Source organism: Arthrobacter hankyongi (assembly GCF_022012395.1).
Classification (GTDB): Bacteria; Actinomycetota; Actinomycetes; order Actinomycetales; family Micrococcaceae; genus Crystallibacter; species Crystallibacter hankyongi.
Genome location: NZ_JAKLTQ010000019.1, coordinates 1 through 91843 on the forward strand (window position 1 = coordinate 1; position 91843 = coordinate 91843).

Here is a 91843-nt window from a genome sequence, read left to right on the forward strand (position 1 = left end):
TTGCCTTAGGATGGATTAGGCTTATTGTTATTCATTCTCATTGAGAGCAGATAGAGGTTCCATGCGGAGTTCCCGCTTCCCGTCCCTGGTTCCGGGGTTCCCCGGCGTTGCCGGCGCTGCCCTGCTGTCCCTGCTGCTGGCCGGCTGCGCATCGTCCGGTACCGGGCCGGGTTCGGACACCGCCTCCGGCGGCGCCGACGGCAGGATCAGCATCGTCGCGTCCACCAATGTGTACGGTGACATCGCCGCGGCCATCGGCGGAGACTCCGTCGAGGTCACCTCGCTGATCCAGTCGCCGGCCCAGGATCCGCATTCCTACGAGGCCTCGGCACGGGACAAACTCGCCGTGTCGCAGGCGGACCTGGTCATCGAAAACGGCGGCGGCTATGACGCCTTTATGCCCGCCCTGGTGGACGGCACCGGAAAGGATCCTGCCGCGGTCATCAGCGCCGTCGAAATTTCCGGCCTCGACCCGGACGGCGGTCAAGCCTCCGGGCACACGGACGGCGCCGCAGACCACACGCACACCGGCTTCAACGAGCATGTCTGGTATGACCTGGCCACCGCGGGCAAGGTCGCGGACACGGTGGCGAACAAGCTGGCGGCGCTGGATCCCGGACAGGCGGCCGGTTTCGAGCGCAATGCCGCGGCGTTCCACAAGCAGCTGGCCGGCCTCGAGGCTGACAGCGCGGCGCTGGCCAAGCAGGTGTCCGGCGAGGCGGTGGCCGCCACGGACCCGGTGCCGCTCCATTTGTTCGAGAAGCTGGGGCTTCGGAACCTCACCCCGGAGGACTTCCTGGAGGCTGCCGAGGAAGGCAGCGATGCGGCACCGGCCGCGCTGAAGCAGACCGAGGAACTGGCCACCTCGAAGTCGGTGCGGTTCCTCGCCTACAACGAGCAGACCGAAGGCGCGCAGACCCGCCAGGTCCGGGAGGCCGCGCAAAAGGCAGGAACCCCCGTGGTCAATTTCGCCGAGACGCTGCCCGAAGGAACCCACTACGCGGACTGGATGAAGTCGAACCTGCAGAACATCGCCGCAGCCACCGGAAGCACCAAGTGAGCACGCCGGCGGCCAGCCTGGAAGGCGCCTCGCTGTCCTTCGGCCGGCGTGTGCTCTGGCAGGACCTGGACTTGCAGATCAACCCGGGGGAGTTCTTCGCTGTGCTCGGTCCCAACGGCTCCGGCAAAACCAGCCTGATGCGGGTGCTGCTGGGGCTGCAGCCGCTGACCAGCGGAATAGCAAGGGTCAACGGCAGGCCGGTCGCCCGCGGCAGCCGCGATATCGGCTATATTCCCCAGCAGAAGTCCTTCGCGAACCACACCCCGCTGCGGGCGCGCGACCTGGTCGGGCTCGGCCTGGACGGCCACCGCTGGGGCGTGCGGCTGGGACGGCGCGGCTTCCGCCGCCGGGTGGACGAACTGCTGGAGCAGGTCGGGGCCTCCTCCTATGCGGACGCTCCGGTCGGCAGGCTCTCCGGCGGTGAGCAGCAGCGGCTGCGCGCCGCCCAGGCACTGGCCTCGGACCCGAAGGTGCTGCTCTGCGACGAGCCGCTGCTGTCCCTGGACCTGCATCATCAGCAGGCCATCAGCTCGCTGATCAACCGCCAGTGCCACGTCAACGGCAGCGCCGTGGTCTTCGTGACGCACGAGATCAATCCGATCATCGAATATGTGGACCGTGTGCTCTACCTGGCCGGCGGGCAGTTCCGGGTCGGGACCCCGGAAGAGGTGATGACCACCGAGGTGCTCTCCTCGATGTACGACAGCCACGTGGAGGTCATCCACAACGAGGGACGCATTGTGGTGGTCGGGCTGCCCGATGCCACCCACCATTACGGTGACGAGCAGGACGAGGAAGCGTAGCCATGGACTTCAACGAATTGTGGAGCGCAGTCTTCAACTTCCAGGACTACGCCCAGCTGCTGCCGCTGGTGCGCAATTCCCTGATTGCCGGGGCCGTCCTGGGCCTGGTCGGCGGGATGGTCGGGGTCTTCGTGATGATGCGGGACCTGGCCTTTGCCGTCCACGGCGTCGCCGAGCTCTCCTTCGCGGGAGCTGCCTTCGCCCTGCTGATCGGTGCCAACGTAGTCTTCGGGTCGCTTGCCGGCTCGATCATCGCCGCCGTGATCATCGGGCTGCTCGGTACGCGCGCCCGGGACCGGAACTCGATCATCGGGGTGGTGATGCCGTTCGGACTCGGCCTGGGCATCCTGTTCCTGTCCCTCTACCAAGGCCGCAGCGCCAACAAGTTCGGCCTGCTGACCGGCCAGATCGTCTCCGTGGATACGGTCCAGCTGAACCTGCTGACCGGCTGCTCGGTTTTCGTCATCGTGGCACTGCTGGCCATCTGGCGGCCGCTGACTTTCGCCAGCGCGGACCCGGAGGTGGCCGAGGCACGCGGCGTCCCGGTGGCCAAGCTCGGCATTGCCTTCATGTTCCTGCTGGGCCTGGCCGTGGCCCTGTCCATCCAGGTGGTCGGCGCGCTGCTGGTCCTGGCCCTGGTGATCACTCCCGCGGCCGCCGCCCTGCGGGTGGCCGCCTCGCCGCGGCTGGTGGTGCTGCTCAGCGTGGTGTTCGCCATGGCCTCGGTGGTGGGCGGCATCCTGCTGGCCCTGGGCGGACGGATCCCGATCAGCCCCTACGTGACCACCATTTCGTTCCTGATCTACGTCGTCTGCCGCGTCATCGGGGGGCGCCGCGACCGGCGCGGCGCGGACCGGAGGACCGGACACCGGCTGCCGGCCACCGTGGCAGCTACCGGCCCGGCGGCAGTGTCTGCCGCCCCGGTGCAGGCCCGGACCCTGCCGCGGGTGCCGAAGGGCTAACTCTGCGGATGGCCGTTCCCGGCTGCCTGCGCCGCGGCGCTGCACTCCGGGCACAGCCCGAACATTTCCACCGTGTGGGCTACTTCGGTGAAGCCGTGTTCCTGCGCCACGCGGGCGGCCCAGCGTTCCACCGCCGGTGCCTCGATCTCCACGGTCTTGCCGCAGTTGCGGCAGAGCAGATGATGGTGATGGTGTTCGACGGCGCAGCGCCGGTACACGGCCTCGCCGTCGCCGCTGCGCAGCACGTCCACCTGCCCCTCGTCGGCCATCGACTGCAGGATGCGGTAGGTGGTGGCCAGCGAGACCGAATCTCCGCGCTCATGCAGCAGCCGGTAGAGCTCCTGGGTGCTGACAAAATCGTCGAGGCTGTCCAGGGCATTGCCCACGGCCAGCCGCTGGCGGGTCATCCGCTGTTCGGGACCGCGGCGGGGAGTCCGGGAATGTGCGGACGGAGCAGGCATGTCTCCCAGATTACCAGCCGGGTTTTCCCCGGCCCTGCCCCCGGCCCTGCCTGCGGCCCGCCGGGTGGACCGGCCGCGTACGCTGGAACCATGCTGCTGACAAAGTACACGCACGCCTGCGTGCGGCTGGAAAACGACGGCGAAGTGCTGGTCATCGACCCCGGATCATTCTCCGAGGTCGATCAGGCCCTGCAGGGAGCCGGTACCGTGCTGGTCACCCACGAGCATGCGGACCACGTGGACCTGGAGCGGCTGCCAGCCATCCTCGCGGCATCGGCCTCGATCCAGGTCTATGCACCTGCGGTGGTGGCCGAACAGCTGCGCGGATGGGACCACGCCGCAGCGGAGCGGATCCATACCGTCGAACCGGGGGAGGCCTTCGAAGTGCCCGGCTTCAGGATCCGGACCTTCGGCGGCCAGCATGCGCTGATCCACCCGCTGATCCCGATGGTGGCCAACGTCGGCTATCTGGTCAACGAGACCGTCTACCACCCCGGGGATTCCTTTATTGTTCCGGACGGGCTGACCGCCCCCGTGGTGCTGGTGCCGATCCACGCGCCGTGGAACAAGGTGTCCGAGGTCATCGACTTCATCACCGCGATGCGCGCCGGACGAGCCTTTCCCATCCACGACGGGCTGCTCAACGAGACCGGCCGAGGCCTGGTGGAGAAGCATCTGGCCAGCTTCGGGGCCCGGTACGGCACCCGCTACGAGCGGCTGGACCCGCTCCAAAGCGTGGAGTTGTAAATGGGCGCAGAGACGGGTCCGGCGGCCGGCCCGGTCCTGATCGACGTGCCGACGTTGCAGGAGCGGCTGGCATCGGGGGCGCGGACGCTCCTGCTGGACGTGCGCTGGGCCCTGGGGGACCCGCACGGCCGGGAGCACTACCTGGCCGGCCACCTGCCCGGTGCCGTCTATGTGGACCTCGAAAGCCAGTTGGCGGCTCCGGCCTCCGCCGCGTCCGGGCGCCACCCGCTGCCCGATCCGGCAGCATTCGCGCAGGCGGCGCGCGGCTGGGGCATTAACGACGGCGATCTGGTGGTCGCCTACGACGCGACCGGCGGCCTGGCCGCGGCACGGCTGTGGTGGCTGCTGCGCGACGGCGGCATCGCCGGCTGCCGTCTGCTCGACGGCGGACTGGGAGCCTGGCAGGCCGCCGGCCTGGCCCTCGAAGCCGGGGATGTGCGGCCGGCCCCCGGCACGGTCCGGCTGGCACCCGGACAGTGGCCGGTACTGGAACTGGCCGAGGTCGCGGACTTTGCCCGGAACGGGCTGCTGCTCGACGCCCGCGCCGCGGAGCGCTACCGCGGCGAGTCCGAGCCGGTGGACCCCAGGACGGGACACATCCCCGGCGCCGTCAGCGCGCCCACCACGGCGAATCTGCAGGCCGACGGCAGGTTCCTGCCCGCCGACAGGCTCGCGGAGCGGTTCGGGCGCCTTGGCGCCGGGCCGGGCAAGTCCCGGAAGGTGGCGGTGTACTGCGGTTCCGGGATCACGGCGGCGCATGAAATTGCGGCCTTGGCGCACGCCGGCATCGAGGCGGCCCTGTACCCGGGCTCGTGGTCCCAATGGTCCCAGCATCCGGACCTGCCGGCAGCCACCGGCGACGAGCCGGGCAATGCACAATCCGGAACTATCCAGTGGCACGCCCGCGGTGGAGCGGGTAGCGTCGGATCATGACTCTCGGCCGCCCCGTCCCGCCGCCCTTGGGCGCGAAAGCAACTCTGCCGGACGCCCGGACCGGACGGCCGGCCCGGACCGGGGCCACGGTCCGGGCCTATGGTGCCGCCTCTGCCTCCTCTGGTCTGGCACCGCTGGATATCAAGCGGCGCGAGCCGGAGCCGCACGACGTCGAAATCAGCATTGCCTTCTGCGGGCTGTGCCATTCGGACGTGCACGCCGTTCGGGGCGAATGGCGTGACCAGCACTATCCGCTGGTGCCCGGACACGAGATCGTCGGCCGCGTCACCCGCACCGGCGAGGACGTGAGCATGTTCTCGGTGGGGGACCTGGTGGGCGTCGGCTGCCTGGTCGATTCCTGCCGGACCTGCGACAGCTGCAGCGAAGGGTTGGAGCAGTACTGCGAAAACGGTGCGGTCGGCACCTACGGTGCGCTGGACCAGCGCCACGGCGGGGAGGTCACGCAGGGCGGGTACGCCACCGCCATCGTGGTGGATGAGAAGTATGTGCTGCGGATGCCCGAAAGCCTGGACCCGGCCGAGGCGGCGCCGCTGCTCTGCGCCGGGATCACTGTTTTCTCCCCCATGCAGTACTTCGGCGTGGAGGAATCGGACGCGGTCGGCGTCGTGGGGCTGGGCGGACTGGGCCATTTGGCCGTCAAGATCGCCAAAGCCCTCGGCGCCGAGGTGACCGTCTTCACGTCCTCCCCGGGCAAGGTCGAGGCCGCCCGGGGGCTGGGCGCCGACCGCGTGGTGCTCTCCACGGACGACGAGGCCATGGCGGCGGCCCGGCGCAGTATCGACCTCATCATTGACACCGTCTCCGCCCGACACGAACTGGGGCCCTATCTGCGGACCATCCGGCGGGACGGGGCCCTGATCCAGGTGAGCCTGCCGCCGGGCCAGATGCCGCCGGTCCCGGTCGGCGTGCTGGCCGGCCGCCGGATCGCCTACGGCGGCTCGATGATCGGCGGCATTGCCGAGACACAGGAGCTGCTGGACTTCTGTGCCGCCCATGACATTGCCGCCGACGTGGAACTGGTGGCGGCGGATAGGCTGAACGAAGCCTGGGACCGGATGGTGGCCGGGGACGTGAAGTACCGCTTCGTGCTGGACGTCGAGTCGCTGAATCCGGCCCAAGACCCGGACGGCGGCCGGGCCGGCACATTGAACTTGCAGGAAAGGAACGCATGAGCACGCTGTTCACCAAGATCATCGAGGGCGAAATCCCCGGCCGCTTCGTCTGGAAGGACCCGGAGGTCGTCGCCTTCCTGAGCATTGGCCCGCTTGCGGACGGCCACACGCTGGTGGTGCCCCGGCAGGAGGTGGACCGCTGGACGGATGCGCCCGCGGACCTGCTGGCGAAGCTGACGGCGGTGGCCCAGACCATCGGCAAGGCGCAGGTGGAGGCCTTCGGTGCGGCACGCGCCGGGATGATCATCGCCGGGTTCGAGATCAACCATCTGCACCTGCACGTCTGGCCCTCCAACTCCGAGGCCGAGTATGACTTCAAGCGGGCCCAGCACAACCCGGATCCGGCCGTGATGGATGCCAGCGCAGAAAAGATCCGGGCCGCCCTGCGCGATGCCGGCCAGGGGGAATTCGTCCCCGAGGCCTGAGCCGGCAGCGGACAGGTGCCGGTCCGCGGGCCGGCACCTGTCCGCGCTCAGGCCGCCAAGGCTTCGTGCAGCGCGGTACGGACGCGTTTTTCGGAGACCGAATAGGCGGTGCCCAGTTCCTGCGCGAAGAAGCTCACGCGCAGTTCCTCGAGCATCCACCGCACCCGCTGCAGGCCCGCCCCCGGACGGGAGCCGGGCAGCAGGGCCGCCACGGCGTCGTCGTACTCATCCTCGAGCCGCTGCACCACGGCCATCTGCGCACCGTCCCGGGCCACATTGGTTGGCAGCTTCTCCAGCCGGCGCTCGACCGCGGCCAGGTAGCGGGGCAGCTGGCTCAGCTGCGCATATCCGGTGCGCGCGACGAAGCCCGGGTAGACCAGCTGCTCGAGCTGGGCCTTGATGTCGTTGAGCGCGCTGATCAGGGCCAGGCTGGTACTGGACTTGAGCGCCTTCTGGATCCGGCGTGTGCTGGAGAGGATCTTTTCCACCGTTGCGGTGACGGCGAAGACCGTGTCGATCAGTTCGGCCCGCACCGTCTCGTACAGTTCCTCGAACTCGGCGGCGGTGAAGGGCAGCTGCGCCGGGACCAGCTTGTCGATGGCGGCCAGCGTGCAATCGTCGATCAGCGACCCGACCGAACCATGCGGATTCTGGCTGAAGGTGAGTTTCTCGGTGTTGTTCAGGTGTTCGAGCACATAGCGCTGCGGCGAAGGGATCCGCAGCGCGAGCAGCCGGATGACGCCCGAGCGCATGGCCGGCTCCTGTTCGGCCCGGGTCTGGTAGATCCGCAGCCCGACGGCCCCACCCTCATCGACGAACGCGGGGTAGCCGGTGACGGTGTGTCCGGCTACCAGGCGCGAGACCTGCCGCGGCAGCACCGACGGCGCGAAGCCCTTCAGCCCCGACCGTTCGGCGAGCACGTCGCCGTTGGCCAGCACCATGGACTCGGCACGGTCCCCGGTGGCGGCGGACAACCGTGTCTTGGTTCCCACGCCCGCGGCCCGTTCGGTGGCGCGTACGCCGCGGGGCCCGGAGCCCGGCACGGGTTTGACCGTCTGCGGGGTGGCACCCAAAGACTCGGCGATCGCCCGGCGGGTGGCCGGGGCCAGCTCCTCCTGCAGCTGGGCCAGGTCCTTGCCGTCGCCCAGGATCCTGCCCTTGCCGTCCACCACCTGGAAGGTCATCCTCAGGTGCGGTGGGACCGCCGCCCAGCTCCAGGAGCCGGGCGGGATGATGTGGCCTTTCAGCCGGCGCAGCGCCAGCTCCAAGGAAGGTTCCAGCTCGTCCGTGGCCGGGTCGAACTCCGCGGCGAGCGCCTGGGCCGCGGCCCGGGCCACGTCCGGGGCCGGCACGAAGTTCTTGCGGACCTGCTTGGGCAGGGACTTGATCAGGGCGGTGATCAGTTCCGCCCGCAGGCCGGGAATCTGCCAGCGGAACGGGGCCGGTTCCAGCTGGTTCAGGAACAGCACCGGGATCCGCACGGTGACCCCGTCCGAGGCGTTCGGCATCGCTCCGGGGGCGGTGGGCGAGAATTCGTAGCTCAGCGGCAACTCGAAGGTTCCCTGGTGCCACGTCTTCGGGAACGCGGACTCGTCCAGGTCCTCGGCTTCCTCGGTAAGCAGGGCATCCGGATCGAAGTCCAGCAGCGAGGGATTCTCCTGCCGGGCGGCCTTCCACCACTTGTCGAAGTGCCGCTCGGAGACCACGTCGGCGCCGATCCGCTGGTCGTAGAACTCAAACAGCGACTCGTCGTCCACGCGCAGGCCGCGGCGGCGGGTCCTCGCCTCCAGTTCCTCGACCTCGGCCAGCAGTTGCCGGTTCCGCTGGAAGAACTTGTGGTGCGTTTTCCAGTCGCCTTCCACCAGCGCGTGGCGGATGAACAACTCGCGGCTCAGCTCGCGGTCGATCCGTCCGTACTGGATCCGGCGCTGCGGCACGATCGGTACCCCGTACAGCGTGACCTTTTCGTAGGCCATGACCGAACCCATCCGGCGGGACCAATGCGGTTCGGAGTAGCTGCGCTTGAGAAGCTGCGGGGCGATTTCTTCGGCCCAAAGCGGATCGAACCGGGCCGCCACGCGGGCCCAAAGCCGGGACGTTTCCACCAGTTCGGCGGCCATCACCCAGTCCGGCGACTTCTTGAACAGGGCAGAGCCGGGGAAGATGGCGAAGCGGGTGCCGCGGGCACCGGCATACTCGCGCTTGCGTTCGTCGTACACGCCGATGTGGCTCAGCAGCCCGGCCAGCAGGGACTTGTGGATGTCGTCATGCTTGCCGGCCGGATCCACCTCGCTGCCGGTGCTCAGCGTGATGCCCAGCGGCTTGGCCAGCTGGCGCAGCTGGGCGAACAGGTCCTGCCATTCACGGACGCGCAGGTAATTGATGAACTCGTCGCGGCAGAGCCGGCGGAAGGCACTGGAAGAGAGCTCCTTCTGCTTCTCCTGCAGGTAGCTCCAGAGGTTCAGCATGCCGGCGAAGTCCGAGTTCTCGTCCACGAAGCGCTTGTGCTTCTCGGTGGCCTGCTGATGCCGGGCGGCGTCGTCCCGCTGCGGACGTTCGCGCGGATCCTGGATGGTCAGCGCCGCGGCCAGGACCATCACTTCGCGGACGCAGCCGCGCCGGCCGGCCTCGACGATCATCCGGCCCAGCCGCGGATCCACCGGCAGCTGGGCCAGCTGCCGGCCGACGGCGGTCAGGCCGGAGCGCTCGTGGGCCTCCCCGGGTCCCGCCAGGGCGCCGAGTTCGCGCAGCAGGTTGACGCCGTCGGTGATCGCCCTGGTCTCCGGCGGCTCGACGAACGGGAAGGATTCGATGTCCTTGGGGCTGCGGGCCACCCCCATCGCGGTCATCTGCAGGATGACGGCGGCCAGGTTCGTGCGCAGGATCTCCGGGTCGGTGAATTCCCGGCGGGCGGCGAAATCTTCCTCGGAGTACAGCCGGATGGCGATGCCGTCGCTGACCCGGCCGCAGCGGCCGGAGCGCTGGTTCGCCGAGGCCTGGGAGATCCGTTCGATCGGCAGCCGCTGGACCTTGGTGCGGTGCGAGTAGCGCGAAATCCTGGCGGTGCCCGTGTCGATCACGTACTTGATGCCCGGCACCGTCAGGGAGGTTTCGGCCACGTTGGTGGCCAGCACGATCCGGCGCCTGCCGCCGGGGGTGAAGACCCGGTGCTGTTCGGCCAGCGAGAGCCGGGCGAACAACGGCAGGATTTCGGCTCCGGCGAGCCGTCGGTTGGTCTGCACCCGGGGCCGCAGCGCCTCGGCGGCGTCGCGGATTTCCCGTTCACCGGAGAAGAAAACCAGGATGTCGCCGGGAGCCTCGCGGGAGAGTTCGTCTACGGCGTCGCACACGGCATCCAGCGGATCCCGGTCCTCTTCGAGTTCGGCCAAATCGTCGTCCGGGTCGATCGGCCCGGCGGGCAGGTTCAGCGGCCGGTAGCGCAGTTCCACCGGGTAGGTACGCCCGGAGACCTCGATCACCGGCGCCGGCTCTTCATCCGTGCCGAAGTGGCGCGCGAAGCGTTCCGGATCGATGGTGGCGGAGGTGATAATCACCTTCAGGTCCGGACGTTTGGGCAGGATGCGCTTGAGGTAGCCCAGGATGAAGTCGATGTTCAGGCTGCGTTCGTGCGCCTCGTCGATGATGATGGTGCTGTACTTCTTCAGCAGCTTGTCGCGCTGGATCTCGGCCAGCAGGATGCCGTCAGTCATCAGCTTGATCCGCGTGGACTTGCCCACCTCGCCGGTGAAACGGACCTGGAAGCCCACCTCCTCGCCGAGTTTGACGTCCAGTTCCTCGGCGATGCGCTCGGCCACGGTGCGCGCCGCGAGCCGGCGCGGCTGGGTGTGGCCGATCAGGCCATGCTCGCCCAGTCCGAGTTCCAGGCACATCTTGGGGATCTGGGTGGTCTTGCCGGAGCCGGTTTCGCCGGCAATGACGGTGACTTGGTTGGCCGCGATCGTGGCCATGATGTCTTCTCGCCGTTCGGAAACCGGCAGGGCCGCGGGGTAGGAGATTGTCAAAGGCATGATTGGCACCAGTTTATCCGGCGGGCCAAAATCCGCCGCCGCAGTCCTGCCGGCTTCCGATCCGCGGCGGCCGTGGACAAATCGACTACGCCGGAGGGCCTATCAGCTGTTATGTCCAGTCAACGTTCCGCTTTCGTCTATGGTTGTCCTGACAATGGGCTGCCGATTGGACATTGTGACGTGGTTCACAGGTAGTATCGGTGGGGATGTTCCGCAGGGACGAGGTCCCTCTTGCCCGCACGCAACGATGCTGCGGCGCGCTGCCACAGGGCCGCGGCGGACCACTGCCGGACGGCCCCGGCGCCCGAGTACCGCGGCCGTATTGAAAGGAATTTGCATGAAGCGTTCGAGAATGGCTGTCCTGGGTGCCGGCCTGCTGGCCACCACCTTGCTGGCCACGGCCTGCGGCAGCAGCGGCGGCTCGGCCAGCCCGTCCGGCGCCGCAGCCGGCGGGGACACCGTCGACATCGGCATCACCCAGATCGTTTCCCACCCGTCGCTGGATGCGGCCCGCGAAGGGTTCAAGAAGGCGCTCGCGGACAACGGCTACACCGCGGGCAAGAACGTCAATTACGACGAGCAGAACGCGCAGGGGGACCAGGGCACCGCCGCGAACATCGCCGGCAAGTTCAACACGGACCAGAAGGATCTGGTCCTGGCTATCGCCACGCCGACCGCGCAATCCGCGGTCCAGGCCATCGCCAACGCGCCCATCCTGTTCACCGCCGTGACGGATCCGGTCAAGGCCGAACTGGTGGACAGCCTGGAGAAGCCCGGCGGGAATGCCACGGGCACGTCCGACGGTCTCCCGGATGACGTTGTCACCAAGCAGTTGGAGCTCATCAAGCAGCTCAAGCCCGGCGCCAAGACCGTGGGCATCGTCTACAGCTCCGGCGAGGTCAATTCCCAGGTCCAGGTGGATGCCGTGAAGAAGGCCGCCAAGGGACTTGATCTCGAAATCAAGGAAGCCACGGTGAGCAACTCCGGCGAGGTGCAGCAGGCCGCCCAGTCGCTCGACGTCGATTCCTTCTATGTGCCGACGGACAACAACGTCGTCTCCGCACTGGGTTCCCTGATCCAGGTCGCTGAGGCCAAGAAGGTCCCGGTGATTGCGGCCGAGGGCGATTCCGTCCGCAATGGCGCCGTCGCCACGTACGGCATCGATTACGACAAGCTCGGCTACCAGACGGGTGAAATGGCCGTGAAGATCCTCAAGGGCGAGGCCAAGCCGGAATCCATGCCGGTCGAAACCCAGACCGACCTCGGCCTGTATATCAACGAGGCCGCGGCCAAGCGCATGGGCGTTGAGATCCCGGCTGAATTGCTCAAGTCCGCCCAGACCGTCGGCAACTAGCCGGCTACACGCAACCACCTGACGAGAACCACAGCTAGGAACCCGGCGCATGATTGTTGCGGTTGAACTCGGCCTGATCTACGCGGTCATGGCCCTGGGGGTGTACCTCACCTTCCGAATCCTGAATTTCCCCGACCTGACGGTGGATGGCAGCTTCACCACCGGTGCCGCCGTCGCGGCCGTGGGAATCATCAACGGAGTGCCGCCGCTTGTCGCCACCCTCGCGGCCTTTGCCGCGGGGATGGCGGCAGGGTGGGTGACCGGCATCCTGCATACCAAGGGCAAGATCAACGGGCTGCTCGCAGGCATCCTGACCATGATTGCGCTCTATTCGATCAACCTGCGGATCATGGGCAAGGCGAACCTGCCGCTGCTGCGGCAGGACACGCTGCTGACGCCGCTGCGTGATGCCGGGCTGCTCGGGTCCGCCGTCGGCATCCTGGTCTTCGCCATCATCGCCCTGGCCATCAAGCTAGTCATCGACTGGTTCCTGCACACGGACCTCGGTCTGTCCCTGCAGGCAACCGGCGACAACGAGCAGATGATCCGCAGCTTCGGCGTCAGCACGGACCGGACCAAGATCCTCGGCCTGGCGCTGTCCAACGGCCTCGTCGCACTGTGTGGTGCCATGATCGCCCAGTACCAGGGCTTCGCCGACATCGGCATGGGCATCGGCCTGATCCTGGCCGGGCTGGCCTCGGTCATTATCGGCCAGGCGATCTTCGGGTCGCGGATCATCTTCGTGGCCACGCTGGCCGTGGTGCTCGGCTCCGTGCTCTACCGTGTGGTCATCCAGCTGGCGCTGCAGGCGGGCCTGAACCCGAACGACATGAAGCTGATCTCGGCCGTGCTGGTGATCATTGCACTGGTGCTGCCGCAACTGAAGGTCTTCCGGAAGGTCCAGGGCCTGTCCAAGATGAAGAAATCCCTGATGGCACCAAGCGAACCGGCGGGGGCGAAGGTCTGATCATGCTGGAAATCAAGAACGTACACAAAACCTTCTTTGCGGGCACCGTCAACGAGCGGGTGGCGCTGCAGGAGATCAACCTAACGCTCGGCGAGGGCGAGTTCGTCACCGTCATCGGCAGCAACGGTGCCGGCAAGTCGACCATCCTGAACATCACTTCCGGCAAGCTGCGCCCGGATACCGGCAGCGTCGTGATCGACGGGCAGGACGTCACCCGGCTGGCCGACTTCCAGCGGGCCAAGTACATTGGCCGGGTCTTCCAGGACCCGATGGCCGGCACCTCGCCGGAAATGACCATCGAGCAGAACATGGCTATTGCCTTTGAGCGAGGCAAGCGGCGCGGCCTGGCTCCGGGGGTGACCCGGAAGAAGCGGGACTTCTTCCGGGAGGAGCTCAAGTCCCTGGAACTGGGACTGGAAAACCGGCTCAAGGCCAAGGTGGGCCTGCTCTCCGGCGGGCAGCGTCAGGCGCTGTCCCTGCTGATGGCCACCTTCAGCAGCCCGAACATCCTGCTGCTGGACGAACACACGGCCGCGCTGGATCCGCAGCGCGCCGCACTGGTCAGCCGGCTGACGGCCGAGGTGGTCCAGCGCCACCACCTGACCACGCTGATGGTCACGCACAACATGGAACAGGCGCTGCAGCTGGGCACGCGGCTGATCATGATGCACGAGGGCCGGATCATCCTGGACCTGGACCAGGCGCAGAAGAGCCGGATGACGGTGCCGGACCTGCTGCATGAATTCGAGAAGATCAAGGGCGCCGCGGTGGACGACCGCACCATGCTCCAGTAGTTCCCTTGAGGTCCCGGGCGCCGCTGGGCAAACCGTGCCGCTGCCGCCATGATGGAGGCAGGCGCGGCCGGTGCGGCGCCCGGGAAGGGAAGACGATGGCGTTGGACGTCGGAATGGAACTGCTGGACCAGCTGGCCTGGCACTGGGACCATCAGGCGCGGCCGCGGCTGGACGGGCTGACGGATGCGGAATACTTCTGGGAACCGGCCGAAGGCTGCTGGAATGTCCGGCACCGCGGCACCAGCCATGCGCCCATGGCCGTAGGGTCCGGGGCCTTCACCATCGACTTCGCCCGGCCGGAGCCCTCACCGGCCCCGGTGACAACCATTGCCTGGCGGCTCGGGCATCTCCTGGTCGGCGTTCTCGGGGCCCGCAATGCCGCGCACTTCGGCGCTCCGCCGGTCACCTACCAGGAATTCGACTACCCGGGCACCGCCGACGGCGCCCTGGACCTGCTGGACGAATACTACGCCCGGTGGATCCGGGGCGTCCGCTCACTGGGAGGTGCGGGACTGGACCGGGCCTGCGGGCCGGCCGAAGGTCCCTACTCCGAGCGGACGATGGCGGCGCTGGTCCTGCACATCAACCGGGAAATGATCCACCATTTGGCCGAAGTGGCGCTGTTGCGCGACCTGTTTGCGCACCGGCAGTAGGCCCTTGTCCAGTAACGGACCAGTAACGACGTGCTCATTATTATTCGGATCACCGGGGGACACGTCGGAGTTTGGAGCCCGAAATGGATTTGATGAGCAACTTCTGGAATTTCTTCTGGACCATGTTCTGGATCTTCGCTTTTGTTGCGTACCTGTTCGTTCTGTTCGGCATCATCGGCGATCTGTTCCGTGACCGCGGCACCAACGGCTGGCTCAAAGCCGTCTGGATGGTCTTCCTGATCTTCCTGCCGTTCCTGACCGCCCTCGTGTACCTGATCGCCCGCGGCCGCGGGATGGCGGAACGGCAGGCGGAGGCCGCGAGGCAGGCCCAGGAGGCTGCCGACAGCTACATCAGGGGAGTTGCCGGGTCCAGCGGTGCGGAGGAAATTGCCAAGGCCAATGCCCTGCGCGAGTCCGGAGCCATCACCCAGCAGGAATTCGAACTGCTCAAGGCGAGGGCTCTCGCGGGCCAGTCGGCAGCAGCGGACGCCGGCACGGTGCAGGATACGGGCCGGGCAGCGGGCATGGGTCCGGTCGGCAATGTCGGGATGGCTCCGGGATAACCTGGCCGAACCAGTACAGGAGCCCGGTCCCGCATTGCGGGGCCGGGCTCCTGCTTGTTCCGCAGCAGCCGGGGCGCCGGGAGCGGCCCGCGGTCTATTGACTGTGCGCAGGACCCGTGATTCGGCGCTCAAGCGTGGGCGTGGTGCGCACTCGGCGTGGGCTGGGGCAGCTGTGCTGGCTCAGCGGAACCGGGCCAGGTCCACGTACGCGGTGCTGGGCAGGGAGCCCGCGGCCCAGTCCGCGTGCGAGCGTTCGGTCGGAGCATGGCCGAAACCGTCGCTGCGGACGGCCCGGACGGTGCGGACGACGACGATGGTGATGATTGCCAGTGCCAGGAGGAGTTCCATACCGCCATAGTGCGCCCGCAGGAAGCGAAAAAAGAGTGGCAGAAAAGACTCTTTTAGGCAAAAAACTGCCATACTGGAACCATGTTGAAAAAGGTGGCGGTGGTAGTGCTCCCGGGGACCTCTCCGTTCGAATTCGGCGTGGTCTGCGAGGTCTTCGGCATCGACCGCTCGGACCGCGGGACCGGGGTTCCAGCCTTCGACTTCACCGTATGTACGCCGCAGCCGGGAGTCATCGGGACCAAGACGGGATTTACCATCAACGTTGCCCGCGGCCTCGACGCGGCGGACGAAGCCGACCTGGTGGTGGTCGCCCCCTACACGGATTCGGACCCGCTGCCGCCCAGCGTCGTGCACGCCCTGCGGCGGGCCCATGCCCGCGGCGCCTGGGTGATGTCCGTCTGTTCCGGCGCGTTCGTGCTGGCCGAGGCCGGACTGCTGGACGGCCGGCGCGCCACCACGCACTGGCAGTACTCCCGCCGGCTGGCCGAGGAATACCCGCTCGTGGAGGTGGACGAGAACGTCCTTTACGTCCAGGACGGCAAAATCATCACCAGCGCCGGCACCGCCGCGGGCATTGATGCCTGCCTGCATCTGGTGCGGACCGAGCTCGGCGCATCGGTGGCGACGGCGATTGCCCGGGACATGGTGGTGCCACCGCACCGCGACGGCGGGCAGGCGCAGTACATCGACCGGCCGATGTCCCTGGCCGGCTGCGACACGCTCAAGGACCTGTTGGTCTGGCTGAGCGAAAACCTCGGCCAGGAGGTCAGCGTCGCGGAACTGGCCAACCGGGTGCACATGTCCGGACGCACCTTTGCCCGGCGCTTCCGGGCCGAGACCGGGGCGACGCCGGCCGCGTGGCTGAACTCGCAGCGGGTGCTCCGGGCCCAGGAGTTGCTGGAGGAATCAGATCTGGGGATCGAGGAGATTGCGCGGGCCTGCGGCTTCGGCCAGGCCGTGCTGCTGCGGCACCATTTCACCAAGGCGCTGGGGGTCAGCCCGGCAGCGTACCGGCGCACCTTCCGGGGGGCAGCGCACGCGGACTCGCTGCAGCCGGCCTGACCCCGGGACGGACCGGCAGGCGCCGGCAGAAGCAGCACAGACAAAGCAGAAGGTCCGGAGCCTTGCGGCCCCGGACCTTCTGCGTTCCTGTGTGCCCTCGATAGGATTCGAACCTACGGCCTTCTGCTCCGGAGGCAGACGCTCTATCCCCTGAGCTACGAGGGCGTGGCTCCGACCGGTGCAGGTTTCCGCGAGGGAAGCCGTGCACTGATCTTCAGGACTCATAGAGCTTATCAGGTCAGCGGCCGTGACACGAAAACGGGAGACACGAAGCAGGAAACCCAGTGCCCGATTGTTTCAATAACCCAGGAAGGCGTCGGTCCGGATGCTCCTGGCTCCGGCCCGGCGCAGTTCCCGCCGGGTGGCGGCGACGAACCCGGGCGACCCGGAGACATAGACGGCACGCCGGGCCAGGTCCGGTACTGCTGCACGCAGTTGTTCGGCAGTGAGCGGTCCCCGGTGGTGCCGCCAGCCGTGCGGCAGCCCGGGTGCGTCGGGCGAGAACACCGTGACCGGCACCTCCAGCCCGGCCAATTCGTCCCGGTAGGCCACGTCGTCCGCTCCGCGGACTGCGTAGACCAGCCGGATGTCCCGGTCCGGACCGCCGCCCTGGCTGCGCAGCTGGCTGATGAAGGGCGTCAGGCCGATGCCTCCGGCCACCAGCAGGACCGGCCGGGACGGGTCCGCCGGCAGGACGAAATCCCCGGCGACATGCGTGGCGTCCAGACGTTGTCCCGGCTGCAGCTGCAGCAGTCCGCGTTTGAAGCTACTGGACGGTTCGGCCAGGCGCAGACCGAAAGTCAGCTCGGGGTCCCCGGGGGCCGACGTCATGCTGAAGACCCGCCGCGGACCGCGCGAGTCAGGGTTCGGGTGCGGCAGGTTCAGTTCCATGTACTGGCCCGGGCGGAAGGATACCTGCCGGACCGGTACGAAGCTGAACTCCTCGCTGGTATCCGTCAGCCTCCGCCTGCCGGTGAAGGTCAGCAGAATCCGTCCGCGCTGGCCGGCGAGGAAGGCCAGCGTATTGCCGGCGAGCAAAGCCAGCTCGGGCGCGTTGAAGAGCGGCCCGGCCTGGAACGGCACGAACGCCAGCAGTGCGACGACGGCGGCGCACGCCAGCTGCTGCCAGCGCCGCGGCGGCAGCGTCAGCGGTTCGCTGAGCATAAAGCCGGCCAGGAAAACCACCGGATAGGACGCCACGGAAGTCCACACTGCGTCGGCCGGGCCCGTGCCGGCCGCGGTCAGCCGGATGCTGATGACCGCGACGCTGACCAGGACGGCCACCGCGCCGAGGGCCAGCTTGCGGCTGCGGTAGAGCACCAGGAAGGCGCCGAGCGCCACCACCGGCAGCAGCGCAGGGGTCGCTGCCCACCAGGTGGCCGCGTTGGCCGCCATTAAGGGCATGAACCCGCTGAGCTGGGCCACCAGGACGGCAGAGACCGCTGCCGGGTTGAATACGTGCCGGCCGCGTACCGCCAACAGGAACTTGCTGGCACTGGCTGCCACCCCGGCGAAGGCCAGGGACACGAGCATGCCGGGCTGGGCGTCAGGGAAGAACAGGAAGAACAGCAGCAGCGCGGTGATCACCGACGAATCCAGATGGGCGCGGACCTTGGCCAGCCGGGCGAACAGCCAGCCGCTGCCCAGCGTGGCCGCGAGCAGCACGGTAAGGCTGGCAGCCATGTCCCAGAGGGTGAAGAAGAAGGCGCCGAAGGCCGCCAGCACCAGCGACTCGGCCAGCAACGCCAGCAGTGCCAGGATCACCAACCGGTACATGGTGGTGCGGCCCAGGAAGGAATCAAGCCTGGCCTTCATACGAACAGTTCCCCTTTCAATGTTCCCCAGTACTCGGCACGCCCGTCGGAAAACATCCGCACGCAGGAAAAACCCGCCAGGCAGGATTCTGCCGCCAGCCGGGCGGGGGAGGCGAAGAACAGCCCGGTGGCCACGCCGTCGGCGACCAGGGTCGACTCGGCCACCGCCCAGGTGGCCGCCACGCTGTCCACCGGCACCCCGGTCCGGGCGTCGAGTACATGGTGCAGTCCCTCACCCCAGGCCCGGCGGTTGGCGGCGGAGGCACAGATGGCCTGGCCCTCCACCACCAGGCTGCCGATGGCGCGGGTCGCGTCGTAGGGATGTTCCAGTGCCACCTCCACCGGACCGCCTGCATCCACGAGCATGTCTCCGCCGGCATCCACGAGGCAGCGCGCGAATCCCCGGGCCCGCAGTACCCCGGCGACCAGGTCCACCAGCTGGCCCTTGCCGGCCGCGCCGACGTCGAGCAGCAGCGGCGCCGCGGTGGCCAGCTCCGGCCCGTTCCAGGCCAAGACGCCGTCCACATTGTCCCAGGCGGGCGCCGGCAGGGGATCGCCGGCGGGCGTCAGCGAATAACCGGCGTCGTAGCCCAGGCGTTCCAGCGAGCTGCCCACCAGTGGGGAGACCTGGCCGCCGGTGGCCCGGTGCAGGGCGGCATAGACCTCGGCCAGCCCGGCCGCGTGCGCCGGCAGCCGGTGGGATCCGGGCTGCCCGGCCAGCCGGGCCACCAGCGAATCCTCCCGGAACCGGGACCAGAGCAGGCTGTAGTCCTCGATGCAGGCTGCGACGGCGGCGCGGGCCGGCGCATCCAGCGGCTGGCCGGTGGCGATCGACCACCGGGTCCCGATGGCGTCGAAGGCGAATTCGTGGGCTAGAGCGGCCATGGCCGCTACCGGGAAGCCTCGGCCTTGATCTTCTCGACGGCATCCTTGAAGCCGCCGCTGGTCAGCGAGGAACCGGCGACCTTGGACACATTGAGCTCGTCCAGCTTCTTCCCGACCACCTGGCCCGCGATGCCGCTGGCGAACTCGCCCTGGAAGCGGCGCGTGTTGGGGTTCGAAGGGCGGGTCTGCGCCTGCACATCGGTCACGGTGCCGGACTGAAGTGTCATGGTGATGCCGATGGTTTCGGTCCCGCCGGGGGACTGGTACTGCCCGTCCGCCGAGTAGGTTCCGTCGGCGTAGCCCGAGGCGCCGCCGGAGGCCTGGGGCTGCTGTCCCTGCGCGGCCGGGGCGGTAGTGGCCGGTTCGGCGGCGGAACCGGCGCCGGTTCCGCCGGACGAACAGCCGGCGGCGCCGAGCAGGGCCACCCCTGCTGCGGCGGCGATGACGTAGTTTCCTGTCCTGGTCCTGGCGGCTTCCGTCACGGGCCTGGGCATAATCGGTACTCCTGCTGGTCGGGGGCGGTGGGTACTGCTCCACCATACGGTCCGGCAGTTGCGGAAAACCTGTGCTTTGCTGTGAACCGCCTGTTGGATCCGGCACATGCGGCCGGAGCCGGCACCCCTGGCCGGCGCCCCCTCCGGGGCGGAATCCGGACTTGGTGCTGGCATTTATGCTTAATGGGTGACTCCAGAAGAACTTTCCGCTGCCATTACCGTCTGCCTCCAGGAAGCCGTCGACGCCGGCGAATTCGCCATCGAGATGCCTGGCGAGGTCCGGGTGGAGCGGCCGAAGAGCCGAGAGCACGGGGACTGGGCCACGAATGTGGCGATGCAGCTGGGCAAGAAGGCCGGCATGAACCCCCGCCGGTTTGCCGAAATCCTCGGCGCCCGGCTGGAACAGATCGACGGCGTGGCCAAGGTGGAGATCGCCGGTCCCGGCTTCCTGAACATCACCGTCGACGCCGCCGCCGCCGGCTCGCTGGCCCGCACCATCGTCGAGGCCGGACCGGCCTACGGCACTAACGACGCCCTGGCCGGACACGTGGTCAACATGGAGTTCGTCTCGGCCAACCCCACCGGGCCGCTGCACATCGGCCACACCCGCTGGGCCGCGCTCGGGGACGCGATTGCCCGGGTGCTGCGCGCCAGCGGAGCGGAGGTCACCGCCGAGTACTACATCAACGACGCCGGCAACCAGATGAACAAGTTCGCCGAATCCGTGCTGGCCGCCATCCACGGCCGGCCGACGCCGGAAGGCGGCTACCCGGGCGCCTACATCGCGGACCTGGGCCGCGAGGTGCTCGCCGCGCACCCGGACATCAAGTCGCTCACCGACGCGGCGGCGCTGCCGGTGGTCCGCCACACCGCCTACGAGGCGCAGATGGAGGATATCCGCAAGACGCTGCACGAATTCGGCGTGCACTTCGATGTCTACTTCTCCGAACAGCAGCTGCACGGCAGCGGCGCCATCGGTGCCGCCGTCGAACGCCTGCGCGCGCAGGGCCACATCTTCGACGAGGACGGTGCGGTCTGGCTGCGCACCACCGACTTCGGCGACGATAAGGACCGGGTGCTCATCCGGGCCAACGGCGAACCCACCTACTTCGCCGCCGATGCCGCCTACTACCTGTCCAAGAAGGACCGCGGGTTCGTGGAGAAGATCTACCTGCTGGGTGCGGACCACCACGGCTACGTCAACCGGCTGAAGGCCATCGCCGCCTGCGCCGGGGACGATCCGGAAAGGAACATCCAGGTCCTGATCGGCCAGCTCATCTCGGTCAACGGTGCCCGGCTGTCCAAGCGCGCCGGCAACATTATCGAGCTGCGGGACCTGGTCGAATGGCTGGGCAAGGATGCCCTCCGCTACTCGCTGGCGCGTATTCCGGCGGATTCGCCGATGGCCATCGACCCGGAGGTGCTGAAGAAGAACAGCAACGACAATCCGGTCTTCTACGTCCAGTACGCCCACGCCCGCACCTGCGCGGTGGCACGCAACGCCGTCGCTGCCGGCGTGGACCGCAGTGCCTTCGACGCCTCCCTGCTGCAGCACCCGACCGAGAACGAACTGCTGGCCAAACTGGGCGGGTACCCCTCGGTGGTGGCCACCGCGGCGAAGTTCCGCGAACCGCACCGGATTGCCCGCCATTTGGAAGAGATCGCCGGGGCCTACCACCGCTGGTACGACTCCTGCCGGGTCACACCCATGGGCGAGGAACCGGTGGAAGACGTGAACCGCACCCGCCTGTGGCTCAACGACGCCACCACCCAGGTCCTGGCCAACGGCCTGGAACTGCTCGGCGTCAGCGCCCCGGAACGGATGTAGCATCATGGTTTCCACCTCTGCCCAGGCCTCCCCGCTGGCTCCGGCCTGGCTCAGCCGTCCCGACGACGTCAACGAACTGCGGCCACAGCTGTGGGCGCGCGATGTCCGTCGCTCGGCGGACGGCGAGCTGACCATCGGGGGCATCGGCGTCGCCGAGCTCAAGGCACAGTTCGGCACCCCGCTGTTCGTGCTCTCGGAGGCGGACTTCCGCGCCCGTGCCCGCGAATTCAAGGACTCCTTCGACGCGGCATTTGCCGATCTGTGCGGGGGAGTGGACGTCTACTATGCCGGCAAGTCCTTCCTCTGCACCGAGGTCGCCCGCTGGGTGGACCAGGAGGGCCTGCGCCTGGACACCTGCTCCGGCGGCGAACTCGCCGTGGCCGCCCGTGCCGGCCTGTCCGGGCAGAAGCTCGGGCTGCACGGCAACAACAAGTCCGACGCTGAGCTGAACCGCGCCCTGGACATGGGTCTGGGCCGGATCGTGGTGGACAGCCTGGACGAACTGTCCCGGCTGGCGGACCTGGCTGCCGCACGCGGAGACCGGGCCAACGTGATGCTGCGGCTGACCCCGGGTGTGCACGCGCACACACACGAATTCATCGCCACCGCCCATGAGGACCAGAAATTCGGCCTCTCCATGGCGGCCCCGGACCAGGGCACGGCCGGGGCCCAGGCCGAACGCTCGCCGGCCGCCGAGGCGGTGGCCCACGCGCTTGCCGCCCCGTCCATCAAGCTGCTGGGTCTGCACTGCCACATTGGTTCGCAGATCTTCGAGCCGGAAGGCTTCGCGCTCGCGGCGGAACGTCTGCTGGGCTTCCTGGCCGAAATCCGGCAGGAGCACGGCGTGGACCTGCCGGAACTGGACCTGGGCGGCGGCTACGGCATCGCCTACACCGAAGAGGACACCCCGCGTCCGCCGGCGGAGCTGGCCCGCGCGATGGCCGGCGTGGTCGGCGCGACCTGCGCACGCCTGGGCATCCCGGTCCCGCGGATCTCGATCGAGCCCGGCCGGGCCATCGTTGGCCCGACGACGTTCACGCTCTACGAGGCCGGGACCCGCAAGACGGTGAACGTGGACCGCGCCGACGGCGGCACCAGCCCGCGCCGCTACGTCTCCGTGGACGGCGGCATGAGCGACAACGCCCGTCCGGTGCTCTATGACGCGGACTATTCGGCCGTGCTGGCATCGCGTGTGACGGCGGCGGAACCGATTATTTCCCGCGTGGTTGGCAAACACTGCGAGAGCGGTGACATTGTGGTGCGGGATGTTTATCTGCCCGAGGACGTTTCCGCGGGGGACCTGCTCGCCGTACCGGCCACCGGCGCCTATTGCTGGGCCCTGTCCAGCAACTACAACTACGTGCCCCGGCCGCCCGTGGTTGCCGTCCGGGACGGCCAGGCGCGCCTGGTGGTCCGCGGCGAGACCGAGTCGGACCTGCTGGCCCGGGACTTGGGCTGATTTGGACCTGCGTCTAAGCGAGCGCCGAGGGTCCCACCGTGAGCTTGCGAACGGTGGGCAGGCGCGAAGTGGCGACGTGATATTTACTGATTGGAAGTTGGAGCGGCATGGACACGCTGAAAGTGGCACTCTTGGGTTGCGGCAACGTCGGTTCCCAGGTAGCCCGCATTCTGCTTGAGGACGCGGACGACCTCGCGGCCCGGGTGGGCGCGAAGCTGGAGCTGGCAGGAATCGCGGTGCGCAACGTCGACGCGCCCCGCGACGTTGAATTGCCGCGCGAGCTGTTCACCACCGATGCGGAGACGCTGGTGAAGGACAAGGACATCGTCATCGAACTGCTCGGCGGCATTGAGCCGGCCCGCAGCCTGATCCTGCGCGCGATCGACAGCGGTGCCACCGTCGTGACTGGCAACAAGGCGCTGATTGCCACCAACGGGCAGCAGCTCTACGCGAAGGCCCACGAGGCCGGGGTGCGCCTGGCCTACGAGGCTGCCGTGGCCGGCGCCATTCCGATCCTGCGCCCGATCCGCGAAAGCCTGTCCGGGGACCGGATCACCCGGGTGCTCGGCATCGTCAACGGCACCACCAACTACATCCTGGACCAGATGGATTCCACCGGCGCGCAGTTCGCCGACGCGCTGAAGGCCGCGCAGGACCTCGGGTACGCCGAGGCCGATCCGACGGCCGACATCGAGGGCCTGGACGCGGCGGCCAAGGGAGCGATCCTGGCCTCGCTGTCCTTCCACACCGATTTCAACCTGGACGACGTCTACTGCGAAGGCATCACCAAGGTCACCGCTGACGACATTGCCGCGGCGAAGGATGCGCAGCTGGTGATCAAGCTGCTGGCCATCGCCGAAAAGCTCATCGCCGAAGACGGGACCGAGGGCATCTCGGTCCGCGTGCATCCGACCCTCCTGCCGCGCACGCACCCGCTGGCCGCGGTGCACGGGGCGTTCAACGCCGTCTTCGTCGAGGCCGACAATGCCGGACAGCTGATGTTCTATGGCCAGGGTGCCGGCGGTGCCCCGACGGCGTCCGCGGTGCTGGGCGATGTGGTCAGCGCCGCGCGCGCGCTGGTGGCCGGCGGCCCGTGGCGGGTCGAGGCGACCAAGCGCCAGATTGCCGCGCTGCCGCTGAGCGCGGTGACCACCAGCTACTGCATCGGTCTCGACGTCGCGGACCAGCCCGGCGTGCTGGCCAAGATCGCGCAGATTTTCGCCACCCACGGTGTGTCCATCGAAACGATGCGCCAGACCATCCACACCGAGACCGCGGCAGCCGGGGAGAAGCCGGCCGCCGAACTGCGCATCGTCACCCACCGCGGCCCCGAGTCCGCGCTGGCGGCCACGGTGGCGGATATCCGGGCGCTCGACGTCGTCAATTCTGTTATTTCCGTCCTGCGAGTAGAAGGAGTCTAAGTGGCTCACCAATGGCGCGGTGTCATCCGCGAGTATGCCGACCGTCTGCCGGTTACCGAGCAGACCGAGATCATCACGCTGGGTGAAGGCGGCACACCGCTGGTCCACGCCAAGGCGCTCTCCGAGCTCACCGGCTCCACCGTCTACCTCAAGGTCGAGGGCATGAACCCCACCGGATCCTTCAAGGACCGCGGGATGACGATGGCGATGACCGCCGCCGTCGAAGCCGGCGCCAAGGCAGTGGTCTGCGCCTCGACCGGTAACACGTCCGCCTCGGCGGCCGCCTACGCCACCCAGGCCGGCCTCAAGTGCGCCGTGCTGGTGCCCACCGGCAAGATCGCCATGGGCAAGATGAGCCAGGCGATCGCGCACGGGGCCGAAATCATCCAGATCAACGGCAACTTCGACAACTGCCTCGAGGTGGCGCGCAAGCTGTCCGAAGCCTACCCGGTGTTCCTGGTCAATTCGGTGAATCCGGCGCGCATCCAGGGCCAGAAGACGGCGGCCTTCGAAACCGTGGACTTCCTGGGCGATGCTCCGGACATCCACGTACTGCCGGTGGGTAATGCCGGGAACATCACCGCGTATTGGAAGGGCTACCAGGAATACGCTGCCGAATACGTCTCCGCGACCGCGGGCACGCTGCCGGCCGTCTCCACCAAGACCCCGCAGATGTGGGGCTTCCAGGCCGCCGGCGCCGCCCCGCTGGTGCTCGGACATCCGGTTACCGAACCCGAGACCATTGCCACGGCGATCCGGATCGGCAATCCCGCTTCCTGGGACGGCGCCATCGCTGCCCGGGACGAGTCCGGCGGCCTGATCGATTTGGTGACCGACGGCGAAATCCTCGCCGCGCACCGCTGGCTCTCCGCCAAGGAGGGCGTCTTCGTCGAGCCCGGTTCGGCCGCAGGCGTGGCCGGATTGATCAAGAAGCACGCGGCCGGCGAAGTACCCGCGGGCAAGACGATCGTCATTACCGTCACCGGCCACGGGCTGAAGGATCCGCAGTGGGCTCTGCGCACCGAGGACGGGACCGAGGTTTCGCCGGTTAAGGTCGATTTCGACGTCGTCAGCGTGGCAGCAGCCCTCGGCCTGGAGTAGGGAAGTCTTGAGGATTTTGGAACGCACCGTGGTCAAATCCGGGCAGCGCGTCAGCGTCCGGGTGCCGGCGACCAGCGCCAATCTCGGTCCGGGATTCGACAGCCTGGGCCTGGCCCTGGGCCTGCATGATTCGGTGACCCTGGAAACCACCGACGACGGCATTTTCCGCGCGAACGTCACCGGTGAGGGAGCCTCCACGCTGCCCACCGATGAAACCCACCTGATCATCAGGACGGTGCGCGAAACCCTCGAAGCGGCCGGGTTCAGTGCCGCCGGGCTGCGGCTGCGGGCCGAGAACGTGATCCCGCACGGCCGGGGGCTGGGTTCCTCGGCAGCGGCCATCGTCTCGGCCGTCCTGGCCGCGAACGCGCTGCTGCCCGCCGAGGCGCAGCTCGGCGCGGCGCAGATCCTGCAGCGTTGTTCCGAGCTGGAGGGCCATCCGGACAACGTCGCGCCCGCGCTGGCCGGCCGGCTGGCCATTTCCTGGGAGGACGACGGCGCCTACCGCAGTACCGCGGTGGATATCGATCCGCACATCGTCCCGGTGGTGGCCATCCCGGCCTACGAGCTCTCCACCGAGCTGGCCCGGGACCTGCTGCCCGGTGCGGTGCCGCACGCGGCGGCGGCTGCCAACTCCGGCCGCGCCGCGCTGCTGGTGCAGGCGCTGACCCGGGATCCCGCGCTGCTGCTGCCCGGCACCGTCGATGCCCTGCACCAGGCCCACCGTGCGCCGGCGATGCGGCCCAGTGCGGACTTGATCCACGCCCTGCGTGCGGCCGGCCATGCGGCAGTCGTCTCCGGGGCCGGACCGACGGTGATGACGCTGGCAGCTAACCAGGACCAGGCCGCGGCGGTGGAAGCACTGATCGCCGAACACCTGAAGTACTCCGAATTGCCCGACGGCTGGCGCGTCCTCAGGCTCGCAGTTGACATGGAAGGTGCTAAAGTAAGTATGCACCCCCGGAATTAACCGGCCGAAACAAGCCGGCACGGTTAACCGGCACGGGAAGCTTCCGATCGGCCACAGCCTGATCAATCGCGTATTGGTCCGGTACGGTATTGATTCCCATCAGTATTGAATGCACCAGCACGGACGCATTTGTGGATCGAGACGTGGTTAACCGATGTATCGGTGCAGCCTTCCAGGACCCGCCACGCGTTCCGCAGGTGTCCGTACCGCCACTGGCACAACGGCACACCCGGGCCCGGGCGAATGGTCCCGCCAGGCTCTATCTATCACTCGGCTTTGCTCGGTCCAAGCCGAAAGCAAACCCGAACCCGGCCGGGCTTCTGATGCACCGGACGGGAGCAAAAACGAACGCGGTCCTGTTCCCATCGGGACCGCCCGACGAGGGGGAAGGAACCTTCGTGACAGAAACCACTGACCTGATTACGGGTGTGGAAGAAAAAGCAGACTCTGCTGCGCCCAAGAGCGCAGGTCTTGCCGGTCTTAAGCTTGCGCAGCTTCAGGTCCTGGCCGGCCAGCTGGGAATCACCGGCGGTTCGCGGATGCGCAAGGGCGACCTGGTCGCTGCCATCGCGGACCACCAGCGCGGTTCGGCCGTTGCCGACCGTCCGGTCCGGCGCGCCACCAAGGCCGCTGAGCAGGAAACGGCGCAGCCGGCAGCCGCCGCCGGCACCACGGTGAACGAGGCCCCGGCCGAACCGGCCGCCGAGCCCAGGAAGGACGGCGGCGATCCGGTCAAGGCTGCCGAGCGCGTCAGCCGCACCCGCAACCGCAACCGCCGCGCAACCTCGGATGGCACTGTCGCCCCGGCCGAGGCGAAGACCGGGACCGCCGCTGAGCACGGCGCGCCGGTTGAAACCGCCCCGGTTGAAGCCGGGACTGAAGCCCAGGCCGCCGCACCGGGCACCGAGGCCAGGACCGAAGCGGAAGCCGGCAGCGGCCGCCGCAGCCGCAGCCGTTCGCGCCGGGCAGAGGCACCGGCCGAAGCCCCGCAGTCCGAGGCGCCGGCCGAAGCTGCCCAGCCGGAGGCCCAGGCCCAGCCCGAGGCTCAGACCGAGTCCGGCCAGGACCGCCGCACCGAGCGTCGCGAGCGTAGCCGCAACCGCAACGAGCAGCGCGACGGCGGCCGCGAGGGCGGTCGCGACAATGCCGAGCGCAGCCACGAGGACGGCGAGGACGGCGGCCGCAACCGCCGCAACCGCCGTGACCGCAGCCGCGGCCGGGACGGTCGGGACAACGAGCCCGGCAGCCGCTTCCGGGACCGTAATGACCGCCGCCGCGGCCGCAACCAGGGCCCGGAGGTCGACGACACGGAGATCAGCGAGGACGATGTCCTGCTGCCGGTGGCCGGCATTCTCGATGTGCTGGACAACTACGCCTTCGTGCGCACTTCGGGCTACCTGCCCGGCCCCAACGACGTCTACGTCTCGCTGGCCCAGGTGAAGAAGTACCACCTGCGCAAGGGCGACGCCGTCGTCGGTGCCATCCGCGCTCCGCGCGACGGCGAGAATCCGGGCCATAACAGCCGCCAGAAGTTCAACGCCCTGGTCCGCCTGACCTCCGTCAACGGCAAGCCCGCCGAGGACAACAAGGACCGCGTCGAGTTCAACAAGCTCGTGCCGCTCTACCCGTCCCAGCGCCTGCGCCTGGAGACCGAGCCGAAGAAGATCGGCCCGCGTGTCATCGACCTGGTGGCCCCGATCGGCAAGGGCCAGCGCGGCCTGATCGTCTCCCCGCCGAAGGCCGGCAAGACGCTGATCCTGCAGTCCATCGCCAACGCGATCACCATCAACAACCCCGAGGTCCACCTCATGATGGTGCTGGTCGACGAGCGTCCGGAAGAAGTCACGGACATGCAGCGCACGGTCAAGGGCGAGGTTATCGCCTCGACCTTCGACCGCCCGGCGGACGACCACACCACCGTGGCCGAGCTGGCGATCGAGCGTGCGAAGCGCCTGGTCGAAATGGGCATGGACGTGGTGGTGCTGCTCGACTCGATGACCCGTCTGGGCCGTGCCTACAACCTGAGCGCACCGGCCTCGGGCCGTATCCTCTCCGGCGGTGTGGATTCCTCTGCGCTGTACCCGCCGAAGCGCTTCTTTGGTGCCGCCCGCAACATCGAGAACGGCGGCTCGCTGACCATCCTGGCTACCGCGCTGGTCGAGACCGGCTCCAAGATGGACGAAGTGATCTTCGAGGAGTTCAAGGGCACCGGCAACATGGAGCTGCGGCTGTCGCGCCAGCTGGCCGACAAGCGCATCTTCCCGGCGGTGGACGTCAACGCGTCCGGCACCCGCCGTGAGGAGAACCTGCTTTCGCCGGAGGAAGTCAAGATCATGTGGAAGCTGCGCCGGGTGCTTTCGGGCCTGGATACGCAGCAGGCGCTGGAACTGCTGACCGGCAAGATCCGGGAGACTCAGTCCAACGTCGAGTTCCTGATGCAGGTGCAGAAGACGACGCTGGGCTCGAAGTCCGACGACGACAAGTAGCTGCGTTTACGCCGTCCAGAATTTTTCCGGCCCCGCCTCCCGCCGGGCCGGAAAAATTCTGGACGGCTTTGCGTTTAAGTCACCGTGAGTCGCCGACTGCGGTTGGCGCCGTCGTTATCTAGACTTAATAAAGAGTCGAAAGAGGTTTGAAGATGTTTGAGTCCGTGCAGGGCTTGTTGGACGAGCATGCTCAGCTGCAGCAGCAGTTGAGCGATCCGGCGGTGTATGCCGATCAGTCGCTGGCCCGGAAGCTGGGACGGCGCTCGGCCCAGCTGAACGGCATCGTCGAGGCCCACAAGCGCTGGTCGCAGCTGAGCGGCGACCTCGAAGCCGCGCGCGAAATGGCGGACGAAGACCCGGAGTTCGCTGCCGAGGTGCCGAAGCTGGAGGAGGACCTGGCCGTGGCGCAGGAGAGGCTGCGCCGGCTGCTGATCCCGCGCGACCCGGACGATGCGCGCAATGTGATCATCGAGGTCAAGGGCGGTGAAGGCGGCGACGAGGCCGCGCTGTTCGCCGGAGACCTGCTGCGGATGTACACCCGGTACGCCGAATCCAAGGGCTGGAAGACCGAGATCCTCTCCTCCACCGAGTCCGATCTGGGCGGCTACAAGGACGTGCAGGTGGCGATCAAGGGCAGCTCGAACGATCCGGCCGAGGGCGTCTACGCGCACCTGAAGTTCGAAGGCGGCGTGCACCGGGTCCAGCGCGTGCCCGTCACCGAGTCCCAGGGCCGGATCCATACCTCGGCCGCCGGTGTGCTGGTTTTCCCGGAAGTGGATGAGCCCGAAGAGATCGAGATCAACCAGAACGACCTGAAGATCGATGTCTACCGTTCGTCGGGTCCGGGCGGACAGTCCGTGAACACCACCGACTCGGCCGTGCGCATCACCCACCTGCCCACCGGCATCGTGGTGGCCATGCAGAATGAAAAGTCACAGCTGCAGAACCGCGAGGCGGCAATGCGTGTGCTGCGTTCGCGCCTGCTGGCCCACCAGCAGGAGCAGATCGACGCCGAGAACGCGGACCTGCGCAAGTCCCAGGTCCGCACCATGGACCGGTCGGAGCGGATCCGCACCTACAACTATCCGGAAAACCGGATTGCGGACCACCGCACCGGCTACAAGGCCTACAACCTGGACGCCGTGATGAACGGGGAACTGGAGCCGGTGATCCAGTCCGCAATCGAGATGGACGAACAGCACCGGCTGGACGCCATCGGCGGGGACCACTAGCCGGCGGTGGAGAGCCAGGATCTTGCCGCCGCGCTGAGGGCCGCGGCGGCAGTGCTTGCCGAGGCCGGAGTACCGAGCCCGAGGGTGGACGCCGAACTGCTGGCTGCCCACCTGCTGGGCGAGAGCGTGGGCCGGGTCCGTGCCTTGGCCCTGGCCGGTGCTCCGGCACCGGAGGGACTGGACGGCCTGGTGGCCGAGCGCGCCCAGCGGGTGCCGCTGCAGCACATCACCGGCCGGGCCCAGTTCCGCTACCTCGAGCTGCAGGTGGGGCCGGGAGTCTTCGTGCCCCGGCCGGAAACCGAAATCGTGGTCCAGCATGCCATCGACCATGCCCACGGCCTGGCCAGGCCGAAGATGGCGGACCTGGGCACCGGCTCCGGCGCCATTGCCGGCGCGCTGGCCACCGAAGTGCCCGGCTCCCGCGTGTACGCGGTGGAACTGAGCGAACTGGCGCATGCCTGGGCCGAACGCAACCTGGCACCGCTCGGCGTCGAGCTGGTGCTGGGGGACCTGCGGACGGCCCTGGCCGAACATGACGGAACGTTCGACGTCGTGGTTTCCAACCCGCCGTACATTCCCGCCGAGGCCGTGCCGCGCGAGCCCGAGGTAGCCGAACATGATCCTCAGCTGGCGCTCTACGGCGGGGGAGCCGATGGCCTGGAACTGCCGGCGGCAGCGGCCGCTGCGGCTGCCCGGCTGCTCAAGCCCGGCGGTTATTTCATCATGGAACACGCCGAGGTCCAGGCCGCTGCCGTGGCCCGGCTGCTCGAAGCTTCGGGCCGGTGGCGGGATGTCGCCACGGTCCTGGACCTGACCGGACGCGAGCGCGCTACGTCGGCGCTGCTGCGCTGAACGACCGGTCCTGATCGCAAGAATGAAAGAATGAACCTGTGACCACCACCTTCAATTGCACGGATGACGTCCAGCGAAGCGAGGGAATCGCCGCTGCCCAATCGGCCATCGCCGCCAGGCAGTGCGTGGTGATGCCGACGGACACCGTCTATGGCATTGCCGCGGATGCTTTTTCGCCGCAGGCGGTTGCCACCCTGCTGGCCGCCAAGGGACGCGGCCGCAACATGCCGCCGCCGGTGCTGATCCCGCGGCCGCAGACCATGGACGGACTGGCTACCGGCGTGAGTGCCGAGGCCCGCGCCCTGGCCGATACCTTCTGGCCCGGTGGACTGACCCTGATCCTGCATGCCCAGCCCTCGCTGACCTGGGACCTTGGGGAAACCAGGGGTACGGTGGCCGTGCGGATGCCCGACGACCGGCTGGCCCTGGACCTGCTGGCCCTGACCGGTCCGCTGGCCGTGTCCTCGGCGAACCGCAGCGGCCAGCCGGCCGCGCGGACTGCCGCCGAGGCGCTGGAACAGTTGGCCGAGGCGGTCGAGGTCTACCTTGAGGACGGCCCGCGTCCGGGCGCAAATGCGGCCGTAAACGCCGCCGAAAATACCGACGATGCCCCCGGGGCGGACGGTGCGCAGTCCCTGCCGTCCACCATTGTGGACTGCACCAGCGCACCTTTCCGCGTGGTGCGCCAGGGCACCATCAGCCTGGCGGCGCTGCGCGAGGTGGTCCCCGGGATCATGGGTGCCGGGCCGGAAGGCAGCGAGGAAAGCGGGCCGGCGGCCGCGCCGGCCACCGACGCGGCGGAAGGTAACAAATGATTTCCGGCGCCAGGCCCGAGTTGACCAGGACGGCCAGCAGCGACCGGACCATGTGGCTGTGGTCCCAGGTGCTGCTGGACGCCTTCGCCTGGATCGTGGCCATTGTGCTGGCCATGGTGCTGCGTTACGAGGTTACCTTCGACATCGCCAAGCTGCCCGGGGTCATCGCCATCTGCGCCCTGGCCATCGCGGCGCAGATCGCCGTCGGGTCGGCCCTGGCCCTATACCGGGGCCGATACAGTTTCGGCAGCTTCCATGAGGCGAAGCTGCTGGTGATCGTCACCGTCTCGGTATCGGTCATCCTGACCGTGGCCCTGCTGTTCTTCGGCATCCCGATGGGCATCGCCCGCGGTGTCGGGCTGATCGCCTTCCCGTTTGCCTGCCTGTTCATGGCGGCGATCCGCTACCTGAAGCGGATGTATGTGGAGAGCAAAGCCAAGCCCGGCGACACCGCCGAACGGACGCTGATCTACGGCGCAGGCTTTGTCGGCAAGTCCATCGTGACCCGGATGAGCAATGACCGGCTCTCGCCGTGGCTGCCGGTGGGCCTGATCGATGACGATCCGGCCAAGAAGCATCTGCGCATTTCCAGCGTTCCGGTGCTGGGCACCGTTGAGGACCTGCCGGAGGTGGTCCGCCGCACCGGTGCCACGGTGCTGGTGATCGCCATCGCCAACGTGGACGCCAAGCATGTGCGGCGCATCTCGGACACGGTGTCGGGGCTGAACATGAAGGTGCTGGTGGTCCCGCCGCTGAAGAAGATGCTCACGGCGGGCTCGAACTTCTCCTTCCGCGAAGTGGCCATCGAGGACCTGATCGGCCGCCAGCCGGTGGACATCCATGTGGACGCGATCGCCCACTACGTGACCGGCAAGCGGGTGCTGGTCACCGGGGCCGGCGGCTCCATCGGTTCCGAGCTGTGCCGGCAGATCCACGAGTTCGCCCCGAGCGAGCTGATCATGCTGGACCGGGACGAAAGCGGCCTGCAGGCCACCCAGATCTCGATCACCGGGCAGGGGCTGCTCTCCGGCAAGGACACGGTGCTGGCGGATATCCGCGACCCGCACGTGGTCTCCGAAATCTTCCGCGACCGGCGGCCCGAAGTGGTCTTCCACGCGGCGGCGCTGAAGCACGTGTCGCTACTGGAGCAGTACCCGGAAGAGGCCTGGAAAACCAATGTCCTGGGCAGCCTGAACGTCCTCAACGCGGCCCGTGAGGCCGGTGTCCAGACCTTCGTGAACATCTCCACCGACAAGGCGGCCAACCCCACCACGGTGCTGGGGCACTCCAAGCGGGTGGCGGAAAAACTTACCGCCTGGATTGCCCGCCGGACCGGACGCAAGTACGTGTCGGTGCGGTTCGGCAATGTCCTGGGCAGCAGGGGCTCGGTGCTGCCGCTGTTCACCGAACAGATCCGCAAGGGCGGGCCGGTCACGGTGACGGATCCGGAGGCCACGCGGTTCTTCATGACCATTCCCGAAGCCTGCCAGCTGGTGATCCAGGCCGGGGCCATCGGCCGCGGCGGCGAGGTGCTGATCCTGGACATGGGCGAGCCGGTGCGCATCCTGGACGTGGCCCAGCGCATGATCGAGCTGTCCGGCAAGGACATCGACATCGTCTTTACGGGTCTGCGCCAGGGCGAGAAGCTGCATGAGGACCTGATCGGCGAGGGTGAGGACGATTCGCGGCCGCTGCACCCGAAGATTTCGCATGCCAGCATTGATCCGCTCAATCCTGCGGACATGAGCCTGGCCGAATGGAAGGACCGCCAGCACCTGCCCGCCGCGCCCGCGCAGCCCGCCGCGACCGCGCAGCCCGCTGCCCCGGCGCAGGCCGCCGCGCCTGCCCAGCCCGCCGCGCCGGAGCCGAGCGCTCCGGCGTCGGAAGTGCTGCCGTGATCTTCGCGTTCGCGGCCGTGGCCGCAGCCTTCCTGTTGAGCCTGCTGCTGCCGTTCGGACTCAAGCCGCTGCTGGTCCGGCTCGGCGTCCTGGATGTACCGAACGAGCGGTCCTCACACAGCACCGTCACGGTCCGCGGGGTGGGCCTGACGGTGGCCACCGGCCTGCTGGCCGGATTGCTGCTGGCCCTGCCGGCGGTGGAGCCCGAGGAGCGGCCGCTGCTCGGCACCGTGGCGGCCGTCGCCGCGGCGTCCGCCCTGCTGGGCTGGCTCGAGGATTACCGCGGCGTCTCGGTCCGGGTACGTGCCCTGCTCCAGTGCCTGATCGGCGCGGGCGGCACCGCCCTGGTGGTCTACCTGACCGATACCTCCTGGTGGTGGGTTCCGGTGGGAACCCTGGCCGTTGCCGGCTATATCAACGCCACCAATTTCATGGACGGGATCAACGGCATCTCCGGCCTGCACGGGCTGAGCGTCGGGCTGCTCTTTGCCGCGGCGGGTGCGGTCTACGACGAACGCTGGCTGTTGCTGGCCGGCCTGGTCGTGGCAGCCGCCTTCGCGGCCTTCCTGCCGTGGAACCTTGGCCGGGACAATGTCTTCCTGGGCGATGTCGGCAGCTACCTGCTCGGCGGCAGCCTGGCGGTGCTCGGCGTGGCCGGTTTCCTGGCCGGAGTGCCAGCCGAAGCCCTCCTCGGTCCGGTCACCATCTACCTGGCGGACACCGCGGCCACCTTGCTGCGCCGGATCGGCGCGGGGGAGCAGTGGTATGCCCCGCACCGCCAGCATGTCTACCAGCGCCTGACCGACGTCGGCTTCAGCCACCTGAAGTCGGCGCTGTTTGTGACCGGCTGCTCCGTGCTGACCGGGTTGTGCGGCTTCCTCGCGGCCCAGAGCGGACTCGCCGGGAAGCTGTCAGCACTCTTCGCCGCCGCCGCCGTCGTCGCGTTCTACCTGCGTTCACCGGCAATCTTCGGCCGCCGCCGGGCAGACGTCCGCTGACCGGCGCCTGGTCGCGCAGCGTCTTCTATCTCATGTAGAATTTATCTGGCCGTGCCGAGCGGCCAACCATCGTACTGCCCAGGCCGCCGTGCCTCGCGCGCCCGACCCGAACGGACAGCCATGAATGCTTCACGCCCACGCCGCAGCAGTGCTGCACCGGCGGTGGCGGCGGCAGGTCCGACAAGCTCTCCCTGGCTGAAGATCCTGGCCAGGAGTGCGGCCGCTGCCGGAGTCTGTTCGCTGCTGGTCATCCTCGCAGCGTTCCTTCTGGCCGGGGCCGCTGGCGCTGCCAGCGCCGTACTCGGTGCCGGGCTGGTCATCGTCTTCTTCGGTATCAGCCTGCTGATCGGGCACTTCGTGGGCCGCAGCAATCCGTCCGGCGCCATCGGCGCTTTCCTGGCCGCGTACGTCATCAAGGTCGTGGGCTTCGGCGCCATGGTGTTCATTCTTGGCGCCCCCGCCTGGCTGGACCGCGTGTGGTTCTTTGTGGCCGCGGTTGCCGGCGTCGTGGTCTGGCAGGGGGCGGAACTTTTCGCTTTCTCCCGGATCCGTCACCAAATCTATGCGGACCCGGCCGACGACGGCGGGAAAGGGCGCTAACGGGACATGGGTACCGACAGTCCCGGCCAAGGGCCGGAGCAGGATTCAGGCGGAGCCGGCTATACCGGCGGAAACACCGTCATGACCTATGTCATTGGCGGGATCCTCGCCTGGGGTTTGATAGGGTGGGGGTTGGACAGTCTGTTGTCTACCCGCTGGCTCTGGATCGCCGGTGCCATTCTCGGTGCCGGAGGCGGATACTATCTGGCCCGCCAACACAAGCTCACCCGCCCAAGGCGCAACCGTGGGCGCGGCCCGGGGGACAACACATAATGCCTGACAACTTCATAGGACGGCCTGCCGCACCGGCGGGCCATCCTGAAACGCCCACTGATGGACACTGCAGAGAGGAAACGCGTTGATCGCGCTTGCGCTTCCGGCGGCCGCTAATGAAGGTGGCTTCGTTCCACCAACCCTCGAAGACATGCACCTGCCGGCGATTATCCCGTGGGGCGCACCGGAGGGCTTTGGCAAGCAGATGCTGCTCATCCTCCTCTCCGTGCTGCTGATCTCGTGGTTCTTCGTCGCAGCTGCCCGCCGCGGCCAGATGGTCCCGGGCAAGCTGCAGTTCCTGGGCGAGATGAGCTACAACTTCGTGCGCAACTCGGTGGGCAAGGACATCATCGGTGAACGAGATTTCCGGCCCTACGTGCCGCTGCTGTTCGCCTTGTTCTTCTTCATCCTGGTGAACAACTTCTACGGTTCCATTCCGCTGATCCAGTTGCCGACCACCTCGCACGTGGGCACCGCCTACGCGCTGGCCGGCATCGTCTATGTCACCTGGATCGTGCTGGGCCTCAAGAAGCACGGCATCGGCTACTTCAAGCTCGCCGTGGTCCCCTCGGGCGTGCCGAAGGCCATCCTGCCCCTGGTTGTGGTCATCGAGATCATCTCGACCTTCCTGGTCCGCCCGGTCACCCACAGCCTCCGACTCTTCGCGACCATGCTCGCCGGCCACCTGATCATCATGCTCGCCGCGGCGGGTTCCGAGTTCCTGCTGACCCAGGACCAGTGGCTGCTCAAGCCGCTGGGTCTGCTCACCCTCGCCGGCGGCGTCGGCATGTACCTGTTCGAAGTCCTGATCCAGGTCCTGCAGGCCTACGTGTTCACCCTGCTGACCGCGATCTACATCCAAGGCTCCCTGGCCGAGGAACACTAGATTTCCCCGCTGGGGAGAATCCTGAACCAAACAACCTGCCCGCCACAGGGCATCTTGAAAGGAAAACAATGGAAGGCAATATCAACCTCGTAGGTTACGGTCTCTCCGCTATCGGCGGTGCCATCGGTGTGGGCCTGGTCTTCGCCGCCTACATCAACGGTGTTGCGCGTCAGCCCGAGGCACAGCGCGTGCTGCAGCCCATCGCCTTCTTGGGCCTGGCCCTGACCGAAGCGCTCGCCATCCTCGGTCTGGTGTTCGCGTTCGTCCTCTAAGCAGCTGCTTGGAGATCACGAGCTCAATCCAAACCGAGTAGATAGGACGGGTGAGATATGAATCAGACAGTTATCCTCGCCGCCACAGCGGGTGCCAACCCGCTGATCCCTAACGTCTGGGAAATCCTAGTCACGCTGCTTGGCTTTGCCGTACTGATGTTCATCGTCGTCAAGTTCGTCTCCCCGGCGTTCGAGAAGACGTTTGCGGAGCGTACCGAGGCCATCGAGGGTGGTATCGCCAAGGCCGAGGCCGCCCAGGCCGAGGCCAGCGCCGCCCTGGACGAATACAAGCAGCAGCTGCTGGACGCGCGCACCGAGGCCAACCGCATCCGCGAGGATGCCCGCGCCGAAGGCGCCCAGATCCTGGCGGAGCTCAAGGAAAAGGCCCAGGCCGAAGCCGCCCGCATCAGCGAGCAGGCCCAGGCCCAGATCGCAGCCGAGCGCCAGGCTGCCGTGACCTCGCTGCGCAGCGAGGTCGGCACGCTGGCCACCGAACTGGCCGGCAAGATCGTCGGCGAGTCGCTCAATGACGATGCCCGTGCGGCCCGCGTCGTTGACCGGTTCCTGGCGGATCTGGAAACCCAGAGTGCAGGTGCTGCTAAGTAATGGCAGGTGTATCGAGCGAGTCACTGAAAGCGGCACAGCAGGCACTGGAAGCCAAGCTTCCGACGGCCCCGCTGTCCCTGGCAGAGGAACTCTTTGGAATTCTGGGCCTGCTGGACAGCAACGCCGGCCTGCGCCGCGCCCTGACCGACCCGGCCCGCGAAGGCGGCGATAAGGCGACGCTGATCGCCAAGCTGCTCGGGCCCACGGTCTCGCCTGATGCCAAGGCCGTGGCCGAGGCCCTGGCCGCGTCCCGCTGGGCCCAGCCGCGCGACATCGGCGATGCGCTGGAGACCCTCGCGGCCACCGTGGCCATTGGCGTTGCCGAGAGCAAGGGCATTGACGGACTCGAAGGTCTGGAACGGGACCTGTTCAGGTTCATCCGGGTAGTGGAGGCAGACCATGCTCTGCAGCGCGCCCTGGTGGAGCCGCAGGCACCGGCCGAGGCCAAAACGGCACTGGCTCTCCGGCTTGTACCGAATGCCGGCCCCGAGGCGCAGGTCCTGATCCGCCAGGCGGTGTCCGCCCCGCGCGGACACAAGCCGGTGGCGCTGGTCCGGCGCTTCGTGGAACTGGTGGCCAAGCGCCAGCAGCGTTGGATTGCCAGCGTCAGCGTTACCCGTCCGCTGACGCAGGAGCAGATCCAGCGCCTGCAGGCCGGGCTCAACGCCCTGTACGGCCGCGGGCTCAGGATCAACGTCAATGTTGACCCTTCACTGGTTGGCGGTGTGCGGGTCCAGGTGGGCGACGAGGTCGTCGATTCGACAGTGGCCGCCCGTGTGGCCGAACTCCGCCGGAAGCTGGCGGTCTAGCGCTGCCCCCACGGGGAAGCAGCCGGTGCCGTAAGCCTTAGAACAGACTGAAACATACACAGGTCACCGCATGCGGTGATCGCAATAAAGGAGAGCAGGGACTGCAGATGGCCGAATTGACCATCAACGCCGACGACGTCCGTAATGCGTTGAACGAGTTCGCGGCGTCCTACGAACCCGGCAGCGCCGAGCGCGTTGAAGTTGGCCGCGTATCCACCGCCAGCGATGGCATTGCCCGTGTCGAGGGTCTTCCCTCGGCCATGGCGAACGAACTGCTGCGGTTCGAGAACGGCATCCTGGGCCTGGCCCAGAACCTGGACACCCGCGAGATCGGCGTCGTCGTCCTGGGCGACTTCACCGGCATCGAAGAAGGCATGGAAGTCCACCGCACCGGCGAGATCCTCTCGGTGCCGGTCGGCGACGCCTTCCTGGGCCGTGTGGTGGACCCGCTGGGCGAGCCGATCGACGATCTGGGCCCGATCGAATCCGAGGGCCGCCGCGCCCTGGAATTGCAGGCTCCGGGCGTCACCCAGCGCAAGTCGGTGCACGAGCCGCTGCAGACCGGCCTCAAGGCCATTGACGCGATGATTCCGATCGGCCGCGGCCAGCGCCAGCTGATCATCGGCGACCGCCAGACCGGCAAGACCGCCATCGCCGTGGACACCATCATCAACCAGAAGGCCAACTGGGACTCCGGCGACGTCAACAGGCAGGTGCGCTGCGTCTACGTGGCCATCGGCCAGAAGGCCTCCACCATCGCCGCCGTGCGGCAGACGCTGGAGGAGAAGGGCGCGATGGAGTACACCACCATCGTGGCCTCCCCGGCGTCCGATCCGGCCGGCTTCAAGTACCTGGCACCATACGCCGGTTCGGCCATCGGCCAGCACTGGATGTACGGCGGCAAGCACGTCCTGATCGTGTTCGACGACCTCTCCAAGCAGGCCGAGGCCTACCGTGCCGTGTCGCTGCTGCTGCGCCGTCCGCCGGGACGCGAGGCCTACCCGGGCGACGTGTTCTACCTGCACTCCCGCCTGCTGGAGCGTTGTGCCAAGCTTTCCGACGATCTCGGCGCCGGTTCGATGACCGGCCTGCCGATCATCGAAACCAAGGCGAACGACGTCTCGGCCTACATCCCGACCAACGTCATCTCCATCACCGACGGCCAGATCTTCCTGCAGTCGGACCTGTTCAACGCCAACCAGCGTCCGGCCGTGGACGTGGGCATTTCCGTGTCCCGCGTCGGTGGTTCCGCCCAGATCAAGGCCATGAAGAAGGTCTCCGGTACGTTGAAGCTGGAGCTGGCCCAGTACCGCGACATGCAGGCGTTCGCGATGTTCGCCTCGGACCTTGATGCCGCCTCCCGGCAGCAGCTGGCCCGCGGTGCCCGCCTGACCGAGCTGCTCAAGCAGGGCCAGTACTCGCCGTACGCGGTCGAGGACCAGGTTGTCTCCATCTGGGCCGGCACCAACGGCTTCCTGGACGATGTCCCGGTCGAGGATGTGCAGCGCTTCGAGCAGGGCTTCATCGAGCACCTGCGCCACCGCACCGCGGTGCTGACCACGATCGGTCAGACCAAGCAGCTCGAGGACTCCACCGTCGACGAGCTCAAGGCCCAGATTGCTGACTTCAAGCAGGGATTCTTCGGCGAAGGGGACAGCCACCTGGTTGCCCCGGGCCGCGAAGAGCATGACCCGCTGGCCGAGGAAGCGGTCGATCAGGAACAGATCGTCAAGCAGAAGCGCTAATTCGTTTTCGATGACGGGGCGGTGCCGCCGGCATGGCCAGGCCGGTGCCGCCCCGTCAGCGAGGATTAGGAAAGGAAAAGTATGGGAGCCCAGATTCGGGTCTATCGCCAGAAGATCGCATCGACGACGGCGATGCGCAAGATCTTCAAGGCGATGGAACTGATCGCCGCCTCGCGGATTGGAAAGGCCCGCAGCCGGGTGGCTGCGTCGCTGCCTTACGCGAACGCGCTCACCCGTGCCGTTTCTGCTGTGGCCTCACAGTCTGAGATCGACCATCCGCTGACCACCGAACCGGAGCAGATCCGGCGCGCGGCAGTCCTGGTTATGACCTCCGACCGCGGCCTTGCAGGATCGTACTCCGCCTCCGTGCTCAAGCAGGCCCAGTCGTTGACTGAACTGCTGCGCGGAGAAGGCAAGGAAGTCCGCCACTACCTGGTCGGACGCAAGGCCCAGGCCTATTTCGACTTCCGCAGCATTCCGTACCAGCGGGTGTGGACCGGCGGAACGGACGCGCCGGCATTCGAAACGGCCCGCGAGATCGGCGACGCTGTCCTCGCTGACTTCAGCACTCCCTTCGAGGACGGCGGCGTGGACGAGATCCATGTCGTCTACACCCGGTTCAAGTCCATGGTCACCCAGGAGCCCGCGGTTATCCGCCTGCTTCCGCTGGAGGTCGTGGAGGAGGAAGCGGCCAACGAGTCGGAGCTGCTGCCGCTGTACGAATACGAGCCCGAACCGGCCCAGGTGCTCGATGCGCTGCTGCCGCGGTACATCGAGTCCCGGATCTTCGCAGCCCTGCTGCAGGCTGCGGCCAGCGAGCTGGCGGCCCGCCAGCGCGCCATGAAGTCCGCCGGGGACAATGCGAATGAGCTCATCAAGAAGTACACCCGGCTGCGCAACAATGCCCGCCAGGCCGAGATCACGCAGGAGCTCACCGAGATTGTGGGCGGTGCGGACGCCCTTAGCGCGTCCTGACCCCCGCAGCCGAAGCGCCAGCAACGCTGCACACCGTAAACCTATCCCCACGCCATCTAACTGAGTGAAGTGAGAGAGATGACTGCCCAAACTATCGAGCACGGAACCGGTTCCGCTGCCTCGGGCGCCACAGGCCGTATTGCCCGAGTTATCGGCCCGGTTGTCGACGTCGAATTCCCTGCGGATGCCATCCCCGCAATGTACAACGCGTTGACCGCCGAGATTACCCTCAACGGCGAAACCCACACCATTACCTTCGAAACGTCGCAGCACCTGGGCGATGACCTGGTCCGCGCCATTTCGCTGCAGGCCACCGACGGCCTCGTCCGCGGTGCCGTCGTGCAGGACACCGGCGCGCCGATCTCCGTCCCCGTGGGCGACGGCGTCAAGGGACACATCTTCAACGTGCTGGGCAAGCCGCTCGACGTCGAGGAGTCCAGCCTCGAGATCACCGAGCGCTGGCCGATCCACCGCAAGGCCCCGAAATTCGCCGACCTCGAGAGCTCCACCGAGATCCTCGAGACCGGCATCAAGGTCATCGACCTGCTGACCCCGTACATCAAGGGTGGCAAGATCGGCCTGTTCGGTGGCGCCGGCGTGGGCAAGACCGTGCTGATCCAGGAAATGATCACCCGCGTGGCCCGTAACTTCGGCGGCACCTCGGTGTTCGCCGGCGTGGGTGAGCGTACCCGCGAGGGCAACGACCTCTGGGTCGAAATGGAAGAAGCAGGCGTCCTGAAGGACACCGCCCTTGTGTTCGGCCAGATGGATGAGCCGCCGGGAACGCGTCTGCGCGTGGCGCTGTCCGCGCTGACCATGGCGGAGTACTTCCGCGATGTGCAGAACCAGGACGTGCTGCTGTTCATCGACAACATCTTCCGCTTCACCCAGGCCGGTTCCGAGGTCTCCACGCTGCTGGGCCGCATGCCCTCGGCCGTGGGCTACCAGCCGAACCTGGCCGACGAGATGGGCCTGCTGCAGGAGCGCATTACCTCCACCAAGGGCCACTCCATCACCTCGATGCAGGCCATCTACGTGCCGGCCGACGACTACACCGACCCGGCCCCGGCAACCACCTTCGCGCACCTGGACGCGACCACGGAACTGTCCCGTGAAATCGCTTCCCGTGGCCTGTACCCGGCCGTGGATCCGCTGACCTCCACCTCGCGCATCCTCGATCCGCAGTACATCGGCCATGACCACTACAACACCGCTGTGCGCGTGAAGCAGATCCTGCAGAAGAACAAGGAACTGCAGGACATCATCGCCATCCTCGGTGTGGACGAGCTCTCGGAAGAGGACAAGATCGTCGTGGCCCGCGCCCGCCGTATCCAGCAGTTCCTCTCCCAGAACACCTACACCGCCAAGCAGTTCACCGGTGTCGAGGGTTCGACCGTGTCCATCAAGGACACCGTTGAGGGCTTCCGGGCGATTTGCGACGGCGAGATGGACCACGTGGCCGAGCAGGCGTTCTTCAACGTCGGCGGCCTCGACGACGTCGAGCGCAATTGGGCCAGGATCCAGGAACAGACCGGGAAGTAAGGCCAGTGGCTGACAATTCTGCTGAACTGCAAGTTGAGATTGTTGCGGCGGACCACTTCGTGTGGTCCGGCGGAGCAAGTATGGTGAAGGCGCGCACCGCCGACGGCGAGATCGGGATCCTTCCGGGTCACACGCCGGTGATTGCCATCCTGGCTCCCGGTGAGCTGGCCATCGAGCCGGTCTCCGGCCAGCGGATGGCCTTCACCGTCGACGGCGGTTTCTTCTCCGTTGACCGCAACCGGGTAGTGATCGTGGCCGACAACGCCACTGCTCAAGGCCCGGCGACGGCAGGCACCCGCTAGCCTCGCGAGTGGACGCGTTCGGTTTCCCGGTGGCAGCATTGACGGCAGTCCTGCTGCTGCTCTTGCTGTCCCTGGTTGCCCTGGGGGTGCGCCGCTATCAACTGCGGCGCACCCTGGGCACCTTCGATGCTTCGCTCTGCCATGCCCCCGGCAAATGGGAGCTGGGCATTGGACGGTATGCCGACAAGCACCTGGAGTGGATGCGGCTCCTCTCGCTCAGCCCCCGCCCGCGCCGCAGGTACCTGCGCAGTTCCCTGGAACTGAAGGGTTGGCGGCAGCCCACCGAGCAGGAAAGCACGAAGGTCCAGCCCGGAACCGTGGTGGCGATGCTCTCCTACGAGGGCCAGGACCTGCAGCTGGCCTTGAGCTTCGAGGTCTACGCGGGGCTGTCCGCATGGCTCGAGGCCGGTCCCGTGATCGGCATCGGTACCTGGCGCTGAACTGCCCGCACCGGACGGCTCCGGCACTGCCGCGCGGCTCCCGTCAAGGGATGCCGCGCTTTGTGCTTAACCGGCCGTCCTCCGCCCCTAAGACAGGGGCACGCCAATCTCAAGGATGGACACTATGGAAGACGTCATTCTGGTCACCGGGCCCTGCACGCTGTCCGGACACGTGGAGGTCACCGGCGCCAAGAACAGCGTGCTGAAGCTGATGGCCGCTGTCCTGCTGGCCGAAGGCAGGTCATCGATTTCCAATGTGCCGAACATCCAGGACGTCTGGATCATGGCGGAACTGCTCCGCCGGCTCGGCTGCACCGTCGACTACGATGTCGACGCGGCCACGGTGCACATCGAAGTGCCGGCCGTCCCCGGCCACCAGGCCGACTATGACCTGGTGCGGGCCATGCGGGCTTCGATCTCCGTGCTTGGGCCGTTGGTGGCCCGCTGCCGCGGCGCCGAGGTGGCCCTGCCCGGCGGAGACGCAATCGGTTCGCGCGGACTGGATATGCACCGCGGGGGACTGGAACTCATGGGCGCCGACATCACTATCGACCACGGCTACCTGGTAGCCCGCGCTCCCGACGGTCTGCGGGGAGCGCACCACAACCTGCCGTTCCCCTCGGTAGGAGCGACCGAGAACCTCATGATGGCGGCGACCCTTGCCCGTGGTACCACCATCATCGAGAACGCTGCCCGTGAACCGGAAATCGTGGACATTGCCAACCTGCTCTCCGCGATGGGGGCGAGTATCGAAGGGGCGGGCACACCTACCGTGGTGGTGCATGGCGTGGAGTCGCTGCGGCCGGTGACGCACCGGACCGTGCCGGACCGTATTGCCGCGGGCACCTGGGCCTTCGCCGCCGCCATCAGCGGCGGCACCGTCGATGTCCGCCACGCCGATCCCCGGCACCTGGCGGTGGTGCTGGACAAGCTGACCCAGGCAGGCTGCCGGATTGAGGCCCGCGACGACGGGTTTACGGTGGCCGGGCCGCAGCGGCCGCAGCCGATCAACGTCTCCACCTTGCCGTATCCCGGATTTCCCACCGACCTGCAGCCGTTCGTGGTGGCCCTGAACGCGGTGGCTGAGGGGAACGGCATGGTCACGGAGAACGTTTTCGAGGCCCGCTGGGGCTTCACCTCGGAACTGGCACGGCTCGGTGCGGTGGTGCGGCTGGACGGCCACCACGCGCTGATCAAGGGCGTCTCCCGGCTCTCCGGTGCACCGGTGGAAGCCCACGATATCCGGGCCGGCGCAGCCTTGGTCATCGCCGGGCTGGTGGCGGACGGCGTTACGGAGGTCCGCGGCGTCGGCCATATCGACCGCGGCTACGAACGGTTCGACGACCAGCTGCGTGGACTCGGTGCCCAGGTGCAGCGGCACCGGACCGACGGTGCTTGACAATCGTGAGGTGACAATGCAGTGGCCCCGCAAGCTGTGCCTGCGGGGCCACTGCATTGTCATATCCTGCGGCGTCGCAGGACTGGTGCGGCTGGGCGCTAGATAAGGGTGACGCCGGTGGCCTGCGGGCCCTTGGCGCCCTGGCCGATCTCGAAGCTCACACGCTGGTTCTCATCCAGGGTCCGGAATCCGTTGGTCTGGATCTCGGAGTAGTGGACGAAAACGTCGCCTTCGGCGTCATCCGGAGTGATGAAGCCGAAGCCCTTTTCAGCGTTAAACCACTTGACGGTCCCCTGTGCCATTTATTTCTCCTCATAATGGTACTTTTTCTCAGAGCAGCACACCTCGTACCGCTCCGGTTACTCCGCGGAAGCCACCTGCATTTTCCGGCCTGACGGCGGAGCTGAGGAGCTTCACACTCGCAACAACGTCCTGCGAGTATGAATAACACATCTACACAAAGACTGGCTTAAGCATCACACAGGGTCCGGGACAGGTCAACGACTCCAAGCGGCCGAAATGCATTGTTAAGAAATTATTATCCAACGGATTGAAATACTGCTTTGGGAACCATATCGGCGCAGGTCATTGCCTAAGTTCCGGAAGCCACTGGCCCTGCCGCAGGACTGCCACCAGCTCCAGTCCGGAGGTCGCCACCAGCACATCGGCGCTGTACCCCGGATGCAGGCTTCCGACCTCGTCCATCAGCGCCAGCAGGGATGCCGGGACGGTGGTTGCCGCCGTCACTGCATCGGCCAGGGGTACCCCTGCGGCCACCGTGCGGCGCAGCACATCCAGCAGCGTCGAGGTCCCGCCGGCCAGCACGCCGTCCACGGTGGCGACGCCGTCCGCCACGGTGACCTCGCTTCCACCCAGCGTGTAGCGTCCGTCCGGGCTGCCGGTGGCCGCGCAGGAATCGGAGACAAGCGCCACGTTCTCCGCGCCAATCAGGTCGAAGACGGTCAGCACCGTCTGCGGGTCAAGGTGGACGCCGTCGGAAATCAATTCCACCACGGCCTGGCCGGCCTTGGCGGCCCGCAGGCTGGCAGCGGCGGGGCCGGGGGAGCGGTGGTGGGACGGCGGCATGGCATTAAACAGATGCGTGACCGTTGGCCGGCTGCTGTAGCCGTCGAAGCCGGCCGGGGCCAGGCCTTCGGCGGCCCGGGCCAGCGCCGCGGCGGCGGTGGCGGCATCGCAGTCGGTGTGGCCCAGTGATGGGTTGATGCCGCGGGCGGTCAGCAGGTCCACCAGCTCCTCGGCCCCGGCCAGTTCCGGCGCATAGGTCATGGAGCGCAGCTGGCCCTGACTGGCGTTGAGCAATTCGTCCACCAGTCCCGGGTCCGGCGCGGCCAGGTGTCCGCGCTGATGCGCGCCGCTGCGGACGGGGGACAGGAAGGGGCCCTCGGCATGGATTCCGGCTATCAGGCCCTCCTGCGCCAGGGGCGCGAGCCGTTCCATGGCATCGATCAGTTCGTCGCGCGGAGCGGTGACGGTGCTGGCCAGCAGGGTGGTGGTGCCGCTGCGGTGGAGGAAGTCGACGGCGGTGCGGATGGCTTCGTTGCTGCCGGAGGTGAAATCCCCGCCGCGGGCGCCGTGGCAGTGCAGATCGATCAGTCCCGGCAGCAGGATGGCGCCGGCGGGCAGCTCGCGCTCCGCCCATCCGGTGGTGTCGAAACCGGTGGCCGGGCCTGCATAGACGATCCGCTCGCCGGCATAGGCCAGCAGCCCGTCCTCAATGACCTGTCCGTCGGTCACGATGCGCCCGCGGAAATATCCGCCGGACTGCGCCGTGGGCTGCGCGCTGGCTCTCATAGTCAGATTCTAGGGGCAGGTCCGCCCGGGCGCAGCGGACGGCAGGTCAGAACAGCCGCGACTCGATGTCGTCCACGCCGCGCATGGCGTCGTAGTCCAGGGACAGGCACTCGATGCCGCGGTCGGTGGCCAGCACGCGTGCCTGCGGCTTGATCTGCTGGGCTGCGAACACGCCCCGGACCGGAGCCAGCAGCGGGTCGCGGTTGAGCAGTTCCAGGTAGCGGGTGAGCTGTTCGACGCCGTCGATGTCGCCGCGGCGCTTGAGTTCGACGGCGACGGTGCGGCCCGCGGCGTCCCGGGCCAGGATGTCGACCGGGCCGATGGCGGTCATGTACTCGCGCCGGATCAGCGTGCAGCCCTGGCCCAGCAGGTGGATCTGTTCGGCCAGCAGGCGCTGCAGGTCCGCCTCGACCCCGTCCTTGACCAGCCCCGGGTCGGCGCCCAGGTCGTGGCTCAGCTCGTGGAGATGTTCGTGGATGCTGATGACCAGGCGGTCGTCGCTCTTGGCATGCTGCACGTTCCAGATCTCGGCCACGCCGGCTTCGTTGTCGTCCTCGTCCGGCTCCGTCACATGCAAAGTGGCCGGTGGGCTCATCCAGTTCAGCGGCTTGTAGGAGCCCCCGTCGGAATGGATGAGGACGGAACCGTCGGCCTTGACCATCAGCAGCCGGGTGGCCAGGGGCAGATGGGCGCGGAGGCGGCCGATGTAGTCGACGGAGCAGCGGGCAATAACTAGACGCACAGTAGGCCAGTCTAGACGCCGGAATGCTCCGCCTTCGAAACGGGATCCTGCTGTAGTCCGGAACGTGGGCAGAATCCCGTTTCGCAGTGGAACCACCGTGGAGTGGCAGCGCGGACCGGACCCGGTTTGGCAGCGCGGCCGGCAGCTGGGCAGAATTGGCGTATGCCCCGCTCCAACCGTCCCCGCCGCCCCACCGGCCATGGTGCAAGGAAGGGCGCCGGGAACAAGTGGACGCGGGCTGCGGAGCCGGACGCGGATTTGGACCGTACGCGGTTCGGGCTGGCGGAGCGGCAGAGTGCTCCGGACGGGGAATGGAACATCCGGCGGATTTCGCCGTCCCGGGCGGCCAAGGACTACACCTGTCCCGGCTGTTCGCTGGTGATCAAGCCTGGCATGGAGCATCTGGTCGCCTGGCGCGAGGACTCGCTGTTCGGCGCGGAGGCTGCCCTGTCCGAGCGGCGGCACTGGCACCAGCACTGCTGGAACACCCGGAACTACCGCTACCGCGCCTAACTGCAGGCGCGCTGCGCTAGTTCTTGTCCTGCCGGGTGATGAACACTTCCTTCAGCAGCAGCATGACCGCGGCTGCCGCCGGAATGGCCATCAGTGCCCCGAGCACCCCCATCAGCGAGCCGCCGGCAATCACCGCGATGACGGCCACCGCGCCCGGGACCGCCACCGCCCGCTGCATGATGCGCGGCGAGACGAAGTAAGCCTCGATCTGCAGGTAGGCGAAATACAGCACCGCGAACAGCACCGCCGTCTGCCAGCCCACGGTCAGCGCGACCAGCGACACCATGATCCCGGCGATCATGCCGCCCACCAGCGGGATAAAGGCCAGCAGCCCCACCAGGAACGTCAGCAGTGCGGTGAAGGGAACCTGCGCGATGGTCATCGCGATGAAGGCGACGGTCGCATTGATCACCGCTACGCAGGCCTGGCCGATCACGTAGCTGCCCACGCTGTCGGTGATCTCTTCGGCCAGTACCTGTACCCGCTGCCGCCGCGAACGCGGGGCCAGACGGTAGGCCCAGATTTTCAGGGCCGGCAGGGAGGACAGGAAATACAGGGTCAGCACCAGCACGATCAGCGCGCCGAAAGCCCCGTTGGCAACAGCCGAGCCGACGCCGAGCACACCACCGAAGATCCCGGTCACCGCTTCGGAATTGGCCAGGAACTTCGCCACCTCTTCCTCGATCCGGGCCCGGACCTGGAACTGCCGGTCGATCGATTGGAAGAACGCCGAATTCAGGAAATCGGTGGTGTAGCGCGGCACATTGGCCACAATCTGGGTGGTCTGGGTAACGATGGTCGGGATCAGCACGGCGATGAAGCCCATCAGCAGGACCCCGAACACCACCACGACGGCGACGACTCCCGCCGGCCGCGGCAGCCCCTTGCGTCCCAGCCAGCGCACCACCGGGTCCAGGCCGAGGGCGATGAACATCGCGGCGGCAATCCAGCCGAGCAACTGGCCCACGTTGGACAGAATGAAGTAGACCAGCAGGGCCAGCCCCACGCCCACCGTTGCCATGAACCCGAAGTAGATGGGGTGCCTGGCGGATCCGGTACCCGGCTCGGTGCGGATGCCTGTTGGGTCCGGAACCGGCCCGACGGTCTGTTCCTCCCGCGGCTCTGCCTCCGGCGGCAGGGTGAAGCGCGGCCGGGGCTGGGCACGCGGAATTGAGGCGGCGATCCGTCCCAGCTTGGAAACCACGGATTGCTTCCGCTCGGCGCTGGCCGGCCGTGTCCGGTCCGCAGCGTCCACTGCGCTTTGCGGCAGGCCGCCGTCGCGGCCTTCCTCGTTCACGGTCACTCAGGATCCTGCCTTAGGTGCATCTGGGAGACTGCCATTTTTCCGGGCCTCGTCTGGCTCTGAGCGACACAGTACCAGCCGGCGGACCGGGTGCACCGGAGGCAGCGGCACGGACCCGCGAGCGGGTCCGTGAGCGGCCGGCGGGCCGGTTTCGTTATCATAGGGTTACCAAGTCCGGCCGACGACGGCGGCAACTCGAGCATCTACTGATGTGGCTCGAGCACCCACTCAAGCAACAACTGATAGGTATTTGCGTGCGACTGAAGATAGCTGTTGGCCTCATCGTGGCGGGCCTGCTGGCCGTGGTCTGGGGCATCGGCCTGAAGACCATCTGGGCTCCGCCGGAGACGGTGACGGCGAGCTATTCCAGCGATGCCGCGGCGCCGCTGACCGTCATCGAGCCGGCCGTCCTGAAGCAGAGCCCCGACAACGTCGACATCAAGGTTGAGGGCGACGGGGAGTTCCTGTTGGCCGTCGGCCGGTCCGACGATGTGAAGGCCTGGGTGGGTTCGGCCGCCCACACCACGATCAGCGGCGCCGACGACGGCGCCCTGCAGGGCAGCCGTACCGACGGCGACGCGAAGGTGCCCAACCCGGCCGGTTCCGATCTTTGGGTCAGCGAGGAAACCGCCGACTCGGCGATCGATTACAGCTGGACCGACCCGGCACCGGGGCAGTGGTCCATTCTGCTGGCCGCCGACGGTACCAAGCCGGCCCCCACCAAGGTCACCGTGAGCTGGCCGAACGATACCGCCACCCCATGGGCGCTGGCACTGATCATCGTCGGTGCGCTGGCCGCGGTACTGGGCGGTGCGCTGGCCGTCGTCGCCGGCAAGCGCAGCGTTCCGCCGGCCCCGCCCGCTGCGGGCCGGCCCGGCGGCGGACGCCGCGTGGCCACCGAACCGTCGAGCCCGGTGGGCGGCTGGACCCCGGACCGGGAATCCGGCCGGGCCCGGTTCGCGGCCGGGGCACTGGCAGCGCTGGCGCTGGCCGCCGGCCCGGCCCTGCCCGCCCAGGCCGCGGTCCCGGCTGCCGAGGCAGCCGGCGCGGGAACCGAGCAGGCTGCCGCGCACCCGGTCCTGCTGCCCGGCCAGCTGACCCGCATCATGGACGCGGTCGGCGCCGCAGTTTCCGCCGGCGACTCGGCCAAGGACGCCAAGAAACTCCAGGACCGCGTGACCGGCCCCGCGCTGACCATGCGTTCGGCGAACTACCGGGTCCGTGCGGGCAAGGGCAAGGTCGAGGCGCCGGTGCCTGTTTCCGCAGGACCGGTCCTGACCTCGATGATCAGTTCGACGCCGGAATGGCCGCGCACTGCCGTGGCCGTGACCAAGGGCAAGAACAATCCTGTCCCGCAGGTGATCGTGCTTTCGCAGGCCGAGGCCCGCGAAAACTACAAGATGATCGGCGCCGTACAGATGCTGCCCGGCACCAAGTTCCCGCAGGTCTCCACCGAGGAGGGCGGCACCGCAGCGGTGGCGCCCGCGGATAAGGACGGGCTGGCCTATTCGCCGCAGCAGGCTCTGGAGCTGCTTTCCGGCTACCTGACCTCGGGCAGGAACAGCAATGCCGTGGCCAAGAACACCTTTGCGGACCAAATCCGGTCCTTCCAGAAGGACCAGCAGACCTCGAACAAGAACGCCAAAATCACCTTCAGCCGCTCCATCGACAAGGGCTCCGTCCGCACATTGCGCACGGCCGACGGCGGTGCGGTGGTTTACGGGACCTTGCGCAGCCTGATGCGCAGCCTGCCCTCCGAGTCCGGCGCCGTCGTGGAGCTGTCGCCTGAGTTCGCGGCGCTGGCCGGGGCCGACTCGACCACCAAGGGTGCCGATGTGACCTACGCCGAGGCGGTGTTCCTGCAGGTGCCGCCGGCCGGGTCCAACGACAAGGTCTCCGTGGTCGGCGTGGCCCAGGACCTGGTCGCCGCGAAGCTGAAGTAGGCCGGCAGTCGAAGAATCCTCCACCAACCGCACTGCAGGGTCCGCCTGCTCGTATTAGGGTGTTGCCATGACCACTCCTACCCCAGGACAAGGCCCTGCGCCGCTTTCCGCCAACCTGCGCGGCGCCGTTGATCTGTCCGCGCTGGCGCGCCCCCGGGCGCAGGCTCCGGCGGCCGGCGGGTCCGAACCGGCCGCCGCCACCGACGGTTACATCGTCGAAGCCAACCAGGAAAGTTTCTCCGCGCTGATCCAGCTCTCGGGCCAGGTGCCCGTGATCGTGGAGCTGACCGCCGGCTGGAGCGACATCGCCACCCAGCTGTCGCCGGTGATGGAAAAGGTGGCCCGGGAATTTGCCGGCCGCTTTGTCCTGGCCCGGGTCGACGTGGATGCCAGCCCCGGCATCGCCCAGGCCTTCCAGCTGCAGAGCGTGCCGGCGGCGGTGGCGCTGCTCAAGGGCCAGCCCATCCCGCTCTTCCAAGGTCTGGCCAGCGAGGACGAGCTGCGGTCCTTTGTGAATGAGCTGCTCAAGGTGGCCCAGGCCAACGGAGTCACCGGCCAGACCGGAGCCGAGGGCGAGCCGGCCGAGCTGCCGCTGCCGCCGCTGCACCAGGAGGCCTTCGACGCAATCGAGGCCGGGGACTATGCGGCCGCTGCTGCGGCTTACCGCAAGGCCCTGGCCGAGCAGCCCGGCGACAACGAAGCCCGGGCCGGACTGGCCCAGGTTGAGCTGATGCAGCGGCTGGAGTCCGCGGATGCCAACGCCATCCGCGCCGCTGCGGCCGAAAGCCAGGACGACCTGGAGGCCCAGCTGGCGGTGGCGGACCTGGACGTCGCAGGCGGCCATGTGGAGGACGCCTTCGCCCGGCTGGTGCGGTTCGTCGGCCGCAGCACGGGGGACGAGCGTGAGACCGCGCGCGCCCGGCTGGTCGAGCTGTTCGACATCGTCGGCGCTTCCGATCCCCGGGTGGCCAAGGCGCGCCAGGCCCTGGCCCGGGCCCTCTTCTAGGACGGCAGCAGGGCCCGCTGCCGATGGCTGCCCCCGGACTGTTCGACCCGCTGGAGCTGCGCGGACTGCCCCTGGCGCACCGCGGCTGGGTGGCCCCGATGTGCCAGTATTCGGTGGACCCTGCCGCCGGCGCCGGCGTGCCCAATGACTGGCACCTGATGCATCTGGGACAGTTCGCCGCCGGCGGCGCGGCACTGATCCTGACCGAGGCGACGGCGGTCAGCGCCGAGGGGCGTATCAGCCCGCGGGACACCGGGCTGTGGACGGACGGGCAGGCCCAGGCCTGGAGCCGGATCGTCGGTTTTGTGCACCGGCATGGGCCCGTTGGGACCAGAATCGGCGTCCAGCTGGCCCATGCCGGCCGCAAGGCCTCCACCTACTGGCCGTTCGCGGCCGAGCGCGGCAGCGTCGCCCCGGCCGACGGCGGCTGGCAGACGGTCGGGCCGACCACGGAGCCCTTCGGCGATTACGCTGCTCCGGCGGCGCTGGACGAGGCAGGCCTCCTGGCCGTGGTCGCGGACTTCCGCGCGGCGGCGGAACGTGCGGTGCAGGCCGGTTTCGATGCCGTGGAAATCCACGCGGCCCACGGCTATCTCCTGCATCAGTTCCTCAGCCCGCTGGTCAACACCCGGCGGGATGGCTGGGGCGGCACCGCGGCCAACCGCTCGCGCCTCGTGCTGGCCGTGGTGGCCGCGGTGCGGTCGGCCATCCCGGACGCCATGCCGCTGCTATTGCGCGTGTCCGCCTCCGACTGGGTGCCGGGCGGGCTGGAACCGGCGGATCTGGCCGGACTGGCCGTGCGCGCGCGGGACGCCGGGGTGGACCTGATCGATGTGTCCAGCGGCGGGGCGGTGGCCGGTGCGCAGATTCCGCTCGGCCCGGGCTACCAGGTGCCCTTCGCGGCCGAAATCCGCCGCGAATCCGGGCTGCCGGTGGGCGCCGTCGGGCTGATCTCCCGGCCCGCGCACGCCCAGCGGATCATTGCCGAAGGATCCGCGGACGCAGTGCTGATTGCCCGGGCGGCCCTGCGGGACCCGCATTGGTGGCTGCGCGCCGGCGTCGACCTCGGCGCCAAGGTGCCGTGGCCGCCGCAGTACGAACGCGCGGCAGTGACCGAGGATTATTAGGATTTTTAATCCCTTCGGATGACCCTCGCGCCGCGCGGGCGTTGCTAGCGTGGCGGTATGACTTCGCCCGCACCTGAGAGTTCCCCGGATCCGGCGGCCACGCGGTTCCCGGACCGGCCCGTGGCGGCCCACGAGCCCGCCCTGTCCATCCGCGGCCTGGCCAAGGCCTTCGGCGGCAAGATTGCCGTCAACGGCGTCAGCCTCGATGTTCCGGCCGGCTCGTTCTACGGCCTCGTGGGCCCGAACGGAGCCGGCAAGACCACCACCTTGTCGATGGCCACCGGACTGCTGCGTCCGGACTATGGCCAGGTCGTGGTGCACGGAGTGGACGTCTGGTCCCAGCCGCTGCAGGCCAAGCGCCTGATGGGCATCCTGCCGGACGGGGTGCGCCTCTTCGACCGGCTCACCGGCGAGCAGCTGGTCACCTACGCCGGCCTGCTGCGCGGCATGGACCGCCAGACGGTGGCCGGGCGCGTGGCGGACCTGCTCCGGGCCCTGGATTTGGCCAAGGACGCCGGCACGCTGGTGGTGGACTACTCCGCCGGCATGACCAAGAAGATCGCCCTGGCCTCGGCGCTGATCCATGCGCCCCGGCTGCTGGTCCTGGACGAACCGTTCGAGTCGGTGGATCCGGTTTCGGCGGCCAACATCCGCGACATCCTGCACAATTACGTGGATTCCGGCGGCACCGTGATCGTCTCCAGCCATGTCATGGACCTGGTGCAGCGGATGTGCGACCACGTGGCAGTCATCGCCGGGGGCCATGTGCTGGCTGCGGGCACCGTGGATGAAGTCCGCGCCGGCGAAAGCCTCGAGGACCGGTTCGTGGAACTGGTCGGCGGACGCAACCAGGCGGAGGGGCTCGAGTGGTTGCGCACCTCGTAAGGCTCAAGCTGACCCTGCTGCGCAACGGCTTCCGGCGCAGTCCCTGGCAGCTGGTGGGGGTGATCCTCGGCGGGCTGTATGCGCTCGGCCTGCTGGCCATGCTGATTACCGGCCTGTTCTTCCTCAGCTACACCGACCCGGCCACCGCCCGCACCGCGGTGATCCTCGGCGGGGCCGCGGCCTTCGTGGGCTGGGCCCTGATCCCGCTGGTGGCCTTTGGCGTGGACATGACGCTGGATCCGGCGCGGTTCGTCACCTTCGCCGTGCCCATGCCGCAGCTGCTGGCCGGGCTGGCGGTCGGCGGCGTCCTGGGCATTCCCGGTATCATCACCCTGCTGGCGGCGCTGGGTCAGGCCGCCGCCTGGTGGCAGCACCCGGCAGCGATGATCGCCGCGGTGCCGTGCGCCGTGCTGGCCGTGCTCACCGCGGTCGTCCTCTCGCGGCTGACCACCTCGGCGACCACGGCACTGGCCAGCTCGCGCCGGTTCAAGGATGCTTCCGGTGTCATCGCCATCGTGCCGCTGGTGCTGCTGGGGCCGATCAGCTTCGGGATCATGGAGGGGCTGCGCAGCTCGCAGGATTTCCTGCCGGTGCTGGCCGATACGCTGTCCTGGACCCCGCTGGGCAGCATCTGGGCCGTGCCCGGGGACCTGGCCACGGGCAGCTGGGGTGCCGCCGCGGCCAAGCTGGCCATCAGCCTGCTGGCGCTGGCCGTGCTGGCCTGGCTGTGGAAACTGAGCCTGGCCCGGGCATTGGTCACGCCGGCACACAACGCCGTGGCCAGCCGCAAGGCCGGGAACCTGGGCCTGTTTGCGCGGGTCCCCGCCACCCCGGCCGGGGCCGTGGCGGCCCGGGCACTGACCTACTGGCTGAAGGATCCCCGCTACGGCGCGTCCCTGATCGTGGTTCCGCTGATCCCGGTGGTGATGTTCTTCGGCGTGAGCCAGGCCGGCGACCTTACCCCGATGCTGTGGCTGGGCCCGATCCTGGCCTTCCTGCTGGCGTTCTCCATTTCGGCCGACATTTCCTACGACAACACCGCCTTCGCCCTGCACCTGGCGGCCGGCGTCAGCGGCCTGGCCGACCGCACCGGGCGCGCGGCTGCCTGCGCTCTGTTCGCCCTTCCGGCCACCGTGCTGGCCGCGGTCATTCCGGTTGCGCTGATGGGCCGGTGGGAGCTGCTGCCCGCCGTGCTGGGGCTCTCCCTGGGCACGCTGCTGAGCGGGCTGGGCCTCTCCAGCGTGGTGTCGGCCCGCTACACCTACAACGTGCCGCTGCCGGGCGAGAGCCCGTTCAAGACCCCGCCCGGCTCGGGCGTGCGGATGATGGTGGTGCAGTGCCTGGGCATGGTTGCCCTGGTCCTGCTGGTGCTGCCCGAAGGATTGCTGGCGCTGGCGTTTGTGTTGACCGGCCAGCCGCTGTGGGGATGGCTGGCGCTGGCGGTGGGCGTGGTGCTGGGCTCGGTCCTGCTGGCCGCAGGCCTGCGGATCGGCGGCCGCTGGTACGACCGCCGCGGGCCGGAACTGCTGCAGGCCGTGTCGGTCAACAAATAGCCGGCAGCGGCCCCCCGGGGACCGGCGGCCCGGCCTCCGGTGTCCGGTTCTGGGCCGGTGCGGCGTGCCGGTGCCGTTGCGGGACGGCAGCCGGGCCAATGCCGGACACGGCGGCACACCGGCCGCGGCAGCCGTGACCGGCCCGCCGCGCCCGGAAGGACCCGGGCCCGGGGCTAAGATGGATGACATGAGTTTGCCTCCAGACCCCTTCGAAAACGACCCGTTCCGGCCGTCGGGCCCGGGTGGATCGACCTCCACCATCGAGCGCGAGGAACTGCGCGAGGAACTCGAACCGGGTGACCGCGACCGATTTGCGCACTACGTGCGCAAGGAAAAGATCATGGAGTCCGCCCTGTCCGGGGAACCGGTCATCGCGCTCTGCGGCAAGGTCTGGGTACCGGGCCGCGATCCGAACAAGTTCCCGGTGTGCCCCGACTGCAAGAAGATCTACGACGGGCTCCGCCCCGGCGGCAAGGAATAAACCCCGCGCCGTGTCCTGATCCCTCCGGGCCGGCCGCAGCCCGGTTGCCGGGCCGGCCCGCCGGACGCTGCCCGGCCGCGAGAAAGTTAGTGCCGATTCCCTTATGACCGAGCCGCCTGCCTCCAAAGCATCCGGGGCAATGGCGGCTACCTACCGGCCGCCGACCATCGGGCTGCTGGCCATCATCACCATCTTCGCCTTCGAGGCGATGGCCGTCGCCACGGCCATGCCGGTGGTGTCCCGGGAGCTGGACGGCCGGTCCGCCTACGGGCTGGCCTTCTCCATGTTCCTGACGGCCTCGCTGCTGGGCTCGGTGCTGGGCGGGCTCTGGTGCGATGCGCGCGGGCCCCGGCCCGCCGTCGGCACCGGCATGGGCCTGGCCGTGGCGGGGCTGGTGCTTTCCGGTCTGGCCGGGGAATTCTGGCTCTTCACCGCAGGCCGTGCCGTTGCCGGACTCGGCGGCGGATTCATGATCGTGGCCGTCTACGTGGTCATCGGCCAGGCCTACCCGCAGAAGCTGCAGCCGGTCATCTTCGGCTGGATGGCGGCCGCGTGGGTGGTGCCCTCGCTGCTGGGCCCGCTCGCGGCCGGGCTGCTGACCCAATATGTGTCCTGGCGGCTGGTCTTCTACGGCGTCGCCCCGCTGGTGCTCACCGCCGTGCTGGCGATCTGGCCCAGGCTCCGGCAGCTGGGCGTGCCGCAGGAAGCAGCGGTGCCGGCACCGGACCGGCGCAGCGGCCGGAGCCGGGCGCTGCGCGGGCTGCTGCTGGCCGGGGGAGTCCTGCTGGCGCAGTGGGCGGCGTACGAAGCGGCTGCCGGCGGAACAGCCGTGCTGTACCCGGTGGCAGCGGCCGGCGCGGTGCTGGCCCTGCTCGTCCTGCCAGGACTCATGCCGCCGGGGATCCTGCGGCTGCGGCGTGGCCTGCCCAGCGTCATCCTGACCCGCGGTACCCTGAACATCGCGTTCTTCGGAGCCGAGGCGTTCATCCCGCTGATGCTGGTCGCCTCCCACGGAATCGAGCCGGCCACCGCGGGGCTGACGCTGACTTCGGGGGCGCTGGGCTGGACCATCGGCTCCTTCATCCAGGCCAAGGTGGGCAGCCGGCGGCACCGGCTGCTGGTGGCAGGTTCGGGGCTGCTGGCCGTCTGCCTGGCCCTGCTGCCGCTGGTGTCCGGTCCGCAGGTGCCGCTGTGGCTCCTGATGGCCGCGTGGACGGCGGCCGGTCTCGCGATGGGACTGGCCTTGTCCACCACCTCGGTGCTGATCCTGGAACTGTCTCCGCCAGCGGAACAGGGCCGGAACTCGTCGTCGCTGCAGCTGGCCGACCAGCTCGGCGGCGTCGTCGGCACCGCCGGCGCGGGTGCACTGTTCACGGTGCTGCACCAGCCCGGCGCAGCGGGGGACAGCGGCTCCTACACCGTGATCTGGCTCGCCCTGGCAGTCTTTGCCGCCGCGGGCCTGTACACTGGCTGGCGCAGTTCACCGCGCAAGCCCACAACTGCAACCAAGGAGGAGATCAGGAGCGTATGAGCAATGACACGCTCTTCGGCGCCGGACCGGCGCTGCCGCCGGCCTACCCGGAACGCGCAGCCTGGGGTACTGCCCCGAAGCTGCGCCAATGGCAGGCCGAGGCGCTCCAGCAGTACTTCGAGATGGCGCCCCAGGACTTCCTGGCCGTGGCCACCCCTGGGGCCGGCAAGACAACCTTCGCGCTGCGGGTGGCCACCGAACTGGTGGGCCGCGGCACGGTCAACCGGATCGTCGTCGTCGCCCCCACCGACCACCTCAAGCGCCAGTGGGCGGATGCGGCAGCCCGGGTGGGGCTGTCCATCGACCCGAACTTCAAGAATTCCGACGGCGCGCACGGCCGGGATTTCATCGGCGTCGCCGTGACCTACGCCCAGGTGGCGATGAAGCCGATGCTGCACCGGGCCAAGACGGAGGCGGCCCGGACCCTGGTGATCCTGGACGAGATCCACCACGGCGGCGACGCCCTGTCCTGGGGCGACGGCATCCGCGAAGCCTTCGACCCGGCGGCGCGGCGGCTGGCCCTGACCGGAACCCCGTTCCGCTCCGACACCGCCGCGATCCCGTTCGTGGAGTACGTCGAGGACAAGGACGGGATCCGCCGCTCCCGCGCCGACTACACCTACGGCTACGGCAATGCCCTGCGCGACCATGTGGTGCGTCCGGTGATTTTCATGGCCTACTCCGGCCAGATGCGCTGGCGCACCAGCGCCGGGGATGAAATGGCCGCGTCCCTGGGCGAGGCAGCGGTCACCAAGGATGTCACCGCCCAAGCCTGGCGCACCGCCCTGAACCCGCAGGGCCAGTGGATCCCATCGGTCCTGGCGGCGGCGGACAAGCGCCTGACCGAGGTCCGCCGTGCCGTGCCGGATGCCGGCGGCCTGGTCATCGCCACGGACCACGACGACGCCCGGGCGTATGCCGGCCAGCTGAAGAAGATCACCGGCGAATCGCCCACCGTGATCCTCTCCGACGACGCCGGCGCCTCGGAAAAGATCGAGTCGTTCTCGGCCGGGGATTCGCGCTGGATGGTTGCGGTGCGCATGGTCTCCGAAGGCGTGGACGTGCCGCGGCTGGCCGTCGGCGTCTATGCCACCTCGACCGCGACCCCGCTGTTCTTCGCCCAGGCCATCGGCCGCTTCGTGCGCGCCCGCAAGCGCGGGGAGACCGCCTCGGTCTTCCTGCCCTCGGTGCCGAACCTGATGGCGCTGGCCAGCCAGATGGAGGTGGAGCGGGACCACGCCCTGGACCGGCCGGACAAGGACAACGACGAGGGCCACATTCCCGAAGAGGACCTGATGGAGGCGGCCAACCGCGAGGAGAAGGCCTCCGATTCGCTGACCAAGGGCAAGTACGAGGCTCTCGAATCCCAGGCGGCCTTCGACCGGGTGTTGTTCGACGGCGGCGAATTTGGTACCGGCGGCGAACTGGGCTCCGAAGAAGAGCTGGACTTCCTGGGCATCCCCGGTCTGCTGGATGCGGACCAGGTGGGCGTGCTGCTGCGCCAGCGCCAGCAGGAACAGCAGTCGCGCAAGCGTGGCCGGGCCTCCGCCGTGCCGGAGGCCGAGGTGCAGGTGGTGGACCACCGGCAACTGACGGAGCTGCGCAGCCAACTGGCCAAGAACGTCTCGGCCTGGTCGGCGCGCTCGGGCATGCCGCACGGCGTGGTCCACTCCGAACTGAGGCGCATCTGCGGCGGACCCGCCGTGGCCCAGGCCAACGAGGAACAGTTGAGCAAACGGCTGAAGAAACTCCAGGACTGGTTCATCGGCCGCAAGTGACCCCGCCGGCCAGTTCACCTGACCACGCTGGCGGAGGTCCGCCGGCGGGTCAGGCGGTGCGCAGGACCTCGATGCCGTTGTCCTCGAACTCGGCGAGGGTTTCCTCCACCCGGACCTGGTTGATGCCGGCGGTCAGCGGCAGCAGCACCGACGTGGTGTAGCCGGCCTGCGCCGCATCCAGCGCGGTGGCACGCACGCAGTAGTCGGTGGCAAGCCCGGCGACCACCACCTCGTCCACCTCGTTCTGGCGAAGCCAGTCGTCCAGGGTGACCAGGTCCGCGTCCTCGGCCTCTTCGTCTTCGTCGCGCTCGCCGCTGGCCACCTCGTCCTCCGGCGCGAGCACGCCCTCGAACCCCGAGTAGGCGGCCTCGTAGGCGCCCTTGCGGAAATATGCGTCGATCGGGTCCGTGTCCAGATCCGGGTGCAGCCGGGCACCCTTGGTACCGGCCACGCAGTGCGCCGGCCAGCTGTCTTTGTAGTCCGGCTCGTCGGAGAAATGGCTGCCGGGCTCAATGTGCCAGTCCTGGGTGGCCACCACGAAATCGTAGCGTTCGGGCTGGTTCTCCAGATGTTCGCTGATATCCGAAGCCACCTGCGCCCCGCCGGCCACCCCCAGCGATCCGCCCTCGCAGAAGTCGTTCTGCACGTCAACGATAATCAGGGCCCGGGTCATCACTACTCCTCGAATACTGTGGGGATTGCGGCTTCGCCGCGCTGCAGCCGGTACACCGTCCGGGGCATCTCCGCCATCGAAGCCGCGTGGCGTTCGATGCCGCGCATGACGCCCGCAGCCCCGGTCCAGCCGTCGAACAGTTCGCCGTTCTTGACGAACTGCTGCAGCAGCGGCCTGTCATTGCCGTCGTCGGCCGGGCGGTGGCCGACGCCGAGGATCTCGGCGGTGGCGGTGCCGTCCTCGTCCAGCCGCCGCAGGGCGTACTTGCGTCCGCCCAGCGATACCTTGTCCTTGGCCTTCTTCGCCACCGGGACCTGCACCCCCCGGCCGTCCTCGCGGCTGACCAGTTTGTAGACCATGCTGGCGGTCGGTGCCCCGGAACCGGTCACCAGTTCGGTGCCTACGCCGTAGGCGTCCACCGGTGCCGAGGCCAGGGCGGCGATGGCGTATTCGTCCAGGTCCGAGGTCACCGTGATCCGGGTGTGGTGGTTGCCCAGGTCGTCCAGCAATTTGCGCACCCACTGGGCCTGGGCGATCAAGTCTCCGGAGTCCAGCCGGACCCCGCCCAGCGCAGGTCCGGCCAGTTCGACGGCGGTGCGGACGGCGGTTTCGACGTCGTAGGTATCGGCCAGCAGCGTGGTGCCCGGACCCATCGAGGCAAGCTGCGCCTCGAAGGCCTCGCGCTCGCTATCGTGCAGCAGCGTGAACGAGTGGGCGGCGGTGCCCACCGTCTTCAGTCCATAGCGGAAACCCGCCTCCAGGTTCGAGGTGCTGCCGAAGCCGGCGATGACGGCCGCGCGCGCGGCGGCGACGGCGGATTCCTCGTGCGTGCGGCGCGAGCCCATCTCGATGCACGGCCGGCCGCCCGCGGCACCGGTCATCCGGGACGCCGCCGAGGCGATGGCGCTGTCATGGTTCAGGACCGACAGGACGAAGGTCTCCAGCACGCACGCCTCGGCGAAGCTGGATTCGACGATCAGGACCGGGGAATAGGGCAGGTACACCTCGCCCTCGGCATAGCCGTAGATGTCCCCGGTGAAGCGGAACCCCGCCAGGTAGTCGATGGTTTTCTGGTTGATCACCTTGGTCCGGGACAGGAACTGCAGCTGTTCGTCGGAGAAGGTAAAGTTCCGGATGCCCTCGAGGATCCTGCCGGTCCCGGCCACAATGCCGTAGCGGCGGCCGTCGGGCAGCCGGCGTGCGAAGGCCTCGAAGACCGAACGCCGGTGGGCGGTTCCGGAATGCAGCGCGGCCTGCAGCATGGTCAGCTCGTAGTGGTCGGTGAACAGTGAAGTGCTGGGGTGGTCCCAGCCGGCAGCGGTGGTCACGTTTCAAACTTTAGTCTGCCGTTCGCCGTCCGAGTACCGGTCCCGGCCCTGCAGGCGGTCACGCCTAGAATGGAAACCATGACTTCTGCCATCCTGCCGGCCGCCGGCGCCGGGACCGCCTGTGCGCCCACAGCCGTACTGTCCACCGTCCTGGACGCGGATACCGAGGCAGGCACCAGGACCGAAGCGTGGCAGGCCACCGCCACGGACGTGCCATGGGTGGTCATCGTCTGGAACGATCCGGTGAACCTGATGAGCTACGTCAGCTACGTGTTCCAGAGCTACTTCGGCTATTCCGAGACCAAGGCCAACAAGCTCATGCTGGAAGTCCACCAGCTCGGCAAGTCGGTAGTGGCCAGCGGCAGCCGGGAGAAGGCGGAACAGGACACCGTGGCCATGCATTCCTTCGGCCTCTGGGCCACCTGCCAGAAGGCCGAGTAGAGGAGCACCCATGGCCAGAGCATTCAAGAACACACGCAAGGGCATCACCGGGCACCTGGAGCCGGGTGAGCGCCAGCTGATCCGCCGCCTGTTCGAGGACATCATCGGCATGCTCGAACCCGAACCTTCGGCTGCGGAGGATCCGCTGGCGGCCTTGGTCGGGCTGGACCAGTATGCGGTCCGGCCCCAGGACAGCGCGTTGCTGCGCCTGCTGCCGGATGCGGTGCGCGGAGACGATGACGCCGCCCTGGAGTTCCGCCGGCTGACCGAGCGTTCGCTGCGCGAGCAGAAGCTGGCGGCGCTGCGTGCCAGCGCGCTGCTGCTGGACCACAGCCCGCTGCAGCTGAACGAGGAGCAGGCCCGGCTCTTTGCCCGGGCCGTCAACGACGTGCGCCTGGTCCTCGCGGACCGGCTGGATATCAAGACGGACGAGGACGCGCAGGCGCTGCACGACGTGGACGACTGGTCCCAGGCCGAAGACCTGGACACCTATCTGGCCCTGGTGTACAACTTCCTGACCTGGCTGCAGGAAGCGCTGATGCAGGCCCTGCTGGACGGTCTGGGCCGTACCCGTGAATCTGAATAGGACCGCCCTGGAGTGGGTTCCGAGGGCCCCAGCGTGGCGACGAAGTCGACACGCTGGGAGCGCTCCAATCGCTGTGAGATGCCTAACATGTTCGGAGCTGAACTTCAATGATTCCCGGGCCAGGACTTATCCTCGGTAGATTATGAGTCCGGACGCCAGTTCCCTTTCCCCTGCCATCGCGCCCACGGCGCCGATCGGCATCTTCGACTCCGGCGTGGGGGGCCTGACCGTCGCCCGGGCAGTGATCGACCAGCTCCCCAACGAGGCCGTCCTCTATGTGGGTGACACCGCCAACGGACCCTACGGCCCGCTGCCGATCGCCGAAGTCCGTGCGAACGCGCTCGGCGTGATGGACGAACTGGTGGATTCCGGCGTCAAGGTCCTGGTCATCGCCTGCAACTCGGCCTCCGCGGCGGTGCTGCGGGATGCGCGCGAGCGCTACACCGCCCGCTACGGTATCCCGGTCATCGAGGTGATCCAGCCGGCTGTCCGGCGCGCCGTCGCCTCCACCCGTACCGGGCGCATTGGTGTCATCGGCACCTCTGCGACGGTGGGTTCGCGCGCCTACGAGGATACCTTTGCGGCCGCCCCGCATCTGGAGATCACCTCGGTGGCCTGCCCGCGCTTCGTCGAATACGTCGAGGCCGGGGTGACCGCAGGCCAGGAACTGCTGTCCACAGCGGAGGAGTACCTTGCGCCGCTTCAGGACGCCGGCGTGGACACCCTGGTGCTTGGCTGCACGCATTACCCGCTGCTCACCGGCGTCATTTCCTACGTCATGGGCGACGAGGTCACCTTGGTCTCGAGCGCGGAGGAGACCGCCAAGGACGTCTACCGGGCCCTGATGCGCCACGGACTGCTGCGCGAGGAGCAGAGCGAGCCGCGGCACCATTTCGTGGCCACCGGGGATGCGGCCCAGTTCGAGGTGCTGGCCCGGCGCTTCCTCGGTCCCGAGGTGCTCGCCGTCGAGCACGTGGACCACGTGGCCGCGCACTATCCGACCGGCAGCATGGCCCGGATCACCCCGGAAATGGTCGCCGCGGCGCGGGCCGGCCGGACCGCCACAGGCCAGCGCCTGCGATCCGCGTTCGTGGAACCGTCCGCCGTCGCGAACGAGGGGGGAGTCCGGGCATGAACCTGACCATCGTTGGCTGCACCGGCTCGTTCCCCGGTCCGCTGTCCCCGGCCTCCTGCTACCTGGTGACTGCCCACGACGGCGAGCGGACCTGGCGGATCCTGCTCGACCTGGGCAATGGTGCTCTGGGTACCGCCCAGCGCTACCTGGGCCTGGAGGATATCGACGCCGTCTTCCTCAGCCATCTGCATCCGGACCACTGCATGGACCTGTGCGGGCTGCATGTGGCGGTGCGCTGGCACCCGGATGGCTGGCCCAAGGGCCGCATTCCCGTCTGGGGGCCGGCCGATACCGCGGACCGGATCGCCATTGCCTACGGCATGGATGTGGACCCCGGCATGCACACGGAGTTTGAGTTCCACCACTGGAATGACGGCGAGGTGGTCAAGTTCGGTCCCTTCAACATCACCCCGTACGGCGTGCGCCATCCGGTGGACGAGGCGTACGCGATGCGCGTGGAGGCCACCGAGCCCGGCCCGGATGGACCGGTGACGCGGGTGCTGGCGTATTCCGGGGACACGGACAGCTGCCCTGGCCTGATCGAAGCGGCCCAGGGGGCGGACATGTTCCTCTGCGAAGCCGCCTACCATGAGGGCCGCGACGACGCCATCGAAGGAGTCCACCTCACCGGCAAGCGGGCCGGTGCCGCGGCCAGCGAGGCCAAGGTGCGCCGGCTGCTGCTGACACACCTGCCGGTCTGGAACGATTCGGTCCGCACCGTGGCCGAGGCCAGGGAGACGTATTCCGGGGACCTCGCCGTCGCCGTCGCCGGCGTCAGCTACGTGGTCTAACGCCCCCACCTCCCCACCATCCGATCGACTCGACGGATAATGACCGTTTCAGCGCCGGGAAGGTCGTTATCCGGCAAGTCGATGGGAGGGGAGCCGATAAGCTGGGGGCATGACTTCAGTTGACCCTAGCAGCGCCGTGTCCAGCCCCGTCGGGGTAACTCCTGCCACCCCGGGTATCGTCCGGGCCGACGGCCGCACCCCGGGGCAGCTGCGTCCGATCAGCATCACCCGCGGCTGGTCCAACCAGGCCGAAGGCTCGGCGCTGATCGAATTCGGCAATACCCGCGTGCTGTGCACTGCCTCAGTCACCGAGGGTGTGCCGCGCTGGCTCAAGGGGGAGGGCCGCGGCTGGGTCACCGCCGAGTACGCCATGCTGCCGCGCGCCACCAACACCCGGTCGGACCGCGAGTCCGTCAAGGGCCGGATCGGTGGGCGCACCCACGAGATCTCCCGGCTGATCGGCCGTTCCCTGCGTTCGGTGATCGACACCCGCGCGCTGGGCGAGAATACGGTGGTGCTCGACTGCGACGTGCTGCAGGCCGACGGCGGCACCCGGACCGCCGCCATCACCGGCGCCTTCGTGGCGCTCGCCGATGCGATGCGCTGGGCCAAGGACAACAAGCTGGTGGCCCGCGGAGCGAAGCCCCTGACCGGCACGGTGGCCGCCGTCAGCGTGGGCATTATCGACGGCGTGCCGATGCTGGACCTGCCGTACGTCGAAGATGTCCGGGCCGAGACCGATATGAATGTCGTTGTGACCGGATCCGGCAAATTCGTCGAGGTCCAGGGCACCGCTGAGGGCGCACCGTTCGACCGCGAGGAGCTCAACGCGCTGCTGGACCTGGCCCTGGCCGGAACCGCCCAGCTGGCGCAGATCCAGCGCGAAACCCTGGCCGACACCGCTGCGGAGGTCATCGGTGGCTGAGCCGCGGCTGGTCCTGGCCACCCGCAATCCGGGCAAGCTGCGCGAGCTGCGCGAGCTGCTGCGCGGCCAGGTGCCCGGCCTGGACGTCGACACGCAGGTGATCGACGCCGCCGCAGCGGGGGTGCCGGACGTGCGGGAAACCGGGGTCACTTTTGCCGAGAATTCGCTGTTGAAGGCGCGCGCCGTGGCCGAGGCCACCGGCATGGTGGCCGTGGCCGATGACTCCGGACTCGCCGTCGACGTGCTCGGCGGGGCACCTGGCATTTTTTCCGCGCGCTGGGCCGGCCGGCACGGCGACGACGCCGCCAACCTCCGCCTGCTGCTGGACCAGCTGGCGGACATCGGCCCCGAGCATCGCGGCGCGTCCTTCATCTGTGCCGCCAGCGTAGTGTCCGCCGGGAGGAGCCAGGTGGTCCAGGGCCGGCTGGCGGGGATACTGCTGGCCGAGCCACGGGGCAGCGGCGGATTCGGCTACGACCCGATCCTGCAGCCCGAAGGTCTGGACCGCAGCTGCGCGGAGCTCTCACCGGAGGAAAAGAACGCCATCAGCCACCGGGGACGGGCGTTCCGCGCGCTGCTGCCGTACATTGTGGACGCCCTGGCGGCGGCCCGGGAGTAGTCCCGATCACGAATTTGGGTGATGTTTACCGGCGTCGGGCAGAATTGAAGGCACGATGATGACTCTCCTGACTTCCGCAGCCCGCGCCGCCGAGGCGGCACAGACGGCCGACAGCGCCTCGAACCTCTCGGGCATTGCCCAGTGGGCGGTGGACATCATGGAAGCGGTGGGTGCCCCGGGTGCCGGCCTGGCCATTGCCCTGGAGAACCTGTTCCCCCCGCTGCCCAGCGAGGTCATCCTCCCGCTGGCCGGATTCACCGCCAGCCGCGGAACCTTTGGCCTGGTTGAGGCGCTGGTGTGGACCACGCTGGGCTCGGTGGTGGGCGCCTTGGTGCTGTACGGGGTCGGCGCCTGGCTCGGCCGCGCCCGGATGCGTGCCCTGGCCGCGAAGATCCCGCTCGTAGATGTGGCGGATGTGGACCGTACCGAGGCCTGGTTCGGCCGTCACGGCTCCAAGGCCGTGTTCTTTGGGCGGATGATCCCGGTGTTCCGGTCCCTGATCTCCATTCCAGCCGGGATCGAACGCATGCCGGTGTGGAAGTTCCTGCTGCTGACCAGCACAGGCAGCCTCGTCTGGAACACCATCTTCGTGCTGTCCGGGTACTACTTGGGGGAGAACTGGCACGTCGTGGAAAGCTACGCGGACGTGTTCCAGAAGATTGTGATCGCTGTGGTGGTGGTCGCCGTCGCGGTCTGGGTGCTGGCCAGGATCGCCAAGCGGCGCAACCGGGACAAGACCCCGTCCTAAGGCCGGCCGCTAGAGGCCCAGTTCGCGCTGCAGGTCCGTGCCCGGGGCGTGGTGGATGGCCTTGATGCCCAAGGCCCGGGCCGAATGCACGTTCTCGTGCTTGTCGTCGATGAAGATAACATCGGCAGGATCCGTGCCCAGCGCTTCCAGTACGTGCTTGAAGACGCCAGGCTCGGGCTTGGTCAACCCGATGCCCGAGCTGAAGAACAGCTCCGTGAAATATTTGGTCCAGGGGGCGCCGGCGAATTCCTCTGCCATGGTGGCCGGCATGTTGGACAGTACGGCCAGCCGGGCTCCGCGGGAATAGAGCAATTCCAACACGTCCAGCGTGTCCAGGTTCAAGTGTGACCACTGCAACGCATCGAGCGAGTCCAGTTCGCTGGCCCGGCCGATGCCGACCTCCCGTCCCAGCACCAGCGACCAGTACTGCTGGGAATCGATCTTGCCCTCGTCGTAATCGAGCCGGTGCGCCCAATAGCTGCTGTCGGGATTCCGCAGGGGGAGGCCTGCGGACTCCTCCAGGGCCTCCCAATCCTCAGGTTCGGGGGCAGTTGAAATAACCATCCCGTAGTCGAACAGATACCACCCTGGATGCTGCGGGTTTTCCATTGTTTTAGATTACGGCCGCGGCCCCGCTTGCAATAGTGGCGGCCGGTTAATTGCGGGTGAAGAATCCAGTCGGCGGCTGGCGCTCCGGCTTCTTGGGTTGTATGGTTAGTTACATGAGTAATGAACCAATGGGGCTTCGCGACGCGGCCCCTGCCGCCCCGGGAGCCCGGAGGTGATCGACGAATCCCGTCCGATCTTCCTGCAGATCGCGGAGCGGATCGAGAACGACATTGTCGAGGCCACCCTGGCCGAAGAGGCACAGGTGCCCTCCACCAACGAGTTCGCGGCGTTCTACCGGATCAATCCGGCCACCGCGGCCAAAGGCGTCAACCGGCTGGTGGAGGACGGCATCCTCTACAAACGGCGGGGGATCGGCATGTTCGTAGCCGCCGGTGCACGGGACCGGCTGCGGGCCAGGCGCCGGGAGGAATTTGCCCGGCAGTATGTCCAGCCGCTGGTGCAGGAGGCCCGAAAGCTGGGCATTGGTATCAAGCAGCTCACGGACATGATCGAGAGCACGTACACAGCAACACAGGACACCACCGAGGGGAGTGTGGCCCAGTGAACCGGCCAACACACGCGAAAGCGGCAGCACCTGCCATAGAACTGCGCGATGTCTCAAAGGAATACAAAGACGTCCGGGCTCTGGACGGCGTCAGCCTGAGCCTGGCCGGCAATAGGATTTACGGCCTGCTGGGCCGTAACGGCGCCGGGAAGACAACCCTGATGTCGGTGCTCACCGGACAGGGCTTCCACAGCAGCGGCGAAGTGGCGGTCCTCGGCGGGAACCCGTACGAGAATGACCGGGTGCTCAGCCGGATCTGCTTTATCCGGGAGTCGCAGAAGTACCCGGAGGACTTTACCCCGCTGCAGGCCTTCCGGGCGGCCGCGCTGTTCTTCGAGCACTGGAACGCGGACTACGCCCTGCAGCTGGCCAAGGAATTCCAGTTGCCGCTCAAGCGCCGGATCAAGAAGCTCTCCCGCGGCCAGCTCTCCGCCGTCGGCGTCGTCATCGGCCTGGCGTCCAGGGCCGAAGTCACCTTCTTCGACGAACCGTACCTGGGGCTGGATGCGGTGGCCCGCCAGATCTTCTACGACCGGCTGCTCGAGGATTTCGCCGCCCACCCGCGCACCATTATCCTGTCCTCGCACCTGATCGACGAGGTCGCCAACCTGCTCGAGCACGTCATTCTCATTGACCGCGGCCGGATCGTGCTGGACGACGACGCGGAATCGATCCGAGGGTCCGCGGTTACGGTGGCCGGGGCGGCGTCGAAAGTCGAGCCGTTCGTCGCCGGGCGCACCGTGCTGCACCGCGAAACGCTGGGCTCGCTGGCTTCCGTGACCGTCGAAGCCGTCCTGACCGATGCCGAGCGCCGCCAGGCTGCCGACCTCGGCCTGGAAATCGCGCCAGTTTCCCTGCAGCAGTTGGTGGTCCGCAAGACGCTGGCGGCCGCCGAAGAAGACTCCGCCACCGCGGCGGCTACCGTCATGGAGGTTTCCCGATGAACCGCGTCATCAATGTCGCCCGGATGCAGTTGATCAACAAGTGGATCTTCCTGGGCATTCCCGCCATCATCATGGCGGGTGCCTTCCTGGTCACCTTGGCCATCTGGGCCATGATCCCCGACACCGGAGCGGCCAAGTACGCGGGGTCCGGCCAGGCCGTCATGTGGTACTTCATGGCCTTGGGCATCCAGTCCCTGACGCTGACGTTTCCGTTCTCGCAGGCCATGAGCGTCAGCCGCCGGACGTTCTATCTGGGGACAGTCGGTCTGTTCGCCGTTGTGGCACTGGCCATCAGTGTGCTCTACTACGGGCTGGGCCTGATCGAGACTGCCACCGGGGGCTGGGGAATGAACGGGCAGATGTATGCCCTCGGCTGGATTGCCGCGGAGGCCGGAATCGTACAGATCCTGTTCTATTTCATTTCCATGGTCACCCTGTTCATGATCGGTTTTTGGTTCGCCACCGTCTATAAGCGCTGGCAGGCCACCGGCATGTTGGTCGCCAGCATAGGCACCGCCGCCGCACTGCTCGGCCTCGTGGCACTGATCATGTGGCAGGGCTGGGGGCCGCAGGTCGGGCAGTGGTTCGCCGCCCAGACTCCGCTGACTGTCGCCGGCTGGGCGGCGCTCTTCTGCACGGTCCTGGCGGCCGGCTCGTATCTGACCTTGCGGCGGGCCACCCCCTGACGGCGGCGGAATGACGACGGCGGCCCTGCCGCGGCCGCCGTCGTCATTCGCTGTCGACGGCCTGCAGGAAAGCCTCGCGCGGATCCTGGATTGAGCTGACCGAGGTGACTTCCCGTGCGGCGAACGCCCCGCTGGCCCAGGAGGTGAAGACCTTCCACTTGCGGTTCATGGTCGGCAAGGCTGCCCCGTGGTAGAGCCGGTCGACGATCCAGCCCAGCCGGCCCTTGAGTTCGATCCCCTTGACCACGGCGGCGCCGCGGCCGACGCCGAAGCTGGCTACCGCGCCAAGCGAGGTATGCCGGTATTCGGCCGGCCCGCGCTGCTGCAGCGCGGCCACGATATTGTCGGCCAGCAGCCGGGCCTGGCGCACGGCATTCTGGGCGTTGGGCGAATACCAGGCCGGCTGCTTCCGGGATGTCAGGTCCGGTACCTGGGCGTTGTCCCCGGCCGCCCACGCCCCGTCCACGACGGTGCCATCGTCCTCGACCACCTGCAGCCTGGCGTTGGCACTGACGTGGCCCTTCGGCCCGCGCGGCACGTTGGTGGCGGCCAGTACCGGATTGGGTTTGACCCCGGCGGTCCAGACAATTGTGCCGGCCGGGAACATCTCGCCGGTACTCAGCACCACTTGGCCGTCCACACAGGACTTCATCGTCGTGTTCAGGCGCACGTCGACGCCGCGCCGGCGCAACTGCTCGAGCGTCCACTTCGAGAGGCCGGGGCCGATCTCCGGCGCCACCCGGTCCAACGCCTCGATCAGGACCCAGCGCAGCTCGGTGCGTTTCAGGTCCGGATACTCGTCCACCGCAAGCTTGGCCAGGTCGAGCAGCTCGGTGAGCGCCTCGACGCCGGTGTAGCCGCCGCCGACGAAGACCACGGTCAGGGCCTTGGCCCGCTCGGCCGGATCCGAGGTCGCCGCGGCCAGCGCCACGCTGTCCAGCACCTTGTCACGGACATAGAGGGCCTCCTCCAGCGTCTTGAAGCCCACCCCCTGCTCGGCCAGCCCCGGGGTGGGAAACGTCCGGGTGATCGCGCCGAGGGCGAAGACCACGTGGTCGTAGCTGACCTGCTTCCGCTCGCCGCTGATCGAGGCGAGCGTGGCTGTCTTGGCCCGGCAGTCCAAGGACTCCAGCTTGCCGCGGAATACGTCCGTGTGCTTGAGGACCCGGCGCAGCTCGACCATGACGGTGCGCGGGTCGATTTCGCCGCCGGCCACTTCAGGCAGCAGCGGCTGGTAGGTCATGTACGAGTTCGGTTCCACCAACGTGATGTCCATGGGAGCCTGGCCCAGGCGCTTTTCCAATCCCCAGGCGGTGTAGAGGCCGGCGTAGCCTCCGCCGAGGATGAGCACATGCGGTTTCGAGAATGTCGACATGGCCAACATCGTGCCGCACACGGTGCCGTCCGTCGAGGGCAGGCGGGCGCCGGACGGTAGAATCGATGGGTGGGAATTGAGTTCACGGCCATTGACTTCGAAACAGCGAACGGGTTCCGGGGCTCTGCCTGCTCCGTCGGCCTGAGCAAGGTCCGCGACGGCAGGATCGTGGACGAGGTGTCCTGGCTGATGCGCCCGCCGGCCGGCTATGACCGGTTCGATCCCCGCAACACCCGGATCCACGGCATCACCGAAGAAATGGTGGCCGGCAAGCCGCGCTTCGGCGAGGTCTTCGCGGACATGGCCGGCTTTATCGGCGGCGACCTGCTGGTGGCGCACAACGCAGCGTTCGACCTGGGCGTGATCCGTTCCGGCCTGGAAGTCTCCGAACTGGCCGGGCCCGCGTATGACTATGCCTGCACGGTCATCCTGTCCCGGCGCAGCTACTCGCTGGTTTCGTATTCGTTGCCGTTCGTGGCCGAGGCTGCCGGAGTGCCGCTGCAGCACCATCACGACGCCGTCGAGGACGCCCGCGCCTGCGCCGGCATCATGATCGACATTGCGGCCCGGAACGGCGCCGGCAGCATCGGCGAGTTGCTGGCCGCCCTGAACTTGCCCGCGGCCCGGATGGAGGCCTACGTTCCCGGCCAGGAACCGCTGTCCAAGGCCACCCTGGCCGAGCGGGAGCGGCAGCTGGACGGCACCGGCGGCTCCCGCAGTTCCGGCTGGAACGGCTGGCCGGAGGAAGGGAACAACCCGCCGCCGAACCTTGGGGCGGACCCGGCGCATCCGCTGTTCGGGCAGACGGTAGTGTTCACCGGCAACCTCGGGATGCCGCGGCAGCAGGCGAAGAACCGGGCCGCCGAGCTCGGCGCCAGCCCCGCCAGCAATGTCACCCGCAAGACGACCGTGCTGGTGGTCGGGGACGGTTTCTCCGCCGCGGACCTGAAGAGCGGCCGGGTCACGGCGAAGGCGCGCAAGGTACTCGAACTGCATAGCCGCGGCCAGCAGATCGAGGTGCTCTCCGAGGGCGAGTTCCTCCAGATGGTTGGCGGCCCCTGGCCCGAAACGGGGGCCTGAGCAGGCCGGTCAGTCGGTCTGGGCCCGGACCTGGGCCAGGAAACTCTCCGCCATGTGCAGTACCAGCTCCGGTGCCTCGGCGTCGCGCAGCCAGGCCGGCGGCAGGCAGGGCTCGCCGTAGAGGGCGCCCAGCAGGTGGCCCGCGACGCTGCCGGTGGACGAACTGCCGCCGTCGTGGTTGACCGCGGCCGCCAGGGCGAGCCGGAAGTGTTCCTGCGGCGTCCCGGCACCGGCGGTGGCGAGCACGGCATAGACGGCGACGGCGAGCACCTCCTCGGCGAGCCAGCCGGCACCCAGCCCGTCCGGCAGCTCCGCTGGCGGAAGCGGGCCGCCGGCACCGGCCGTCAAGGCCCTCAGCAGCGCGGCGGCGACGCCGCCTGCCGGGTCTTCCTGTCCGGCACGGTCCGCTGCGGCACGGACCGCATCCGGCAGGGAGGCTCCCTCCTGGACGATCGACCGGAGCAATCCGCTGAAGGCGGCGGCACTGTGCCGGGCGGACGGATGCCCGTGCGTGATCGCCGCTCCGTCCAGTGTGAGTTTGTACACGGTTTCCGCCGGGACGAACGGCAGCAGCCCGAAAGGCGCGGACCGGATGAGGGCGCCGCTGCCCCGGGCCTCGGGGTTGAGCGGCCGGGACCGCATGCCCATTTCCCCGGTCGCCAGCGCGGACAGGCAGGACTCACCGGGGGAGCGCCGATGGTGCAGTACCTCCTGCCGGTCGATCCAACGCGGCTGCGGTTCCGGAGCGCGGTCGGGGAAGTGCCCGTCCTGCGTCGCGTACCAGCGCAGGTAGGCCAGCCACAGGCAGGCCGCCTCGTCAGCGGCCACACCTTCGTTGGCCCATTCGATGGCCTCAGTCAGCCCGTCCAGCGTGTAGAGGGTCAGCTGGGTGTCGTCGCTGAAGTGCCCGGGTTCGTCCAGTTGGTCGAAGCCGCGCAGCTCGCCACCGAACCGGGCCTCGATCTCCTGCCAGCTGCTGTATTCGACGGCATAGCCGAGCTGGTCCCCGAGGGCGCCGCCGAGCAGGCAGGCACGCACGCGGGAGTCGAAGTCGGGGGAGGCAGGTTGGGCCGGGACGCCAGGCGCTGGGATGGTCACGGTGTCCCAGTGTATCCGCCGAGGGCCCCGCCGCGAGCTTGCGAGCGGTGGGAGGCGGAGACACGCTAGCGGCAGGGGTCCCCAGCCGAGCCTGCGAGGCGGGGGCGGCCGCTGGACGATATCCGCCGAGGGCCCGCGCCGAGCGTGCGAAGGGTGCCTACCACATTCGCCGCGCGAACTCCACTTCCGTCCCAGCGGACGTCCAGCATTCTCCCAGTCTTGGATGCAAGGGTGGAAACGGTTTTGTGAGCAACGGGCCGGTGTGTGCCGGCCGCGGCGGAAGGAATGGGCTGGACATGTCAGCAATGCAGTCGGGGGAGCTCGTGGAGCAGGAGCCGGGCGGATCCGTGCAGAAGGCGCAGCGGTCCGGGAAGAACTATTCGCTGTCCGCCCGGATCGGCGCCGAGGCAACCGGTACCTTCCTTGTCGTCGGCGGTGCCCTCGGCATTGGGATGTTCAACCCGCAGGGCGGCTTCGCGGTGCCGTTCGGGTTCGGGTTCGCCATGGTCGCGGCGATGTTGGCCTTCGGCTACGTCTCCGGAGGCCACTTCAATCCTGCCATTACCCTCGGTACGGCGCTGGCCGGGCGCACATCGTGGAAGCATGTCCTGCCCTATATTGTGGCGCAGGTGGTCGGTGCCTCGCTGGCGACGACGGTGCTCTGGGTGGTGCTGGCCAGCCACCCGGCCGGGACCCAGTCGAAGAGCCTCTTCACGGCGATTTCCAACAGCTTTGATGCCACCGGTGCCAGTGGTTTCGGACTGTCCGGGGTGTTCCTGGCCGAAGCAATCGGCACCGCCTTGCTGGTGGCCGTGTACCTGGGCGCCACAGCCCGCGGCGCCCGGCCCGGCAGCGGCCCGTTCGCCGTCGGTCTGGTCCTGTCGGTGCTGACCGCCTTCCTGCTGCCGATCTCCAATGCAGGCCTGAACCCGGCCCGCTCAACCGCCACCGTGTATTTCGGCGACGGCAACGCCGCCGGCCAGCTGTGGCTGTTCTGGGTGGCTCCGCTGCTGGGCGCGGTGATCGCGGGCCTCATCTACCGCAGCGCCGGGAACCCGGCCCCGGACGCCAAGCCGGCCAAGGCCAAGACCGCCAAGGGCAAGGCCGCAGCCGATTTCGCCTTTGCCAAGGATGATGTCGCCGTGGCGGAGCCCGAGGCGACCGAGCAGCCGGCGGTGGAGGACAACGGCGCTACCGAGGCCCGTGACTTTTTTGACGGCAAGGGCAATCCGGCCAAGCCCCGGGGCGGCGCGGCCGGGAAGTAGCCCGGGCGCCGCGCGCTGTGGCCGGATTGTCCCCGCCGGCCGGTAGGTTTGAAATATGCGGATACTGCACACATCGGACTGGCATTTGGGGCGATCCTTCCACGGGGTGGGGATGCTGCCGGCGCAGCGGCACTTCCTCGACCAGCTTGTGCAGACGGTGCGTGACCGGTCCGTGGATGTGGTCCTGGTTGCCGGGGACGTCTATGACCGGGCCCTGCCCGGGGTGGACGTGGTCAATCTGTTTTCGGACACCTTGGCCCGGATCCGCGCAGCCGGCGCGCGCATCATCCTGACCAGCGGCAACCATGACTCGGCATCGCGGCTGGGGTTTGGCTCGACGATCCTGGCCCACGGCGGGGTCCACCTGCGCACGAAGCTGTCGGAGCTGGCCGTGCCGGTGGAGCTGGCGCTGGACGGCGCGGTGCTCGCCGTCTACGGGGTTCCCTATCTGGAGCCGCGGCTGTGTGCCGACGAGCTCGGCGCGGAATCGCCGTCGCATACTGCCGTCACCCAGGCAGCGCTGGAGCGGATCCGCACGGACCTGGTCGCCCGCCGTGCCGGGGGCACCGTCCACGCCCTGGTGCTGGCCCATACTTTCGCCAGCGGCGGCCTCACCTCGGACAGCGAGCGGGACCTGAGCATCGGCGGCGTCGGTGCCGTCCCGCTGGACCTGTTCGACGGCCTGGACTACGTAGCGCTGGGACACCTGCACGGCCGCCAGCAGTTGAGCCATACCGTGCGCTATTCCGGTTCCCCGCTGCCGTACTCCTTCTCCGAGGCAGGGCACCGCAAGGGCGGCTACCTCGTCGAGTTCGACGCCGGCGGGCTGGCCGGAGTGGAGGAGATCAGCTGGGAGACGGGGCGCCGGCTGGCCGTGCTGAAGGGCACGATGGACGAGTTGCTGGAATCGCCGGACCACACCTGGGCCGAAGCGGCCTATTGCCAGATCACCCTCACGGACGATGAACGTCCGCTGCGGGCCATGGAGCGGCTGCGCGGCCGGTTCCCGGACACCCTGGTCCTTGCCTTCGAACCGGCCTCGGGGCCGCAGCGCAGTCTCCAGACCTACAGCGAGCGGATCGCCAAGGCCCAGGACGACCTGGAAATTTGCTGCGGCTTCCTGGAACATGTGCGTTCCCGGGCCGCTGACGACGGCGAGCGGGAGCTGCTTATCGAGGCTCTGGGCTTGGCCGCGGCTGCGGAGGTGTCCGCATGAGGATCCACCGGCTGGAAATCCAGGCGTTTGGCCCGTTCGCCGGGCGGCAGCAGATCGATTTCGATGAGCTCAGCGCCCAGGGCCTGTTCCTGCTCAACGGCCAGACGGGCGCCGGTAAGACCAGCATCCTCGACGCGGTGTGCTTTGCCCTCTACGGTTCCGTCCCAGGGGCGCGCCAGAGCGGCAAGCGGCTACGCAGCGACCACGCCGAGGCCGCGACTGCCCCGGAGGTGGTCTGCGAATTCAGCGCCCGGGGCAGGCGTTTCGAGGTCACGCGCAGTCCGCAGTGGGACCGCCCGTCCGCACGTTCGGGCAAGGGCACCGCGGTGCAGCAGGCCCAGACCCTGCTGCGCGAGCGCATCGGCGGCGCCTGGGTGGAAAAGTCGGCCCGCAATGACGAGGCTGCCACCGAACTGAGCGAGGTGCTGGGTATGAGCCTGGACCAGTTCACGAAAGTGGTGCTGCTGCCGCAGGGGGAGTTCGCCGCCTTTCTGCGTGCGGATGCGAAGGAACGCCGGCCCCTGCTGCAGCGGCTGTTCAATACGCAGCGTTTCGAGGCCGTGGAACAGGCGCTGGCCGCGGACGCCGGGGTGGCCAAGGTGGAATATGACCAGGCCCTGGCCGCCGTCGGGCTGCTGCTGCGTGCGGCACGCGAGGAGGCCGGACGCCACTTGGCGCAGGACCAACTGCCGGACGATTCTGTGGACGGTGCCGGACTGCTCGGGGAGCTGCAGGAGGCTGTCGCCGCGCTGGCCGCGGACGCTGCGGCCCGGGCCGCCGACGGAGCCGAAGAACTGGCCCGGCTGCGTGCCGAGGCCGCGGCGCAGGAACGGCGCATCGCGGACCACGCCGAGCTGGGGACGCTGGAGGAACTCGAGGACAAGCGCCGGACCAATGAGCCGGTCTACCGGCAGCTGGCTGAGGATCTGCAGGCCCACCGCCGTGCGGAACTGCTCGCCGCGCCCATCCGGCACCGCGACCAGGCCGCGGCCGCGGCCGGGCAGGCCGCCGGAACGGCGCAGCGGCTGGCCGAGGCCGCTGCCGCGCACCCCCTCTATGGAGACTATGGAACGGAACTTCCCGCGCCGGCAGCGGCCGGGGAAGCCGCCGAACGGCTCGCTGCGGTCTTGGCGGAGGCTGCGGACCGGGCCGGGACACAGCTGGGCCGGGTGCAGGCGCTGCTGCCGGAGGAAGAACGGCTGCAGGCCCTCGAGGCCTCGGAAGCAGAACTGGAGGCCGGGCTGCTCCGGCTCGCCACGCAAATGGACCGGACGGCGGAGGATACCGCCGCCTGCCGGGATGAGGCCGCCAGGCTGCAGGAGGACCTGCAGTCCAGACAGGCGGAGGCCGGGGACCTTCCGGCACTCGAACGGCGCGTGGCGGAAGCCGAAGCGGTAGCCGGAGTGGTGGCCGAGCACACCGCCTGCACAACGGAGCTGGCGGCCGCGGCAGGCGCCCGGGACGAGGCCAAGGCCCTGCAGCTGGACCTGAAGGAACGCTGGCTTCACCTGCTGCAGCAGCGGCTGGACAATGCAGCCGCGGAGCTGGCCTCGCGGCTGGAGGCGGGCGCACCCTGCCCGGTGTGCGGTTCCGAAGAGCATCCGGCGCCTGCCGGGGCCGGGGCCGGCCGCCTGGTCGGCGAGGACGAAGAGACCGCAGCGCGCCAGGAGCATAGCGAGGCCGAGTCGCGCCTGGCGCAGGCGCAGCAGGAATGCGGCAGGCTTGAAGCCCGGCTGGCCGCGCTGGCTGCCCGCGGCGGGGAAACCCCGGCGGCGGAAGCCCGTGCCGCCGTCGACCGGGCCGGCGCGGAACTGGACGCCGCACGGCAGGCGGCCCTGGAGCGCGGGCAGCTGGAGTCCGCAGCTGCTGCAGCGGCAGCAAGACTGGAGGAGCTCGGCCGGCAGGCCGCAGCGCTGGACGTGGACCACGCCGCCGCCGGCACGGAACTGAAAGCCGTGCGGGAGCAGCGCGGTCAGCTCGGCAACAGGCTGGCCGCTCTCGCGCCGACCGGCAGCACGCTGTCCGCGCATGCCGAAGCCCTGTCGGGCCTTGTGGCCGCCTTGGGCGAGGCGGTCCGGGCGCTGGACGCCAGCCGCCATGCGGCGGACGCGCTGGAACATAGCGCGGACGAACTGGCCGGCGCGATTGCAGGCTCGGCATTTGACGGCGAGGAACAGGCACGCGCGGCGCTGCTGTCCGCGGCCGATCTGGCGGCAGCGCAGCTGGCCGTCGAGGAACACACCCTGCTGGGACAGCGGGTGCAGTTGCTCCGGGACTCCGAGCCGGTGCGGCGGGCGCGCGCGGACCGGGCAGCGGGCCAGCTGCCGCCGGACGCGGATGCCGCCGCAGCGCTGCGCAGCCGCACCGAAGAGCTGGACGAGGCGGTGCGGGATCTGCAGGTCCGCAGCGGCGTGCTGCAGGCATCGGACCGCCAGCTGCAGTCCTACGGCCCCCGACTGGCCGAGGCAACCGGGGTGCTGGACGCGGCCCGGGAGCGTTTTGACCGGATCCAGTCCGTGGCGGAGACGGTGCGCGGGCTGGGCGAGAACGAACGCAAGATGACCCTGACCACCTACGTGCTGGCCGCGCGGCTGGAGCAGATTGCCGCGGCGGCCTCGGAGCGGCTGGGCACGATGACCGACGGGCGCTACACCCTGGTCCATGACGATTCCAAGTCCGGCAACAAGAAATCGGGGCTTGGTCTGCACGTCAACGACGGCTGGACCGGGCAGCGCCGGGACACTGCCACGCTCTCCGGCGGGGAGTCCTTCATGGCCTCGCTGGCGCTGGCGCTGGGCCTGGCCGATGTGGTCCAGGCGGAGGCCGGCGGCGTGGATATCGAGACCCTGTTCGTGGACGAAGGTTTCGGCAGCCTGGACGAGCAGGCACTGGAACAGGTCATGGATGCCCTGGAGGGGCTGCGGGACGGTGGCCGGGTTGTCGGGCTGGTCAGCCATGTGCCGGAGATGAAGCTGCGTATCCCTGCCCAGCTGCGGGTGGCCAAGGGCCGGCAGGGCTCCTCCGTGGAACTCGTGCTGGGGGAGCCGGCCGGCGTCTGAGCCGGCCCGTGTGGCGGCTGCCGGCCGGCCCGGAGGCCAGTAGAATGGAGGTGTTATCCGGGTCGTGCGCGTCGGGAGGTGGGACGATGCGCGGTTTGAGCTGCCCGGAGTACCATGAGTGCCATTCCTTCTCCCGCCACCCCGCCTGCCCCCGCGGCGGCCACGACTCTTCCCGAAGATTCCGCCAGTCCTCTCGCCTCTGAGCTGGCCGGCCCTGCCGCCGCCGACGCGAAACGGCAGGCCGGCCGTTTCCGGCAGTTGCCCGCGCTGGCCGGCAGGTCCTTCCTGCCGATCGGCTTCCTTGCCCGCCTGCCGCTGGCAATGCTCACCGTCGGGGCGATGACCCTGGCCACTACCGCTTCCGGTTCCTATGCCCTGGGAGGGATGGCAGCCGGTGCGGTCGGGATCGGCGCCGCCGCCGGAGCCCCGGCCCAAGGACATCTGGCCGACCGCCGGGGCCAGCGCAGCGTCCTGCTGGCTGCCGCGGTGGCCCACACCGCGGCCATCGCCGGACTGCTGGCCGCCGTCGCGCTCGTACCGGACCTGTCCGGGCCCTGGGTCGCAGTGGTGTTGGCCACAGCACTGCTGATGGGGCTCACCAGCCCTCAGGTGGCCTCGCTGGCGCGCGTGCGCTGGATGGCTCTCACCCGGCACCGGCCGGCCGTGCGCGGGACCGCACTGTCCTACGAAAGCACCGTTGACGAGCTGACCTTCGTACTCGGCCCGGCGCTGGTGGGGCTGCTGGCGGCATTCGTCGCAGCCTGGCTGCCGTTTGTGCTGGCAGCGGTGCTGACCATCGTTCTGGTCCCGGCCTTCGCCGTGCACCCCACCCACCGTGCGGTCCCGCCCGCGGCCGGCAGCCGGCGCCCCGTGGACGTCCCGGGGCAGGGGCCGGATCCGGCCCGCTGGTGGCCGGCGGCGGTCCCGGTGCTGGGGATGGTGTCGATGGGCATGTTCTTCGGGGCGGCACAGAACGGCGTCAGCGCCTTCGGCGGCAGCATCGGGGCAGCGGAAACCGCAGGGCTGCTGTACGCGCTGATCGGTGTGAGCTCGGCGGTCACCGCGCTGTCCGTGGCCTTCTGGCCGGCACGCTTCGCCCTCGTACCGCGGTGGATCCTGTGCGCCGCGGGCATGACGGGCTGCACTTTGCTGCTGTTGCTGCCGCAGACCCCCGCACAGATGGTGGCCGCGCTGCTGGCGGCCGGGCTCCCGGTCGGCCCGGCCATGGTGACGATCTACGGTGTCGGCGGCCTGGTGGCCCCGGCGCACCGTCTAGGTACGGTCATGACGCTGTTGGCCAGCGGCGTCGTCCTGGGCGCGGCGCTGGGTGCCGCGCTGGCTGGCGCAGCGGCCCAGGCAGCCGGGCACACCGGGGCCTTCCTCGTCGCCGCCGCTGCGGCGGCGGTAATGCTGCTGGTGAGCCTGTTCGCGCTGCCCGGGGTGCGCCGCGCCCGGGCCCTGCCGCCATCGGCTTAACCCGTCACGGCGGCCGTCAGTGCAGCTCGGCCTGGATGGTCGATGCGGCGGCCACCAGCGTCCGGCCGATGTCGTCCGGGTCGAGTTCGGTGCGGATATAGACGACGGCGAGGGCCGCCGGCAGCTGCCCGGGGACGCGGATGGGGGCACCCACCGAGGAAACCCCCGGGATCACCTCGTCATGGCTGACGGCATAGCCCAGTTCCGCGGCGGCACGGGATTCCGGCCGGTACGGCTGTCCGGGTGCCAGCTGCTCCCACTGTTCCTCGGTCAGAGCGGACTGGATCGCGATGCCCGGTGCCCCGGCGCTGAAGGAGTGCCGGGTGCCCGGACGCTGTGCCAGGGTCGCACCGGAATGGCGGGGTTCCACGGTGACCAGCGTGACGCAGTCGTGCTGGTCCCACACGGCCAGGAACGCAGTCATGTTCAGGCTGTTGGCCAGGCTCGTCAGTTCCGGCAGTGCGGCGGACTGGAGATTGCGCGAGACGCCCCGGGCCAGCGCCGCCAGCCCCGGACCCGCCTGCAGGCGCCCGGCCGCATCACGCATCACCAGGGAGTGGTCCTCGAGTGTGCGCAGGATCCGGTAGGCAATGGAACGGTGCACGCCGAGCGCTGCGGAGAGCTCGGCAATGGTCATGGGCGCGGGGGCATCGGCGAGGATTTCAAGGGCCCGGATGCCGCGCGAGAGCGTCTGGGAATGGGCAGCACCGGACTTGGCGGGAGCTTCGCTGGAGGGCATCTGGACATCCTTTGCGGAAAGTCTTGTGGGAAATTCGCCACAGTCGGTTGTGCGGGGGGTCACATTCCCATATTGTTCTATATCAGGACGTGATGTTCAACTATAGAACTTCAAGGCGGTGTCCGCAGCCGCCACGAGGGTTAGGGGCCAATGATGATTGCTGCTCCCCGGCAGGATGCTGCGGACCGGTCCATCACGGCCCACGACGAACTGGACTGCTGCCCGTATACCGTGAACATCCTCGGAGCGGGGCAGCGTGCGCTGGCCACGCATTTCGCCGACAGCAGCTTCACCGCCATCCCCGAAAGCCGGCTCGGCATCGAGGAACTGTTCTGGTGCAGTCCCCGGCCGTCAAACTGCCAATTCAACGTTCAATGACGAAACTTGGAGGAAGACCATGGGCATCCGAACCGGACAGCAGTATCTGGACAAGCTTAATTCGATGCATCCCCATGTGGTGATCAACGGCGAGGTGGTCTCGGAGAAGATCGCCGAGCACCCGATGTTCCGCAACAATGCCCGGACTTACGCCAAGCTCTTCGACATGCAGCACGACCCGAAGTACCAGGAGGCCCTGACCTACACCTCGCCGACCACCGGGGACCTGGTCAACGCCTCCTTCCTTGTGCCCCGCACCATCGAGGACCTCGGGAGGCGCCGCAGGGCGATCTCCACCTGGGCCGAGTTCTCCCATGGCTTCCTGGGCCGCTCCGGGGACTACATGAACTCCTCCCTGACCGCGCTGTCCACGGCCAAGAAGTTCTTCGCGAAGGCCGACCCGGTCTTCGGCGAGCGCATCGAGCGCTACTACGAGTACGCCCGCGAGAACGACCTGCTGGCCACCCACACCCTGATCCCGCCGCAGGTCAACCGCTCGGTGCCCGGCTCTGAGCAGCTCGGCGGCCAGCTGGCCGCCCGGGTGACCGAGGAGCGCGAGGACGGCGTCATCATCAACGGTGCGCGGATGCTGGCCACCATCGCCCCGATCGCCGACGAGCTGCTGGTCTTCCCCTCCACCCTGCTGCGCGGTACCCCGGAGGATGCGCCATACTCCTACGCATTCGCCGTGCCCAATGACACCCCCGGCATGCGCTACCTGTGCCGGTCCTCCCTGTATAACGGCGGCAGCGTCCATGACGAGCCGCTGGCCTCGCGGTTCGAGGAAATGGACGCGGTGGTCGTCTTCGAGGATGTCTTCGTGCCCAACGAGCGCGTCTTCATGCTCGGCCGTCCCGACCTGTGCAATGCCTGGTACGCCGAGACCGGTGCCGGCGCCCTGATGACCCACCAGGTGGTCACCCGGACCGTCGCCAAAAGCACCTTCTTCCTGGGCCTGGCCTCGGAACTGGCCGATGCGATCGGCATCGACGGTTTCCAGCACATCCAGGAGGATATCGCCGAGCTGATCGTCGACGTCGAAATCGGCAAGGCCTTCATCCGCGCCGCGGAGGTGGATGCCGAGCTGAGCGGGGACGGTGTCATGCTCCCGCATTGGACCACGCTGAACGCGGCCCGGAACTGGTACCCGAAGATCGCCCAGCGGTTCCCGCAGATCATCCGCAAGTTCTCCGCGTCCGGCCTGATGGCGCTGCCGGGCGAGGCAGATGTGAACAGCGACGCCGGCGCGGACATTGAGAAGTACCTGCAGGCCAAGACGCTGACCGGGGCCGAGCGCGTGCGCTTGTTCAAGCTGGCGTTCGATGCCTCGATTTCCGGCTTCTCGGGTCGCGAGTCGCTCTACGAGTACTTCTTCTTCGGCGATCCGGTCCGCATGGCCGGGGCCCTGGTCAACAGCTACGACTTTGCCCCCGCGCGGGCGCGGATCCGCGAATTCCTCGCCCGCGAAGACTAACAGCCGAGGGCCCCGCCCCGAGCTGGCGAGGTAAGGGAGCGGCCAGGGGTCCCCGTACGCGCAGCGTGTGGGGCAGGCCGTGAGCGGGGAGGCTTTTGGTCGCTAACAGCCGAGGGCCGCCGCCGGGCGCCCGTTTTCTACCGCTTGGCGCAGAACACACCCTCGGAAACCGCGGGGGTGTGTTCTGCGTTACGAGCCATGTAATATGGCACATGTCACATTACCGACCGTTCTGTCGGTAAATGTTCCAGTTGTTCAGCCGACGCACCGGAGTAATCATGTCAACGTCAGAAGAGCTAGCCGGCAGCCTCAGTCCTGCCACCCGGAAAGAGGAACGCAAGGTCCTTGCCGGCACGCTGGTGGGTACCACCATCGAGTGGTATGACTTCTTCATCTTTGCCCAGGCGGCAGGCCTGGTTCTGGCCAATCTGTACTTCGCGCCGCTGGGGCACACCGGCGCACAGCTCGCCTCCTGGGCGTCACTGGGCATCAGCTTCCTGTTCCGTCCGCTCGGGGCCATTGTCGCCGGACATCTGGGTGACCGGCTGGGCCGCAAGATGATGCTGGTCTTCACCCTCATCATGATGGGTGTGGCGACGGCCCTGATCGGTGTCCTGCCGACGTACGCTGCGATCGGCGTCTGGGCTCCGATCCTGCTGGTCCTGCTGCGCATCGTCCAGGGTTTCTCCGCCGGCGGCGAATGGGGCGGAGCCGCACTGATGTCCGTGGAGCATGCGCCGATCAACAAGCGCGGCTTCTTCGGCGCCTACCCCCAGATCGGCGTTCCTACCGGGATGATCCTGGCCACCTTCGTGATGTACCTGGCCACCACGCTGCTGAGCGAGCAAGACTTCCTGGCCTGGGGCTGGCGCATCCCGTTCCTGCTCTCGATCGTGCTGATCGCCGTCGGTTACATGATCCGCCGCTCGGTGGATGAGAGCCCGGTCTTCAAGGAGATGCAGGAGCGCAAGAAGGAGTCCGCCGCTCCGCTGGGCCTGCTGTTCCGGAAGAACACCAAGGAAGTCGTCCTGACCGCCCTGATCTTCATCGGCAACAATGCCGCGGGCTATCTGGTCATTGCCTTCTTCGCTTCCTACGCGACCAAGGTGCTGGGCATGGAGCGCGGTCCGGTGCTGCTGGCGAGCACCTTGGCGGCCTTTGGCTGGCTGATCTTCACCCTCTTTGGCGGCATGATTTCCGACAAGCTGGGCCGGATCCGCACCTTCCAGATCGGCTACGCCATCATCATCCTGTGGGCGCTGCCGATGTTCATGCTGATCGATACCGCCAACATCGTGTGGTTCACCGTGGCCATCTTCGTGCTGACGATCGGCCTCGGCCTGTCCTACGGTCCGCAGTCCGCTCTCTACGCCGAGATGTTCCCGGCGAACGTGCGGTACTCGGGCGTTTCGATCGGCTATGCCGTTGGTGCGATCCTCGGCGGTGCCTTTGCCCCGCTGATTGCCGAACTGCTGCTGTCGAAGTTCGGTTCCACCACCTCGATCGCCGTGTACGTTGCCGTGGTGGGTCTGATCTCGCTGATCGCGGTGTCCATGGTGAAGGAGACCAAGGGCAACAACCTGCGGGTTGAGGAAGCGCACCAGGAATACCTGCGCACGCATCCGCAGACCAACCCGTAAGGCCTGCTTTCCGGCCAACGCCAAAGGGCGCCGCGGATTTTTCCGCGGCGCCCTTTGGCGTCCCGCCTGGGACCGGTGTTCGGCTTCGTCGATATGCCGGGGCGGGCTTCTCCGCGGTCCCCGACCGGCCGGTGCCCAAGGCCCTGGAGCCGCTGGCCCGGCGTACGGGAGTGCTTCGGGGGCGGCGGGAGCCGGGTTTCAGCCCGGCCGGCCAGGCAGGCCGACGGGCAATCCGTGCCTTGGCCGCTCCGCCGTCGTCTCGCCGGCCTCCCCAGGACAGGACCGGCCTCTGCCCGGATCTTCCGACGCCGGCAGGGCGGCTCATCGCGGCGACCGCGCCCGGTGCCCGGCGCGTGGCCGTCTGTTGCAAGGGGCGCGGACGGGGCGGCAACCGCAGGCCAAAACGAGGACAGCCCCGCCGGCGTGCCGGCGGGGCTGTCCTCGTGTCCGTAGTTAGTCCTGTTCGCCGCCGTAGCCGATGCCGGCGTACAGGCTTGGCCGGGCCGACTTCAGGTACAGGCCCCAGGCCACTCCGGCGATGCCAGGCACCACCACGAGGGCCGGCAGCAGCCAGGACAGGGCGGATGCGCCTTCCGCGCCGATAAGGACGTTGAAGTTGACCACGATCAGGACGAACACCACGCCGAGGCTGAGCATGGCCAGGGCCGGGGCAATGAGCCGGGTCCACAGCGAGTAGCCCGTCCCGTGCTTGCGGAAATAGCCGATGACTGCCGCGGAGATCAGCACGAGCAGCAGGACCAGGCCGAAGGCACCGGTGTTCGTCAGCCAGGTGAAGAAGGTCAGCACCGGGTAGAGGGCGCCGAGTTCGGAGCCCGTGCCGGCGACCGCAAAGATGATCAGCATGACCAGCGCCAGCGCCGACTGGGCGAGGGAGCCGGCCACGGGCGCGAAGGTGCGCGGATTCACCCGGGCCAGGCTGCGGGGGAGGACTCCCTCGCGGCCGAGCGAGAAGGCGTAGCGGGCCACGGCGTTGTGGAAGGCCATCAATGCCGCAAACAGGCTGGTGATGAACAGGATCTGGGTGACGTCGGCAAGCAGCATGCCGCCGTGCTCGTTCAGGAACACGAAGATGAGGTCGGGGCCGAATTCCTGCGATTTGGCCACGATCTGGCTCGGTCCGGTGGCAATCGTGGTCGCCCAACCGGAGAAGGCGTAGAAGAGCGAGATGACCGCGACGGCGATGTACGTGGCCCGGGCAATGGAACGTTTGGGGTCCTTGGCTTCCTCGCTGTAGATCGCAGCGGACTCGAAGCCCATGAAGCCGGCAATGCTGAAGGCCAGGGCCGCGCCCACGCCTGCGGTGAAGAGGTTGGAGGGAGCCATCGATGCACCGGAGATGCCCTCGGGTGCCACCGCCAGGGCGATGATGTCGAAGATCAGCACCGCAAGGAACTCGAGGCCGACCAGCACGGCGATCACCTTTGCGGATAGGTCCACCTTGTTGATGCCCAGCCAGCCGACGACCAGGAAGCCGGCCAGTGCGGTCGCCCACCAGGGCACCTCGATGCCGAGTTTGCTGCCGATGAAGGAGGCCGAGGCGAAGCCGAACAGGCCGTAGATTCCCACCTGCATCGCGTTGTAGGCAACAAGTGCAACCCACGCTGAGCCCACACCGGCCGCCCGGCCAAGGCCTTGGGAGATGTAGGCGTAGAACGCGCCGGCGTTGCGGATGTGGGCGCTCATCGCGGCATAGCCGACGGCGAACAAGGCCAGGCAGACGCCGAGGACGATGAAGGACAGCGGAATGCCCAGCACCTCGGTGACGGCGAAGTTGCTGGTGGTGCCGCCGGCCACGACGGTCAGCGGGGCCGAGGCGGCGATGATCATGAAGACCAGTGCCGGAACGCCGAGTGTGCGCTTGCCGAGGCCCGACTCACTGCCCTGCTGCTGCGCCAGCGTTTGTTCCTGTGACATGAAAACCTCCAACGGGAGAATAAAGATTCCTCGATTGTGCCAATCCGTGGCTCGAATCACTTGCCATTGGCGGCACTGCACTTGACGAACCGTGCACATGTGCCCGCGTTCCCGGCCGGCGGCCCTAGGCGCTTCGGCGGCGCGTGGTAATGCAGCCGCCTACCGGCTGCCCTGCCGGTACACGCTCGGCGGCTCGCCGAAGGCGTTGCGGAAGATCCGGCTGAAATGCGCCGCATCGACGAATCCCCAGCGCGCCGCGATGGCGCCCACCGGGCGGTCGGCCAGGATGGGGTCTCGCAGGTCCCGGCGGCAGTGTTCGAGCCGCCGGGTGCGGATCCAGTTGGCCACCGTGGTGCCGGAAGCCGCGAAAATGTTGTGCAGGTGCCGGGTGGAGACGAAGTGGGCGCCGGCGATGTCCGCGGGCGAGAGGTCCGGATCCCCGAGGTGGTCCTCGATGAAATGCCGGATCCGGGCCAGCAGTTCGCCGTGGCTGCCGGTGGCCGGTTCGCGCCGTGCGGCCAGTTCGCTTTCGAACATGGTGGCGATCAGGTCGACCACATTGTGGGCCAGCCGCAGGCCGCTGGCCCCCGACAGGGCATCCAGGTTTTCGGCCAGCTGGACCATGAAGGGACTGATCATCCGGCCCAGTCCGGCGTCGCCGGCCAGCCGGACCGCGGTCAGCCGGGAGACCTCCTCGGCCGGCAGGTCCAGGGCGTCGTGCGGGAACATCAGCACCAGCGTCCTGAATTCCTCGCCAAAGCCGAGGGTGTAGGGCCGGTGCGTATCGTAGACCGCCAGGTCGCCCGGGCGCAGGGTGGCTTCGCGGTTGTCCTGGACCAGCAGGCCATGGCCGGACAGCTGCAGGTTCAGCTTGAAGTACAGCCGGTCCGAGGAGGAAATGAGCGACGGCGTGCGCAGCACCCGGTGGCCGCTGGCGGTCACCTCGGCAATGGACAGTTCGTCGAGCACCTGCGAGCGGATGCGCCCCTGGAAGCCGTCGGTGCGGTCGGTATGCACATCCAGCGGGACGAAGGAAGCGTTGACCAGATGCCGCCATTCGGCAAAGTTGCCGGCGAACTCGGTCCGGACGTCCGACTTGCGGGCGGTCCTGCGGGCCGCCCGCCGATCCTCGTGGTGCGGTTGCTGGAGAAGTGCAGTGTTGAACGTCACAATGCATCCAATGTAGCTGCCATTTCCGCGCCTGTCATCTTTTTTCGACGGACGGTGAAAAATATTCCTAGGATCCGGTGGCAAGCAGCTCCAGGTAGCCATCGAGCTGGGCTGTCAGCTGTGCCGGGGCATACTGGGCCGGTGTCAGGGCGGCGGTGATCTGCGCACCCAGGACCATGTTCATCAGGAAGCCGGCAAGGTCCGCATCGGGCACGGCGGTGTGGATCTGGCCCGCAGCCCGGGCCTCGGCCAGATACGCCAGCATGGTCGAGCGCCACAGTTCCATCGATGCCTCGTGCAGCTGCGCCTTCGCCGTGTCGGTCAGCGCCTTCTGCCAGAACGGGATGACGATCCGCGCCTCGCTGATCCGCTCCTCGTCCAGCGGCAGGATCTCATGGCAGTAGGACCGCAGCGCCGCCAGTCCCGCCATTCCGGCGGTGGCGGCGGCCATCCGCCGGTTGGTCTGGTTGAAGACGTGGCCGAAGGCGAAGGTCAGCAGGTCGTCCTTGGTGGGGAAGTAGGGCTTGAGCGCGCCGTTGGCAAATCCGGCCTCGGCGGCGATTTCCCGCATGGTGGCCCCCTCCATGCCATCCCGCGCGATGATCCGCCACGTTGCATTGACCAACTCCACGCGGCGCTGGTCATGGTCGACGATTTTCGGCATTCCGTCCCCTTTTTGAACCTTTTGTAGAAAAACCCTTGTGACCCATCTTACGTACGGCTATTATCTACACTCATAGAAAAAAATTGCCGGATGTTCCCGCAGACTGAGGATCCGGCAGGTGCCAACCGTTCGAAAGGGCAGCCATGACCACCTCACCCACCGAGCTCGCCTCCGCCTACGCGCTGGCTACCGCCGGCGAGATCACCCGCGTGCGGGAGATCCTCGCCGCCGCCGGCCTGGTGTCCGAGAGCACCCGCTTTGCCTACCTTGGCCTGCTGGATCCGCCGCGCCGCGCGGAACAGGCTGCCGGAGACCGGCGGTTCCGGGCTTTCCTGCACGACATCACCGGAGCGGCGCCGAAGGACGTCACGGTGTCCGTGACCCGCGGCGAAGTCGAATCCGCCACCGAGCTGGACACATCCGTGACCGGCGAGCTGCCGGTGCTGGACGAGGAATTCGCCGTCGTCGAGGAGATCCTCGCCCGTGACGAGCGCTGGCTGAAGGCGATCGCGGACCGCGGGCTGGACATCGACAAGGTCCGCGTCGCCCCGCTCTCCGCAGGCGTGTTCGAGTACCCGGAGGAGAAGGGCCGGCGCATCCTGCGCGGTCTGGCCTTCTACCAGAACTTCCCCGAGGACAGCGCCTGGGCACACCCGGTGGACGGGCTGGTGGCGTACGTGGACATCGTCAGCAAGACCGTGGACCAGGTGCTGGACTTTGGCGCCATGCCGTTGCCGGCCGAGCACGGCAACTACACCGACCCGGAGCTGACCGGCCCGCTGCGCGAAACCCAGAAGCCGATCAACATCACCCAGCCCGAGGGCCCGAGCTTCACCGTGGCCGGCGGCAACCACATCGAATGGGAGAAGTGGAGCTTCGACGTCGGCTTCGACGCGCGCGAAGGCGTGGTGCTGCACAACATCGCCTTCCAGGACGGGGACCGGAAGCGCTCGCTCATCAAGCGCGCCTCGATCGCCGAGATGGTGGTGCCCTACGGCGATCCTTCCCCGGTGCGCTCCTGGCAGAACTACTTCGACACCGGCGAGTACCTGGTCGGCCAGTACGCCAACTCGCTGGAACTGGGCTGCGACTGCCTGGGCGAGATCACCTACCTGTCCCCGGTGATCGCCGACGGGTTCGGCAACCCGCGCGAAATCCGCAACGGCATCTGCATGCATGAAGAGGACTGGTCCATCCTGGCCAAGCACTCGGATCTGTGGACCGGCATCAACTACACCCGCCGCAACCGCCGCATGGTGGTCTCCTTCTTCACCACCATCGGCAACTACGACTACGGCTTCTACTGGTACCTCTACCTGGACGGCACCATCGAATTCGAGGCCAAGGCCACCGGCATCGTATTCACCAGCGCCCACCCGGGCAAGGGCTACCCCTACGCCTCGGAGATGGCCCCCGGCCTGGGTGCCCCGTTCCACCAGCACCTGTTCAGCGCACGCCTGGACATGGCGCTGGACGGATTCAGCAACCGGGTGGAGGAAGAAGAGGCGGTCCGGGTCCCGATCGGTCCGGGCAACGAGCGCGGCAACGCGTTCACCCGCAAGCGCACGCTGCTGGCCACAGAGTCCGAGGCCGTCCGCGAGGCGGACATGGCCGCCGGCCGGACCTGGCACATCTCCAACCCCGAGTCGCTGAACCGGCTCGGCGAACCGGTGGGTTACAAACTCTTCCCGCAGGGCCAGCCGATGCTGCTCGCGGACCCGGAGTCCTCGGTCGCACGCCGCGCGACGTTCGCCACCAAGGACCTATGGGTGACCCGGCACGCCGAGGAGGAACGCTACCCCACGGGAGACTTCGTCAACCAGCATGCCGGCGGGGCCGGACTGCCCGCCTACATCCAGCAGGACCGCAGCATCGACGGCGAGGACATCGTCCTCTGGCATACCTTCGGCCTGACGCACTACCCGCGCGTCGAGGACTGGCCGATCATGCCGGTGGACACCGCAGGCTTCAAGCTGCGTCCGGACGGCTTCTTCGACCGCAGCCCGGTCCTCGACGTCCCGGCCAGCAAGCCCGCCGGCGGGCACTGCCACCGCTGAGCACGGAAGGACGCAGGACCATGATGCCGAACCCGACGGCGCACCCGCGGCTGTGTGCCGCAGTGGCTTTGGCCTCGGTGGCCGTCCATGTCTGGATGGCCTTCGGCCACTCCCATGCCTGGTGGCAGAGCGCGGCCATGCTGCTGATGGCGGCGTACTGCCTGCCCTGCGCCCTCACCTTGTGGCGGCGCGGGGCGGCGCACCCGGCGGCCATGCTGCTCTGGTCGGCCGCCGGCATGGCCGGGCTGCACCTGGTGCTGCTGGCCGCGGCCGCACTGCCGGCCGGCCACAGCCACCACGGCGGAACCTCCGCACATCTGGAGGCTGCGCAGTCCGGGCCGATGCTGGCGGTAATCGCCCTTGAACTGGCGGTAGCGGTGCTGGCGGCATCCTGGCTGCGCCGGCTTCGGCTGGCGGCGGTGCACGCGGCCTGACCCACTGGCTAAGGTCCAGGCCCGAAGGCCCCGCGGCGAGCTTGCGAGCGGCGGAAAGGCCTGGAACGGCGGGGGCTCCCACCCAGGGAGCCCCGCCGTCGTCGTTAACGGATGAACGGACGATCCTGCCCAAGTTTGCCGGCCCAAAGCGGGGCAGGTTGGCGTCCTGCCCACTTTTCCCGGCCCCAAGCCGGGCCGGCCGGTACGGACTAGAGTGGATGATGCGGGCACAGCCGGAGCGGGCGTTAGACATGGATTCCGGTGCGATCACGCTGTTCTTGGCCGGCGACGTGATGACCGGCCGGGGAGTGGACCAGATCCTGCCCGTCCCGTCCGGGCCACGGCTGCATGAGCCGCATGTGAAGGACGCCCGGGACTACGTGGCGCTGGCCGAGGCGGCCAACGGCCCGATCCCGGCGCCCGTGGAGCCGGCCTGGCCCTGGGGCGACGCGCTGCGGATCCTTGACGAGACCGCCCCTGACGTCCGGATCATCAACCTCGAGACCAGCGTGACCGTCAGCAGCGACTATGACCGCGGCAAGGGGATCCATTACCGGATGCACCCGGCCAACATTGGCTGCCTCACGGCCGCCCGGATCGATGCGTGCGCGCTTGCAAACAACCATGTGCTGGACTTCGGCAGGCCCGGGCTGGCCGAAACCCTGGCCACGCTCGCTGCTGCCGGCCTGGGCACCGCCGGGGCCGGCCGGAACGCCGCCCAGGCCTGGCTGCCGGCAACACTTCCCGCCGCCCGGGGACGGGTCTTGCTCTGGTCGGTGGGGATGGAATCGAGCGGCGTCGCACCCGGTAATGCCGCCGGTCCGGACCGGCCCGGCCTGGCGTTCCTGTCCGGCCCGTCCGACGAGTCGGCGGACCTCGTCCTCGGGTGGGTGCAGTCGGTACAGCAGCCCGGGGATCTGGCGGTGGTGTCGGTGCATTGGGGGTCCAACTGGGGCTACGCCGTGCCCGAGGCGCACGTCCGGTTCGCGCACCGGCTCGTCGACGGCGGCGTGGACGCGGTGTACGGGCACTCCTCGCACCACCCGCGCCCGCTGGAAACCTACCGTGGCCGGCCGGTGCTGTACGGCTGCGGGGACCTGGTCAACGACTACGAAGGAATCCGCGGCTACGAGCAGTTCCGTGACGACCTGCGCCTGCTGTACTTCCTGACCTTCGACGCCCGGACACACGAGCTGCGCGGGCTGCGGCTGGTGCCGCTGCAGGCCCGGCGGATGCGGCTGCAGCCGGCGGCGGTGTCCGACGCCGAATGGCTGCGCGGGGTACTGAACGACGCGGGCAGCCGCTTCGGTACCCGGCTGGATGCTGCCGGGGACGCTATGGCCGTCCGGCTGGGCTGAACCGGCCCGGCCCGCAGCTGTCCGTTCACTATGCTCCAGACCCACGTCCCGGGGCCCGGACGTGGGTCTGGTGCGCAGTCAGTGATCCATACGGGGGACTCGAGCACAGTCCATGCGGGGGCGGGGCCGGGTCGGAGTGTGGGCGGGTACGACGACGGCGGGATGCGGCACGTGTGCCGCACCCCGCCGTCGTTCCGGTGGCAGGAAGGACGTTAGACCTGGTTGCCGAGTTTGAAGCCCTTGGCG

The 91843-nt window shown here is 68.3% G+C and carries 84 protein-coding genes and 1 tRNA gene; 65 read left to right on the plus strand and 20 right to left on the minus strand.

All coding sequences use genetic code 11. The features are described from left to right. The first annotated feature begins 61 nt into the window (after positions 1-61). Genes LVY72_RS18880 through LVY72_RS18890 form a run of 3 tightly spaced genes read left to right on the plus strand, consistent with a single transcriptional unit; the run spans position 62 to position 2825 of the window. A complete protein-coding gene (locus LVY72_RS18880; protein WP_237824847.1) occupies positions 62-1060 on the plus strand; it encodes a metal ABC transporter solute-binding protein, Zn/Mn family in 999 nt (332 codons plus the stop codon). Continuing rightward, entirely contained in the window at positions 1057-1863 is an 807-nt protein-coding gene (locus LVY72_RS18885; RefSeq protein WP_237824849.1) for a metal ABC transporter ATP-binding protein, read from the plus strand. The genes LVY72_RS18880 and LVY72_RS18885 overlap by 4 nt, the downstream gene beginning before the upstream one ends. A 2-nt stretch (positions 1864-1865) precedes the next feature. Further along, on the plus strand, positions 1866-2825 hold the full coding sequence (locus LVY72_RS18890; protein WP_237824851.1) for a metal ABC transporter permease: 960 nt from the start codon (positions 1866-1868) through the stop codon (positions 2823-2825). Here the strand turns inward: LVY72_RS18890 and LVY72_RS18895 are convergent. Further along, the gene (locus LVY72_RS18895; protein WP_237824853.1) at positions 2822-3286 is read right to left on the minus strand and encodes a Fur family transcriptional regulator; all 465 of its coding nucleotides are present in this window, start codon (positions 3284-3286) and stop codon (positions 2822-2824) included. The genes LVY72_RS18890 and LVY72_RS18895 overlap by 4 nt on opposite strands. A 90-nt stretch (positions 3287-3376) precedes the next feature. Here LVY72_RS18895 and LVY72_RS18900 point away from each other — a divergent pair, with 90 nt between their 5' ends. From LVY72_RS18900 to LVY72_RS18915, 4 genes are read left to right on the plus strand one after another with little or no spacing between them, the layout of a single operon-like run. Further along, positions 3377-4033: an MBL fold metallo-hydrolase gene (locus LVY72_RS18900; protein ID WP_237824855.1), complete on the plus strand. Its 657-nt coding sequence runs from the start codon at positions 3377-3379 to the stop codon at positions 4031-4033. Next, a complete protein-coding gene (locus LVY72_RS18905; protein WP_237824857.1) occupies positions 4034-4966 on the plus strand; it encodes a sulfurtransferase in 933 nt (310 codons plus the stop codon). Continuing rightward, positions 4963-6159 carry an NAD(P)-dependent alcohol dehydrogenase gene (locus LVY72_RS18910; RefSeq protein ID WP_237824858.1) on the plus strand — a complete coding sequence of 399 codons (1197 nt, stop codon included), beginning with the start codon at positions 4963-4965 and terminating at the stop codon, positions 6157-6159. The genes LVY72_RS18905 and LVY72_RS18910 overlap by 4 nt, the downstream gene beginning before the upstream one ends. Next, positions 6156-6584 (plus strand): HIT family protein, encoded by a 429-nt coding sequence (locus LVY72_RS18915; RefSeq protein ID WP_237824860.1) that lies wholly within the window; start codon positions 6156-6158, stop codon positions 6582-6584. Before LVY72_RS18910 ends, LVY72_RS18915 begins: the two co-directional genes overlap by 4 nt. Positions 6585-6631: 47 nt before the next feature. Here the strand turns inward: LVY72_RS18915 and hrpA are convergent, their stop codons facing one another. Next, a complete protein-coding gene (hrpA, locus tag LVY72_RS18920; RefSeq protein ID WP_237824868.1) occupies positions 6632-10612 on the minus strand; it encodes an ATP-dependent RNA helicase HrpA in 3981 nt (1326 codons plus the stop codon). Between the two features lie 337 nt (positions 10613-10949). Here hrpA and LVY72_RS18925 point away from each other — a divergent pair, with 337 nt between their 5' ends. The 5 genes from LVY72_RS18925 to LVY72_RS18945 all read left to right on the plus strand — a co-directional run bounded on the left by LVY72_RS18925 (position 10950) and on the right by LVY72_RS18945 (position 14943). Beyond that, positions 10950-11966, plus strand: coding sequence for an ABC transporter substrate-binding protein (locus tag LVY72_RS18925; RefSeq protein WP_237824871.1), 1017 nt, complete (start codon positions 10950-10952; stop codon positions 11964-11966). Between the two features lie 49 nt (positions 11967-12015). After that, positions 12016-12933, plus strand: coding sequence for an ABC transporter permease (locus tag LVY72_RS18930; RefSeq protein ID WP_237824873.1), 918 nt, complete (start codon positions 12016-12018; stop codon positions 12931-12933). A gap of 2 nt (positions 12934-12935) precedes the next feature. Further along, complete coding sequence (locus tag LVY72_RS18935) at positions 12936-13727, plus strand: ABC transporter ATP-binding protein (protein ID WP_237824875.1); 792 nt, start codon at positions 12936-12938, stop codon at positions 13725-13727. A 95-nt stretch (positions 13728-13822) separates the two neighbouring features. Next, a complete protein-coding gene (locus LVY72_RS18940; RefSeq protein WP_237824877.1) occupies positions 13823-14380 on the plus strand; it encodes a DinB family protein in 558 nt (185 codons plus the stop codon). An 83-nt stretch (positions 14381-14463) separates the two neighbouring features. After that, positions 14464-14943, plus strand: coding sequence for an SHOCT domain-containing protein (locus tag LVY72_RS18945; protein ID WP_308190849.1), 480 nt, complete (start codon positions 14464-14466; stop codon positions 14941-14943). A 180-nt stretch (positions 14944-15123) separates the two neighbouring features. Here the strand turns inward: LVY72_RS18945 and LVY72_RS18950 are convergent, their stop codons facing one another. Continuing rightward, positions 15124-15291 (minus strand): hypothetical protein, encoded by a 168-nt coding sequence (locus LVY72_RS18950; RefSeq protein ID WP_237824878.1) that lies wholly within the window; start codon positions 15289-15291, stop codon positions 15124-15126. A gap of 81 nt (positions 15292-15372) precedes the next feature. Between LVY72_RS18950 and LVY72_RS18955 the strand changes: the two genes are divergently transcribed. Further along, complete coding sequence (locus LVY72_RS18955) at positions 15373-16353, plus strand: GlxA family transcriptional regulator (RefSeq protein ID WP_237824881.1); 981 nt, start codon at positions 15373-15375, stop codon at positions 16351-16353. Between the two features lie 92 nt (positions 16354-16445). Here LVY72_RS18955 and LVY72_RS18960 read toward each other — a convergent pair. The 4 genes from LVY72_RS18960 to LVY72_RS18975 form a co-directional block, all read right to left on the minus strand. Next, a tRNA-Arg gene (locus LVY72_RS18960) sits at positions 16446-16518 on the minus strand. 132 nt (positions 16519-16650) lie between these two features. After that, on the minus strand, positions 16651-18168 hold the full coding sequence (locus tag LVY72_RS18965) for a ferredoxin--NADP reductase (protein ID WP_237824883.1): 1518 nt from the start codon (positions 18166-18168) through the stop codon (positions 16651-16653). Then, complete coding sequence (locus tag LVY72_RS18970; RefSeq protein WP_237824885.1) at positions 18165-19052, minus strand: FAD:protein FMN transferase; 888 nt, start codon at positions 19050-19052, stop codon at positions 18165-18167. The genes LVY72_RS18965 and LVY72_RS18970 overlap by 4 nt, the downstream gene beginning before the upstream one ends. 5 nt (positions 19053-19057) lie before the next feature. Then, complete coding sequence (locus tag LVY72_RS18975) at positions 19058-19546, minus strand: FMN-binding protein (protein ID WP_237824887.1); 489 nt, start codon at positions 19544-19546, stop codon at positions 19058-19060. Positions 19547-19733: 187 nt separating this feature from the next. On the opposite strand from LVY72_RS18975, the gene argS reads away from it, so the two are divergent. The 22 genes from argS (at position 19734) to murA (ending at position 44455) form a co-directional block, all read left to right on the plus strand. Beyond that, a complete protein-coding gene (gene argS, locus LVY72_RS18980; RefSeq protein WP_237824889.1) occupies positions 19734-21374 on the plus strand; it encodes an arginine--tRNA ligase in 1641 nt (546 codons plus the stop codon). Between the two features lie 4 nt (positions 21375-21378). Beyond that, entirely contained in the window at positions 21379-22833 is a 1455-nt protein-coding gene (gene lysA, locus LVY72_RS18985; RefSeq protein WP_237824898.1) for a diaminopimelate decarboxylase, read from the plus strand. A 107-nt stretch (positions 22834-22940) separates the two neighbouring features. Next, a complete protein-coding gene (locus LVY72_RS18990) occupies positions 22941-24254 on the plus strand; it encodes a homoserine dehydrogenase (RefSeq protein ID WP_237824900.1) in 1314 nt (437 codons plus the stop codon). Further along, positions 24255-25355, plus strand: coding sequence for a threonine synthase (gene thrC / locus LVY72_RS18995; protein ID WP_237824908.1), 1101 nt, complete (start codon positions 24255-24257; stop codon positions 25353-25355). 7 nt (positions 25356-25362) lie between these two features. Continuing rightward, positions 25363-26325: a homoserine kinase gene (thrB, locus tag LVY72_RS19000; protein ID WP_237824910.1), complete on the plus strand. Its 963-nt coding sequence runs from the start codon at positions 25363-25365 to the stop codon at positions 26323-26325. 398 nt (positions 26326-26723) lie between these two features. Beyond that, on the plus strand, positions 26724-28811 hold the full coding sequence (gene rho / locus LVY72_RS19005; protein ID WP_237824919.1) for a transcription termination factor Rho: 2088 nt from the start codon (positions 26724-26726) through the stop codon (positions 28809-28811). A 152-nt stretch (positions 28812-28963) separates the two neighbouring features. Next, positions 28964-30043: a peptide chain release factor 1 gene (prfA, locus tag LVY72_RS19010; protein ID WP_237824921.1), complete on the plus strand. Its 1080-nt coding sequence runs from the start codon at positions 28964-28966 to the stop codon at positions 30041-30043. A gap of 6 nt (positions 30044-30049) precedes the next feature. Beyond that, the gene (gene prmC, locus LVY72_RS19015) at positions 30050-30895 is read left to right on the plus strand and encodes a peptide chain release factor N(5)-glutamine methyltransferase (protein WP_237824929.1); all 846 of its coding nucleotides are present in this window, start codon (positions 30050-30052) and stop codon (positions 30893-30895) included. A gap of 38 nt (positions 30896-30933) precedes the next feature. Continuing rightward, complete coding sequence (locus tag LVY72_RS19020; RefSeq protein WP_237824937.1) at positions 30934-31710, plus strand: L-threonylcarbamoyladenylate synthase; 777 nt, start codon at positions 30934-30936, stop codon at positions 31708-31710. Further along, positions 31707-33608: a polysaccharide biosynthesis protein gene (locus LVY72_RS19025; RefSeq protein WP_237824939.1), complete on the plus strand. Its 1902-nt coding sequence runs from the start codon at positions 31707-31709 to the stop codon at positions 33606-33608. Before LVY72_RS19020 ends, LVY72_RS19025 begins: the two co-directional genes overlap by 4 nt. Continuing rightward, the gene (locus tag LVY72_RS19030; protein WP_237824942.1) at positions 33605-34606 is read left to right on the plus strand and encodes an MraY family glycosyltransferase; all 1002 of its coding nucleotides are present in this window, start codon (positions 33605-33607) and stop codon (positions 34604-34606) included. The genes LVY72_RS19025 and LVY72_RS19030 overlap by 4 nt, the downstream gene beginning before the upstream one ends. Before the next feature lie 120 nt (positions 34607-34726). Next, positions 34727-35206: a Cg1360 family ATP-synthase-associated protein gene (locus tag LVY72_RS19035; protein ID WP_237824951.1), complete on the plus strand. Its 480-nt coding sequence runs from the start codon at positions 34727-34729 to the stop codon at positions 35204-35206. A 358-nt stretch (positions 35207-35564) separates the two neighbouring features. Then, complete coding sequence (gene atpB, locus LVY72_RS19045) at positions 35565-36365, plus strand: F0F1 ATP synthase subunit A (protein WP_237824961.1); 801 nt, start codon at positions 35565-35567, stop codon at positions 36363-36365. Between the two features lie 68 nt (positions 36366-36433). Continuing rightward, a complete protein-coding gene (gene atpE / locus LVY72_RS19050; RefSeq protein WP_074701684.1) occupies positions 36434-36637 on the plus strand; it encodes an ATP synthase F0 subunit C in 204 nt (67 codons plus the stop codon). Between the two features lie 57 nt (positions 36638-36694). Continuing rightward, entirely contained in the window at positions 36695-37243 is a 549-nt protein-coding gene (locus LVY72_RS19055) for a F0F1 ATP synthase subunit B (RefSeq protein WP_237824969.1), read from the plus strand. Beyond that, entirely contained in the window at positions 37243-38052 is an 810-nt protein-coding gene (locus LVY72_RS19060) for a F0F1 ATP synthase subunit delta (protein WP_237824971.1), read from the plus strand. Before LVY72_RS19055 ends, LVY72_RS19060 begins: the two co-directional genes overlap by 1 nt. A 107-nt stretch (positions 38053-38159) precedes the next feature. Next, positions 38160-39797, plus strand: coding sequence for a F0F1 ATP synthase subunit alpha (gene atpA, locus LVY72_RS19065; protein WP_237824973.1), 1638 nt, complete (start codon positions 38160-38162; stop codon positions 39795-39797). A gap of 81 nt (positions 39798-39878) precedes the next feature. Beyond that, positions 39879-40772 carry a F0F1 ATP synthase subunit gamma gene (locus LVY72_RS19070; RefSeq protein WP_237824975.1) on the plus strand — a complete coding sequence of 298 codons (894 nt, stop codon included), beginning with the start codon at positions 39879-39881 and terminating at the stop codon, positions 40770-40772. 78 nt (positions 40773-40850) lie between these two features. Then, positions 40851-42314: a F0F1 ATP synthase subunit beta gene (gene atpD, locus LVY72_RS19075; RefSeq protein ID WP_237824977.1), complete on the plus strand. Its 1464-nt coding sequence runs from the start codon at positions 40851-40853 to the stop codon at positions 42312-42314. 5 nt (positions 42315-42319) lie between these two features. Continuing rightward, the gene (locus tag LVY72_RS19080) at positions 42320-42616 is read left to right on the plus strand and encodes a F0F1 ATP synthase subunit epsilon (protein ID WP_237824987.1); all 297 of its coding nucleotides are present in this window, start codon (positions 42320-42322) and stop codon (positions 42614-42616) included. 8 nt (positions 42617-42624) lie between these two features. After that, a complete protein-coding gene (locus tag LVY72_RS19085; RefSeq protein WP_237824989.1) occupies positions 42625-43056 on the plus strand; it encodes a DUF2550 domain-containing protein in 432 nt (143 codons plus the stop codon). A 124-nt stretch (positions 43057-43180) separates the two neighbouring features. Next, positions 43181-44455: a UDP-N-acetylglucosamine 1-carboxyvinyltransferase gene (gene murA, locus LVY72_RS19090; RefSeq protein WP_237824999.1), complete on the plus strand. Its 1275-nt coding sequence runs from the start codon at positions 43181-43183 to the stop codon at positions 44453-44455. Between the two features lie 98 nt (positions 44456-44553). Here murA and LVY72_RS19095 read toward each other — a convergent pair whose 3' ends face one another. The 3 genes from LVY72_RS19095 to nucS form a co-directional block, all read right to left on the minus strand. Continuing rightward, positions 44554-44757 carry a cold-shock protein gene (locus LVY72_RS19095; RefSeq protein ID WP_237825001.1) on the minus strand — a complete coding sequence of 68 codons (204 nt, stop codon included), beginning with the start codon at positions 44755-44757 and terminating at the stop codon, positions 44554-44556. 283 nt (positions 44758-45040) lie between these two features. After that, positions 45041-46267, minus strand: coding sequence for an N-acetylglucosamine-6-phosphate deacetylase (locus LVY72_RS19100; RefSeq protein WP_237825009.1), 1227 nt, complete (start codon positions 46265-46267; stop codon positions 45041-45043). A gap of 46 nt (positions 46268-46313) precedes the next feature. Continuing rightward, positions 46314-47009, minus strand: coding sequence for an endonuclease NucS (gene nucS / locus LVY72_RS19105; RefSeq protein ID WP_237825017.1), 696 nt, complete (start codon positions 47007-47009; stop codon positions 46314-46316). Between the two features lie 162 nt (positions 47010-47171). On the opposite strand from nucS, the gene LVY72_RS19110 reads away from it, so the two are divergent. Continuing rightward, entirely contained in the window at positions 47172-47522 is a 351-nt protein-coding gene (locus tag LVY72_RS19110; protein WP_237825019.1) for an Rv1322 family protein, read from the plus strand. A 16-nt stretch (positions 47523-47538) separates the two neighbouring features. On the opposite strand, the gene LVY72_RS19115 is transcribed toward LVY72_RS19110, so the two are convergent. Further along, positions 47539-48825 (minus strand): AI-2E family transporter, encoded by a 1287-nt coding sequence (locus tag LVY72_RS19115; RefSeq protein WP_372463736.1) that lies wholly within the window; start codon positions 48823-48825, stop codon positions 47539-47541. A 254-nt stretch (positions 48826-49079) separates the two neighbouring features. On the opposite strand from LVY72_RS19115, the gene LVY72_RS19120 reads away from it, so the two are divergent. The 8 genes from LVY72_RS19120 (at position 49080) to LVY72_RS19155 (ending at position 59129) form a co-directional block, all read left to right on the plus strand. Then, positions 49080-50768 (plus strand): DUF8094 domain-containing protein, encoded by a 1689-nt coding sequence (locus LVY72_RS19120; RefSeq protein WP_237825021.1) that lies wholly within the window; start codon positions 49080-49082, stop codon positions 50766-50768. A 67-nt stretch (positions 50769-50835) separates the two neighbouring features. Next, positions 50836-51774: a tetratricopeptide repeat protein gene (locus LVY72_RS19125; protein WP_237825030.1), complete on the plus strand. Its 939-nt coding sequence runs from the start codon at positions 50836-50838 to the stop codon at positions 51772-51774. A 23-nt stretch (positions 51775-51797) separates the two neighbouring features. Beyond that, a complete protein-coding gene (locus tag LVY72_RS19130) occupies positions 51798-52901 on the plus strand; it encodes an NADH:flavin oxidoreductase/NADH oxidase (protein WP_237825032.1) in 1104 nt (367 codons plus the stop codon). A gap of 57 nt (positions 52902-52958) precedes the next feature. Beyond that, the gene (locus tag LVY72_RS19135; RefSeq protein ID WP_237825035.1) at positions 52959-53786 is read left to right on the plus strand and encodes an ABC transporter ATP-binding protein; all 828 of its coding nucleotides are present in this window, start codon (positions 52959-52961) and stop codon (positions 53784-53786) included. Further along, positions 53768-55339 carry a transporter gene (locus LVY72_RS19140; protein ID WP_237825037.1) on the plus strand — a complete coding sequence of 524 codons (1572 nt, stop codon included), beginning with the start codon at positions 53768-53770 and terminating at the stop codon, positions 55337-55339. The genes LVY72_RS19135 and LVY72_RS19140 overlap by 19 nt, the downstream gene beginning before the upstream one ends. A 187-nt stretch (positions 55340-55526) precedes the next feature. Next, positions 55527-55820, plus strand: coding sequence for a DUF3039 domain-containing protein (locus tag LVY72_RS19145; protein WP_372463737.1), 294 nt, complete (start codon positions 55527-55529; stop codon positions 55818-55820). A gap of 139 nt (positions 55821-55959) precedes the next feature. Next, the gene (locus LVY72_RS19150) at positions 55960-57351 is read left to right on the plus strand and encodes an MFS transporter (RefSeq protein ID WP_237825060.1); all 1392 of its coding nucleotides are present in this window, start codon (positions 55960-55962) and stop codon (positions 57349-57351) included. Continuing rightward, positions 57348-59129 (plus strand): DEAD/DEAH box helicase, encoded by a 1782-nt coding sequence (locus LVY72_RS19155; protein WP_237825068.1) that lies wholly within the window; start codon positions 57348-57350, stop codon positions 59127-59129. The genes LVY72_RS19150 and LVY72_RS19155 overlap by 4 nt, the downstream gene beginning before the upstream one ends. Before the next feature lie 49 nt (positions 59130-59178). Here LVY72_RS19155 and LVY72_RS19160 read toward each other — a convergent pair whose 3' ends face one another. Together LVY72_RS19160 and LVY72_RS19165 are read right to left on the minus strand one after the other, a co-directional pair. Continuing rightward, positions 59179-59802, minus strand: a complete 624-nt coding sequence (locus tag LVY72_RS19160) for an isochorismatase family protein (protein ID WP_237825077.1) — start codon at positions 59800-59802, stop codon at positions 59179-59181. A 2-nt stretch (positions 59803-59804) separates the two neighbouring features. After that, entirely contained in the window at positions 59805-61130 is a 1326-nt protein-coding gene (locus LVY72_RS19165; RefSeq protein WP_237825085.1) for a nicotinate phosphoribosyltransferase, read from the minus strand. Positions 61131-61208: 78 nt separating this feature from the next. Between LVY72_RS19165 and clpS the strand changes: the two genes are divergently transcribed. The 7 genes from clpS to LVY72_RS19200 all read left to right on the plus strand — a co-directional run bounded on the left by clpS (position 61209) and on the right by LVY72_RS19200 (position 66375). Continuing rightward, positions 61209-61571 (plus strand): ATP-dependent Clp protease adapter ClpS, encoded by a 363-nt coding sequence (clpS, locus tag LVY72_RS19170; protein ID WP_237825096.1) that lies wholly within the window; start codon positions 61209-61211, stop codon positions 61569-61571. Positions 61572-61581: 10 nt separating this feature from the next. Continuing rightward, positions 61582-62157 (plus strand): DUF2017 domain-containing protein, encoded by a 576-nt coding sequence (locus LVY72_RS19175; protein ID WP_237825104.1) that lies wholly within the window; start codon positions 61582-61584, stop codon positions 62155-62157. 142 nt (positions 62158-62299) lie between these two features. Further along, complete coding sequence (murI, locus tag LVY72_RS19180) at positions 62300-63292, plus strand: glutamate racemase (RefSeq protein WP_237825117.1); 993 nt, start codon at positions 62300-62302, stop codon at positions 63290-63292. Next, positions 63289-64083 carry an MBL fold metallo-hydrolase gene (locus LVY72_RS19185; protein ID WP_237825120.1) on the plus strand — a complete coding sequence of 265 codons (795 nt, stop codon included), beginning with the start codon at positions 63289-63291 and terminating at the stop codon, positions 64081-64083. Before murI ends, LVY72_RS19185 begins: the two co-directional genes overlap by 4 nt. Before the next feature lie 109 nt (positions 64084-64192). Beyond that, positions 64193-65008, plus strand: a complete 816-nt coding sequence (gene rph / locus LVY72_RS19190) for a ribonuclease PH (RefSeq protein ID WP_237825128.1) — start codon at positions 64193-64195, stop codon at positions 65006-65008. Next, positions 65001-65627 carry an RdgB/HAM1 family non-canonical purine NTP pyrophosphatase gene (rdgB, locus tag LVY72_RS19195; RefSeq protein ID WP_237825136.1) on the plus strand — a complete coding sequence of 209 codons (627 nt, stop codon included), beginning with the start codon at positions 65001-65003 and terminating at the stop codon, positions 65625-65627. The genes rph and rdgB overlap by 8 nt, the downstream gene beginning before the upstream one ends. A gap of 55 nt (positions 65628-65682) precedes the next feature. Continuing rightward, positions 65683-66375 (plus strand): DedA family protein, encoded by a 693-nt coding sequence (locus LVY72_RS19200; protein WP_237825138.1) that lies wholly within the window; start codon positions 65683-65685, stop codon positions 66373-66375. Between the two features lie 9 nt (positions 66376-66384). Here LVY72_RS19200 and LVY72_RS19205 read toward each other — a convergent pair whose 3' ends face one another. Continuing rightward, the gene (locus LVY72_RS19205; protein ID WP_237825140.1) at positions 66385-66984 is read right to left on the minus strand and encodes an HAD family hydrolase; all 600 of its coding nucleotides are present in this window, start codon (positions 66982-66984) and stop codon (positions 66385-66387) included. Between the two features lie 172 nt (positions 66985-67156). On the opposite strand from LVY72_RS19205, the gene LVY72_RS19210 reads away from it, so the two are divergent. Genes LVY72_RS19210 through LVY72_RS19220 form a run of 3 tightly spaced genes read left to right on the plus strand, consistent with a single transcriptional unit; the run spans position 67157 to position 69179 of the window. After that, a complete protein-coding gene (locus tag LVY72_RS19210; RefSeq protein WP_237825150.1) occupies positions 67157-67549 on the plus strand; it encodes a GntR family transcriptional regulator in 393 nt (130 codons plus the stop codon). After that, positions 67546-68493, plus strand: coding sequence for an ABC transporter ATP-binding protein (locus LVY72_RS19215; RefSeq protein WP_237825152.1), 948 nt, complete (start codon positions 67546-67548; stop codon positions 68491-68493). Before LVY72_RS19210 ends, LVY72_RS19215 begins: the two co-directional genes overlap by 4 nt. After that, a complete protein-coding gene (locus tag LVY72_RS19220; RefSeq protein ID WP_237825154.1) occupies positions 68490-69179 on the plus strand; it encodes a hypothetical protein in 690 nt (229 codons plus the stop codon). Before LVY72_RS19215 ends, LVY72_RS19220 begins: the two co-directional genes overlap by 4 nt. A gap of 43 nt (positions 69180-69222) precedes the next feature. On the opposite strand, the gene LVY72_RS19225 is transcribed toward LVY72_RS19220, so the two are convergent. After that, on the minus strand, positions 69223-70554 hold the full coding sequence (locus LVY72_RS19225) for an NAD(P)/FAD-dependent oxidoreductase (RefSeq protein WP_237825163.1): 1332 nt from the start codon (positions 70552-70554) through the stop codon (positions 69223-69225). Positions 70555-70623: 69 nt separating this feature from the next. Here LVY72_RS19225 and LVY72_RS19230 point away from each other — a divergent pair, with 69 nt between their 5' ends. Further along, positions 70624-71634, plus strand: a complete 1011-nt coding sequence (locus LVY72_RS19230; RefSeq protein ID WP_237825166.1) for a 3'-5' exonuclease — start codon at positions 70624-70626, stop codon at positions 71632-71634. A gap of 9 nt (positions 71635-71643) precedes the next feature. Here the strand turns inward: LVY72_RS19230 and LVY72_RS19235 are convergent, their stop codons facing one another. Continuing rightward, positions 71644-72732 carry an ADP-ribosylglycohydrolase family protein gene (locus tag LVY72_RS19235; protein WP_237825173.1) on the minus strand — a complete coding sequence of 363 codons (1089 nt, stop codon included), beginning with the start codon at positions 72730-72732 and terminating at the stop codon, positions 71644-71646. A 296-nt stretch (positions 72733-73028) separates the two neighbouring features. Here LVY72_RS19235 and LVY72_RS19240 point away from each other — a divergent pair, with 296 nt between their 5' ends. From LVY72_RS19240 to LVY72_RS19255, 4 genes are all read left to right on the plus strand, one after another. After that, positions 73029-73997, plus strand: coding sequence for an MIP/aquaporin family protein (locus LVY72_RS19240; RefSeq protein ID WP_237825193.1), 969 nt, complete (start codon positions 73029-73031; stop codon positions 73995-73997). A 55-nt stretch (positions 73998-74052) separates the two neighbouring features. After that, positions 74053-75213 carry an exonuclease SbcCD subunit D gene (locus tag LVY72_RS19245; protein WP_237825195.1) on the plus strand — a complete coding sequence of 387 codons (1161 nt, stop codon included), beginning with the start codon at positions 74053-74055 and terminating at the stop codon, positions 75211-75213. Next, positions 75210-78272, plus strand: a complete 3063-nt coding sequence (locus tag LVY72_RS19250; RefSeq protein WP_237825205.1) for an AAA family ATPase — start codon at positions 75210-75212, stop codon at positions 78270-78272. Before LVY72_RS19245 ends, LVY72_RS19250 begins: the two co-directional genes overlap by 4 nt. A gap of 114 nt (positions 78273-78386) precedes the next feature. Further along, positions 78387-79748: an MFS transporter gene (locus tag LVY72_RS19255; RefSeq protein ID WP_237825207.1), complete on the plus strand. Its 1362-nt coding sequence runs from the start codon at positions 78387-78389 to the stop codon at positions 79746-79748. Between the two features lie 16 nt (positions 79749-79764). On the opposite strand, the gene LVY72_RS19260 is transcribed toward LVY72_RS19255, so the two are convergent. Next, a complete protein-coding gene (locus LVY72_RS19260) occupies positions 79765-80487 on the minus strand; it encodes an IclR family transcriptional regulator (protein WP_237825209.1) in 723 nt (240 codons plus the stop codon). 150 nt (positions 80488-80637) lie between these two features. Between LVY72_RS19260 and LVY72_RS19265 the strand changes: the two genes are divergently transcribed. The 3 genes from LVY72_RS19265 to LVY72_RS19275 all read left to right on the plus strand — a co-directional run bounded on the left by LVY72_RS19265 (position 80638) and on the right by LVY72_RS19275 (position 83979). Then, positions 80638-80865 (plus strand): hypothetical protein, encoded by a 228-nt coding sequence (locus tag LVY72_RS19265; RefSeq protein ID WP_237825211.1) that lies wholly within the window; start codon positions 80638-80640, stop codon positions 80863-80865. A gap of 19 nt (positions 80866-80884) precedes the next feature. After that, a complete protein-coding gene (gene hpaB, locus LVY72_RS19270) occupies positions 80885-82339 on the plus strand; it encodes a 4-hydroxyphenylacetate 3-monooxygenase, oxygenase component (RefSeq protein WP_237825213.1) in 1455 nt (484 codons plus the stop codon). A 278-nt stretch (positions 82340-82617) separates the two neighbouring features. Beyond that, positions 82618-83979, plus strand: coding sequence for an MFS transporter (locus LVY72_RS19275; RefSeq protein WP_237825222.1), 1362 nt, complete (start codon positions 82618-82620; stop codon positions 83977-83979). A gap of 453 nt (positions 83980-84432) precedes the next feature. Here the strand turns inward: LVY72_RS19275 and LVY72_RS19280 are convergent, their stop codons facing one another. The 3 genes from LVY72_RS19280 to LVY72_RS19290 all read right to left on the minus strand — a co-directional run bounded on the left by LVY72_RS19280 (position 84433) and on the right by LVY72_RS19290 (position 87748). Continuing rightward, the gene (locus LVY72_RS19280; protein ID WP_237825224.1) at positions 84433-85914 is read right to left on the minus strand and encodes an APC family permease; all 1482 of its coding nucleotides are present in this window, start codon (positions 85912-85914) and stop codon (positions 84433-84435) included. Between the two features lie 159 nt (positions 85915-86073). Further along, the gene (locus tag LVY72_RS19285) at positions 86074-86961 is read right to left on the minus strand and encodes an AraC-like ligand-binding domain-containing protein (protein ID WP_237825249.1); all 888 of its coding nucleotides are present in this window, start codon (positions 86959-86961) and stop codon (positions 86074-86076) included. A gap of 190 nt (positions 86962-87151) precedes the next feature. Next, entirely contained in the window at positions 87152-87748 is a 597-nt protein-coding gene (locus LVY72_RS19290) for a TetR/AcrR family transcriptional regulator (protein ID WP_237825226.1), read from the minus strand. Between the two features lie 143 nt (positions 87749-87891). Between LVY72_RS19290 and LVY72_RS19295 the strand changes: the two genes are divergently transcribed. From LVY72_RS19295 to LVY72_RS19305, 3 genes are all read left to right on the plus strand, one after another. Continuing rightward, on the plus strand, positions 87892-89805 hold the full coding sequence (locus LVY72_RS19295; protein WP_237825233.1) for a primary-amine oxidase: 1914 nt from the start codon (positions 87892-87894) through the stop codon (positions 89803-89805). Positions 89806-89825: 20 nt separating this feature from the next. After that, positions 89826-90239: a hypothetical protein gene (locus LVY72_RS19300; protein WP_237825235.1), complete on the plus strand. Its 414-nt coding sequence runs from the start codon at positions 89826-89828 to the stop codon at positions 90237-90239. Positions 90240-90490: 251 nt separating this feature from the next. Then, a complete protein-coding gene (locus LVY72_RS19305) occupies positions 90491-91597 on the plus strand; it encodes a CapA family protein (RefSeq protein WP_237825237.1) in 1107 nt (368 codons plus the stop codon). Positions 91598-91843 lie beyond the last annotated feature (246 nt).

Excerpts from the sequence above, each read along its gene's own strand:
- LVY72_RS18915 (WP_237824860.1), top strand. The coding sequence starts at position 6,156 with ATGAGCACGCTGTTCACCAAGATCATCGAGGGCGAAATCCCCGGCCGC.
- hrpA (WP_237824868.1), bottom strand. The coding sequence starts at position 10,612 with ATGCCTTTGACAATCTCCTACCCCGCGGCCCTGCCGGTTTCCGAACGG.
- LVY72_RS19280 (WP_237825224.1), bottom strand. The coding sequence starts at position 85,914 with ATGTCACAGGAACAAACGCTGGCGCAGCAGCAGGGCAGTGAGTCGGGC.
- LVY72_RS19100 (WP_237825009.1), bottom strand. The coding sequence starts at position 46,267 with ATGAGAGCCAGCGCGCAGCCCACGGCGCAGTCCGGCGGATATTTCCGC.
- LVY72_RS18990 (WP_237824900.1), top strand. The coding sequence starts at position 22,941 with ATGGACACGCTGAAAGTGGCACTCTTGGGTTGCGGCAACGTCGGTTCC.
- LVY72_RS18935 (WP_237824875.1), top strand. The coding sequence starts at position 12,936 with ATGCTGGAAATCAAGAACGTACACAAAACCTTCTTTGCGGGCACCGTC.
- murI (WP_237825117.1), top strand. The coding sequence starts at position 62,300 with ATGAGTCCGGACGCCAGTTCCCTTTCCCCTGCCATCGCGCCCACGGCG.
- LVY72_RS18940 (WP_237824877.1), top strand. The coding sequence starts at position 13,823 with ATGGCGTTGGACGTCGGAATGGAACTGCTGGACCAGCTGGCCTGGCAC.
- LVY72_RS19275 (WP_237825222.1), top strand. The coding sequence starts at position 82,618 with ATGTCAACGTCAGAAGAGCTAGCCGGCAGCCTCAGTCCTGCCACCCGG.
- murA (WP_237824999.1), top strand. The coding sequence starts at position 43,181 with ATGGAAGACGTCATTCTGGTCACCGGGCCCTGCACGCTGTCCGGACAC.
- LVY72_RS19205 (WP_237825140.1), bottom strand. The coding sequence starts at position 66,984 with ATGGAAAACCCGCAGCATCCAGGGTGGTATCTGTTCGACTACGGGATG.
- LVY72_RS18975 (WP_237824887.1), bottom strand. The coding sequence starts at position 19,546 with ATGCCCAGGCCCGTGACGGAAGCCGCCAGGACCAGGACAGGAAACTAC.
- LVY72_RS19265 (WP_237825211.1), top strand. The coding sequence starts at position 80,638 with ATGATGATTGCTGCTCCCCGGCAGGATGCTGCGGACCGGTCCATCACG.
- LVY72_RS18910 (WP_237824858.1), top strand. The coding sequence starts at position 4,963 with ATGACTCTCGGCCGCCCCGTCCCGCCGCCCTTGGGCGCGAAAGCAACT.
- LVY72_RS19255 (WP_237825207.1), top strand. The coding sequence starts at position 78,387 with ATGAGTGCCATTCCTTCTCCCGCCACCCCGCCTGCCCCCGCGGCGGCC.
- LVY72_RS19305 (WP_237825237.1), top strand. The coding sequence starts at position 90,491 with ATGGATTCCGGTGCGATCACGCTGTTCTTGGCCGGCGACGTGATGACC.
- LVY72_RS18880 (WP_237824847.1), top strand. The coding sequence starts at position 62 with ATGCGGAGTTCCCGCTTCCCGTCCCTGGTTCCGGGGTTCCCCGGCGTT.
- LVY72_RS19025 (WP_237824939.1), top strand. The coding sequence starts at position 31,707 with ATGATTTCCGGCGCCAGGCCCGAGTTGACCAGGACGGCCAGCAGCGAC.
- LVY72_RS19220 (WP_237825154.1), top strand. The coding sequence starts at position 68,490 with ATGAACCGCGTCATCAATGTCGCCCGGATGCAGTTGATCAACAAGTGG.
- LVY72_RS19200 (WP_237825138.1), top strand. The coding sequence starts at position 65,683 with ATGATGACTCTCCTGACTTCCGCAGCCCGCGCCGCCGAGGCGGCACAG.
- LVY72_RS19260 (WP_237825209.1), bottom strand. The coding sequence starts at position 80,487 with ATGCCCTCCAGCGAAGCTCCCGCCAAGTCCGGTGCTGCCCATTCCCAG.
- LVY72_RS19145 (WP_372463737.1), top strand. The coding sequence starts at position 55,527 with ATGAGTTTGCCTCCAGACCCCTTCGAAAACGACCCGTTCCGGCCGTCG.
- LVY72_RS19110 (WP_237825019.1), top strand. The coding sequence starts at position 47,172 with ATGCCCCGCTCCAACCGTCCCCGCCGCCCCACCGGCCATGGTGCAAGG.
- LVY72_RS18950 (WP_237824878.1), bottom strand. The coding sequence starts at position 15,291 with ATGGAACTCCTCCTGGCACTGGCAATCATCACCATCGTCGTCGTCCGC.
- LVY72_RS19130 (WP_237825032.1), top strand. The coding sequence starts at position 51,798 with ATGGCTGCCCCCGGACTGTTCGACCCGCTGGAGCTGCGCGGACTGCCC.
- LVY72_RS19035 (WP_237824951.1), top strand. The coding sequence starts at position 34,727 with ATGAATGCTTCACGCCCACGCCGCAGCAGTGCTGCACCGGCGGTGGCG.
- LVY72_RS19300 (WP_237825235.1), top strand. The coding sequence starts at position 89,826 with ATGATGCCGAACCCGACGGCGCACCCGCGGCTGTGTGCCGCAGTGGCT.
- LVY72_RS18955 (WP_237824881.1), top strand. The coding sequence starts at position 15,373 with ATGTTGAAAAAGGTGGCGGTGGTAGTGCTCCCGGGGACCTCTCCGTTC.
- lysA (WP_237824898.1), top strand. The coding sequence starts at position 21,379 with ATGGTTTCCACCTCTGCCCAGGCCTCCCCGCTGGCTCCGGCCTGGCTC.
- atpA (WP_237824973.1), top strand. The coding sequence starts at position 38,160 with ATGGCCGAATTGACCATCAACGCCGACGACGTCCGTAATGCGTTGAAC.
- LVY72_RS19055 (WP_237824969.1), top strand. The coding sequence starts at position 36,695 with ATGAATCAGACAGTTATCCTCGCCGCCACAGCGGGTGCCAACCCGCTG.
- LVY72_RS19160 (WP_237825077.1), bottom strand. The coding sequence starts at position 59,802 with ATGACCCGGGCCCTGATTATCGTTGACGTGCAGAACGACTTCTGCGAG.
- atpE (WP_074701684.1), top strand. The coding sequence starts at position 36,434 with ATGGAAGGCAATATCAACCTCGTAGGTTACGGTCTCTCCGCTATCGGC.
- prfA (WP_237824921.1), top strand. The coding sequence starts at position 28,964 with ATGTTTGAGTCCGTGCAGGGCTTGTTGGACGAGCATGCTCAGCTGCAG.
- LVY72_RS19095 (WP_237825001.1), bottom strand. The coding sequence starts at position 44,757 with ATGGCACAGGGGACCGTCAAGTGGTTTAACGCTGAAAAGGGCTTCGGC.
- LVY72_RS18900 (WP_237824855.1), top strand. The coding sequence starts at position 3,377 with ATGCTGCTGACAAAGTACACGCACGCCTGCGTGCGGCTGGAAAACGAC.
- rph (WP_237825128.1), top strand. The coding sequence starts at position 64,193 with ATGACTTCAGTTGACCCTAGCAGCGCCGTGTCCAGCCCCGTCGGGGTA.
- LVY72_RS19240 (WP_237825193.1), top strand. The coding sequence starts at position 73,029 with ATGTCAGCAATGCAGTCGGGGGAGCTCGTGGAGCAGGAGCCGGGCGGA.
- LVY72_RS19295 (WP_237825233.1), top strand. The coding sequence starts at position 87,892 with ATGACCACCTCACCCACCGAGCTCGCCTCCGCCTACGCGCTGGCTACC.
- LVY72_RS18890 (WP_237824851.1), top strand. The coding sequence starts at position 1,866 with ATGGACTTCAACGAATTGTGGAGCGCAGTCTTCAACTTCCAGGACTAC.
- LVY72_RS19150 (WP_237825060.1), top strand. The coding sequence starts at position 55,960 with ATGGCGGCTACCTACCGGCCGCCGACCATCGGGCTGCTGGCCATCATC.
- LVY72_RS19125 (WP_237825030.1), top strand. The coding sequence starts at position 50,836 with ATGACCACTCCTACCCCAGGACAAGGCCCTGCGCCGCTTTCCGCCAAC.
- atpD (WP_237824977.1), top strand. The coding sequence starts at position 40,851 with ATGACTGCCCAAACTATCGAGCACGGAACCGGTTCCGCTGCCTCGGGC.
- clpS (WP_237825096.1), top strand. The coding sequence starts at position 61,209 with ATGACTTCTGCCATCCTGCCGGCCGCCGGCGCCGGGACCGCCTGTGCG.
- LVY72_RS19245 (WP_237825195.1), top strand. The coding sequence starts at position 74,053 with ATGCGGATACTGCACACATCGGACTGGCATTTGGGGCGATCCTTCCAC.
- LVY72_RS19175 (WP_237825104.1), top strand. The coding sequence starts at position 61,582 with ATGGCCAGAGCATTCAAGAACACACGCAAGGGCATCACCGGGCACCTG.
- LVY72_RS19155 (WP_237825068.1), top strand. The coding sequence starts at position 57,348 with ATGAGCAATGACACGCTCTTCGGCGCCGGACCGGCGCTGCCGCCGGCC.
- LVY72_RS19060 (WP_237824971.1), top strand. The coding sequence starts at position 37,243 with ATGGCAGGTGTATCGAGCGAGTCACTGAAAGCGGCACAGCAGGCACTG.
- LVY72_RS19250 (WP_237825205.1), top strand. The coding sequence starts at position 75,210 with ATGAGGATCCACCGGCTGGAAATCCAGGCGTTTGGCCCGTTCGCCGGG.
- LVY72_RS19135 (WP_237825035.1), top strand. The coding sequence starts at position 52,959 with ATGACTTCGCCCGCACCTGAGAGTTCCCCGGATCCGGCGGCCACGCGG.
- LVY72_RS18925 (WP_237824871.1), top strand. The coding sequence starts at position 10,950 with ATGAAGCGTTCGAGAATGGCTGTCCTGGGTGCCGGCCTGCTGGCCACC.
- LVY72_RS18945 (WP_308190849.1), top strand. The coding sequence starts at position 14,464 with ATGGATTTGATGAGCAACTTCTGGAATTTCTTCTGGACCATGTTCTGG.
- LVY72_RS18930 (WP_237824873.1), top strand. The coding sequence starts at position 12,016 with ATGATTGTTGCGGTTGAACTCGGCCTGATCTACGCGGTCATGGCCCTG.
- LVY72_RS19185 (WP_237825120.1), top strand. The coding sequence starts at position 63,289 with ATGAACCTGACCATCGTTGGCTGCACCGGCTCGTTCCCCGGTCCGCTG.
- hpaB (WP_237825213.1), top strand. The coding sequence starts at position 80,885 with ATGGGCATCCGAACCGGACAGCAGTATCTGGACAAGCTTAATTCGATG.
- LVY72_RS18965 (WP_237824883.1), bottom strand. The coding sequence starts at position 18,168 with ATGAAGGCCAGGCTTGATTCCTTCCTGGGCCGCACCACCATGTACCGG.
- LVY72_RS18895 (WP_237824853.1), bottom strand. The coding sequence starts at position 3,286 with ATGCCTGCTCCGTCCGCACATTCCCGGACTCCCCGCCGCGGTCCCGAA.
- LVY72_RS19070 (WP_237824975.1), top strand. The coding sequence starts at position 39,879 with ATGGGAGCCCAGATTCGGGTCTATCGCCAGAAGATCGCATCGACGACG.
- LVY72_RS18970 (WP_237824885.1), bottom strand. The coding sequence starts at position 19,052 with ATGGCCGCTCTAGCCCACGAATTCGCCTTCGACGCCATCGGGACCCGG.
- LVY72_RS19290 (WP_237825226.1), bottom strand. The coding sequence starts at position 87,748 with ATGCCGAAAATCGTCGACCATGACCAGCGCCGCGTGGAGTTGGTCAAT.
- LVY72_RS18905 (WP_237824857.1), top strand. The coding sequence starts at position 4,034 with ATGGGCGCAGAGACGGGTCCGGCGGCCGGCCCGGTCCTGATCGACGTG.
- LVY72_RS19225 (WP_237825163.1), bottom strand. The coding sequence starts at position 70,554 with ATGTCGACATTCTCGAAACCGCATGTGCTCATCCTCGGCGGAGGCTAC.